The sequence below is a fragment of the Paenibacillus sp. FSL R7-0026 genome, from assembly GCF_038004485.1.
Classification (GTDB): Bacteria; Bacillota; Bacilli; order Paenibacillales; family Paenibacillaceae; genus Paenibacillus; species Paenibacillus xylanexedens_A.
Window position 1 is genome coordinate 5,938,478 of the sequence record NZ_JBBORG010000001.1, and the last position, 115,343, is coordinate 6,053,820.

The following is a 115,343-nucleotide window of genomic DNA, read 5'->3' on the forward strand; positions in this document are numbered from 1 at the left end:
AGCCATCCTCAATTTCTAGCAAAAACAAGCATTTATCTCGCAATTACCTGTTTTTAACGGACTTTCGTCACGTTTTCTTTGTCACGCATCACCTTAACAGCGAATTTCGGAAGCGCAAGCATCCGGCCAGTCCGGCTTGGTTCACGCAATAAGCGATAGAACCACTCCAGTCTTAACTTTTGGAACAGCATAGGCGCACGTTTGGTTTTGCCCGAAATCACATCAAAGCTGCCGCCAACGCCCATGGTTACGGGAACCTGGAGCGCATTTTTGTGCTTATGAATCCACGGTTCTTGGGTGTCGGCCCCACGTGCTACAAACAACAGATCAGGTGCCGCTTCCCGAATGGAAGCGATGACCTGTTCATCCTCAGCCGGACCAAAATAACCGTCGCGATAACCCACAATTCGAATCGCCGGATATTGCTGTTGTAACCGAACTGCCGTTTCTTGAATCACCTCAGGGGTGGAACCAAGCAGATATACGCCCCATCGATAGTTTTCTCCAACACGCAGCAATTCATGTAAAAGCTCATAACCCGGCACTCGCTCAGCTACAGGATCTCCACAATAGTTTGCAGCCCATACGACACCTGTCCCATCTGGAACAATTAATTCCGCAGATTGCATGACTTCCATAATTGCGGGATTTTCCAATGCGGCCATAATCATAATGGGGTTGGCTGTGATGACCTGGTGTGGCTGCTTGGAAAGCACAGCTTCCTGGAGAACCTTTACCGTTTCTTTCATCGTCAGTTTGGAAAAAGGAATGCCGTAGATCGAAACGGTAGGTATTGATCCGGTCTGACTCATCTTTATCTCATCCTTTGCGGCCTAAATAGTTAATAATCTGCTGTGCAGGCACTCTGGCTTCCTGCTTCAGTTGGGTGATACCTTCTTCATGTTCCTTCAACCACTGTGAACGTTGATCCAGCAGTCCAACAACAGTCTTCGCGAGTTTGTCGCCATCGAGTGTATCCGTATTGCCTGCTGGTTCACTATCCAGGCGAAGCAGGAATTGATCAATTTTCGGATCATACGAGATGCCCACCGGAGGCACATACTGTGATGCCGCATAGATCAGACTGTGCAGACGCATACCGATGACAAGATCACACTTGCTGACTTCCTCCAGCATAAGCTGAGGATCGGTCATATCCGGTGTGATGCTAATCTCACTGCCTTTACTGGTAACATCACCGAGCATTTCCATAAGGAATCGTGAAGCCTGTTCATCAACTGGCAGATGAAATGGCAGAAAACGCAAGTGCACAGCTCTTTTGGAGCACAACTTTTTCAATCCTGTGGCAATAGCCGTTAGCTCTTTACGATCCGACTCCCAGAACCGTACCGATATACCGATCACAGGAAGCTTGGTGTGTGCTCCTGATGCAGTTTCCACTTGGTTAGCTTGGACAGCTCCATTGGTTGAAATTGCACCTGCCCCACTCTTAACTTTTGTTTCAGGTAATGGCAAACCCATTACGGGGTCGGGTACAACATGGATCTGATTCCACTGTAGCCCGAGCCCACGCAGGTAGTCTGCAGATTGTTCATCCCGAACGGATACATAGGTGCAGGCCTTAAAGACCGATTTGATCATCGGATTAAAAATTTTACGATTCACAGGGCCAATCCCCTGTGCATAGATAAACGTTGGTTTTTTCAGCCACTGGGCCAGCTTGATTACACCCAGATAATAAGGAATGGATTTCAGTCCAGTTGCATCCTGCAATAGGCTTCCTCCGCCACTGATTAACCCGTCGCTCTCCTTGAGTGCTTCACGAACTTCCTTCAATTTCATACGATGCACGGAGCGCACACCGTACATGGCGGTTGTTGACTCGGGATCACCCGAGAGAACAATAGGTTCAATGGTGACGTTCGACCTTTGGCTTTCCTCTTCCAGCGCTGTCAAAATCGACTTTAGCACCGCTTCGTCTCCGCTATTGCGGAATCCGTAATACCCCGAGATGACTAACTTTTGAGAAGTGGTGACCATTTTTTCCAACATCCTTCCGCTACTTGCCACACACCCACAGCAATGATACCGAAGATTAAGCCAAGTCCCAATCCCATCACTCCACGAATGAGTGACAATACAGCCGGCGTATGGATATGCGCAAACGTATCCACCATGGACAATTGTCCAATCGCTGCAATAATGAGCACAAAGATGACTTTACGATATTTTAAAGCGGCGAACACGCCAACGATAAACAGCGGGTGTCCCAGCATAAATTCTTTGAATCTCGGACGTACACCGAACGTATCTTCCAACGTGGTACGAAGGAACATCTCGAATGGTGTTACTGAACCCGAGTTGCCTGTACGGCTCAAGTAATAGTACCCAACAACGGCAGCAACAAGCGCCAAAACAACCATTAACACATTAATTGGCATACGAAGCATTTCTTTAATTTTCTTAATAGAGAACGAACCCGAACCACGATAAAACACAATATAGATCGCTACCAGTGCCATAGGTGCAAAGTGCAACAGACTCACGCCGCGGAACTGGTTAATCACCAGACTGTACGTAATACTGTTAAGCAACGCGATGACAAAAGGTACCGCCAGGAACGACAGAATTGACGTTCTTACATATAAAACTAATGTCTGTTTCAAACGACGACCCGCGGATGCGTCTGGTTGACGCTGTTGCTGATAGTTCACTGTACGAACGGCCAGCACCATTGCTATGGTCGGCGCGGCGATTGCCACAAGCAAGGCAATTCCTTGCTCCAGCAGCGTTGGTTTCAAAAGGAACAATCCTGCACTGCCCACCAAAGCGACCACAAATGCGATCAAAGTCAGTAGTGGGATAAAATAAGAAACCATAAGTGCAATCATAGCAATTGCACCAACAAGAGCAACCAGCTTGGCATAACGCTGAATTGAAGAATCCTTAACTGTGAATGCTTCAGCTTGTCCTAGCTCGAATCCATGCTTCGCCATGCGCTCTACCGCATGACCCGGCTCACCCAGGCTGTTGATCAGATTCTCAATTGGATCTGTAATCATGGCCTTTGCTGTATTCCGGCTTGGCGATGCATTCATATAGAGCATACGAATGTTGCGATCCTTGGTTGCGAGAACAAAACGGTCAGCAATCGTGTCTACATCCAGATTGGCATCTCCATCACTAAGCGAGTACAGACGCGTAACGTTGTAATCCGTTTTATACGCAAGAGTCTGGAAACCAGACTGTGGTTTCTTCAAGTTCTCGATGGCTGCAAGACCAATATTGTGCTTGTTCAGCAACTGTGCGAATTGGTCTAGACTTTTCATCTCTTCATTATCATTGTACCCTTTCACAGCATCACCATCAAACAAGATGCGCTTTACGCCATTCTCTTCGAAGAAGGTAAGCAAGCGCTCCATCGATTCCTGGCTGTATGGCACACTGTCCGAGATCCGCGGCAAAATGTAGAACCCTTTATCACGCAGCATCTTCACGGCAACCGGATCGGGCTGCAAAGGCTGCATGTTGGCATTCTCCGGAGGAGTCTGCAATATTAAGCCGCTACGACCTTCATATTCCCATGGTACTACCGGAATCTGCCGATCAGCGAACGTTTGTTCAATAATAGGGGTATACGTCTGTGCGTTTTCCTCCGATGTAAATAACACATACGTATAATTTGCATTAGAAGGGATCACATCTTTGGTCAGGTTCGCGAGGTCCTGGCCGTTATATACCATAAGTCGGCGTGTCTTTCTCAGCTCGTCCAATGTACTCTCAAACACAGCCATCGTTGTTACGCCTGCGTCTTTTAGACGAGTCAATTGTTCATTCATGAAATCTTGCGGATGTGCCTGATACGCTGAGATATCCAGCAGACCTCTATAGTTGAAGACAAGTTCCACCTTTTTGGCAGAAGATTCTGTCTGCACCCGATCACTGATTACAGGGATGGACGCAACCAGACCGATAATAACGACGAGCCACAACCACTTCCGAGAAGCGTTATTCCAATAAAGCCATTTTTGACGCACTACATGTACCTCCTCAAGTGTTGGAACTAAATGCACGTTCAGCTCAAGTAATTCGTTCATTTAACATTTATACAATAGGTTACAAACAGCTTGTGTCAACAAGCCCTGTTATATGCTAGAACCATCTACACTTTTATTTCAAAGAAAAACCCCTCCGCCAACCAACCTTACGGTGCGGAGAGGCCTTCTCATGTTCTTGCTCATTGTTGCATTCGTATTATTGTGCGTCTACACGCGACATCACTGTAGTCACCAGACGCTCGATCCAGCTTTCCGCATCTTCCAAATTCTCTCCACGCACGGCGAAGTATACTTTGATCTTCGGTTCTGTTCCTGAAGGGCGCAAGCAGAACCATGAACCGTCTGCCAAAATGAACTTCAGTACGTCCGCCTTCGGAAGACCGTCCAGACCAAGGGAGTAGTCCAGTACATCTTGTACAGCAATTCCCGCTACTTCTTGTGGCGGATTGGAACGCCAATCCGTCATTTTGGCTTGAATCTGAGCCACGCCGTCTTTGCCTTTCAGCGTACGGGACTCCAGCTTCTCCAAGAAGTATCCGAATTGGTTGTACAGCTCTTGCAAGACATCATACAACGTCTTGCCTTGGCTCTTATAATACGCAGCTGCTTCAGCAATCAGCATCGAGGCAAGGACAGCATCCTTGTCACGGGCATAGTTACCGGAAAGGTAGCCATAACTCTCTTCATATCCGAACAAGAATGTATGACTGCCTGTTGCTTCGAACTGGTTCATTTTTTCACCGATATATTTGAAGCCTGTCAGTGTGTTCATCACTTCTGCCCCGTAATGTTCGGCAATGACAGCACCCATCTCACTTGTTACGATTGTTTTGACAACCGCACCGTTGCTTGGCAGTGTACCTGTCTCTTGCAGGCGACTGAGCAGGTAATGTACCATAATCGCACCAGACTGGTTTCCGGACAAGACGAAATATTTGCCATCATTGTCTTTCACCACAGCACCCATACGGTCTGCATCCGGATCTGTTCCGATCAGAATGTCAGCACCAACGGATTCCCCCAACTTCATTGCGAGGGTAAACGCTTCGCGTTCTTCTGGGTTAGGGGATTTCACGGTAGAGAACTCAGCATCCGGCTGTTCTTGTTCAGCTACAATGTGCACTTGCTCGAATCCGATCTGCTCCAGCACGCGACGTACAGGGATGTTACCTGTTCCGTGCAGCGGTGTATAAACGATTTTGAAATCACGGCCTATGCCGGATTGGATCAGTTCACGGCTCAGACTGCGGCTTGCTACGATATCCACAAACGCTTGATCTTGGTCTTCACCCAACCAGATCAGGAGTCCTTGAGCTTCTGCTTCTTCTTGCGTCAGCTTCTTCACGTCAGCAAGGGAAGGCACTTCCTGGATGTACTGAATGACTTTTTCCGCTTCATCCGGTACCAATTGACCGCCTTCATGATTGTAAACTTTATATCCGTTGTATTCCGGTGGGTTATGACTCGCTGTTACAACGATTCCGCCAGTTGCCTTCTGATGACGCACCGCGAATGACAACTCAGGAGTTGAACGCAGGGATGGGAACAGCTTGGCTACAATGCCGTTTCCAGCCAGTACAAGCGCAGCATCCAGTGTGAATTCAGGTGAGAAATGACGGGAATCATGAGCAATGACAACAGAAGGTTTGCCTTCTTGGTCACCATGCTGCTCAAGCAAATAACGCGCAAATCCTTGCGTTGCCCGACCTACGGTGTAACGGTTCATCCGGTTGCTTCCGGCACCAATGACTCCGCGCAATCCACCTGTACCAAACTCCAGGTTTCTGTAAAAACGTTCCTCCAGCTCTTTCGGCTGATCCTGCAAGTCACGAAGCTCCTGTTTCGTTGCTTCATCAATCGAAGCATCCTCCAACCATTGCTGCAACGTCTCTGCTGCTGCTGTGCTTAACTGTTCCATTCCGATAAACCCCTTCCGTCTATATAAATTCAGGTGTGCTGAGTTACTACAGCATCTTGCATCATTCGGTCCGTCTACGTTCCTGCATGATGTCAATGCTCACGTATGTAATCAGCTTGGGTCTGACAGTGCAAACATAATCTCGCCTTCAGCGACCACTTTGTCGTTCACTCGGGCAGTTGCTTTACCTTTACCAATAGAACCCTTCAGACGTGTAATCTCCACTTCCAGAATCAACGTATCTCCGGGCACAACTTGTCCACGGAATCGGAAGTTGTCCAGTCCCGCCAAAAAGCCGATTTTTCCTTTGTTGCCTTCCAAATTCAGAATGGCTACTGCACCAACTTGCGCCAGCGCTTCTGTAATCAGTACACCCGGCATTACCGGATACTCTGGGAAATGACCAATGAAGAAAGGTTCGTTAATGGTTACGTTTTTCAAACCAACGGCACGTTTGCCATCCTCAATCTCTAGAATCTTGTCCACCAGCAGAAACGGGGGGCGATGCGGGATGATTTCTTGAATCTGTTTGATATCGAGCACAGTGTAATCTCCTCTCGGGATGTTTATATGAGCGTTCTTCATCATGGATTGACTCTTAGCGCTACGGTGGTCGTTACGGTTACGGATCGTCCCTCTGATCGCTGTTGTCTCCGAATTTTTTTGATCAACCTCAGAGAGGTCAAAATTCGGTGACAAAGGCGAGCGCTTTGCTTCTTCTGAACGATTCCGTTCCCTCCACTTACTTCGGTGCTGCAAGGTCAACCCCCACATGACAAAGTCGAAGCTCATATAAATGGTTTTTTAATTTTTAAATTTTGTATGGAAAGCATATTTTGGGTTAACACTAGTTATATCCTTCATGACTGCAGTAGTGAAGGTTAAGATAAGGGGTCTCTCTTCGCGATGACGAATGTCTTTCGCAGGGGAGGCCTCTTTTGTGACGTCAAACGTCATCCATCATTATACTGTTTTCAACGTCAAAAAGAAAACTCCTGCCTGCGCAGGAGTTTTCGCTTAACTCGTTACATTATGGAGCGAATACCAGATTATATACATGTTCCCATGTACTCCATTGCCATACGGAACCGATATCCTGTTTGCCCAGTACCACATATCCAGCTACCATTCCGCCAGCGAGGGCAAGAACAAGCAGGACCGGAACCAGGAACCATCTTGCGATGCGCCATCCACTCTTCTTCTTCTTGACTTCCTTTTTCTCCGGCTTACTGTTCTGCTGCTGTGTTTCTGTCATCACATTCACCTTTTACGCTCTCATATTGTTGGCAAGACCCAACATGGAATCACTTGAAGTTAGCGCCTTTGCCGCCAGCTGATATGTCCGCTGTCCTTGCATAAGCAAAGACATCTCCTGTGTCAGATCAACGTTGGATTGCTCCAGAAATCCTGGTCGGATCAAGGCCGCTGCTTGACGTGTAGCTGCATTAGCGCCAAATACATCATCTTCGGTTAATCCCGCGTCCAGACCAAACAGGTTATCCGCAAACTGCACCAGCCCCTCAGGACGTTCAATGTCTACCACTTGCAGCTGTGCTCCAATGGTTGCGTTTGCCGCATTACCGCGTCGGATTAACAGGTTGCCATTTTCATCAAAAGCAACTTTGCTATTATTCGGTGCGGTAATACGATTGCCTTGACGATCCAGGGCAAAGTGGCCTTCGCCATTGACCATCACCATCATATCAGGTGAATTCGGAGTAGGCTTAGGTCTTGTATCAGGTACAAAATGAAATGCACCCTGACGTGTCCACATTTTCTCCCCATTCGCTTCAACTGCAAACATCGCATTTCCTTCAATGGCCAGATCGGTCGGAAGACCAGTCTCGTTCAAGGGGCCTTGAGACATATCCTTCGTTACATCTGCCAAACGAGCACCAAAACCGAGGTTATATCCCATCGGTGTGGAACGTCCATCCAGTTTGTACTTATCCGGTTGTTGTTGAACCCGGGTCAGCACATCCTCGAAGGCCGCTTGCTTGCTCTTATAGCCTGCCGTATTCACGTTGGCAATATTATCGGAAATGACATCCAGACGCTGCTGTATGGCAGTCATGGAAACCTTGGCACTAATCATGGAATTATTCATCGGTGGTTAACCTCCCGCTGCGCGGTTATATTTAAACGTCGGCGTTATACACGCCCGACTTCATTGACGGCTTTATCCAGACTGCGGTCGTAGAATTGTACGATCTTCTGGTTCGCTTCATACGCACGGTATGCAGCGTTCATATCAACCGTTGCCTGTGAGGCATCAACATTGGAACCTTCCAGGTATCCCTGACGGATCTGCACATTATCACCAGCTGCCATCATCCGGGACGTTGCCCCGTTTGCATCGCTGAGACTGAAATTGCCATCACCTTGACGAACCAGTTGATTCGGCTGGTCAATGACACTAATGCCAAGAGTAACCCCTGTTGGTGCACCTGTTGCTGCATCCACTAAACGACCTTGCTCATCCACTTTAAATTGCTCTACGGAACCTGTCAACACTACGGGTTGTCCATTATTATCCAACACTTGTGAACCTGTTGAACTCAGCAATTGTCCCGTTCCTGTTATCTCGAAGTGACCATCGCGTGTATATCCGGTGTTACCTTCTGCATCCTGAACTGTAAAATACGCCTGAGGCTGGTAAGTCACCGTGCCGTCGGCCCGTACAAATTTGCCTGATGCGTCAAACGGGACAGGTTGTCCAGTCTGCGGATCATTGACAGTCATATTGGATGAAATGGAAAAATCATTTTTCTGCCCAGTCTCCATAATGGTCCCCTGCAAATTCATGGACAAACTCTCTTCCGCGAACACCCCCGTGTTCAGCTTGCCCAGCCGCTTTGTTGGAAGATTTGCATCTCCGCCTACCAAAGTAATGAGCATTTCCGGGAAGGAACGGCTTACGCTGTTCACCTGTTTGTATCCCGTGGTGTTCATATTTACGATATTCTGTGTTGCTGTGTCATGGCGGCGTTGTTGCGTAATCATTCCCGCAGTAGCGGTGTACAGACCTCTTAACATGAATTAACCCCTCTCCTCAAGCGCTTGACCTGCATCGCAGGTTGGCTGCTTGTCCGTTCTGCTTTCCGAGCATGGCGAACCTTTGCTATTTATATCGGCAGATTAGAACTTTTTCTTAACCACCTGATCCAAATTATTAAGCATTATGCCTGTCCCCTTCACGACACAGTGCATTGGATCTTCCGCCACCCATACCGGTACATGCAATTCATTGGACAAAAGCTCGTCCAGTCCGTTCAGCAATGCACCTCCACCAGTCAATACAACACCACGGTCGATAATGTCCGCTGACAATTCAGGCGGTGTACGTTCCAATACCGATTTGGCTGCCACGATGATGGATTGCACGGAATCCCAAAGTGCTTCCTGTACTTCATTTCCCGATACCGTTACGGTAACAGGCAGACCGGATACCATATCGCGTCCGCGAATGTCCATCTCCGTTTGAAGTCCACCCGGATGTACGGTACCAATCGCAATTTTGATATCTTCAGCGGTCCGTTCACCGATCATGAGCTTGTACTTGGCTTTGATAAACTTGATAATGGCTTCGTCGAACTTGTCCCCTGCGACTTTAATAGAAGAGGCGGTGACCACGTCGCCCATAGAAAGGACTGCAACGTCAGTCGTACCGCCGCCGATATCCACGACCATATTGCCGCTCGGCTGAAAAATATCCATTCCCGCACCGATCGCTGCCGCTTTCGGCTCTTCTTCCAGAAACACTTCTTTGGCACCGCTGCGTTCTGCCGCCTCACGGATGGCCTTCTGCTCCACGGAAGTAATGTTCGTTGGTGCACAGATCAGAATCCGAGGGTGGCTGTACCAGCTTCTTGCACCCACACGATTAATGAAATGTCTGAGCATCGCTTCTGTAATCTCGAAGTCCGCAATAACGCCGTCACGCAGCGGTCTAATGGCAACAATGTTACCTGGAGTACGCCCCACCATACGACGCGCTTCTTCCCCAACAGCAAGGACACGCTTCGTATCTCTTTCAATGGTCACGACGGAAGGTTCATCGAGGACAACCCCACTTCCTTTCACGTGAATAAGCACGTTCGCCGTGCCAAGATCAATACCGATATCCTTGCTAAACATAAAAGAGCCCCCAAAGTGATATTATTTGGTCAGCGTATCCTGTGAAAAAGAGTCCCTTATCACGTCACCGCTCGTTCGACAAAGTGCAACATATATATGTAAAAATCGGGCTGATAAGATGTCATAATTCGATCCTGTACCAGCTTTTAACATATCATACTTCAGGGGAGGGATTCAATGCATGTGTGAGCTTTTTGGCCTACGTCTTTGTGAAGATGCTTACGATTTGGCGGAAGCCAACACCTCACGTTTCTTGCCACTCGTTTTTTTGTATTTAATTTTGGTCGCTTCACCGCCCCGCAAATGGCGGATGGACTTGTGATACTCCAAAATGTGTTTCACCTGGTCAGCAAGATCAGGGTTGATTTCCGGCAGACGCTCCGTCAGATCCTTATGCACAGTACTCTTTGACACGCCGAATTCTTTGGCTATGGTACGGACCGTATTCCTCGTCTCAACAATGCAGCGACCAATTTTGATGGTCCGTTCCTTGATGTAATCGTGCACGCTCCCGCCTCCCTACTGTGTGGATAGTTTGGTACATTATATGAGGAGCATGCCTATATATTCGCGGTTTAGAGGTGTGACAAGCTTCGAAGGTCCCATTATTTTCTGAAAAGCACAAAAAGAGCAGAGGTTCAACCCTCTGCCCATCATGTTGCTACGGTAAAATTCATTTATTTTTCCGGAAGATATCCTTGCGGGTTAACTGGCTGTCCGTCTTCGTACACTTCAAAGTGAAGGTGGTTGCCAAGCGTTTTACCCAATTCATTGACGCCAGCGGATGCAATCGCATCTCCCTGTTTCACTTCGTCGTCCTGTTTCACTTTGACGTCTGCCAAGCTTTGGTATACCGTCTTTAGGTTATCGCTGTGTGTGATTTCCACAACCTGACCTGTGAGCGGATTTTGCTCAACCCGGGTAACTTTACCGGCAAGCGCTGCTTTTACTTCAAACGTTTTGTTATCCCCACGAGCCAGATCCACACCCGTGTTTGGGATGAATGTATCATTGTACTGCACCATTGCCGCTTCATGTTCCTCGGTTGAAGCTTCGCTATCATAGAAAGGTTTTACTACCGAAATTTCGGACGGTACCGCTACCGGCCATACAAAATTCTCCGACTTTGCAACAACTTCCACACTTTCTTCTTCGCCTACTGCTGTTCCTTCTGTACCCACCGATGCGCCTGTTTCTACTGCTTCTTTAGCAGAGTCCGGGTTCATAGCTTTGTCGCCTGTTCCCTGATAGACCCACACTAAGGTTAGTATAATGCCTGCTGCTGCGATGTAGGCTGCCGGGAAGACCCAGCGTTTGGACATTGCTCTTTTCCATGAAGAGGGCTGACTAGCCGGTACTCCTTGAGTTGTTTTAGGAGTTTCTTCTTGGTTTGTTTTTTTGTTTTGTTCATTCATGTTAATCACCTCAGTAACAAGTGTTACCGGGTGCAACTCTTTTATACACGCGCGACTCTAATTATTTTCACGGAGGTTTCAGAGAGTGCTATATATGTGTGGGGTGAGTGGCAGTACATGCGCCGCTTCGGGGCCAGAAAACCTTTCGACCGCTGGTTACTACCAGATTTCTTCTATCAGCTTCTTCAAAGGTGAAATCCGGTAGTAAAGGCGGACACTTCGTTTCTACAGGTCTTTTCTGTCCCCTGCGCTCTCCATACGCTAGAACTCTCCGCATATATAGCCGAATCTCGAAAGCTCCGGAATGGGTGTTGGTAGACTGGTCCGGATTGGCTTGTAGAGGCCAATCCTTCTATGAAGTTCATTTATCGGGAGAGCAAAATGATATAGGTTGTGACTGGATAATGCAGATTTAAACCGCCCAGGTTCTTTAAAGTGAGATGTGAGATTAGGGATAGACATGGCGCCCCACTACTGACTGTTCCATTTAACATCTAGATTTGAAAGAAGATGAATCATGAATGGTTACAGTATAGTTAGAAGTTGCTTGGTAGACAGGGAAATAAGTCAATTTTTTAAACTTAGGGCTTGGAAACTTGATTTCAACATTTTGATTCTGATGTTCGGCTTGCTTATTGCGGAATGATCATGTAGTGAATGGCAGTACCCTCAATTTTGCTAATGATTAGATAATATAATATTTCTAACGAACTCAGGCGGCCTTATTGGCGGGGAAATCGTGGCTTAGGAATTTTAACGAACCGTAGACACGCTAATTACTCTTTTGGGCGCTATTATCGGATCAGCTCGGTGGTATATCGTGATATAGCGTGTCTGAGGTTCGTTAGAATTTTCATTCATCTTGATAACGCCCAATAAGGTCTGTCAGATTCGTTAGCGCGCCAAAGCTTATATGGGAAGCCTGATCATTTCGTCCAAACAAATCTAAACAGCTCTCATCCCCTTACATTTGCACACATTTGCATCCATTCGAATTAATTTACATTTATCCATCCGTGTTCATCTCTCCTACTTCGATGCAAGCATCTTGGATGCCTGTCCGAATGAGATGCCGGTATAGTAGTGTTTGAGAATCTGGGTGGCCGTGTGTCCCTCCTGCGCCATGCCGTTTGCTCCCCATTGGCTCATGCCAACCCCATGCCCATACCCGAACGTTGTAATCTGGACCTCATCACCTGTGGTCTTCCAACTGAACTGGCTGGATCTTAATCCGAGCAGCTTACGGACCTCAGGGCCGCTGAATGTTTCACCTGCGATCTGCATTTCCTTAATCCGATGCCCTTTGGTTGTAGACAATACTTCCATCCACGATCCACTCTTCTGGGTGGTAACCGGAATGGCATCCAAGTTTAACTTCTGCAGAATCTCATTACGCTTCATGGTAACGGTCTGCTTGAATCCTGGTGCCAGATTTTTGTCCCACGGACTGTCTACACTTTGCAGATAGGGCACAGCGTTCCCCCATACATCCTCGGCATTCTCGGTATACCCATTACTTGTGGAAAAAAAGGATGCGGTGATTGCCTTGCCCTGATAGGTCATCACCGTATCTCGACTTTCGCGTACAGCCTGTTGCAGCTTCTCCCATTCCTTTGCCTTCCCTAGACGCGTCCAATCCGCTTTCACCTGATCTGGCGGAATAAACACCTGATGGCTGACCGTATCCGTCACATCCGCCGCACCTGATGGAACACCGCTTGTATCACTAGCAGCAAGTCTTCGCACGATAAATGTGCGAGCTGCTATCGCCTGTGCCTTTAACGCCTCCAATCTGAATTCCGCTGGCATCTCAGCTGCCACTACCCCGGTAACATAGTCTTCCAATGGCAGATTCATCGTTGTGCCTGTTGCAGACAGGTATACGCGCACTTTGGGTTCAGGGTACGTAACAGGAACGGCTGGCGCAGGAGCTGGGGTTCTTGAACTGCTTGAATCTGTTGGAGCAGGCACCGGTTTTGGTGATTCGTTTGTCCGCGGCCATACCAGAATTACCGGAATTAGCAACGCCATTGCCAATAAGGCAGATACAGCGGCAGCAGGTTGCCATCGCGTCGTATTGCGCCCCCAACGGGGTTTTCGTCCAAATGTCCGCATTCGGCGACGCTTCACACGGCGGAACTGGTCCAGCTCAATAACAGGTATATGAAAGTGCTCGGTTGTCTGTCCGTTCAGCTCATCTGTCGACACCCGCCCTGGATTGGATAATCTTGCAGGCTGTGATGGAATAGTCCTCAGGTTCGATGGGGCAGGCTTGTCTTTTTCCACTCCAGAAATGGTATTTCCCTCCGGCTCTTGCATACCTGGACGAGGGACAAGGGGTACCTTTACCTGTACACGAGCTTCTTTCATTCGAATATAACCCTCCGTTATCTATGGCCGGTCATGTGCCGGTCGTGTTGTTCAAATCCATAGTTTAGGTTATGAGCTGGCTTGATCTGATAGAACCTGATTTAAGAGAAACGAGGCCCTATTCGTTCTGTTCAATTTTCTGTTTTCTTTTGCTATGTACATCTTAGAAACGTTGATCTGTCGCTGAATACCGGTGTTTAATTGGAACCGACACTCTATATAAAGTACGCTCTTTCATTTGGTTCAGAATCGAGACAGAATACGATGTTATGCTATACAAGTTAGGACCAGCTATTAATAGAATCAGGTATCAACTATCTCGTTGTCTTCTTAAAAATAAACACAAAAAAAGCCAAGCCAGATGGCTTAGCTTTATCATTTTTACAATATACGTTCCATCACATTCATAATCCACACAACTGTGTGACTCATAATTGGGGGGCCATATTTTTTCTATTCAAACCAGCGTTAAGCCAAAGTTGGTTGCACCTTAAACATCGGTACTTCTTTCTCCACTTTTTCACTAGGTGCTTTGGTTGCTTCCAGCTTAGGCTCATCAACCGAGATCCGATAGATGTCAGCGCCAAGTCCGTTAAGCTTCTCAGCAAGATGTACATAGCCACGGTCGATGTGATGAACACCGCCCACTTCCGTTGTACCTTCAGCAACAAGACCTGCAATAATGAGTGCGGCACCCGCACGCAAATCGGTAGCTGTTACTTTGGCACCCTTCAGTTTGGCATTACCTGTGATGATGGACGAACGTCCTTCAACTTTGATCTCCGCATTCATCAATTGGAATTCATCCACATGCATGAATCGGTTTTCAAAAACAGTCTCTGTCACGACACTTGTTCCTTCAGATGCAAGCAAGAGTGCCATCATCTGGGATTGCATATCTGTCGGGAATCCTGGGTATGGTAATGTTTTCACATCCACAGCCTTAAGAGGACGATCTGCGATTACACGCACGCCATTCTCATCCGGTTGGATTGTTACACCCATCTCTTCAAGCTTCGCGATAACGGAGCCTAAATGATCAGAGATTGCACCTTCAATGTACACGTCACCACCAGAAATTGCAGCAGCAGCCATATACGTACCAGCTTCTACCCGATCCGGAATAACGGTATGTGTAACACCTGTCAGTTTCTCCACACCTTCAATGCGGATCACTCCAGTACCAGCACCACGTACGATGGCACCCATCCCATTCAGGAAGTTGGCAAGATCCACAATCTCAGGTTCTTTTGCCGCGTTCTCCAGAACAGTTACACCTTCGGCCAATGTTGCAGCCATCATAATATTTTGAGTGGCACCTACGGAAGCCACATCCAGATAAATTTTCGCGCCACGCAACCGTCCTTGGCTACGAGCTTCGATATAACCTTGGCCCAAGCTGATCTCTGCGCCCATGGCTTCAAAACCTTTCAAATGCTGATCAATAGGCCGTGTACCGATGGCACATCCACCAGGAAGTGAGATTCTTGTATGACCCATACGAGTCAACAAAGGCCCCATGACCAGGAAAGACGCCCGCATTTTACTTACCCATTCATACGGGGCTTCACAGGAAGTAAGTTTCTCCGCATTTACGGTAATCACTTCGTCCCGGTATGTAACTCCCGCTCCCAGCGATTCCAACACCTTGTTAATCGTCATCACATCGTCTAGAGGAGGCGCGTCAATAATAACGCTTTGTCCTTCTTCCCCTAAGAGAGAGGCAGCGATGATCGGAAGAACAGAATTTTTAGCGCCGCTAACTTTGACACTTCCGGTCAACCTTTTGCCACCGCGGACGATAAATTTGCTCATCATGGTTCCCTCCGCGCTTTTATTCCCTTTTCTTCATTCCGGAATACGTAAGCCCCACTATGCTAGAAAGGACTGTTGCTGTGTGTGGAATTTCGACATATTCTGGCATATTGCCACAGATGTCTGTTCAGAAAAGAATTGGTTTTTATAATCCATATCAATGATACCATGTGCCGTGCATCTTGCTATTCAGCATGTAAAAATCAGTGTCTTACAAGCCAGCAGAGCATCAGAACAGACAGAGTGGGATGGTTATTAGCCGGCATGAACCGGATATCCCGTTTATAACTACAAAATAAGTGAACAATTGTGAATTCCCTAACTTCCATCATAACATTGTTGAATTGTACGATACAAGCATTTTTACATAAAACATCTCAAATTCATCCAATTTTACGTCACATTTTTTTCTTAATTTTTTTACCGACAACTCATACTCTAATTGTTAACACAATTAATCGATGTTATTCGACAATGAGCAGCTTGAAGAACCTAACAGATGATTAACCAACCATCTCAACATTAAAACAAATTACGCAACATTTGAGTCCAGGACAAGTAGTCAATGACAAAGCCAGCAACGGCATGCCCCAAAATGATGGCGAGCAACAAATGCAACAGTCTTCCCTGAGCACCTCGTGGTTGCCTGATGATTAAATCCAGTTTGAGATTTGTCAAAGCCCACCAAGACAACGCTATACATAACAGGGAGACGATGATTGAGACCAAGCCGTTGGTGCTTAACGCCTGGTTCACCTGATTCGTCAAATCAGTATCCATATATTCTTTACCTCCACATTTGTTGCAGCGATCAGCATATCATATGCCCGGCACCCATAACTTGTTAGTATACTGGAATGTCTTGAGCACAACATACTGAGCGTACTGTCAGATTTACTCCTGCCAGGCAGGAATCTCCTGATGCCCAATCACCGAGCAGCAACAATGCGGCTGTGCATGACTATGGAATCTACTACGCAGCTTCCTGCTTCTGCTGACTCTATGGAATATAGGCTCTTTCATCATACATTGTCAATTACATTGATTTCCACTTCTAAAATATTTTAATTTTAAAATGCCGGGATTTTGTGACTAAAACGACATAAAAGAGCGCTATTTCGATATCGATTCTGTCATTTCCTCGGAAATAATTTAAATTTACTCATGAAAAAAATGGTTCTCTTAGTGGTAAATGCGCCCACTACTTTAGTCCTACATTCTATTCAAATCCTCATAATCGGTGAATATTTTGCTTAAAATACTTCTGTTTACTGAAGGGATAGGATGGATGTGTAGTCAGCCATTTTGATATATTCGATAAAACAATTCTATCAACAAACTCAAAAAAGCCCGGCAGACTAAGCCGCCAGGCTTCAAAGAATCGTTTATTTGCCGAACACATTAATCCGGTTAACCGCTTTTTGCAGCGCAATCTCTGCACGACGGTGATCAAAGTGGTCCTGATTGCTTTGGCTTGCAAGCCGACGTTCTGCCCGCTCTTTCGCCGCACGCGCACGATCCACATCAATGTTTTCCGGGAATTCAGCACTCTCTGCGAGTACAACAACCTTATCTTTACGAACTTCGATAAACCCGCCACCGATAGCAACTCGTTTATTTTCTTTTCCGTTATGGATATAGATTGGTGCAATCTGCAAAGGTGTAACCATAGGAATATGACCTGGCAGAATGCCCAGTTCCCCTTCAATACCACGAGCCGTAATGCTATTCACCTGTTCTGAATAGACCAAACGCTCGGGTGTTACGATTTCCAACAAAAAGGTGCTCAATTCCATCCCTCCTGAAATATCCGAAGGATAGCCCGCTTCATAAGGACAATCCTGGATTCAGACTAAACCAGTGTTTTGGCTTTCTCCACTGCCTCTTCAATTGTACCAACAAAGAGGAAAGCTGCTTCCGGAAGATCATCATACTTACCTTCGAGAATCTCTTTAAAGCTGCGCACCGTTTCTTTAACTGGAACGTATTTACCCGGAATACCGTTAAATGCTTCAGCAACGTGGAAAGGCTGGGACAAGAAACGTTGGATTTTACGAGCACGGTATACAAGTGCTCTATCTTCTTCACTCAACTCGTCCATACCCAGGATTGCAATGATATCTTGCAATTCATTGTAACGTGCCAAGATACGTTTAACGCCTTGAGCTACGCTGTAGTGTTCTTCACCTACAACTTCAGGGGACAAGATCCGGGAGCTGGAAGCCAGTGGATCTACCGCAGGGTAGATACCCATCTCGGAAATTTTACGCTCCAAGTTCGTCGTTGCATCCAAGTGAGCAAACGTCGTTGCAGGAGCCGGGTCAGTGTAGTCATCCGCAGGCACGTAGATGGCCTGGATGGATGTTACAGAACCTTTTTTCGTTGATGTGATACGTTCTTGCAGTTGACCCATTTCTGTTGCCAGCGTAGGTTGGTAACCTACCGCGGAAGGCATACGTCCAAGCAAGGCAGATACTTCTGAACCCGCTTGGGTGAAACGGAAGATATTATCGATAAAGAGCAACACGTCACGGCCTTCTTCATCACGGAAGTATTCCGCCATCGTCAGACCTGTGAGGGCTACACGAAGACGTGCGCCTGGAGGCTCGTTCATTTGTCCGAAGACCATTGCTGTTTTGTTGATAACGCCGGAATCACTCATCTCGTGATACAAGTCATTACCTTCACGTGTACGCTCACCAACACCCGCAAATACGGAGATACCGCCGTGCTCTTGTGCGATGTTGTTGATCAATTCCTGAATGGTTACCGTCTTACCTACACCGGCACCACCGAAGAGACCGATTTTACCACCTTTAGCGTAAGGAGCAAGCAAGTCAATAACTTTGATTCCTGTCTCCAGCATTTCTGCTTGGGTAGTCAATTCATCAAATGCAGGTGCTGAACGGTGAATCGGGTTCTTGTGCTCAGCAGCTACGGCACCGCCAGTATCAATTGCTTCGCCGAGTACGTTAAATACACGACCCAGTGTTGCTTCTCCGACGGGTACAGAGATTGGTGCTCCTGTATCTAAAGCTTCCATACCACGAACAAGTCCATCCGTGGAGGACATCGCAATACAACGTACTCGGTTGTCACCCAGATGTTTCGAAGCTTCGAGTGTAAGGTTTACACTAACGCCGCTCTCACTTACTGTAGTGATCGTAATGGCATTGAGGATTTCCGGCAGACCGCCGCGATCAAACTCGACGTCAACAACCGGACCCATGATGCTCACAACGCGTCCTTTGTTCATCTTAACGTTCCCCTCCTACAAGCCTGCTACTTTTGCAAAAATAATGTACCGTTCGTTTATCTTTGCTCTGCAAGCCTTCATTAATAAAAAAACGGTTAGCCTTGTGCTGCGTTGGCACCTGCCACAATTTCCGTAATCTCCTGCGTAATCGCCGCTTGACGGGCACGGTTGTATGTCAATGACAAGTCGTTAATGAGTTTGGATGCATTTTTGGTTGCATTACCCATTGCTGTCATTTTCGCGCCGAGCTCACTTGCCTTACCGTTCAAAAGCGCACCATAGATCAGTGTTTCCGCGTAACGCGGAAGCAGAACCTCCAGTACAGCCTCAGCAGACGGCTCGTATTCGTAGCTTGCCGTTGGTCCTTCCGCAGCAGTTACCTCAGGTGTTTCCATCGGAAGAAGTTTTTCTACCGTAGGAATCTGGGTCAACGCATTCACAAAGCGGTTATAACAAATGTACAATTCATCAAATTCAGCCAGTTCAAACCCATGAACAGCTTCGTGTGCGATGGATTTGATGTCTGCAAATGAAGGCGAATCCGACAGATCCGTTGTTGTGGATGCCATCGCCATCTCACGACGTCTGAAGTAATCGCGTCCTTTACGTCCAATGACGAACAATTCGTAGTCATCCTGGGAGTTGTGGCGTTCTTTGAGCGTCTGATTAACCTGACGCAAAACGTTCGCATTGTATCCACCTGCAAGACCACGGTCCGATGTAATGATGAGGTAAGCTGTCTTTTTGACCGGACGGCTCTCCAGCATCGGATGCTGTATACCTTGCGTGCTTGATGCAATACTAGCTACAACTTCCTTCAGTTTCTCCGAATAAGGACGGGCTGCTTCCGCTTTTTCCTGCGCTTTACGCAGTTTTGCAGCAGCTACCATCTCCATTGCTTTGGTGATCTGCTTGGTGCTTTGTACGCTTTTAATTTGCCGCTTAATTTCGCGCATGCCTTTTGCCATGATTTCACCACCTTAAAGTTTTGACAAAGTCAAAACTACATCGTAAGCATCATCTTTTTTGACAGAGTCAAAGTATTACATGCAGACATGCGGAATCGGTTAGACAACTCCGCACCTGCAATCATTTATTTAGACAGAGACAGCAAAGCTCTTTCTGAACTTCTCAATTGCACCTTTCAGTGCATTTTCGTTGTCTGCAGTCAATTCTTTAGTATCACGGATGGATGCAAGAATCTCCGGATGGCTGCTCTCCATAAACGCGAGGAACTCACGCTCGAAACGAGTAACATCACCTGTTGGAATCTCATCCAGGAATCCTTTAACCGCAGTGTACAAGCTGACAACCTGTTGTTCTACAGGCAGAGGCTGGTTAACACCTTGCTTCAGGATTTCCATCATTCGCGCACCACGATTCAGGCGGGCCTGAGTCGCTTTATCCAGATCGGAACCGAACTGGGAGAACGCTTGAAGCTCACGATATTGAGCGAGGTCGAGACGCAGGGAACCTGCAACCTTTTTCATCGCTTTGATCTGAGCAGAACCACCGACACGGGATACGGAAATACCTACGTTGATCGCCGGGCGTTGTCCAGCATTGAACAAGTCAGCTTCCAGGAAGATTTGTCCGTCCGTGATGGAGATTACGTTCGTTGGGATGTATGCAGATACGTCGGAAGCTTGTGTTTCAATAAACGGCAGTGCGGTTAAAGAACCACCACCAAGTTCATCATTCAGCTTCGCAGCACGCTCCAGCAAACGGGAGTGCAGGTAGAAGACGTCACCCGGATAAGCCTCACGGCCCGGTGGACGACGAAGCAACAAGGAAAGCTCACGATATGCAGAGGCTTGTTTGGTCAAGTCATCATAGATAACCAGAACGTGCTCGCCTTTGTACATGAAGTACTCACCCATCGAACAACCGGAATACGGTGCGATGTACAAGAGTGGTGATGGATCGGAAGCTGCTGCAGTTACAACGATTGTGTACTCCATTGCGCCTTTACGACGAAGAGTTTCCACAACTTGAGCAACCGTAGACTGTTTCTGACCAATAGCCACGTAGATACACTTCATGCCGCTACCTTTTTGGTTCAGGATCGCATCAATCGCGATGGATGTTTTACCTGTTTGACGGTCACCGATGATCAACTCACGTTGTCCGCGACCGATTGGAACCATTGCATCAATGGCTTTGATCCCTGTTTGCATCGGCTCATGAACCGATTTACGATCCATTACGCCTGGTGCTTTACCTTCAACCGGACGGAATTCCGTTGTAGCGATTGGCCCTTTGCCATCTACAGGAATACCGAGCGGGTTCACAACGCGTCCAATCAACGCTTCGCCTACAGGCACTTGCATGATTTGACCAGTACGTTTCACTTGGTCACCTTCACGAATATCGTAGTAAGGTCCCAGGATAACGACACCGACATTGCTTTCTTCGACGTTCATGGCGAGTCCCATAACACCGCTTGGGAATTCAACCAACTCGTTGGACATGACGTTCTCAAGTCCGTAAACACGAGCGATACCATCACCAACCTCGATTACCGTTCCGACTTCGACTACATCGATATCGGTCTTGTATTGTTCGATTTGGCTCTTAATTAATGTACTGATTTCTTCTGGTTTGATACTCAAGTGTCCTCACCCCAATCTACTGTACTCGTCTGTTAAAAGACTGCTCAAGACGTTCGAGCTTGCCAGCCAAGCTGCCGTCATAGATCGTATCGCCAATGGCGACTTTCAATCCGCCCAGCAGAGTCGGATCAACAATGTTCTCGATACGAATCTTTTTATTCACACGGCCACCGAATTCACGGGCTACCGCTTCTTTTTCTTCATCATTTAACGCATAAGTCGAATAGACACGTGCATCTGCGATGCCCAGCGACTCACCTTGGATCTTCCGATAATCATTCAGCAAGTCTCCCAGCAATTCAACGCGACCGCGCTCAATCAACAACAAGACTGTACGAAGGACTGAATCGGATACCTTGCCATCAAGACTTGAGTGAATTACGTTCTGCTTGGCTTCATCAGAAATATTAGGGGATACGATAAATTTCTCGATATCTGCATCTCCGGTCAATGCACTGACTACTGCAACCAGTTCCTGTTCAACCTCAAGCACCTGCTGTTGCTGAAGAGCAACTTCGAACAATGCTTTCGCATAACGCTTGGCAACAATCGTATCGCGGCTCATTGTCGGCCTCCTACCTCATTGAGGTATTGGTTCACAAGCTCTTCTTGTGCAGGACCGTTCTCAACTTCTTTTTTGATCAACTTGGATGCAATCTGAACGGAAGCTGTACCCAGTTCGCTGCGAAGTGCTGCGACTGCTTTGTTCTTCTCGCTCTCGATTTCGCGTACTGCATCGTCTTTCAGACGATTAGCTTCAGCTTTTGCATCAGCCAAAATCGATTCAGCTTGTTTGCCACCTGTTTGTTTGGACTGTTCAATGATGTCGTAAGCATCTTGACGTGCTTGCTCAAGAGCTTGTTTTTGTTCCTCCACATAGGCAATGGCCTGTTCCCGAGTCTGTGCAGCCTCATTCATCTGCGTCATCACGAGTTCACGACGTTTTTCCATAATGGAGAACAAAGGCCCGAAGGCATAACGGCTAAGCAGCCAATATAAAATTGCAAATGCAACAATCGCAAGAAGCGTATTTTCCCATATGAAACTCAATCTGTTCACTCCTTCCTGGAGGTATCCTTGAAACGTCATCCGTTAGAACGGACATTACCTAAAAAGAAGGCGCGGATGGCTATGGCCTTCCCCGCCAAACCTTTAAAATTTAATTAAGCCATACCATAGAACATGAACGCGAGTACCACACCGATGATCGGCAATACCTCGATCAAACCTACACCGATAAACATTGTTGTTTGAAGAGTGGATTTTGCTTCCGGTTGACGGGCAATACCTTCCACCGTTTTGCTGATTACCATACCGTTACCAATACCTGCGCCAAACGCGCCCAGTCCTGCAACAATTGCTGCTGCGATTAATGCCATTGCTCCCATTTGTATATCCTCCTTAAAATGATAAATCGAATTTTTTATTGTTCAGCCTGGTGAAGAAATCTTCGTAGGGCTTGAAACTTAATGCTCGTCGTGCGTCTCGATGCTCTGTGAAATGTACACCATCATCAAGATAACAAACACAAATGCCTGGATCGCGCCGATAAAGATACTAAAGCCTTGCCACACCATAAGTAGCGGAATCGCTGCAATAGCACCAAACACTTTAAATGTGGTCAGTTTCAGGATCGTTGCGATCAGTACCTCACCCGCGAAGATATTCGCGAATAGACGCATACCGTGTGTCAACAGCTTGGATGCCGTCTCAATCAAGTTGATTGGCAAGAACAAGGCGAATGGCTTCAGGTAATGCTGGAGATATCCTTTTGTGTTGCGGAACAATCCCAGTCCATGAGATACAAGGAACGCTACAAGAGCTAGTCCCATCGTTACAGACAAGTCGGCTGTTGGTGATTTCCACCAGGCCAGTTCAACGTGTGGGTGTGCTTCAGGATCCTTGGCATGCGCTTTTTCAAACGCCTCCACCGCTGTAACAATCGGCTTACCGAATACCTGTGCCTGATTAACATCTGTTACCTCAGATACAGCCACGAGCGGAAGGCCGAGCATGTTCCCTACAAAAATGAACATAATCATGGAAAGAGCGAGAGAGATAAAATGTTTACCTTTCTTCATATCCATTGTGCTGGAAATCAGATTGCGGACGAATTCTACTGCCCACTCCATAAAATTTTGCAGCTTGCCGGGATTTTCAACGGATAATCTCCGTGTTGCCAGTACAGCAAAAATAAAAACAATTGCACCTGTAACTACCAGCATCAACAGAACCGATAGATCCAGTCGAAATCCGCCAAGCATAATAATTGGAGCTTCATGCATATTTTTCTCACCCCTTTCTCGACTTGAAAGCTGCAGCCCTTAACATCATTCTGCTCTGCGGGAATAGACAATCCCTATAATCAATAAGGAATATTGTGCAATGACGAGACCGCCTGCAACCGCATATGTATTGAAGTACTGCGGAAAGCGCATCGATATGAATATACCGAGCACAGCGAATGCCGCTCTTGTCAAAAATCCCAAGTTGACACGCTTCAAGTTACCTTCTGCCGCATCATCAGACATTTTCCTTACTTTGTAGCCCAGGTAAAATGCATTGATCCAGCTAACTCCTGTACCCAGGGCCAGTCCCAAAGCAATTGTCTCCACACGTGGCATAAAGGCCGCTGCGAGAAAACAAATCATAAGAAAGTACATGACGAAAACAGTCATCGATCTGCGGTATCTGGTTAGTTCACTCATCACTTTCCCCCATGATTTTTTTCGCGATAAAGTAGATGCTTACACCGCCTGCCGCAAGAAAAAAGAGAACGCTTACGGCGATCCATATTCCGTTACCTCCGATGGTCTTGTCCAACCAGGAGCCAGCGTAATATCCGGCAACAGCGAGAATGGCAATCTCGATCCCAAAAGCTGTCACGAGTCCCATCGCTTTCCATACATTATCGTCATGGTTACGGGATGAATTTGGTTTGTTCGAATCGGCCATTTTCCACGCCACCCTTGCAATCCCAGTTAATTTTACTGAATGATGAGAGCCTTTGTCAATTGAATGATTTTAGCGTTTTAAAGGGGAAAACGACGGGAATACAGACCCTCAAAGCCCATAAACCCGCGTAAACCGTACAGTTTAACTGTATGCTTGCCCTTTATAAATCCGTCAGAAAAAATGTATTATTTTTTGAATTTTCTGTGAAATGATTCCGGACGCTCACTATTTACACCAAAATGGTGCAAAATCGCATTGACAATTCTTTCCGAAGCATGTCCATCACCGTATGGATTGGCAGCCTGACTCATGCTTTCATACAGGGTCTTGTCTGTAAGCAGAGCTTTGGTCCGTTCATACACAAGTTCCTCTTCGGTACCTACCAATTCCAGCGTTCCGGCTTCAATACCTTCCGGGCGTTCTGTTGTATCGCGCAATACGAGCACAGGCACACCAAACGAAGGAGCTTCTTCCTGCAAACCGCCTGAATCGGTCAAAATCAAGTGAGTGTGCGGGTAAAAGTTATGCAAATCCACCACGTCTAGTGGATCAATTAATTGAATACGGGGATGATTCCCCAAAATCGCGTGAGCCGGCTCCTTCACAGCAGGACTTGGATGCACCGGGTACACGATGGCAATATCTTCGAATTCGTCGGCAATCCGTTTGACGGCCTGGAAAATGTTGCGGTGAGGCTCGCCCTGAGATTCACGGCGATGAGCTGTCATCAGCACAAGGCGTTTGCCTTGGGCCCAATCAAGTACCGGGTGTGTGTAGTCCTCCCGTACAGTATATTGAAACACATCTGTTACCGTGTTGCCTGTGACGTACGTACTAGACTCCGATTTATTTTCTTTGGCAAGATTGGAAGAAGACCAATCCGTAGGCGCAAAGTGTAGATCAGCCAGTACTCCCGTCAGCTGACGGTTCATCTCTTCCGGATATGGAGACAGCTTGTTCCACGTCCGCAGCCCCGCTTCTACATGTCCTACCTGAATCTGTTGCAGGAATGCTGCGTAGCTCGCTACAAAGGTAGTTAATGTATCCCCGTGAACCAGTACAATATCCGGCTTAGCTTCGGCTAACACTGGCTCCAGACCGCCAAGCACACGAATTGTAATTTCATTCAATGTCTGACGGTCTTTCATTACATCCAGATCATAATCGGGATGAATGTCGAAAACTTCAAGTACCTGATCCAACATCTGGCGATGCTGCGCAGTTACGCAAACAATAGATTCAATAGACTCAGGGTGTTTCTGCAATTCCAAAATAAGCGGAGCCATCTTGATGGCTTCCGGACGCACCCCGAAGATCGTCATGACTTTAATTTTGTTGGACATTCGAGCAAAGCCCCTTTTCTACTCCGCATGCAATATGCTTATTTAGTGCCGTATAGACGGTCTCCTGCATCTCCAAGTCCTGGAACGATATAACCATGATCATCCAGACGGTCGTCCAATGCTGCTACATAGATGTCCACATCGGGATGTGCATCTTGCACAGCTTTTACGCCTTCCGGTGCTGCCACCAGGTTCATCATTTTGATTTGGGTACAGCCACGTTTTTTGAGCACGTCAATAGCTGCAATTGCCGAACCACCCGTTGCCAGCATCGGATCAATTACAATCAATTGACGCTCTGTTACGTCTGTAGGCAGTTTGGTGTAGTATTCTACCGGTTGCAGTGTTTCCGGGTCACGGAACAGACCAACATGTCCAACTTTTGCCGCTGGCAGCAATTTCACAACGCCATCCAGCATTCCGAGTCCTGCGCGCAGAATCGGCACCAGTCCGAGCATACGTCCAGAGATAACTTTACCTTGTGTTGCAGCTACAGGTGTCTGTACATCAATCGTTTCCAGTTCAACATCTCTTGTAATCTCATAAGCCATCAACGTTGCTACTTCATCCACCAATTCACGAAAATCTTTCGTATTCGTACGCATGTCGCGTATAAACGTCAGTTTGTGTTGAATCAAAGGGTGATCACATATTACTAATTTTCCCATCTAATTTGTCCCTCCGGTAAGTTCTTCATGTTCAGCATTTCCAAATATACCTAGCCACCATTCATGGGCTCGATAAATCCTGTATATTATATCATCACCAACAACGAATTACACCATCAAAGGGCACCCAATCATTACAGATTACCGAATCCTATAAAAAACAGGACCGGAAAATGATCCATCCGGTCCTGTTTTGCTCATGCTGTTATGTCGTTGAGAAAATGAAAATGATGAATACAATGGCACTCCGCCTACAGAATGATCCTTCGATCGCTGTTATCCCCAGATTTTTTTATTCTCCTTTTAACAAGGGAAAAATCCGGGGATAAAGGCGAACGCTTCGCTTCTACCGTCTCATTCTGTCTGCTTCGTTCTTTTGTATCCCATTTTAAGAACATCTCAAATACAAACAGCATGAGCAAAGTTTTTAGTATTTAAGGTCGGTATAGAGAGGGAATTGGTCTGTCAGTGCAGTCACTTCTGCACGAGCTTCTTCCAGCTTCGCCGTATCTTTTGGATTTTTCAGTGTTTTGGCAATGATCTTACCGATCGCTACCATCGCTTCTTCGTTCATGCCACGGGAAGTTGCAGCAGGTGTACCAATTCGAATACCACTCGTTACAAACGGGCTTGTTGGGTCGAATGGAATTGCATTTTTGTTCACGGTAATACCGATGGAATCAAGCACATGCTCAGCTTCCTTACCTGTGATGTTCACGCTGCGTGTGTCGATCAGCATCAAGTGGTTATCTGTACCACCGGATACGATGTTCAATCCTTCAGCGATCAGTGTTTCAGCCAGAACCTGTGCGTTTTTCACAACGTTCTGTGCATATGTTTTAAATGAAGGTTGCAAAGCTTCTCCGAATGCTACTGCTTTGGAAGCGATCACGTGCATCAGAGGTCCACCTTGGGAACCAGGGAATACGGCTTTATCAATCGCTGCTGCCCACGCTTTGCGGCACAGAATCATACCACCACGAGGTCCACGCAGCGTTTTGTGTGTAGTTGTTGTTACGAAATGCGCATGTGGAACCGGGTTTGGATGCAAACCAGCAGCAACCAGTCCTGCGATGTGAGCCATGTCCACCATGAACAAAGCGCCTACATCATTGGCGATGGAAGCCAGCTTTTCAAAATCAATGGTACGCGGATATGCACTTGCACCTGCAACGATCAGACGAGGGCGGTGTTTGAAAGCCGCTTTGCGTACTTCATCATAATCAATCAGGAATGTATCTTCCTGTACGCCGTATGCTACAAAGTTGTACAGCAAGCCAGATGCGTTAACCGGGCTACCGTGTGTGAGGTGTCCACCATGGGCAAGGTTCATACCGAGTACAGTATCACCAGGTTTCAACGCTGCAAGATAAACTGCCATGTTCGCTTGTGCACCGGAGTGAGGTTGAACATTCACGTGTTCTGCTCCGAACAATTCTTTTGCACGATCACGCGCGATGTCTTCAACGATGTCCACATGCTCACAACCGCCATAGTAACGTTTACCTGGATATCCTTCAGCGTACTTGTTGGTCAGAACAGATCCCATTGCTTCGATTACTGCTTCACTTACGATGTTCTCGGATGCAATCAGTTCGATGTTGTTCTGTTGACGTTTCAGTTCAAGATTCATCGCTTCCAGTACTGCCGGGTCATTCTTGCGCAATTGTTCCATGATTAAATTCCTCCCAAGTATAGTGAAGTAGGTTGAATATGTTAGTCACAAAATGTCGAATCTGGTTGTTCTTCCATACGATACACCGCGCGTTCGCCGCCAATCAACTTCGGACGAGTCAACGCTGTGGTCACACGTGCATCTCCAACATAACGGAGCTCTGTACGAAAAGGTACGGCTACATGCCGGAGATGCATTCCAATCATCGTCTCCCCAATGTCCAGTCCCGCATGTGCCTGCACATGTTCAGCCAGGCATGGATCGGTCAGCGAACGATATGCTGCGGATGCCATTGAACCTCCGGCCTTGGGCACGGGTACTGCACCAACCTCGGTCAATCCAAGTCGAGTAAGCACAGAACGTTCCATTACCAGCGCACGGTTCAGATGCTCACAACATTGGAATACCGTGTCAAAACCGAACTCTTCCTGCACCTCGCGTATACCCGCAAGAAGCTGCTGCGCCACTTCAATAGCACCACTCGTACCAATCCGAGCGCCTGCGACTTCACTTGTGCTTGTACCGATCACAACGATCTGTCCAGGCCCAAGCTGTCCGGCAAGCGCCAGTTCATGCAGAATAGACGCGGTCTGTTCCTGCAATCCGGGTTGTTCCGAATCTAACTCTATAGTCATCCTATCATCGCCTCCCGATAAAATCATGCCCGCTGTCTCTTGGTTGTCCTTCGTATTCTTGCACGGCATCTCAGGTACTATTATAGCGAATAATCAGATGAAAGACGAAAAAAAGAGCAGTCTGCGGGTAACGCAGAATTGCTCTTTTGCCCAGGCGACCGGCCGTTTGTTCCGGTGCTCCATCGTGGTTATGCCCACTTCGTCGCCAGTTACACCGGATCCCTGTTTTCCCCTTCATCATAAAACAACCCGCGGCTAAAATCAACGGTTAATTTACATCACGTGTCCTATTTCTATAACCTGCCCCGCAGGATCAGAATTATCCCAGCTTATCCAAAAGCCGGTCCAATGCCGTCCGAATCTCAGCTGCAGCTATATTGTAATCATCTCGACTTCCCCCAAACGGATCGGAGATGTCGAAACTTGGAATTCGTTGTCTAATCTCAATGGCTCGCTCACGCTCCGATGCCAGGATCTCTTGCCCAAGGGCACGTTTCATCTCAAGCGTTGCAAACAGGCTGTCCAATTCCTGAACATCACTTAATACCTGTTCATCATCCTCCACATATTCTTTCAATGTATAGGTTTTGTGGACTGAATCGGGAAAAACCTGCATGACATGCTGCTTATGACTCCGTGTTAATGTAAGAACCAGATCGGCCCAACCTACCAAGTTAGAGCTAAGCTGTGTGGAATGAGGTGGACCTTCAACGTTATGATCTCTCAAAACCGCTTCAGCATGTCGGGAGATCGGCATACCCGACGTTGCTGCCACACCTGCGGAGCGAACCTCCACCTGAATGCCGCGCTCCGATGCCAGTTTTCGCAAAAGCCCCTCTGCCATGGGGCTGCGGCACGTATTTCCTGTACATACGAATAAAATATGTTTCATTGTGTTAGCCTCCCCATTTTACATATGATGCGAATGATATGATATCTCAAGTTTTATTCTAAAATATAAACAAAAGTCCAAACGCAAGCAAGATTGCGCCACCAATAGCTTCGCCGTAATCCCCGAGATTCTGACTCACCCGACGGCCTAATAGCAGACCCATAACCGACATCACCCCGCCACAAACACCGAAAGCAAGTACAGTTAAGATCAGATCACTGCTAAACATCCCTAAGGAAACGCCAACGGAGAATGAATCCACACTTACGCTGAGGGAGAACAAAACAACGCCGAGCAGGGAACGGTGGTCCACCAGCTTTGTGTCGCCTTCACGGAATGCATTCAGAACCATATGAGCACCCAGCAAAACAAGCAATCCACCTGCCGCATACGTCGTAATGTCACCAAGCAGGGAGCTGACGTATTTGCCCATATACATGCCGATGAGCGGCATGATGATATGAAATAGCGCCGTTACAATACTGATTCGCAATACATCCCGCAGCCGAATGCCCTTCATGCCAATTCCGATCCCGAGTGAGAACGCATCGAGGCCAAGCGCAATAGCCATGATCAAAATGGTTACCAACTGCCCTACATGGGCAGACACATCCCACATCCCCATACCCCCAAGTCACGTAAAGGTTCTTGTACACGATATGCGGACAAGGACCTAAACATGACCGATGAAAGGCAAACGGCGACAGATCTATGGTCAGATGCTGGCTTTATAGAATCTTGATTTTGTTTTGGAAAAAGAGTGATTACTCTCCTGACTGTATGATCAGGAGAGGTTATAAGGGGCGCTGGTTGCCAACTTGTATGAGTTGGTTCCCTGCAGCCTTGAGCAGCCGATTCATGACGGCTGCTCCTAGCCCTTCGCGTGAGCAGGCTTCAGCCACAATATATGTGGCGCCTTGCTCATCGCAACTGCGCAGCGCGGCGTATAGCCGGCGCGCTGCTTCTTCCAGCTCGCTGGCGTCGCCCAGCGAGAACACGGCATCGGCGCGGTACTGCTCCGCGTGCTCGGCGAACGCCAGCACCGCGGTGCGCTCTCCGCGCTGCGCCGCCTCTGCGAGGGCGGCGCTGATCCAGGCCGCCACCGCTGCGGGCGGCCCTTCCACCACGCACAGCGCCCCTGCGGGTGCGTAGTGCGTGTACTTCATGCCCGGCGAGCGCGGCGCCGGGCTGCCCACGCCATCGCCCCCCTCCGCGAGTAGCGCGGGGTCCGTGGCGACACGGGCGGCAACGGCGGACAGTTGTTCCGCCGTAATGCCGCCAGGGCGCAGGATGGTGACGGTACCGTCGTCACCGACCTGCACAACCGTGGACTCGACGCCCACCCCGGTGGGGCCGCCGTCCACGATGCCGCCGATGCGGCCATCCAGATCCTCGCGCACATGGGCTGCGAGTGTCGGGCTTGGCCGCCCGGAGCGGTTGGCGCTTGGCGCGGCCACAGGGCATGCCGCCGCCGCGATCAACTGCAAGGCCACCGGGTGGTCCGGCATGCGCACGGCCACCGTGTCCAGACCGGCGGTGACACGCGGGGACACCGCCCCCGGCCTAACCGGCAGCACCAGCGTCAGTGGTCCCGGCCAGAAGGCCGCCATCAGCGCTTCCGCCGTATCGTTCACTTCCGTGACCAGAGTATCCAACTGGTCACGGTGCGCGATATGCACAATCAGTGGATTGTCGGAAGGTCGGCCTTTGGCGACAAATACAGCCTCCACGGCTGCTGTGCTACGCGCATCGGCACCCAAGCCATAGACCGTCTCGGTCGGAAAGGCCACCGTCTGACCTTGACGAATGCAGGCTGCGGCAGCCTGCAAGTCGGCGAGCGCCTGTTGATCGGCGCTCCCCTTTTTCACATCCAATAATTCAATATTACCCATTCCGTGATCATTTTCAGCGCTCACCAAGACGCGTACATCCCACATCTCGGTGACCAGCTCTCCCCGAGCTTTCATATCACGTTCTTCTCTACCATCCCTCATCTCAGAGGTGCGTTGCAATGGTTCATTTTCTCTGCTCATATATCATCATTCCTAAAATTCAAGTAGGTTAGTTCATATCCATATTCAATATAAGTAATTATAACATACCTGTACCGCCTCGGATGCCCTTCACACTTCACTCCACGCATGAGTCTCACTATAACCTCGCCACCGATTCATATCAAAAGGGCAGCTCCCTGAATCAAGAGCGCCCTTTTATATAGTATAAATAAGTTGTTATGCGAACAATCCAGTTATCCAACTCCACAGTTTCACAGCCATATCCCACAGAAAGAATCTCGCCTCCGGTGTGTCTCCGTGCACAGATGCCTCGGCATCTCCTGGTTCAGCCGCTGCGGCTGATACCGTTGAAGGTTTCGCCAGTGCATCCCCGGTTCCTGCATCAATGAAGCACAACGGCGGGAACAACACACACCACCAGTTCTGACCTTTGCCTTCCCCCAGCGTGATCCGAACCGCTTCATAATCTCCGGCAGGATAGACGGTGCCCCCATACAACTTGGTCGGAAACGGAACGGAACCCAGCTCCACCTGATACTCATAATTTAAACCGCGACTGCCCAACTCTTCTCCTACTCTATTCTCAATCTCGGACAAATGCTCACGAATAACCTTGCGCGCTTCATCCAGACTTTGCGGATTCTCCAGTTCGGCTACCCACTCACCCATCTGAGCAACGACAGCATCCCGAATCTCGCGTTTCACCAATTGATCTCCCGGTGCATCCGAGTTTGCTAGAATACGCAAGCGAATCGATTGTTCAGGAATCGCTGTGGCCGCCACAGCTGCATCCGTTTTCTGACCTTCCCACATCATGATAATCAACATAAGACATACAATAATAAGTCCAATTTGCTTTACAATTCTTCTGCTCATTCCGTTCTCCCCCTCGGCTCTCTGATCACGTTGCCTGCAACTCTCTCATGTCTATCAGTATGCCCGGTAGAGACGGAAGTAAACCTAGCATTTGCAATAAATCTACTAGAGGTTGTTCAAAAAGTCTCATCCCATCTTCTCGGTCCTGAAAACCCACCTTTTTGATCACGTACTACTAGAATGTGTGTTTAAACCCAGGCAAGTTATACGAAGACAAAATGTCAGCGTCCAAAAAGCCTTGAAGACTGTACTGGTTGACCCTAAGCGAATGACTCTCGCGAGTGACCAGTCGATGTTCTAAGGAACCGAGGACGTCTTATTTGCCCTTCAGGTCTTCTTTTGAAATTGTAAGGAACATAAGGCACGTTATTTCCCAAAATCATCTAATCAATACGCTACAAAAGGCTGTTTATGCTGATATAACGTGTCTCAGATTCCTTAGCTTTCTCCGGACACTTCAAATCCCCGAATAAGACGTGTGTGGTTCGTTAGCTCCTAACACCACCTAACTCCTAACCCGCTAACAGCTGGCACCTGAAGCTCCACATCATTCCCATATACGCTGCTCCAGATTCTTTCAGATGCTCCTCTGCATACAGGCTCGAAGAGACCTCTGCAATGCTTCAATCATCTCTCATTCTATCGTTCTCACCAGTCATATTAAAAAGGCTGATCCGCACCTGGTTACAGGGCAAACCAACCTCTTTATTCCTATGAACGATCACCTTATACGTCCCACCGCTTTACTTTTCACCTACATCGACTAAACAGTTACACAGCACTTTTCTCTTTCTTGAGCATATTCCATAAACGTTCCGACAATCGAGGTTGCTGCTCCCCTATGAGAAGTTCATCCTCCTCTTCTTGTCCGTACAACTTAATGCTCATGACTACACCGATACAAGCCATATTAATGAGCAGAGAGGTGCCACCGTAACTGATAAAAGGTAACGTAATACCTGTGAGTGGCATCAGTCCAAGGAACGCCCCCACGTTCTCAAACACCTGATACAACAACATTCCGATAATACCTACAATGATGACGGGTCCCGCGCGATCTCTGCATGCTAGAGCAATCAGCACCATGCGGTGGATCAGGATAAAGTACAACAGAATCAGTACAGATGCACCAACAAAGCCAAACTCCTCTGCGATCACGACAAAAATGGAATCAGAATACGTATAGGGGACTCGTCCACTCTGAACGGATGTTCCTTGCAAGTAACCTTTTCCGATGATACCACCTGAACCAATGGCCAAACCTGCATTTTTCGTATGCCAGGAAGCTTTGGAGGTAGCCTTTTCCGGTACAAGCCAGGGATCAATACGCTCTGCCCAATGCTCACGTTTTATCTTCTCAAGAAAAGTGAATACTTCATCATGGTAGAAGGTATAGGCTTTAACAAAACCAAAGAACGCCACTCCCACGATCGCCAGTGCAATCAATGCGTGCTTCAGCCTCATATTTCCGATCCAGAATACCGCAGCCAGAATCACCACATACCCCAGCGCATTCCCCAAATCATTCTGAGCCATAACAAGGGCAAACGGAATAAATGCCCAGCAGCCAATTGGCACAATATCTCTCCAAAATTTCAGCGTGCCTCGTTGTCTTTTCACAATTAAATGGGCAAGGAACAGAATAAGAATCATCTTGAACAGCTCTGCCGGTTGAAAAGAAAAGTTATCGCCCAGCTTCAGCCAGCCGTTAGCATTATTGATCGAACTGCCCAGGACATTGGCCAGGATCAGTAGTATGATCCCCAAGCCATACAAATAAAACGCATATTTCACGTATAACTTGTAATTCACAAGCCCGATCATAAGCACCGCAATAAACCCGGCTACATAGAAATAAATCGTTTTGACATGATGATTCGCCAGTTTGGCATCTGTCTGCGTTCCGCTATAAATCGCAAATATACTTATAATCATGAGCAACAGCATTACAAAAAGAATCACACCATCCATCTTCTTCAGCATTCTCAACATGACTCCGTCCAGCCCCCTGAAATCTATCATTCTATCATTTCCAATTGAACTCAATATTACCATTGTATATAATTGGATAATAAAATGGAAATTTAGATCGCTTCAGGTTAAATGTGAACTATTCAATGGTCTTGAAGTACGCCGTAAAAACAATAGAACCCCAAAACATCCACCCCAATGTGACTTGGGCTGATCTGTTCCAGGGTTCTATAGTTATCTAGCTTATATACATAAATCTAACGTGTTTCACGGTTTGATTCGAGAACGTTATTGCTCCTGCTGGGATGGCTTGCGTCTTAGCAATTTCCTTACCAGATCTGTAATACTTGGTTGTTCCGCAGAGCCAAGAATATCCTCGTTCTCTTCCGTGTGGACCTTAATGCTCATCACAAGACCCATGCTGATCATGTTGATCATAATGGAGGTACCACCCGAACTGATAAACGGCAGCGTAATCCCTGTCAAAGGCATCAGACCAATGAATGGACCAATATTGACAAAGATCTGGTAGAGCAGCATCGCTATGATCCCAACAATGAGATAAGGCCCCGCGCGATCCTTACACTCCAGTGCAATCAGCACCAGCCTGTGAATAAGGATAAAGTACAGGAGAAGCAGTACCGAGGCACCGATGAAACCAAATTCTTCCCCAATCTGCACAAAGATGGAGTCAGCATAGGCCAGTGGCACCCGATTTGACTGAATCGTCGTGCCTTCCATATAGCCTTTGCCTGTAATCCCACCAGAACCAATCGCAAGCTTTGCATTATACGTCTGCCAGAGTACATCTCTTGAGGTCAGCTCTGGTACAAGCCAAGGGTCAAAACGATCCGCCCAGTGCGAACGTCCAATCTCATTCAGGAATTTAACAATCTCATCATGATAATGAATATACGCCTGTGTACCACCGATAAAAGCAGCCACTGCGATCATAAAGCCAATGAGGGCATGCGTAAATTTAATGTTACCAATCCACAGTAGGCCCACAAGAATGACTACATAGCTTAACGCATTTCCCAAGTCATTTTGAAGCAATACGAGTAGTAACGGCGGCAGAACACAGAGCGAAATCGGAATAACATCACGTCCGAAATAGAGCGGACGATTCTTCTTTCGGGCCAAAAAGGCCGATAAAAACACAATTAGGCATAGCTTGAACAACTCAGCAGGCTGCAAGCTGACCCCGAAGATGGACAGCCAGCCTTTTGCACCGTAATACTCTTTACCAAAGAACATTACGAAAATGAGCAGCAGCATACCCACGCCATAGATATATAAATAATTTTTGATTATGAATTTATAGTTGATCATCGACATCCCAAAAAAGACTACGAAGCCCAAAATATAAAAGATCACTGCGCTTTTCGGGAGTCCCTCCAGCTTTGGACGACCAAACGTTGTACTGTAAATCGACAAAATACTGATAACCATAAGAATAACGAGTATAAAGACAATAGAATAGTCTATCTTTTTAAATTTGTGCAGCATGTAATTATGTTCCCCCAAGCATTCAGAAATCTTCGGTATATCTCATTGTAGAGGATTTCACGGTAAAAAGAAAACCCGCGGAACCTTACATTTTCGTCACCTGTTCCGAAGTACGAACACCCAGGACATGCCGCTCGATTCCGGCAAGGTCCGGTACAATGATTATTTCCGGCCAATGTCCCGCCGATTCAAGCAAAGCCGCGATGTCGCGAGCTTGCCCCTGGCCCAGCTCAAAACCAATGATCTGCGGCGGCGCAGGCAGCAGCGCCAGTTGCTCCAACATGATACGGTACGGTGCAAGCCCGTCCGGACCGCCGTCCAGTGCCATGCGCGGCTCATGATCGCGCACCTCTTGTTGTAACCCGGCGATATCTGCCGCCGGGATGTAAGGCGGGTTGGACACCAGGATGTCCACCCGAGCCCCGGCGAACGGGGCCAGCAGATCGCCTTCACGGAAGTCGATCTGTACGCCGTTCGCGGCCGCGTTCCGCGCGGCCACTTGCAGGGCAGCCACCGAGAGATCCCCGGCGCCGACCTGCCAGCGCGGGCGCAGTGAAGCCATCGTCACCGCGATGGCACCACTGCCCGTGCCGATATCGACGGCGAGCGGAGCGCCGTCAGGAAACACGCGGTCGGCTTCGCGCAGCACAGCCTCGACCAACAGCTCGGTCTCCGGCCGCGGAATCAGCACGGCCGGCGTGACCTCGAACGGCAGCCCATAGAATTCCTGGCTGCCGATAATGTATTGCGCCGGCTCACCCGCAGCCTTGCGCGTGACGGCGTCCTCCCAGCGGCTGCGATGCTCGCTGGGAAAGGGCTCCGACTGCATCATGTAATACGCGGCGCCATAAACGCCGAGTACATGTTCCAGCAGCAGCCGGGCATTGTTTTGCGGCTCGTACACGCCGCACTTCTCCAAAAAAGAGGAAGCCTCCACGAAGGCTTCCCGACAGCTCTGTTCCGGCGTCATGACAAACTGCGCGCGGGTCACAGATTATTCTCCTCTATCCATCAACTCGGTCTGCTGAGCAATCGTCAGTGCAGACAAGATATCTTCAATCTCCCCGTTCATGATCTGATCCAGCTTGTGCATCGTCAGACCGATACGGTGATCCGTCACACGGCTTTGCGGGAAGTTGTACGTACGAATCCGCTCACTGCGGTCGCCCGTTCCCACTTTACTTTTCCGCTCAACGGAGATCTTCGCTTCCTCTTCCATACGTTTCATATCGAAGATACGTGTACGCAGAACCTGCAACGCTTTTTCCTTGTTGGAGTTCTGTGATTTTCCATCCTGACATGTCGCCACGATTCCAGTTGGAACGTGCGTTACCCGTACTGCGGATTTCGTGGTATTAACCGATTGTCCACCGGCACCACTGGAACAGAAGGTATCAACACGGATGTCTTTGTCATGAATTTCAATATCAAAATCTTCGGCTTCAGGCATAACCGCAACCGTTGAAGTTGACGTATGAATACGTCCGCCAGACTCGGTTGTTGGAATACGCTGCACACGGTGTGCGCCACTTTCGTATTTCATTTTGCTGTATGCGCCGCGTCCGTTAATCAGGAAAACAACCTCTTTGAATCCACCGAGATCATTTGTGTTAACGTCCATCAGCTCTACACGCCAGCCTTGTGCATCTGCATAACGTGTGTACATCCGATACAGATCTGCTGCAAACAACGCCGCTTCATCTCCACCAGCTGCTCCGCGAATCTCAACAATAACGTTTTTGTCGTCATTCGGATCTTTTGGCAACATGAGTACACGAATCAATTCGTCCAGTTCCTTCTGGCGAGTGCTCAGTTCGTCAATTTCCATTTTGACCATTTCACGCATCTCATCATCCAGTTTCTCACCCTGCATTTCCTTCGCAGCTTCGAGATCCTGACTTACCTGTTTGTATTCATTGTACGCTTCATAAGTCGGTTGCAGATCGGATTGTTCTTTGGAGTATTCCCGCAACTTTTTGTTGTCACTTGCCACATCCGGGTCACACAAAAGCTCGCTCAACTTGTCATAACGGTCGGCTAACGCCTGTAATTTATCCAACATGTATAGTCACCTCACGCATTATTTTGTCCATGCAAATATCGTTTTTAATAATTATTTCGGTTTCATTATTCATAACATCTATAATCTATATTCCACAACGCACAGGATTCTCACTGAATCCCCTGACCGCAGCATGTATTCACATTCCTGTATGATCGACGTATAACATCGCTACAACGTCATCAAATCCTTTACTTATAAAGTGAAATCAAGAAATCGCGTACCCTGTATGAAACTCGCTTAAGCTCATCTGTTCAAGCGCGAATTTTAACGTGGTATACGACTCTTAATTATAGCATATTCTTATGGTTCTGAATAGTAACTGTTCCGCAGGCGGATGAACTAATTTTTTGTGCTGCAAAACACAAAATGAAATTGTTGTTCGATGTTGTTCCGAAATGTAAAATAAACAAAAGCCACGATGCGCTAACATCGTGGCTTCTCTAACAAAGGCCGGTGGGCGACCACGCCGAATTTCAATCAAACGAATGAAAAACCACCGGATTGCAAGGCGACCAACCTAATCCCGGTTGTTTTTCTTGTTCCTCATCTGCAAAACTCTAAGTCAAAGACCCCACGAACTTCACGAGAAGGTCGCAGGGTCATGTTATTGAATCTACATATAAAGGTGTAACAACTATACGTTGAAACGGAAGTGCATAACGTCGCCGTCATTTACAACGTACTCTTTACCTTCAAGACGAAGTTGTCCACGCTCTTTGGCACCGTTCATGGAACCCGCTGCAACCAGATCGTCGTAGGAAACAACTTCTGCACGGATGAATCCACGTTCGAAGTCGGTGTGAATGACACCCGCTGCGCCAGGCGCTTTCGTTCCTTTACGGATTGTCCAAGCACGAACTTCCTGTACACCTGCTGTGAAGTATGTGTACAGACCGAGCAATTTGTAAGCCGCTTTGATCAACAGGTTCAGACCGGAATCCTCGATACCGAGTTCTTCCAGGAACATTTGTTTATCTTCGCCTTCCAGCTCAGAGATCTCTTCTTCAACCTTCGCACTGATCGGCACCACTTCTGCGTTCTCAGCAGCTGCGAATTCTCTTACTTTTTGCACGTAAGCATTGTTCGCCACATCGCCGATTTCGTCCTCAGCTACATTGGCTGCGTACAAAACAGGCTTCAGGGTAAGCAAGTGCAGATCGCGCACGATCAGAAGCTCATCATCCGTAAGTTCCATGCTGCGTGCCGGCTTGTCATCGTACAGAACAGCCTTCACTCTCTCCAACACTTCTACTTCTTGAGAGGCAGTCTTGTTGCCGCCCTTCATGTTTTTCTTGGAGCGATCGATTTTCTTCTCAACACTCTCGATATCGGCCAGGATCAGCTCCAGATTGATCGTCTGGATGTCGCTCACCGGGTCAATTTTACCATCGACGTGTGTAATGTTCTCATCTACAAAGCAACGTACCACGTGTACAATTGCGTCTACTTCACGGATGTGGGCAAGAAACTTGTTACCAAGACCTTCGCCTTTGCTCGCACCACGAACAAGACCAGCGATATCTACAAACTCAAACGCCGTTGGTACTGTTTTCTTAGGTACAACGAGTTCTGTCAGTTTGTCCAAACGCTCATCTGGTACTTCAACGATTCCCACGTTAGGGTCAATTGTACAGAACGGATAGTTTGCCGATTCGGCACCTGCTTGTGTAATTGCGTTAAACAACGTAGATTTTCCGACGTTCGGAAGCCCTACAATTCCTGCTTTCAAAGCCATGTATATGACAACTCCTCATTGATTACTTGTTCGGTATGGATAATCCTATACATTATATATGACAAACCTCAAGGCATCAAGGAACTTCGCCAATTCGACCAGAGTCCCATACGCTTCCCGAAATCCCCGGTTAATGCAGATAATTCGTTTTGCGCAGATCTTAAGTTTGGCCTAGAATATCCGCTATTAGGTTTACCCTTTGATTTCCTTGTACATGGTTAGATCCGTTACCTCATATCCCATCTTGCGATATAGGCTGCTCGCCCGCACATTATGTCCAAAGACATGCAAACCAATGCGATCCACGCCAAGACTCAATGCTGTCTGTTCAAGCGCCTGCATCGTCTCTGTTCCGTATCCCTTACCACGGTGTGCTTCTTCAACCACAATATCCAGCAAAAAAGCATCTTTTCCACGACGATTATCCGTGATATTAAACCAGATATACCCCACATTGCCGTCCACAGGATGCACCAGATTGTAGAGATACGCTCCGGGTGTGTTCAAGCCTTCTGGCAGATAACGTTCATAAGATTCCTCCGCCAGTTGCTGCGCCTCTTCCTCAGCCCAGGTGCCCGCTTCTACTTTTTCCTGTGCAAAATCCTTAATCGATCGAATGCGAAAACTCGCATAATCTTCCTGATTCATTGGAGAAAGTTTCAACTTATTTCCCTCCTTATTTCGAGTGACTTAATTATGTATGATCTCTGTGCAATCCTTTTTGCACTACTAGTATCTTATTGTATCCTTTTCTCCTATTAAGCGCATGAAGTTATTCTGACGATTCGAACTTCAATTTTTATATTATCCATTTTATTTATAACTTTTAATCTCTTCCCATCGTTTATACCTCATGAAAGAAAGGAGTGGATCATATTGAACACACGTCGTCGATTCTCCAAAAAGAAAATAATTATCTTGTCTGTTATCGTACTCGTGATCGGCATCGTCGCTTTTAGAAGCTTTCTGAATGCAATCGATCCCTTTCGCCACTTAAGGATCACGATCCACAATCAGTCCGACTATGACCTCACCAATATTCAGGCTAGCCTAGTCCAAGGCGACAACTCGTTTAACAACAACAATGAGAATGGCTCCACCTACGTATTCAAAAAAGATATTCCCAGCCGAGCAAACGTGAAATTCGCCCCGCAGCTGAAACGTTCCGGGGAGGGGGTCGTCTCCTTGGCGTTTACGGACAGTCGCGGAAAAACCTATAACAAAACAGTTTGTGGTTATACCGAATACTTGTCCGGCAATTCCTACGTTACTGTAACCAATGAGAATATCACCGTGAAAGATGAATGTATGTAATAATTCGGCAACACGATTATGTAAGTAATTGAAACATTATTACATAATACTGAATAAGGAGGGAATTACATTGTTATTCAATATAATTTTAGGTGCAGGCGTAGCTTTGTCCATATTACTTTCTGCACATCCAGCTAGTACTGTTGAATTAGAGGATAGAGTGAAAGATGCTTTTACTAACCCTCAAATCACTGTGGAGAACACTGAGGATCCGATTATTAATCCAATGGATGTACAGCTTATCAGACCATTCAATTACAGCAGTTACAGTGCATACGAAAAATCCTTCACATTGGATCCTGACAATGGAGAAGATGCCGATGTTTGGATTCAGAACAATAGTACGGATACTATTTATGCCAAACTTACTGTGGGCAATCTTTCCCCAATTGATATTCCAATCAAAAAAGGGACTCAAAAAACAACAAGAATAGGTGTCATAGGCACAACAAACGTCAAAGTTTATATCTATAGTTCAACAGGTCATAAAATGGATATGAATATCAGTGCCCGACAATTTTAATATTATAAAAAGTGTAGAGGATACTTCTTAATGAAGTATCCTCTACATTATTTTTGTTCCAGATTATATAGGAAGCAATATGAGTAGACTCAAAATATATAATTAAATAACTCCAATGAAGTTTATATCATCTTCATTTTAACCCCGGCCTAACGCCGTTCCACCAAACGTGTCGTCTGCTTCAAATCCTCGATCCGCCCAGCCCCGATGCCAAACATGACGGTACGCAGCTCAAATTCGACCTGTTCCAACCGCTCATTCAGCGCATCATCGGAAGCTACTGCGGATTCGAGCAGAGATCGGCCAAAACCAGCCAGATCCGCGCCGAGCGCGAGGGCTTTGGCCGCATCCACGCCAGTGTGCAGTCCACCGCTGCCAATCAGTGCACCAGTAGGATTCAGCGCTCGTACTTCCTGAATACACTCTGCTGTCGGAATGCCCCAGTCGGCAAAAGCTTCCGCAGCCGCCCGGCGTACCGGGTTATTGTTGCGGTACTTCTCCACCTGTACCCAGCTTGTGCCCCCTGCTCCGGCTACATCAATGAACGCAACACCCGCTTCATATAGGCGTTGAGCCGTCACACCATCGATGCCAAAACCTACTTCTTTTACGCCAACAGGCACGTCTAGCTCACGACACAAGTTCTCAATCCGTTGAAATAACCCGCTGAAGTTAGTATTACCTTCCGGCTGGAAGACTTCCTGCAACGTGTTCAGATGAAGCACGAGCATATCCGCACCCGCAATATCTACGGCACGCTGGAAGTCAGCCGTGGTGAACCCATAGTTCAGCTGCACCGCGCCCAGGTTGGCAATGACCGGGATGTCCGGTGCCCAGCGCCGCACATCGAAGGTACTTGCCAGTTCCGGCTGTTCTACAGCAGCCCGGATCGAACCTACGCCGAGCGCCCAGCCTCTGGCGTTCGCTACTCGGGCGAGTCGCTCATTGATGGCGCCCGTTGTTTTGCTTCCACCCGTCATCGAACTGATAAGCAAGGGTGTACGTACTTTTTTGCCAATAAACGAAGTCTCCAGATGCACCTCTTCAAAATCCAGTTCCGGCAGTGGGTGATGGCGAAAAGCAAACCGCTCCATACCGCTGGTTACCCCTTCTCCTGCCACATTCTCCTCAAGACAGAGGCGCACGTGTTCCAGCTTCCGTTCTCCCGTAGCCACTTCGGGAAGCAGCCGTTCGCCGGCTCGCTCTTGTTCATTCATGATGAGACCTCCTATGTGAGAATCGTGCGGATCGACAGGATAACCTGCCCGTTCCTTGCTTCTATGTATATACGTCTTTTTGCAAAAGACAAAAACATCAATCCTATAAGCATTGCAGCTCAGCAGTTTAACTCTATCCAGTATAACGTTCCAAACCCTCTATTGAAAGGATGCCCCGACACCAAATGTCTCACTTAAATCTCGGAGCACCACTATTTTATACCTACGCAAAAGCACGGATCATCTGTCGCATCTTCAAAGCTCTGGTTAGCGCGGACGACGCACATAGGTGTGGATCAACAGAATGCACTTCCACTCCATCATCCTGCACAACAAACTTATCTCAAAATTTCCGATGCCAACTGCTCACCAACAAGCTGCCCGGACAACGTTACAATCGGGGTTCCTCCGCCAGGATGCGTGGTTCCGCCGACGTACCAGAGTCCTTGGACATCTTTGCTTCGGTTGCCTGGTCGCATAAAGGTCTGCTTCACTGAGTTGGACGAGATGCCGTAGATCGATCCTTGATGCGCCAAAGTATCCCGTTCGATATCTCGCGGCGTGTATCGGATCAGCACATCAGATTGGTTCAACCCGGTAATTCCTCGCGCCTCCAATCGTTCCAGTACAAACGCACCGTAACGTTCCGTCTGCTGCTCCCAATTCCACGAATCCGACAAGTAGGGGGCATTGACTAGAATGAATAGGTTACTGGCTCCCGCCGGGGCCATGCCTGCTTCCGAATAACCGGAATAGCAGATGTAAATTGTGGGATCAGCAGGCATTTTACGTTCACGGAAAATATGGTCGAACTCCGGTTCATAACGTTCCGGGAAAAACACCGTATGGTGCAGCAGTGCATCATATTGTCTTCTCACACCTGCCAGCGTCACAAATCCCGAAATGGATGGCTCATACTTCCGTATGCGAGCATCGCTCATCTCTTTCCGATGTTCCGGTGCGAGCAGCAGTCGATTCACGCTAAGTACATCGCCATTGGCAACCACCTGATCGGCTTCGCGGAAACCTTGATCTGTATCCACGCCAGCCACTTTGCCATTACGAACAACAATCTGCCGGACCTCTGTGCCGGTAATGATCTGTACACCTTTTTCCCGAGCCAGACGAGTCATTCCTTCGATCAGTTGATAGGTTCCGCCTTTGACCCCGTAGATGCCCACATCTGCTTCCACATGACCCATCATGGCAAAGATGGAAGGCGATTGATACGGCGATGATCCCACATAAGTTGCGTACCGCCCGAACATAGCCAGCGTATGCGGATGCTGGAAATACGACCGCAGCAGCTTATCCAGCTTCACCGTTGGCCGCACGCGGAGCAGACTGCGCAGCATCTGGAGATTGTATTTGTCAGAAGGAGACAGCAGCAACTTACCGAGAAAATGACGATTGGCTTCCGCATACAGTGCAGCAGACTCATCCATAAATGCATCATAACGAGCCGCATCCTCCGGACTGTACGCCGCGATCTGCTCCTTCATCCACCCACGATTACCTGACAAATCTACCACTGTGCCATCTGCGAATATATTACGTGTGCGCGGCTCTAACTCATATAACTGTACGTAATCTTCCATTGCTACACCCGCATGGTCGAAGACTGAACGAAAGGTGGATGGCATCGTGATCGTGCTTGGTCCCCGGTCAAAATGATACCCGTCCCGCTCAATCTGCTGCAGCTTGCCACCTACGTGTTCCTGCCGTTCCAGAATGGTTACCTGCACACCTTGAGAAGCCAGTCGGATCGCACACGACAGACCTCCGAATCCTGCACCGATTATAATGACGTTACCTCTCAACTGTACCGCCTACCTTTCCATACATACCCCTTGCCGGAGCGGCCTGCCTGCCAGGAAGCGAGTCCGATGGCAATGACAAAGGCCATGCTGACCGGTTGCAGAAGGGCAAGCCACCAGGGTTGTCCGCCAGCATGATCTGCTACTCTTTTCACAGCCATACCTAATAAAGTTCCTATCAATCCATACAGAATGGACACTGAATTCCCCGTCACGAGTCCAATAATCAAGCCCAGCGGAGGCACAATATACATCAGTGTATAGATCAACATCGTGCCCAGAAGCAGCACGTCTTTACGTCCCACACCTTCGTACATATTTTTCTTGTATCCGTTCCATACTTCTGCCCCGTTCTGATACATGCGGGTATTCGTTACGTCATGCACGTCGGTCAGCATCACCGGATGACCTGCACGCTTGACTGCTTTGGCGAGACTCATATCATCCACCAGATGCACCTGAATGGCAGCATGACCGCCGGATGCTTCGTAACTGGAGCGATGAATCAGCAAAAAAGCCCCCGTAGCGGCCACAAACATCGGACTGGATGATCTGCGTATCATGAAAATGGGTAGATGACTGATGATGGTGAAGACCATCATGGGCACAACAAGCTTTTCCATCCATGTCTTTGTTACCTGATAAGGAAAACCCGTTACCAGACCCCCGCTCTGCTCACACCCTGCCGCAAGCGTCTGCCGAATGGCACTTGGCTCCAGACGCACATCCGCATCCACGAACATATACCATTCTCCCTTGGCCTCCTGAACCAGCCTGTGACACGCATGGGATTTCCCCATCCAGCCTTCGGGAAGATCAACGCCATGCAGCAGACGAACACGTGCATCGCGATCCGCAATCGCTTGTACCATGGCCGCTGTCTCATCTTCAGAGCGATCATCCAGCACCAATACTTCCATCCTGAATCCCGACGTATCGCTCGCGAGCACACTTTCCAGACATCCTTCGATATGTAGTCTTTCATTTCTGGCTGGAATCAGCACTGAGACCAGCAGGTCTGGTGGTTGTATTCGGTCTGCTCGAAATGAACGCACTTTGGGCAGACAGGAGACGTTCCATAGAGCGAACAGCAACTGTATGCCCAATATGCATGTAAGCACAATCCAGAAGATTTCAGATGCATTCATGCTAACGGTTCACCCGCTTTCGTGCCGCATCGTATTTTTCACTTGTCGAACGTACATGACGAATCAGCGGAAGCGCATCTGGCAAACTTCCCTGCCCCATCCGTACAAGTGCTGATCTATGATCGTCTAACTGCTGTTCCAACACATGGCCGAGTCTGGCGGCAATCTCTTCACTCTTCAACGCCTTCCAGTCTTCTAGCACAGGCGGGCCTGCCTGCATCGATATTTCCGGTCGATCATGCTGGACCATCCCATGGCACAAGGTTACCGGTACGGCGATGGCATTCGGGGAGCGACGAAGTAGCAATCCGATGCCTGGACGGAACCGAATCGGTCTGGCCTCCTGATGCAAAATTTCTCCTTGTGGAAAAATCCAGACCCTTTTGCCCGAATCCAATAGTTCACTGGTGTACTGTAGAGAGGTCCGAATACCAGACGCACTCTCCTTATTGATCGAATACGCACCCAATTTACGAAAAAAAGCATATTGCTGAAGCTGTTGCTCCTCCATCATCACATAATGATCTCCCCGCGATGTCTGCCTGGCCGCATGATAGAGCAGCAGACCATCCCACCAGGAGCTGTGGTTCATGAAATAGATCACCGGACGAGTCGGTTCAATCGGGGAGTTGTCCCTGATGTCCACCTGCGGGTCCAGTGACCCTGTGAGCGTGAAGGAGCGGAAGCGCCGACGTAGCAGATAATAGTGATTGTATAAGGCAAAAATATAATTAAACGGTTTTGATTTTACGGCGCGAATCATAGAGCCAGCTCCCTTCGGCAAGAAGCACACCAGCAATGGCGATGATAAAGCTGCCTGTAATCCCTTCCTTTAGAGCAAGCAGGCCGAACAGAAGAATAAACAGCTGATACAGCCATTTTGCACGCAGCAAGGTGCTACTGTCATTAGGCATGGCCGGAAGGAAGAGGGACAGGAATGCACCCATGATAAACCAGCTTATGTAATTGGTCCACGGAACACCGTAGAAACCACCTGGAGCTTGCCATTCCCAGAATCCTCTCGCATGTGCAACAGGGTCGAGTACCAGATCAAGAACAATCGCCCAGAACCCGGTCTTCACTGCTCGAAGCAATTTGCCAGTCCAGGTTGAACCACCGCCACTTAACAGCGCCGAGTTACCCACCACTGCGATCCAGGCGAAACCCAGCGTAACTGGCACACTGAACAGATGAATCCCGAAGAAGTCTGAGTAAGCATACTCACCAAAAGGCCAGTGCGTATGCACTCCTACCCACTCTACGCCCATACCTCCAAGCCAGATGATCACAGAGGATATCCAGAGTCCGGGTTTCAGCCAGATGACTGACTGGTCGGACAGGCCTGTCCGATTACGCCCTTGATAGATCAGATCCAGCACATACAATGCATAGAAGATTAGAAATAAACCATTTGAAAAAGATAATACGTCAGGCACACCGATCGTTAGCATCAAGGTTGCTCCAATGACATACCACGCCCAGTAAAGCCACTGGATCATCAGGATACCGCCGTTCGGGAGGCTTGATAGGCCAGCATCGGGTAACGTTTCACAATCGCACCCAGCATCTCCAGTTTCAATTCATCGCTAACATATGCCCGTTTGGTATATACGTCATAGTCGTTGCGTTCAACCGCGTGTAGAATGGTGGAGTAAAAGGCTGCTGCCAGCTCGATGGAAAACGCACTTTCTGTTGGGTACGTATCCAGACGATCCATGCCAATACGGAACCAGTTCAATGCTGCAGCTTTTAATTCATGAACAATGGCAATAAAACGTTCGTCCACGATTCCGTCTTCAAAGTCCTGCTCGGTGTAACCATGCTTCTCCATGATCTCCAGCGGAACATACCGACGCACTCTGGCCCGATCTTCACCAACATCCCGAATAATATTAACGATCTGCATCCCTTTACCCAAAGCAATCCCATTCATCGCTACTTCTGCGCCGTTATCATCTCTCAATACAGGCAACAACATCTCGCCTACGGTTCCGGCCACCAGATAACAATAATGCTCCAGTTCCTGCATCGTTGTATAATGCGTTACTTTAAGATCTGTGAGCTGCCCTTCCATCTGACGGAAAAATGGCCCCTTATCCAGATGAGGAAAACTGCTGAACAACCATCTCAGTGCGGGCCAGATAAAATGTCCTTCCGCGTCGTCTAGCCGATCAAACAAGTCATGGATCTCGTGAATCGTATAAGGCGAATGTTCCGGCTCGTCCACACTGTCATCAATCATGCGGCAGAAGGCATAAATGACATATACCGCTTCCCGACGTGGACTAGGCAGCCCTCTAAAGGCCTGATAAAAAGAGGAAGAACCCTTTTGCATCAACTCTTCACACCTGCTCAAAATCGCTTCATTCATGTTCCCATCTCCTTCATGAGTTGATTGACGGCCATCCGTGCACTCTGCATTACAATCGGCACTCCGCCACCTGGATGTACAGATGCTCCTGCAGCATATAATCCCTTTATATTAGGGAATGGTTTGGGTTGCGGTCGGTATACACCGGACTGGAACAATACAGGTGCTATACCAAAGCTACCGCCCCCATAGAGCCCGTCTCGCTCTGCGTCAGCGGGTGTACGTACCTTTTTCCACTTGATCGCTGCACGAAGTCCCGGGAACCCTCGTTGCTCCGCTTCTTCCAGTACACGTTCTGCCAATGCTTCACTCTCCTGATCCCAGTCGACACCTTCGGCATCTGGTACGGGAATGAGGAAATACAATACACTCTGTCCTTGAGGCGCTGCAGTTTCATCCAATGCGACCGGATTAAATACGTAAAATGAGGACTTTGCCGGAATACGTCGCTGATTGAACACTTCCTGCAGACTGCCTTCAAGACTCGGTGGCAGGAAGAACTGGTGCGTCGTTGCATCTTCCCAGGTTTTGTCCACGCCCACATAGAGCAATACACATCCGGAAGAGGGACGATACGGTTTTCTTTTACGCGCTACCTCTGGTGATTGTCCAAGCAAACCTGATAGATGGGGGAAATCACCATTGTAGATAACTGCATCCACATTTTCTGCGCCTGCTGCCGTTTCTATACCTTCACACACACCATTTTTAATCTTGAGTCCGGTAACTTCCGAATTCAGCACGACACGTCCACCACGTGATATCAGTTCCTGTTCCAGAATAGCCGGCAATGCTGCATATCCACCTTTGACCATCCAGATGCCATATTCATGCTCTGCGTAAGGCAAAAGGGAATAGATACCTGGCGTCCCAAACGGTGATCCACCGATGTATAAACTTTGCAGAGAGTATGCATCGAGCAATTCCTCGTGCTCAAAATAATCGCCTACCGCTTTTCGGACACTTTTGTGGGCACGCAATCTGCCCATGAGTGACATGAGCGAAGGGGTGAAGAAATCCCTTTTGCGCGGAAAAGCCCTTTCCAGAAACGCTGCCCGGCCTGCCGGGAACAACGTGTCCATATCTTTCATGAATCGTGTGAATCCCCGGCTCTCTCCCGGGAACAAACGCTCAATCTCCGCCGTCTGCTCTTCACGTGAGGTCATCTTGGTCATGACACGACCACTGTGGTAATGCACTCTGTATAACGGATCACAGCGAAGTAACTCAATCTTCGAACGATTTACGCCTGCTTCCCCCAGTATGCCAAGTAACATCTCCGGCAGCAGTACGATGGTTGGCCCCTGATCGATCCGGTATTCCCCTTCCTGCTCATATCCAATGCGTCCGCCAACGCGTGAACCCCGTTCATACACGGTGACATCCCAGCCTTGACGGTTCAACAACAGTGCCGAAGTGAGTCCGCCAATCCCTGCGCCTACAATAGCGGCCCGCTTCATGAATGCCCTCTGGCTTCTGCCGTCTTCACGTACGAGGATGGTTTGGAACTTGTGCGTGCGTCCTCTTCCTGAATCAATCTGACACTGATCCGTGCCGATTCAAAGATCGTGGGCAACCCGCTGCCCGGATGTGTTCCGCCGCCTACCAGCCATACACTTTTCAACTCTTCAAACTGGTTATGGGGACGCAGGTACATCATCTGACCCAGATTATGTGCCATATTAAACGTTGCTCCGCGGTACACATCCAGTTCAGTCTCCCAATCAAGTGGAGTGAACAGCATACATTCTTCAATACGGCTGCGTATGTCTGCCAGCTCAGGAATGCCTTCCATGCGTTTCATCATGGCCTCTTGCACATTCTCCCGTTCTGCCTCCCAATCAATGTCTGCGGTAAGGTTAGGCGTAGGCATAAGAACATACAAAGCAGATTTCCCTTCCGGTGCCAGCGTCGAATCAAGTCTGGAAGGGTTATGAATATATAGAGATGGATCGGCTGATAACATTTTATGCTTTGTAATCTCATCAACGTTTAACCGGTAGTCCTCGGGAAAATAAACCGAGTGATGCGGCAGGTCCACTTCACCATCCACGCCCAGATACAGCATTGCTGTCGAGCAGGAATACTTTTTGCGTTTCATTTTCTCCGGGGTATATTTCTTAAGCACGCCTGGTTCGAACAGATGATTCACCGCATGTGCAAAGTCGGCGTTCACCACCACATGGTCCGCATCGATGCGTTCACCGTTCTCAAGCAACACACCTTCTGCACGACCATTGCGAACGATGACCTGTTTCACCGGGGTGGAAGTATGTATGCGTCCTCCGTATTCTTCCACGACATCGGCCATGGCTTGGAAGATCCGATTCACGCCGCCAATGGGGTGGAACAATCCGTAGTGATGCTCAATAAACGATAATATGGTAAAGGTACCCGGACAATCCCAGGCAGACATGCCAAGGTATTTGGACTGGAATGTAAATGCCCAGCGTAGACGCTCATCTGTAAAATAGCGGGACAAGATTCCATAGACTGTATTGTGGACATCAAGCTTGGGTAGAGCTGTTACCGCATCCTTGCGCAGATAGTCAGTCAGCTTGCCAAAAGGACGACGGAGCAGAGGCATGACTTTGCCAAACTTCACTTCTTCTTCTTGCATGAACCGAAGGTAATTGTCCTCATTGCCCGGAAACAATTCCTTAATCTGTGCAGCTGTGTCTTCCCGATTACGAGAAGGCGTGAACACCTTATCACCAAAGTTCAGTGCGTACAGTGGGGTTAACTCTTTCATATGCACATAATCGGATAACTTACGTCCCACAACGTCGAACATCTCTTCAATCAGCTGAGGCATCATCAAAAATGTAGCACCCCGGTCGAATCGATATTCACCCAGTTCCAATCTGGCAGAACGCCCCCCGATGACTGGCTGTTTCTCATACACATCTACCTCGTACCCCTGACCGGACAATAACATCGCTGCTGCAAGTCCACCCGGACCTGCGCCAATGACAGCTGCACGTTTGCGTTGTTGATTCGGTATCATGCCACTCACCTTTCTATGTAGGGAAATCCTATAGTTCTCTAGCCCCTAACCTATTATTAAACCGCCCAAGAACACTTCAAGCGGTAACTAGCAAAAACATTATACAAATATAATACAAATATTATACGACCTTGTAAACCAAAAAATGACCCGTCGGTCAAAATGTCTGGTAATCCATTTATAAACACAAAAAACACCCTTTGATCACTTTCGTCAAAGGATGTCCTTTATACACTAACCTATTCATATCATTTGAGATTATGTTTAATTATTGGCCTGTCCGAACCGTGCACCAGGTGATCGCTCGGAGAGATATTCACGCTCCATCCACGACTGCCAGTCCGCAGAACTCTCCGGCATAATCCATTGCGGATAACGCGCATGCTCTGCACGCTCATAGCCTTTACCTCCAAGTACAAAGCGAATATGCGGGAACTCGTTCATAATCCGCTCGACGAGCTGATCACATTTTTCAAGAAGTCCTGGACTTGTGATCGACAGGCAGACCAACTTGATCTTTTGCTCCCGGATAATCGGGAAGATGCCTTCTTCTGGCGTGTTCGCACCGAGATACAGTACTTCTGCTCCATTTTTACGCATAAAAAGAGAGAACAGCAGCAATCCGACCTGATGGTGCTCCCCTTCCGGACACAACGCCAGAACTTTGGGCAGATGCGGATAGATCGGGAACAGATGGAAAAACTGATAAAACCGCTGTGATATCAGCTGTGTCATGAAGTGTTCCTGAGCCACCGAAGCCCTGCCTTGCTCCCATGCATCTCCAACCCGAACCAGAATGGGTACCAGCACATGATAGAACATCGAGTCATATCCATACATGGTGAAACCAAAATCAATCAGACCATTGGCACGTTCACCCTGAAAGTTGTAGAGCGAGTCATAGATCTGATCTGCCATGCGTGCGTAGGCTTCTTCCATCGTAGGCACCGGAGCCATGATCGGCGTGGGTATAGCTTCGGGCGGATTTAATTTGTTTACTTTCAGCATCCGTACCGCTTCCGAAATATTGGTCTGATGTAGCTCAACCTGTTCTTTCAACCAGCGCAGATCCGCAACATTCTCTTCGGTATACATTCGATAACCCGATTCCGTCCGCTCAGGGGTGACCGCACTATACCGATTCTCCCAAGCCCGGAGCGTCACCGTCGGGATACCGAGCATGGCAGCGACTTGTTTGATGGAATACACCTTATTACCCACTTTCTTTCCTAAATGTCCAGATTTCACAGGTTATATCATTGGTTCCCCGTCCTTGTCAGGCATATGAAAACCCTAACATTCTACAAAAATAATACACTCATTATACACAACGCTCAGACACCTGTCGATTGCATCCTGCCAATTTTGCCATATGCATTTTACCGCTACATTCGTTATGCTAGCGGGTTCTCCTGCGTCAACGTTATCATCCGTGTGGTAATAGAAGTCAGCAAGTATAGAAGGGGGAGTCCACCGTTGGTCTCATTACGCCGCCATACATCAGACCGCAAGTCTTCACGCGGCAAATTTCCATACCTACGAACAGGAATCGTCCTATTGGTCCTATGGCTCATCGCCGTCATGCTCTATCAAACCTACAAACCATTACCAGCGGGCATTTCCTACGAAAGTCCGGAGTATCGTGTGGATCAAGTCGAGTTCCTGCATGACCTCACTTATCCTTCCTCCGACGGACAGATGGAGCACGAACAGCAGATTTTCCAGCGCATGATGCAAATTGTGGAGGAAGCAGAGCAGTTTGTCCTGGTGGATATGTTCCTGTTCAATAATTATCAGCACAAGGGACAGAACTTTCCTCCCGTGAGTACTGAATTCACCGAGGCTCTGGTCGCCAAAAAAAATCAGCATCCTGATATGGATATCTGGTTCATTACAGATGAAGTAAATACCAACTATAACTCAGCACCCAATCCGTTACTGGAACAAATGAAACAAGCAGGCATTCATGTGGTCATCACGGATGTGGACCCTTTGCGTGATTCAACTCCAGTATACTCTGCGGTCTGGCGGACCTTCTTCCAATGGTTCGGCCAATCCGGAGATGGCTGGATCAAAAACCTGATGGCGACGGATGGTCCAGATGTAACTGTACGTTCCTATCTCAAGCTGCTTAATGTGAAAGCCAATCATCGCAAAGTTGTGGTTAGTGAGAAGAAGGCGATTGTCTCTTCTGGCAATATCCATGATGCGAGTGCCTACCACTCGAATATTGCATTTGAAGTAACAGGTCCAATCATTGGCGATATTCTTCAGTCAGAGCAAGCTGTTCTCGACATCTCAGGCGGAGGCCAGGTTCCTGCCTACACAGCGCCTTCCACGGATTCAAACACGGGAGATATACGAATACGTTATTTAACTGAAGGCAAAGTGAATGACGCTGTACTCCATGAGATCAATCAGGCTGGCAAAGGTGACACCTTATGGATGGGCATGTTCTATGTGGCCTCTCCAAAAGTATTGGAAGCCCTGCTGGAAGCCGCAAAACGAGGAACCGAGATCCGGCTTGTACTTGATCCAAATGAAAATGCCTTTGGTCAGGAAAAGATCGGCATTCCGAACCGTCCTGTCGCTGCTGAATTGCATGATAAATCCGACGGTAAAATTCAGATCCGCTGGTATAACACCACCAAGGAGCAATACCATACCAAGATGATCTATCTTGCCAAAGCAACCGGAGATCATATTGTCCTGGGGGGTTCAACTAATTTCACACCCCGAAACATGAATGACTACAATTTGGAAAATGATTTATGGGTTGCTGCTCCTCCAGACAATAAGTTCACGCTTGATATCGCGAATTATTTCGAGCGTATTTGGAATAATGATGATGCGGAGTTCACGTTAGACCTGGATGAGTTCCAGGAGAAGACTACGTTTTTGAAAGGTATCTTATACAAGCTGCAGCTGATTCTGGGTCTTACGACCTTTTGATCAAAAACCACATTCATACCTGTTATATCCGCCTGTACTCTACTGTGCAGGCGGATATTTTCATCTTGACAGGCAATGTGAAGTGTGAAAATATAATTACCTAACGACCGTTAGGAAGGTGATTGAATGACTGCACAATCGATTCGGGATGCAGCCCTGTTCCATTTTGCCAGAGATGGCTATGAGGGAGCTTCTCTAAGGGCTATTGCTGATGAAGTCGGGATTAAAAAACCGTCCATATATGCGCATTTTAGCTGCAAGGATGACTTGTTTTTGCACACTCTGGCCTTTGCTTTTCACGAGGTAAAACGGCACACACTGGAATATTTCCGCGATCATGCGGATCTGCCATTGGAGCAGAGGCTGAAAGGCTTGTTGATCTGGTTCGAACAAGAATACAATGCCCATGCTTCGGCTCGTTTGATGTTGCGCAATTGTTTCTACCCACCACTTTCTCTGTATAGCGAAGTGATGGATCAGGTGTATCCGTTTATCGATGGCATGGAACGTGCTCTGAATCGTCTGCTGCAACGGGCAATGCGTAATGGAGATATACCGCCCCTTCCGGCGGAACAAGCCGCCATTGCATTTATGACTTTTCTGGACGGTATTACCGTGGAGATCATTTATGGAAGTTCCCGTCGATATAAGAGACGGTTGGAAGCAGCCTGGCCTGTTTTTTGGCATGGCATTCATTATCTGAACGAAGAGGCACAAAGCGTTGTGCCGGAAGGAGATTCAACATCATGAACCGCAACTGGTTATATGTATTTATCGGTGGAATTATAGAGATTGTGTGGGTAAGCGGGCTGAAACATGCCTCGAATGCCTGGGAGTGGACTTTGACGGGGATTGCGATCGTGATCAGCTTTGGACTGATCATTGCCGCTTCCAAAAGACTGCCTGTGGGTACGGTGTATGCCGTCTTTACGGGAATTGGTACGGCGGGTACCGTCCTTACGGAAATGGTACTGTTCGGTGAGCCGTTCCGCTTGGCCAAAGTATTGCTCATCGGGCTGCTGCTCTGCGGCGTAATCGGACTGAAGCTGGTTACCGATCAGCAAGAAGCCCAAGGAGGTGCAGTATAATGGCTTGGATGGCAATTGTAGGTGCAGGGATATGTGAAATTTTCGGCGTGATCGGTATCAATGGTGCTTCCACCAAGAAAGGATGGCCATACATCGTTCTGATGCTGGTATCGTTTGTGTTCAGCTTTTCGCTGTTGTCCTACGCCATGACGTCCATTCCCATGGGCACAGCGTATGCCGTGTGGACGGGGATCGGGACGGTCGGCAGTACGTTAACAGGCATGTTCCTGTTCGGTGAACGGAAAGAAGCGAAGCGGATCCTGTTTATCGCGATGATTTTGGTGGCAGCCGTTGGTCTGAAACTGATCACATAATGGAACAACTGAATTACACTTTATATCTCCGATTGCAGTACCACTTTCCGATCGCTGTTATCCCCAGATTTCTTTAATTCCCTTTGAAGAGGGATAAATCCGGTGATAAAGGCGAATACTTCGTTTCTTCAAGTTGGTTCTGCAATCTCCGTTATCATGTAATTCTTAGCCTCCATTATGATATCTATTAAATTTTGTAATCTAAAAAAGACGACTTCGATCAGGAAGTCGTCTTTTTAGGATATGATATAAATAGGAAACCTCTTTAAACTTTGCTACGTAAGAAAGGATGTCGTAATCATGAAAAAATTATTGGCACGCATGGGCTCTTATACAGGGTATACCCTTCTGATCGGCATGGCCATCTTCTATCTCATCGCTCTAGTCGCCATTATTATACTCGCCTTGTACGCCTTCACTGGAGAAAACTAACTTAAACGTTCTTGATACCTTATCCATAACGTACATACAAGCTACACCTTGTTACTTGCCGTCTCTACTTCCACTTGATCAACCTCTTTTCTCCGCTCTAATTTTCCAATTTACTCCCATTTGAATTCCTTCAACCAGATCGTTTATACTAAGTTTGACCCTAGAGTCAATTCAAGAACTCATAAGTTCCCTGATGAGGTGAAAGTATCGTTAATGAACCCTATACATGAGATGAATGAGAAGAAAAAACTCATCATTACTACAGCACTCAAGCTATTCTCGGAAAAAGGCAGTGCCGCAACCTCCATGCAGGAGATTGCAGAGATATGCGGGATGTCTAAGGGAAGCCTTTACCTTATATTCAAATCCAAAGAGGAATTGGAAGACAGCACGATGGAGTACTGCTTATTTACACTCATAGACGAACTATCCCAGATCGAACATGAAGCTGACCTTACTCCGAGAGAACGTTCACACAAACAGATCGAGACACTACTGGGCCATGTGTCCGAGCTAAAGGAATTTTTGCGTGTACAGATGCAAAGCATGATGATGAATGATGAGCCACATCGCAAGGAAAAATGCAGCCCGCAGCATAAAGATCTGGAGATCCTTACCCTACACGGTTTCAAGGACAAACTGGAAGATATGTACGGACCGGAGATTGAACCCTATACGATAGATCTTATTTTGCTCATACAGGGTATGTTCCTCTCCTACGTTAAGATCTGGTTTACCGAAATGCCTTCCCTTACCGTCTCCAAAATGGCAACCAATATGCTGCAAATGATTGATTATGCAGCTTACGGATTGCTCGATCAGCGCCCTGCGCCTTTGATTTTGTTGGAAGACTGGCCCGCATGGAATAGTGATCCAAACACAGACTCCACTGTGATGCGTCATCCCATTCACATCATCAAGCAAATGCAGGATATCGCTGGTTCCGAATTGCCCGCAGGGCAAAAAAAGAATGATGTGCTCGAAACTATCGCCATTCTCAGACAGGAGATGATGGAATTCACGCCTCGGCGTGCCATCATTCTCGGCATGATGCACAATTTGGAGAGCGTATCTGCCATTAAACCTTTGCACTCTGAGCTTAAGCACAGTCTGGATGCCAAGTATAGCCGGTTTATCCAGGCTGACTCGTCACACATATAAACAGGAGAAACAGAGAGGAGAAGAAACCATCGTATGAAAGGTATTATTAATTTTTCACTGAACAACAAGTTTGCGATCTGGATTCTGACAATTATCATCTCTTTTGCAGGTCTGTACAGCGGACTGACGATGAAACAAGAGACAATCCCGAACATCAACGTACCGTTTCTGAATGTCACTGCCATTGATCCGGGGGCTGCACCGGAGGGAATTGTTGAGGATGTCACGAAGCCGCTGGAAGTAAAACTACGTAATGTAGATGGCGTGAAGACGGTGACCTCCACTTCCATGGAGAATGCAGCATCGATCACACTCGAATTTGATTATGGAACAGATCTGACCAACGCAACGGCAACCGTTCGTGAGGCACTGAATGAAGTACAACTGCCTGACAGTGTGCAGAAGCCGACCATTTCCAAGTTCAGCATTAACTCTTTCCCGGTTGTATCTCTGAGCCTGTCCGACAAGGACGGCGGTGACCTGGAACAATTGACACGACTGGTTGAATCGGATATTCAGCCTGCACTCGAAGATATTGACGGTGTAGCTCAGGTTCAGGTGTCCGGTCAATATGTGAAAGAAGTTCAATTGAAGTTTGATCAAGCCAAAATGGCCGAGCTGGGCCTGACCGAAGATACGGTAAACGGCATCGTTCAAGGTTCATCCATTCGTGTGCCCCTTGGACTGTTTGAACTGGACAAATCCCAGAAGGCCGTTGTTGTAGATGGAAACATCGTCGACATCGATGATCTGAAAAACCTTGCCATTCCAGTTGTACCCGGCGGTGCTGGCGCTTCTGCAGGTAATGGTGCAAGCGCAGCCCCACAAGGCTCTGGAGCACCAACTGGTGAAGCTGGTCAAGGTACCACTCCTGGCTCTGCACAAGGAACAGACCAGGCTGCTGGGCAAGCCGCTGGTGGTAATGCCAGTGTGGGTAGCCCTTCAGGTGCTGCCAACGCAGCTGGTATCCCGACAGTAAAATTAAGTGAAATTGCCAAGATCGAAGTCATCGGTCAAGCGGAATCCATTTCCCGGACAGACGGCAAGGAATCGATCGGTATTTCCATTGTAAAATCCAACGATGCCAACACAGTTGATGTCGTTAACGCAGTCAAAGATAAAGCGGAAGAGTTGCAATCGCAGTTCAAAAATGCTGATTTGACTGTCCTGCTCGACCAAGGTAAGCCGATTCAGGACTCGGTGAACACGATGTTGGGCAAAGCCGTTTTTGGCGCATTGTTTGCCATCCTGATCATCCTGCTCTTCCTGCGTAATATTCGTTCAACCATTATCTCCATTATCTCGATCCCGCTCTCCTTGCTCATGGCATTGACTGCGCTCAATATGATGGATATCACCTTGAACATGATGACGCTGGGTGCCATGACGGTTGCCATCGGACGGGTTGTCGATGACTCCATCGTTGTTATCGAGAACATCTACCGCAGATTAACACTCAAAGGTGAGAAACTGAAAGGCCGTGAACTGGTTCGCGAAGCAACACGCGAGATGTTTGTGCCAATCCTTTCTTCCACGATCGTAACAATTGCGGTATTCCTGCCACTGGCATTGGTAAGCGGTATGGTCGGTGAGTTATTCACGCCATTTGCACTGACCATGGTATTCGCTTTGCTGGCATCCCTGATCGTTGCTATTACCATTGTGCCGATGCTTGCGCACACCCTGTTCCGTGGAGGGTTGAAGAACAAGCAAAATCACGAAGAAAAACCAGGCAAGATGGCCGAAGGTTACAAACGCCTGCTGAACTGGACACTGTCACACAAACTCATCACAGTCAGTATTGCAGTGATCTTGCTGGTCGGCAGTTTGTTCCTGTACCCGTTCATCGGTGCTAGCTTCTTGCCAGAACAACAGGATAAATACGTGACTATTACGTACAGCCCACAAACCGGAGCTTTGCGTGAAGATGTCGAAAAAGAAGCACTCGTTGCCGAGAAGTGGTTGTTGGAACAACCAGGTCTGGAGAAAATGCAATATTCCATCGGCGGCACGAACCCACTGAGCAGTATGGGTGGCGGTGGCGGAAACTCGGCTCTCTTCTATATTGAATATAACGAAGATACGAAAGACTTTACCAAAGTGAAGGAACAGCTTGTAGAAGGTCTGAAGAAAGAAGTTACCGTAGGAACCTGGAATGAGCTCGACATGTCCGGCGGTCTGGGTGGCAGCGGCCTGAGTCTCTCCATCTATGGCGATAATGTAGAGCAACTCAAACCTGTGTCGGACGAAATTCTGAAACTGGTTGAAGCGGATACGGATAATTTTGAAAAAGCAGACACCACACTCGCTGACACCTACGGGCAGTATACGCTCGTGGCAGATCAGGAGAAACTAAGTTCCCTGGGCCTGACTGCAGGCCAACTGGCCATGGCACTGAGCCCGGCACGGGAACGTCCTGTGCTCACGGAAGTCGATATTGATAATAAAACGTATAAAGTATATGTAGAGACAGATGACAAAACATTCAACAGTATTAAAGAGATTGAGGATGAGACCGTCACTTCACCGCTTGGCATCGAAGTACCAATCAAAGATGTTGCCAAAGTAGAAGAAGGTACGTCCCCGAACTCCATCATGCAAATTGATGGTAAAGTTGTTGTACAAGTAACAGCCAACATCCTGGCTTCGGATGTAACGAAAGCTTCGAGTAACCTACAGGCTGAGATCGACAAACTGGATCTGCCTGATGGCGTTGAAGTGAAGTTCGGCGGTACAACCGAACAGATTAATGATACCTTTACTCAACTGGGTCTCGCCATGCTGGCGGCCATCGCCATTGTATACTTTGTACTCGTTGTTACATTCGGCGGCGGATTGGCACCATTCGCAATCCTGTTCTCCCTGCCATTTACGGTTATCGGTATTATGGTAGGTCTGTTCATCGCTGGTGGTACGCTTGACGTCTCCGCCATGATGGGTGGACTGATGCTCATCGGGATCGTGGTCACCAACGCCATCGTGTTGATCGACCGTGTTATTCACAAGGAAAAAGAGGGTATGCCTACCCGTGAAGCCTTGCTGGAAGCCGGTGCAACTCGTCTGCGTCCAATTCTGATGACCGCTCTCGCGACCATCGGTGCCCTGTTGCCACTGGTTACGGGCCTCGAAGAAAGTGCGGGGATCATCTCGAAAGGATTAGGAATTACCGTAATCGGTGGTCTGATCAGCTCCACGCTGCTCACGCTGGTTATCGTACCGATTGTGTATGAGTTCCTGATGAAATTTAAAAAGAAAAGAATCGAAGATTAAGAAGTCGTTGATCGTGCTCATGTAACGGTTCGAGTACAACTTAAATGTAGACTATACTATCTAACTTCTCGCCCCTTAGCGCATATTGGAATGGTTGAATTCCGATGTGATGCTAAGGGGCTTTTTTTATTTAAGCATTTTGCATAAATCCCATGAGCGTCTTCCAATCAGCAAGATATAGATCGAAATGATTCTATTCGTCTATACCTTGTACCCGTGAGCGATTGGAATCGAATTATGCAAAATGCTGATGTAAATTTACACGATACATAGACTGACATAGAAATTCTTCATTTTAATCAAAATCACAAAAAGAATAGACTTGATTGTCATTTGAAACAAATGAGCGTGAGATTTCAGCCCATCCGCTGTAAATCAACTTATAATATGGATTAATTATGTAAGTTGACGGATTCCAGACTTCAGATAGATCACATGTGATTGGGGAAGGATGGTGGTTGTGTGGGGGAGACAATGCTTCATATTCAGATCAGAGACATGTTAAAACGTCCCGTATTTCGCAAGGCGGAAGTTCTGGCCAGTGATCGTGCATTGGAGCGGTATGTTCGCTGGGTTCATATCATGGAGGTTCCTGAGGTAGGGGACTTGCTCAATGGCGGGGAATTGGTACTTACGACAGGCATTGGCTGGCAGGAAGGTGAGCAGCATGGCCTGTCTTTTTTGCGTCAGTTAATTGCACGTGGGGCTGCCGGACTCTGTATGGAACTGGGGGATCACACCAAGTCGCAGCTCAGGGCTATGAAAGAAATTGCAGTAGCAGCGGATTTTCCGTTGATCTGGTTCCACGAACAAGTCCGTTATATCGATATTACGCAAGACCTGCATTTCACTCTGATTCGTAGTCATCAGCGGATGATCGCTGAACTCGATAGTCTCACCACCTCATTTAACCAACTTCTTCTGAATGGAGATGGCGTACAACCCCTGCTTCGATTACTGTCAAGAACAACCGGATGTGCCGTGGCGTTATATCCACTTGAAGGGGAAGCAAGTGCCGTTCCCTACTGCCCTCCAGAGCAGCTGGAGACTCGTCGGCAGGATTGGTTTTTGCAGCGGGAACATTTGACGGGAGAAGATATTCCGAATATAATGCGGCTGTCAGATAACACATTACATGCACTCAGCATGCCTGTTCAGGCGTTAGACTACACCTTTGCCGACCTTGTGCTGATGCATCAAAAGCTGACGGATCAAGATTCAAGCATACCGATCAAACCTTCGGATGAATTCGTCATTCAGGCACTGGAACGTTGCGCGGCCGCAATTGCCCAGGACTGGATGCGAACCAAATACATGGAAGAGAAACGCCGCTACAAAGAAGATATGTGGGTCATTGACTGGCTTAACGGACATCACTCCACGAAGGAAATCCATGAATATGTATCCACCGTTAATCCCCTTCTCGCAACGAGCAAAGCCACCATAATCTTATTCGACAGTAACCCCGCATACACAGACAGCCTCAAACTTCAGAAATTATTGATCCAACGCAACATCGTCGCCCGTTCCGTGTTCGCTCGGGAGAACTTCACCCTCTACAGCACCGTTCTGAATCACCAGATCATTCTTATCATTCTCGACCCACTACCTGGATCTCAGCGCAAAAGCAGCCTCTGGCGCTGCATCGAACAGCTGCAGCAGCACGAGCAGGAACAGACCCACTGCCTCTTCTCAGGCTTGATCGGTATCGGTCATAACTGCACGGACCTCTCTCGTCTCAAGGATAGTCTGGAATCCGCGAAGGAGACACTGCGAATTCAGAAGGACATCGGCGAGATGCAGCAGCCCTTTTACAGCAACCTTCATTGTTATCGAATCATTGCCAGCATGAAGCAGAGCGGTAATCTGGATGATTTTATCGAAGAATATTTGGGGCCGCTCATCCGTTACGATGTAGAGAAAGGAGGTCAGCTGCTGCGCACGCTCAAGCAATATTTGGTCCTGTGCTGCTCTAAGCAAGAGACGGCCACCGCGCTATATATCGTCAGACAGACGCTGTATCACCGTTTGGACAAAATCGAAGCCCTTTTGGGAGAAGACTACATCCTCCCCGAGAAAAGGGTTGCAATCGAACTTGCCATCTACGCCTATGAGTATGTTCATGGTCCAATCGCGTGAAGAGCTGAGCATGGTCTAAGCTCCCCGCTGCTCCTGAAGCTGACGAATCAGAATATGACTGAACCACTTCCGTCCAGACGCCGTGCCCACGTATTGCTCTTGTTTCTCTTCGGGAAGATCCGGGTGCCCCCATATGACGTGAGCACCCTCCAGATGTTCCCGTACCGCATAGATCCGATAACCCTGCGCAACCATTCGCTCTATGGCGATCCTCTCGGCCTCAAACACATCATGATCCGACATCAGCTTCTCCCTCCATTCACTGCCGTCACAGGCTGTTTCATCGGTATGGGTGCGCCTGCATCATACTTCTTGCGCTTCACATACTGGCCTGACCCTGCCAATCCGGCAAATTGCCGATCTCGAATGACATACTCCCCGCGGCACAACACCGTCACCGGACAACCTTGTACCTGCATACCTTCAAATGCACTGTAATCCACATTCATATGATGCGTATCTGCCGAGATCACCCTGTTTACAGATGGATCAAAAATAACGATATCCGCATCTGTCCCTACAGCCAGAGTCCCTTTCTGCGGAAATAGTCCAAATAACTTGCTCGCTCTTGTCGAACATAGATCGACCCACTGATTGAGCGTAATCCGCCCCTTGACTACGCCTTCCGAATACAGAATGCTGAGGCGATCTTCGATGACAGGTCCCCCGTTCGGAATCTTGCTAAAATCATCCTTGCCCAGGTCCTTCTGCCCTTTGAAATTAAACGAGCAATGATCAGAGCCAATCGTCTGCAACTGACCGCTTTTCAATGCGTTCCACAGTACTTCCTGATGAGCCGCTTCCCGTAGCGGTGGTGACCAGACATACTTTGCACCCTCGAAGTCCGGCTGATCCATGATCGACTGATCCAACGTCAAATACTGAGGACAGGTCTCCCCCCAGATTCGATAGCCCATTTCACGCATACGCGCGATCTGCTCCACAGCCTCCGCACAGGTCACATGCACCACATACAGCTGTGAATCCGCAAGTGCAGCCAAACGGGCCGCCCGGCCTGTCGCTTCTCCCTCCAGCATGGATGGGCGTGTTAAGGCATGATGAATTGGTTCCGTGCGCCCTTCGGCGAGCGCCTGTCGAACCAGCAGGTCAATGACATCCCCGTTCTCGGCATGAACCATCACGAGTGCGCCGTATTCTTTTGCCTTTTGCAACGTCTGGAAGAGAATCCCGTCATCGGCCTGAAACTGGTTTTTGTACGCCATGAACACCTTGAAGGATGATACACCCTCTTCTTCAATGATCTGCGGTAACTCTTCCAGCACCTGATCATTCATCTCGCCGATCATGAGATGGAAACCGTAGTCGATGGCGGCTTTACCCTCGGCTTTGGCATGCCACTCTTGGAGGGATTCGATTAATGGACGGCCTTTTTGTGTCAGGCAGAAATCAATGATCGTTGTTGTACCACCAAAGGCTGCCGCTGTTGTTCCCGTCGCAAAATCATCCGCCGTTACCGTTCCACCAAATGGCATATCCAGATGTGTATGCGGGTCGATACCGCCCGGAATGACGTAACAACCCGCTGCATTCAAGATTTCCGTTCGTTCGTCAGGCACCAGTCCGATGCCAATCTGTGTGATTTTACCCTTTTCGATCAAAATATCTGCTTCAAAGGTATCTGACGCTGTCACCAACACACCATTACGAATCAATTTGCGGGTACTCATGATATCGCCTCCTTGGTTGATTGATCTCTAACCGATTGCAGCATCGCAATTGCAGACTGACGTTCATTCCAGGTTACAGGTTCCTGTTCAGGTACAAGTTCAACCATCTCAATTGCCCCATCCACCGGGCAAACGATCGAACACAGATTACAGCCAACACAGTCCTCTTCCACCACTTCCAGATAGGAGCCAGACGGGTCAGTCAACATATCAATACATTGATGCGAGGTGTCCTCACAAGCAATATGGCATTTGTTGCAATTGATGCAGACATCGCGGTTGATGCGGGCGACCACTTTGTAGTTCAGATCGAGATTGCCCCAATCCGAGTAACGTGGAACCGTCTGACCTACCAGTTCTGCTACACTGCTCAGACCCTTTTCATCCAGATAATCGTTCAGCCCATCAATCATTTCCTCCACAATACGGAATCCATGATGCATCGCTGCGGTACATACCTGAACCCCTGTAGCGCCCATGAGCAGAAACTCTGCGGTATCCCGCCAATCAGATATGCCGCCTATGCCAGAGATCGGCACACCCACCTCCGGATTACGTGCACACTCCGCAACCATGTTCAGTGCAATTGGCTTCACAGCTGGGCCACAGTATCCACCATGTGCTCCTTTGCCGCCCACATGGGGCACGGTATTCCACGAATCCAGATCCACACCTGCCAGAGAGTTAATTGTATTGATCAGGGAGATCGCATCTGCGCCACCGCGGACAGCTGCCCGGGCAGTCGCCGTAATATCCGTGATATTCGGCGTGAGTTTCACGATCACCGGTGTGGTCGCCACTTCCTTCACCCACATCGTCTGGAGTTCGACCAGGTCAGGTTGCTGACCAGAGGCGGCTCCCATACCACGTTCGGCCATGCCATGCGGGCAACCAAAGTTCAGCTCCAGGCCATCGACGCCGACAGCCTCCACCTTTTTGACAATCTCATGCCACTTCTCCCGCGTAGGTTCCACCATCAGTGAAGCGATAACCGCACGGTCCGGGAAGCGTTTTTTGGTCTCGGCGATCTCCCGCAGATTCACTTCCAGCGGACGATCGGATATCAATTCAATATTATTAAACCCCGCCACCCGTTGCCCACCAAAATGGACCGCCGCGAAACGCGAGGATGTATTGATAATTGGCTCACCCAGTGTCTTCCACACCGCACCACCCCAGCCCGCCTCGAACGCACGCTGGACCTGATACCCCGTATTGGTTGGTGGTGCAGAAGCCAGCCAGAATGGATTGGGTGATCGAATACCTGCCAGATTAATGGATAAGTCAGCCATAACGATCCCTCCTTGGTGTTGTTTGAACTTACTATATAAGTTGAACTAAAGATTATTTACACTGACACTACGATGACAGAATAACCTTCCAATCGCTGTTATCCCCAGATTTTTTTGATTCCCTTTTCCGAAAGGGAAAATCCGGGGATAAAGGCGAACGCTTTGCTTTTTCAGGTTTTTTCTGTCCTCTCCGTTATCGTGTAAATGATTAGTTCAACTTATATAGTTACACTGGAATATTTGGTCATGCTCAGGATCTCTGCGTAGTAATGGTGTTTCTGGATAACACCTAAATTCTAACGAGCCGTAGACCTCTTATTCCGTCCCTATGCGGTGAATTCAAAATCTTACGAATCGTAGAAAGCTTATTTTGCTGTATTCGCTCATTTCGGCTTCATTTCAACGGTTTATTATCAAAATAAGACGTGTAAGATTCGTTAGATTTTTTCAATCCTCCATAATTGCCACTATAAGGTGTGTAGGGTTTGTTAGCGTGTCAGGTACACGAGAATTTGATGTACCCACACTTCTTGCTCAGATCTGATCTACACCTCTATCACTCTAACAGTCCCTTGCGCCCTCCCACCCTCGCCTCTCCTTGTACTCTCTCCTTACACCCTTTCATTGCACGGTTTCCGTGTACTCTCCACTTTTCCTTGTCTCGCTCACAACTCACGCCGTCTCTTCCACCTGTCCAGGCAACGCCTTCACGACTGCCGCAGCAGCCAGCTTACCTTGTTGTGCAGCCGAGACAACCATCGCCTCACCCTGGCCCTGACCAAAAATGACATCTCCTGCCGCATAGATCTGAGGGTGTGAGGTACGGTACGTATGCGGCTCGATCTCTACGACACCCCAGTGGTGACGAAGCCCAAACGCTTCGATTAATGGTAATAAACGATGCTGCCCAATCGCCCGGATGACGGTATCACATTCAATCATGAACTCCGATCCCTCCACAGGCACGGGCAACGCACGCCCACCCCCAGGCGGGGTAATTAGCTCCATTTTCATACATTCCACAGCTTGAACCCGACCGTTCTCGTCTCCAATAATACGCTGCGGCATCGTAAACCAGCGGAACTCCACACCCTCCTGCTTGGCAAACGTATATTCAAACGCATACGCCGTCATCTGGCTTTCCCCGCGCCGATATAACATCTGCACCCGCTCGGCACCAAGACGTACCGAACAGGTTGCTGCATCTACCGCCGTATTACCCGCGCCAATAACGGCGACCTTCAGACCATTCAGCGCGGGTGGAACACCCTGCTTGGTAGACTCCACCAGTTCAATCGCATCATAGACACCTTCCAGTGTCTCTCCTTCAATGCCCAGCATAGGTACTGAACCCATGCCACAGGCCAGAATGACTGTTTCATGCTGCTCCAGCAACTGCGATGCAGGAATATCCACACCGATGCGCACTCCATAACGGATCTGTACACCAAGCGCTTCTACCTGCTCCACTTCCCATAGCGCAACCGATTCGGGCAAACGGAAAGATACGATGCCGTACGTATTCAGCCCACCGCCTTTGGGTTTGGCTTCATAGATCGTCACCTCATACCCTGCACGCCCCAGTTCACGTGCCGCCGACAATCCCGCAGGCCCGGCTCCCACAACAGCGACGGTTCTCCCATTGGCAGGTGCTGCCTGGAATAACGGCTCATTCTTCGCCCGTGCCCAGTCGGTGGCATAACGCTGCAAGTCACCAATCCGAATCGGCTTCGACGATTCGTTTAGCACACATGCGCCTTCACACAATTCCTCTGTGGGACAGACACGTGCACAGCTGGCTCCAACCGGATTCGCATCCATAATGGTGCGGGCCGAACCTTTCAGGTGCTCTGTGGATATTTTGCTAATAAAAGAAGGGATATTGATGTCGGTCGGACAGGCCTTGATACAAGGTGCATCGTAACAGTACAGACAGCGGTTTGATTCCTCCATCGCTTCCTTGCCTGTCATGGCGGGTTTCATCTCGGCAAAACGACTCTCCCACCCATAATCGGATAACGTTGTTCCTGAGCTGTTCATCAATGTCATGCACCTCCTGAAGTTTGATTCGTGCTAGCTTCCATCTACTTTTACTGACTAACCAGATGTTCGTACGTTTCCGGCCTGCGATCGCGGTAGAACTGCCACACATTCCGCACCTCACGAATCATCTCCGTATCCATCTCACCAATAACGACCTCATCCTGATCCCGACTGCCGATCGCTACCATTCTGCCTCGCGGGTCGACCAAGTACGACTGTCCATAAAATTCACCCATATTCCACGGCGCTTCCACGCCGACCCGGTTGATGGCTGCAACATAATAGCCGTTAGCTACCGCGTGAGCAGGCTGCTCCAGTTTCCACAGATATTCCGATGTACCCGCAACCGTAGCGGACGGATTGAACACAATCTCTGCCCCCGCCAGTCCAAGCAATCGTGCCCCTTCCGGAAAATGACGATCATAACAGATGTACACCCCGACTCTGGCGTAGGCTGTATCAAATACCGGAAACCCGAGGTTACCTGGTTTGAAATAATACTTTTCCCAGAACCCATTTGTACCCTCACCTGCTTCCACATGCGGGATATGATGTTTGCGATATTTGCCCAGATACGTACCATCTGCATCAATCACGGCTGCCGTATTGTAATACGAAGCAATGCCCTCCACCTCGTATACCGGCAAAATAATCACCACTGCAAGCTCCTTCGCCAGCTCCTGAAAAAGCTTGGTCGTAGGTCCTTCCGGCACCGGTTCAGCGGATGCATACCATCTGGGATTCTGCTCTGTGCAAAAGTACGGGCCATAGAATACTTCCTGCAATCCAATGATCTTGGCCCCTCGTGCAGCAGCTTCACGGACCAGCGCAATGTGTTTCTGAACCGCAGCCTCCTTATGCACCTCAACGGGAGCCGAACCTTCAATCTCATGAGAAGCCTGGATTAATCCGATGCTGATTTTGCTCATAACGTCACAACGCCTCCTCAGGTAAAATGATTGGTTGGTTCACTCCACTACACATCCTCCGAATGGTGCGATATAACACTTCCGTGCCCAGCCCAATATCCTCTGGCGAGGAATATTCGCTGGGATGATGACTGATGCCGTCCTTGCTGCGGACAAAAATCATGCCATAATCACACACAAGCGATAGGGCCAACGCATCATGGAACGGACCACTCATCAGTTCTGGCAAAGTAACCCCGATCTCTTCCGCGGATGAACGAATCACCGACTTGATTGGCTCTGCACAATACCGCGGCTCACTATTCGTATCCTCTGTCAGTGAGTAGGTTAGACCATATCGGAAACTCACGTCATCCAAAATGTTCATCAATCGGGCTTCAAGCCGGTTCCTGCGCTCCATCTCCATATCTCGCAAATCAACCGTGAAGCTGACTTCCTCCGGAATGATATTCCGCGAGTCTGGAAACACCCTCAGACTTCCCACCGTACCTACGGTTGGAGCTTCCGGGTCTTCTCTCACCATATCGTCAAAAGCCGCAATGACTTTGGCGCTGCCTACCAAAGCATCATGCCGCATCCCCATCGGAACGGAGCCCGCATGACCCGCCATGCCTTTCATCGTCACCGTAAGCCACAACGGACCCGAGATGCCCGTCACCAGACCTACTGGTGCATTCAACGCTTCCAGCACCGGCCCCTGCTCAATGTGCAGCTCCAGATAACTGCCTATGGAACCCGTCGGGTAGATCGCTTCTTCAAAATCGGTAGGAGAACAGCCAAAGGCTTCCAGCGCCTCCCGGCGGGTCACTCCGTTTTTATCCTGCCGCTCCAGTTCGCCTTCTTCCAACTGACCGGTTATGCCACGTGAGCCGAACAGGCCTTTGTTAAAACGGGAACCTTCTTCATCACAAAAGGCAATTACCTCAATTGGCATATGGGGCTGAATGCCATTTTCGATCAGGCACTGCACGGCTTCGAGTGCACCGAGCACACCAATCGCTCCATCATATCGACCGCCATACGGCTGAGAGTCGATGTGGGAACCAATCATGAGGATTGGCAGCGCCTGATCCGCACCTTCCAGACGACCAATCAGATTGCCGAAGGGATCAAGTCGCGTTGTCAAACCGGCATTTTCCATCCAGAGACGAACTTGTATGATGCCGTCCATATCTTCCGGGGTCAGGGCAAGTCGGCAGACACCCGTCTCCGCGATTCGGCCAATCTGTGACAACTGCTCAATTCGCTCATTCAGCCGAAGCTGATTAATGACTTTTCCTGTTGTGGTCTGCATCCTTCCTCGCCTCCTTGCGCTTATTTTCGCGTAATGATATGAAAATTTCATTTTGCTTGCTAAACCGTAAACGCCTGTCGTACCTGTGTATGGCAACTAACCTGCGTCCAGACTACGCAGCGCAACGAGCAAACTTCCAGCGATCAGATCCAGCTCTTCCTCGGTGGTAACAAACGGCGGAGAGATCGTCAAAATGTTTGCAAACCCCGGCACAGTATCGCCGTTCTTGCCAATCAGGATGCCATCCCTTTTACAACTGGCGAGTACCTTCATTACTTTGTCCGCCTCCGCAGGAGACCCGTCTGCTTCTATCAATTCAATGCCACAGGCAAACCCGAATGAACGGATATCCCCCACAATGGACAGCTCCAGCAATGGCTCCAGCTTCTCACGAAGCAGATGTCCCAGTTCTTCCGCGCGGCTGACCAGATTCTCTCGTTCCAGAATCTCCAGATTCGCCAGTGCAACTCGGCAGGACACCGGATTCCCACCAAAGGTATTCACATGGCGAAAATGGGCATCCGGTCCGGGTTCGCGGAACGTGTCATACAGATCGGCTCGCACGGCCGTTGCCGATAGCGGCGAATACGCACTGGTCATGCCTTTTGCCATCGTCACAATATCTGGCTGTACGCCATAGTTCTGATGACCAAACTTCTGCCCGGAGCGGCCAAAACCACAGATTACCTCATCTACAATGAGCAGCACGCCATAGCGCTGACAGATCTCTTGCACGGTGCGCATATAATCCGGCGGGGGCACAATCATGCCGCCTCCTGTGATCACCGGCTCCATAATTACTGCGGCAACCGTCTCAGGACCTTCCCAACGAATCACCTCTTCATAGATGGTTGCACATTCGAGTCCGCATCCATCCTTGTTCCGTCCAAACGGACATCGGTAACAATACGGTGGTGGAACATGAGAGAAACCTACGCCGAGCGGCTCGTATTTGATCTTGCGGGCGGCTTGCCCGGTGGCGCCCAGCGCGCCCATGGAGTTACCGTGATAGGCACGGTGACGGGAGATGAATTTGTGCCGAGTAGGCTCACCATTCTGATGGTGGTACTGACGGGCTATTTTGAAAGCCACTTCATTCGCATCTGAACCTGAGTTGGAGAAGAATATTCGATACTCCCCCTCAAGCCATTCATTCAGCTTCTCCGCCAGCAAAATCGCCGGTTCGTGACTCTGCGTCATCGGTACATAAGCGAGTGCTTTCATCTGTTCGTAGGCACTTCTCGCAATCTCCTCACGGCCATGCCCCACATTCACACACCACAGTCCCGACATCGCATCCAGATAACGCGTACCATCCTGATCGGTGATCCAACTGCCCTCGCCGCTTACTGCAATCATCGGATGATCGTTATGAGGCGAGATGTGATGCCACACGTATTTGCGATCCTTCTCCAGCCATTCTTCCTTCGTACCGCCAAACGGCTGCGGCTGCTGATCTACAGAACTCATTCGTCATCCTCCTCCACACGCTTATTTCACCGCTTCTTCATAGATGCTTTTCTCCAGCGCTTCATCCAGATTTGCGGCTTTTTTGATCAAGCCATAGTTCAGTGCAATATCCGCAGTTCGGGTAAATGACTCATCCACAAAGCTGCCAACTTGCTGCTCCGTAAATCCTTCCGGTCGAATCAGCTTTGCAATCTCTTCGAGCATCGTGACCTGGTGTTCACGAGTGGTGCTGCCCTCCGTCACATTACTCATCACGATATCCACCGTCTCATCCTGATTGTCGATGGCGTAATTCCAGCCTTTCAGAATGGCACGGGTCACTTTGACCGCAAGCTCACGGTTGCTGTCTACCCAATCCTTCTTGGCAATCAACGTATCCTCCAGCATGCCAACACCGGCATCTTCAATGTTGAACACATCCAGATCGGATTCTTTCGTTCCACTTTCCAGCACCACGTGATATTCGTTATAAATCGTCGCCGTAGCCACATCCACCTGATCATTGAAAAACTGATCCATCGTGAACCCCTGCTTCACCAGTTCAATGTCTTTCTTCGGATCCAGGCCATTCTTCTCCATGAACGCGAGCACCTGAAACTGCTGACTGCCGAACCAGGTACTGACCTTCTTACCTTTCATCTGAGCCGGATCAGTAATACCCAGGGACTTCTTGGCGATTAAGCGATAGCTACTCTTCTGTGAGATCTGGGCGAGCGAGACGAGCGGTAGACCGTTATCCCGGCTGACCAGCAGACTATCTACTCCTGTGATCCCCACATCGGCCGCGCCATTAACCACCTGCTGCTCAATCACGATATCCGGACCACCCGGAATAATCTCGGCATCAATGCCTTCATCTGCAAAAAAACCTTTTTCCTTCGCTGCATAGATCCCGGCAAACTGCGCCTGCGGCACCCATTTCAGCTGAATTTTCACTTTGGTTAAGGGTTGATCTGCCTCTCCCGCTCCTCCTGAACTCGCAGCAACAGGCTCAGCCGCCGGCTCGGACTTCGTAGAACATGCGCTCAGCATCGTAACAACCAACAGGACCAACACCAGCAAACCCGGCTTCAACATTTTGTACATGTACAGAACAACCCCCTGTTTATATACGATTTATCAAGCATCAGTCCGTGTTCAAAAAGTCTGCTTTTCAGTACCGTGGACTTTTTGAACAACCTCAATCACGTATTACGATCTATGGATGGTTGGTACCCTGATGTATGTTAGTGATCTGTGCGTGCACGATTCCACGGAATGAGTCGCTTTTCTGCCAGGACAACCGCTTCATACAATGCAATACCGAGCGCGGCTGCAATGACAATGCAGGACCAGGCCAAGGGCATGTTCGCCAGTCGAATCTGATCCGAGAGCAAGTACCCCAGCCCCTGGGAGGCGATGAAAAATTCACCCACAATGGCCCCGATAATACTGGTCGACATGTTGATCTTCAGACCGGCGAAGAGGGAAGGCAGGGCATGAGGCAGTCTCAGCTTCCAAAAAAACTGCATCCTGCTCGCGGCAAGGCCACTCAGCAGATCACTGTACTGCGGCTGAATGGAAGTCAGCCCTTTGAACAGGCTAACAGCCATCGCTGCCATCGTAATCACCGTGACAACAGCAATACGGGACCAGATCCCGTCACCAAACCAATTGTTCATAATCGGGGCAAGAGCCACGATCGGAACAGCGTTCAGTGCTGACAGAACCGTAACCGCAGCCCTGCCGCTTGTTGGAAAGAACGATGCACCTGCCGCTGCCAGAGCACCCAACAATGAACCGAGCAAAAAACCTCCCAGCATTTCGGTTCCGCTGTACATCGCATATCGAAAGAGCATATTGGCATTTTCCTGAATGGATACCGCAATCGCGGAAGGCACAGGCAGTTGGTAGCTTTCCAGCGAGAATATCCAATGAAACAACCTGAGTTGCCAGAGGGCGAGAAACACCACACCCGCCCCCCAAGGAAGCATACTCAGTGCAACCGATCGTCCGCGAACGCCAGGGCCTAATCTGACCTTTTCGGCTTGTCCCTGTTGTCCATGAATTTCCGATCCTGGGACAGCTGCCGTCTGTGAACCATTGAGGGGCATAGCCGCGCCAGTTACAGCAGCAATCGCCACACCTTCATCACTTTTCCGGCTCAACACACTACCTTCACTCATGTGGTCTGACCTCCTTTGGCCCTGAATTCAGGCTGCCAAGGGGTTAGCCAACGTTCGGCCAGACTGATGGCCAGATACGAGATCAGGCCAATGCCAATGCTAAGCATGATGGTGGCCCAGAACATGCCAACTTGGGCATGACCGTAATATAACGAACTGACCATCAGGACGCCGAGTCCGTCGGGAGCCCCCATCAATTCCACAACGATGGAGGAAGTCACCGCCAGCGGAGCAGCTATTTTCATACCGGAAAATAGTCCCGGCAGTGCAGAAGGCAGCAGACATTTGATATATCGTGCAGTCAATGAAGCTCCACAGGAACGCATAAGCTCCAAATGCTCTGGTGCTGCACTTTTCAATCCTTTCAACGTATGGATGATGATCGGGAAGAAAGTGACATACGCGGCCATAACAATTCGGGCCCACTCCGCATTGTGGATGATCCCGTACACAATTGGTGCGAGACCAATAACCGGAACCATCTGTGAGGAGACAACATATGGCGATAACGTGCGCTCCAGCCAGACAGCCGCGCTCATGAGCAACGCCAAACCCAGACCCAGCAGCGTTCCCCCTGCAAAACCAATGGCGGCATTGCCAAACGTGACAGCCCCCTGCTCTGCGAGCGTACTCGAGTAACGAAACAAGGCTGCAAGGACTTCGTGCAGATAAGGAAGGCGAGACGCCGCCTGCTGAGGTGACAGGAACAGTTGGAGCATCCAGGCGATTCCTTCCCATAGCACCAATATGGCCATAATCCAGATGACAACCCAGGATCGATATCCCGGTTTAAAGAACCGCAGGGACATGAGATTCATCACGCTCCTCGTAGAAGCAGTTGCGGATGGTTGTAATCATGTGGTAGAAAGCTTCCGTTTCTCTCAGTTCACTATGACGTTCGGAAGGCAGATTGACGGAATGAATGGAATGTACTTGCCCCGGATATGCCGAGAGCACGATGATCCGGTCGGACAGAAATACGGCTTCGGGGATGCTGTGTGTGACAAAGAGGAAGGTCTTGCCTGTTGAGCGCTTGATCTCAAGCAGCTCCAATTGAAGTTTTTCTTTGGTGAATTCGTCCAAGGCGGAAAAGGGTTCATCCATGAGCAGCAATGGCGGATCAAGTGCAAGTGCACGTGCAATGGATACACGTTGCTGCATCCCGCCACTGAGCTGCCATGGATAATGGTCGGCGAAGCGAGTTAACCCTACCATTTCAAGCAGTTCACCGCTAATGCGGCGGCACTCCTTACGGCGGGTACCCAGCAGTTCCAAGGGCAATTCCACATTGTGACGAACGGTGCGCCAATCGAACAAGGCGGGTGTCTGAAAGACAATGCCGAACTGTCGCTGTAGCCGAGCCCGCTCAGGCTCCTGACCTGCGATGCGAACGGTGCCTGAGGTAGGCTGAAGTAGATCCCCCACCAGCCGGAGCAAGGTCGACTTGCCACAGCCGGAAGGGCCCAGCAGAGAGACAAACTCATTAGACTGGATCTGGAATGTAACATCCGACAAGGCAGTCACTTGTTGTGTACCTGTACCAAAAACAACGGACACATTATCTACATCAATATGGCAGGCTTCGGGGACTGTGGCTGAGGATATGGAGGACATGGGCATTCTCCTTTGTGGGAAGTTGTTTTCATTGCACACCAAGGCTGAATGGGAGGTTTATATACACGAACGTAACAGGTTTTGCTTGTTAGATAATACTATATCGCTTTGGGCGGGGATTACATTATACAGTGTGTTTTGAGTATGGGCCTGTTCATGTTACACAATGTAAAATGAGACGGATTCTCAGATACATACATGTGAGTTTTCTTCGTAGATAGCTAACATACATTTCACCTAACAACAAGCGCACGATCATTTGTATTTATTGATTAAATATTCGGAAAATATGACATATCCCCTCGTATTCTTGTTCGTTTTCTTGTATAAAGATTGAATAGACGTACAAGGACTTCCACCTCCACGTGAGTCAACGCTCCTGAATGATGAAGGCGGTATCACTATTCGGATTAATCACTACGCAGGTTGGAATCCTCATTCATGTATCGCTTTGAAAATCACATATATAGGTCTATCCAAGGATCAGTAGAACGAAGCTTTCAAATCCAGAAATCGGGGTGGTCATGATGTTTGATTGGCTGGGATGGAGAAAAGGATTGCCGCTGTGGCGATCGTATCGGTTGAACGCACATATGAAGGAAGATGTGGAACAGATTTTTGAGGGAATTGCCGAAACGAGACGGCAGCTTATGATGGACTGGGCAGATGAACAATGGAATCACCTGGATCGTTTGCTTCAACAGATACAGTCGGTCCGATTACAGGATGTATTACAAGGTTCACAGCAACGAAGTAAACTAGATACATGGTTTCAATCCAGTTATATTCGAGCCGTAGACAGTACGGAGCTATTTATGCTGAACGAACAGAATCAGGTGGTATTCTCTACATATAAGAAACATATTGGACAGATCTATGAAGATTACGAAGCTTTAATTGGACCAGGATTGAAATACTCCAGAGCAGATCGTCAGGGCAAAAAATGCTTGTATGGTCCTTATTCTGATCCACTGACGTTGGATATTGGTCCACGCTCGTCCGCTTTTCACGATGATGTCACCTTGCTGTTTATCTCCCCAATTCTGCAGGAAGGTCGATATGTCGGTTCATTATGCAGCCGTGTTCCCGGGGATGTACTCGGTGACCTGATCCAACGAGAATCAGGTCATATCTACCCCGATTCCGGTGACAATTACCTCTTTATGGCTGAGTCGATATTACGGCCCCATCTGCAACCTGGCACCGCCTTATCCCGAAGCCGCTTCGAAGACCGTACCTTTACACATGGGGAAAATCTCAAAGATGGCGTCACCACCGAATGGGGTATCGTTTCCGTCAAGGAGCATACCGAACTGGAACTCATGTTCACTGACCCATCGACCGGAGAACTACACCCCGGAGTAGCAAACACCATTCAGAATGGTTCCAATCTGTTCGTAGCCTTTCCCGGCTACTCGGATTACCGCCATATTTCTGTGATCGGCAAAGGCATCACCTTCCAGCTGCCACACTGTCCTGATCGTTGGGGCATGATGTGTGAAGGGGATCTGGAGGAAGTGTATCGGATACGAAACATCGGCTGGCGCCAGTTCAAGCAACACAGTCTCTTCACGCTCTTGTCAGGCGTTGCAGGAGCGGCACTTGTCTATGCCCTTACTGGCAGTGGTTGGAGCGCGGCAACAATGGCCGCTTTTAATGTGTTATTTGGATTCTTCACTGCATTACAGCTCCATCGTAGCCAATCTCAACGAGTTCATGAAGACTTGCGTCGCATCAGCCGATTTATTCGAATTAACGCCGAAGGCAGGGGTGATCTGACCCAGCGCCTGGACACGTCTGCTTTTGCCCAAGATGAATCAGGTGAACTGGCGAAGTGGATCAACAACATGATTGATTCTCTGGAAGGCATTATGCTGAAAGTACAACTCGCGACGGTAGACGTTATGGATAACCAGTATCAGATGCGAACTTCAACAGAGACAACCCAGGGAACGACTGAACGTGTGAACCACAAGCTTGGTTCGATGATTCAGGCCATTCGCACCCAACTGGAAGATCTCGACCAGGCCAAGATCGCTGCCGATCACATGCGCATAACGCTTCAACAACTGGAGACCTCTGCAACCGAACAGATCGGCGTGGCCCAACAGGAAGTGGAACGAATCGGCGACAAAATGACCCAAATCTCCGGAGCGGTATCCGATACCAACCGTACCATCCTGTCCTTCATGGACACGATGAAAGAGATTTACCGCGCACTGGCTGTTATTGATGAAATTTCTGCTCAGACCAACCTGCTGGCTCTGAATGCCACCATTGAAGCTGCACGCGTGGGCGAACATGGCCAAGGCTTCTCGGTCGTGGCAGGGGAAATCCGCAAGCTGGCCGAGTTATCCCGCTCCTCTACTGAAAATATTCATCAGATTCTGGACCGAATCTCAACGGCAGCAGGAGCTGCATCCCAATTAATCACAGAGGGTGATCAGGTGCTGGCTGAAGGAACAACACTGGTTCAGGCCGCTTCGCAACTTCTGCAAAATGCTACCGCTGAAGAACCTGAGCGCACACAAGTCGTGGATCAAGTGGTCATGCTGATGGAGAATATTGCTGCAATCAGCCATCAAAATCGGGCGACTTCTGCTGAGGTAGAAGCTGAGATGATGGAGCTGATCCGTGATATGTTGCAGGTTCAGTATTCTTCGCATAACGTGGAAGCCATTACGGTTTTCCTGCAACAACTCGTGGGACAATTCCATCTGAATCACCCCGCCAAAAATGCTGTCATCTGACGTCATCGTTGACGCGGATTGGAGAAATAGCTAAAATTTGATGCAACTGTTCCTTTTGAAATTGTCGTATCATTTATAATAGAAGATTTCCAATCTGAACCGATGAAAGGGTGGTCTGCATGGAACTGCTTCAGGATTCATTTGGCCGGATACATGACTACATCCGTATTTCTGTTACGGACCGCTGTAATTTACGCTGTGTGTACTGCATGCCTGCAGAGGGCATGGAGTTTGCTCCGCATGATGAGATTATGAGCTACGAAGAAATAGCACAGGTGCTGAAGGTACTTGCCCCGATGGGCATGCGCAAAGTCCGACTCACCGGGGGCGAACCGTTGGTACGCAAGGATCTGCATAAGCTCGTCAGCATGATCTCGGCAATTGACGGGATTGACGATATTGCCCTGACTACCAACGCTCTTCTGCTGGACAAACAAGCTCAGGCGTTGAAAGATGCTGGGTTGAACCGGATTAACATCAGTCTGGATTCCCTGCGCGCTGATCGCTTCTCCATGATTACCCGCGGCGGAGATGTGAACAAGGTACTGAAAGGCATTGAAGCTGCAACTGCCGCTGGCCTTGCTCCGATCAAGCTGAATGTTGTGCTGATGAAGGGTATCAACGATGATGAGATCAAGGATTTTATTGCAATGACGATGGATCAACCTCTTCATGTGCGTTTTATTGAATATATGCCGATTGGACAGGCTTCAGATTCATGGCGCAAATCTTATTTGCCGCTGGAAGCCGTAACAGATGTATGTGCTGAAGCAGGGTGGACGGTAGAAAATACAACAGGCCCTGCGGGCAATGGCCCATCACGCAATATGAAAATTGCGGGCTCCGAAGGCACATTTGGATTGATTCATCCCGTGAGCGATCACTTCTGTGACAATTGCAACCGACTTCGGCTGACCGCTGACGGACATATCAAAGCCTGCCTCTACTGGTCAGATGAGTATAATGTTCGCCGCTTCGTGGATGATCCGAATGCCATGGCGGCACTTTTCCTCAAAGCGCTGGGTACGAAACCGAAGAATCATGAGATGGCTCTGGCTTTGGAACAAAAAATGCAATCTCATACACCGACGGTACGCCGCATGTCCCAGATTGGCGGATAGCAACTACGCATATAACACAACCGCGCATTCCTGCGTATGGATATATATCTCCACCGTCAGGATGACCTCTTCACACAACGGATGAGGTAACGCTGGCGCGGTGAACCCTTAGGTAAATCAGCATTCATAATGTGAAGTGGAGCGTGTCATAAGGAATAGGTGGATAACCAAAGCAGACAAGAACATCATGTTCTTGTCTGCTTTTTCGTTATATTTTCATAAATTTCTGAAAATCATCAATTCTCCTGTTTCATTTGTTGAAAATTTAATTAATATACGTTATGCCCTTGTTGGGTCTTCAAGATTAACCTCATTCTGACGATGTATACAATACATCTAGATGATACACATACATTATAGGAGCTGAACCTTATTGAACATCGTTGAAGCACTCGTTGCAGCAAGTCCATATTTTAAAATTATGCTGAAAGAACACGATATCATGATTGCAGTAACTGACACGGAGAAGTTCTGGTATTATGTTCCCAGCAACGAGCTTGATCTGGGCATCAAGGCAGGAGACCCCGTTTCTCTCGATGACCCTACACTCCGCCGGGCACTTATACATGGGGAGACTTCAGCGAACCGAATTGATGCAAAATTCTATGGCACATCAATCAACTCGGCGGCCACCCCGCTTCGGGATGAGCAAGGAAATATCGTGGGTACACTTGCCATTGGTTTCTCTCTTCAGAATGAGGAAAAACTGGAGTACTTCACTGAATTGATCGGGGGGATCAGCGGAAAATTAACAGATATGGTGCAGACGGTAGCTGCCCAATCCGAGCAATTGACGGCCTCTTCCACGCAGATTCTGGATAATACCCGTATGGCTGTGCAGAATTCAGGCGAAGTTAATAAGGTCGCTGCATTCATCCGTGAAATCTCAGAACAGACCAATCTGTTGGGCCTGAATGCGGCTATCGAAGCCGCCCGAGCAGGCGAAGCAGGCGCCGGATTTAGCGTCGTTGCATCTGAAGTGCGTAAACTTTCAACGGGTACCAAAGAAGCTACGGTGAATATCGAACGTTCCTTGAAGGATGTTCAGCATTCCATTCAGCAGATGGAGCAAGAGATCACATCCATCTCACAGTCTAGCAGCCAACAGGCTGTGATGGTAACCGAGTTCAGCGAGGTCATTGATCAGTTGAACAGTGTAAGCCGTGATCTGAAAGTGTTTATTGAATCCATGCTGCTGAAGGCAGAATAGATCCGATTACGATGACCTTAACTCAAATGACTAACCATATATAAGAGACGCTACACCAAAGCGTTATCGAGCACTACATGTTCCAACTCAACTAACTAGATCAGCAGGTTATGCTGATCACCAAATTCAGCACTCATATTGAACTCCCTGCGCGATTAACGTCACGGGGAGTTTTTTTATTTTAAACAAGACGAGCCACATCACGGTCCTTCTATGAATAGATGAGCTTCCACAGCATCATAACCGCCAGTCCAACCATGACCACAGCGGACAACCGATTAAACACCAGACTGATGCGTCCAGTTCGATCCGTTCTGCCAATCACCCTGCCTACGCCTGCAAGTCCCAAGAACCATATCCACGATACAGCCGCGGCTGTTAGGGCAAAATAAATGCGCTCCACCCCTTCATACTGAAGTGAACTGGTGCCAATCACGGCAACCGTATCCAGCAGAGCATGGGGATTGAGTAAAGATACTGATGCTGCGAACGCAATCTGTCGCCCTGCTGACATTACCGTTTGCGAACCTTCCACAGATTCGGACGACCTCCAGATACTCCAAGCCATATATAGCAGAAACAGGCTTCCTACTGCATACAACACATTCGCCAGAACTGGCCATTGCAGCAAAATGAGCGACACCCCTCCAACGGCTGCCCCGATCAACAACGTATCACTGATCCCTGCCGTTATTACAGCAGGCAGTGCATGTATATAACGCCTCTGGCTCATGCCTTGGTTAAAAATAAATACATTCTGCACACCCAGTGGCAAGATCAGGCCAAACGCCAGAATCACTGCGTGAATAACAACCTCCATCGTTCTTCCCCCTTATCTCTGTATTCCATAGTAGGGCAGATGATGGCCGACGTAACCAACCACTTGGATGGCATCAGACCCAACCAAATGATATAGTGTTTGTTACAAAGATAAACGGAGGTGATTCTGCCAGTTATGGAACGTTCTGATTCTCGGCTAAACATGGGGTGGAAGCCGAATCCCTCTCTCGACTTGCCCTTGTATCGCCAGATTGAAGCCTATGTTCGGCAGAAAATCACAACGGGCGAATGGTCAGCAGGATACCGTCTCCCCTCACAGCGAATATGGGCTGAGTCCATGGGCGTAAACCGCAGTACATTGGTCACTGCCCTTGATAATCTGGCCGCCGCTGGTCTGATTGAAGGCAGACATGGCGGGGGAACTTATATTTCCGGCTCCGGTTGGCATGGTATGGCTCACGGAGCGATGCCCAATTGGAACGAAGCCATTGAGGAGGGCTGGTATTATCCCAACCTGCCCGAAATCCAGCAGATTAATCAGGCTGAATTCCGGCCTGGCATCATACGACTCGGTACAGGGGAGCTTGCCCCGGAGCTGATGCCTCAGGATGCTTTTAACGACATTCTGTATGCCCTGTCCCATCGTTCTCGTACGCTCAACTACCTGGAACCTCAAGGAAGCATGGAGCTTCGTGAGGCTTTATCCGTCCATTTGCAGACGACTGGCATTCAGGCCTCTCCAGATTCCATACTGATCGTATCCGGCTCTCTTCAGGCACTGCACTTGATTTCGGTCGGACTGCTCCCTCGCGGATCAGCGGTTCTGCTGGAAAAACCATCGTATCTCTATTCGATTCACGCCTTTCAGTCGGCAGGGTTGAAAATGAGTGGCATCCCGATGGATGACGAAGGATTGCATATTGCACGTCTGGAGAACGCGGCGCAGCATGTAAAAGATCAAGACCACATCTCGCTTCTCTACACGATCCCGAGCTTTCACAATCCCACCGGCTCTGTCATGAGTGATCACCGCCGGGAAGAACTCATGACCACCGCTCGAACTTTGGGCATCTCCATACTGGAGGATGCCGCCTACAGTGATCTGTGGCTGGATACACCTCCTCCACCATCGCTGAAGGCGCGTGATCAGGAAGGACGGGTGCTGCATATGGGTACTCTGTCAAAGGCAGTCAGTCCCGGTCTGCGCCTCGGATGGCTGGTTGGGCCAGAACCGGTTATACGCCGACTTGCAGATATTAAGATGCAGACCGATTACGGCACCAGTTCACTCGCCCAAGAAGCTGCTGCCCTGTGGTTCGCAGAAGGACATCACGCTGGACATATGGAACGCCTTCGCCCTGAGTTACGCAAACGAAGAGACTTCATGCTGGATCTGTTGCAACAGCACTTTCAGGGCATAGCGGATTGGGAAATACCCTCTGGGGGCTTTTATATCTGGCTGCAATTCACTGTCTCCCCTCTCTCTATCCGCCAATTGTTCCATACTTGTCTGGAGCAGAACGTACTTATCCACCCGGGCTATCTATATGACCGCTTGGACGCGAGTCACATTCGGCTGTCTTATGCCTATGCTCCCCCTGATGAGATGGAACATGGGTTAAAACGCCTCGCAGGAGCTGTCCACAGGCTCATGGATTTTGGCTCCTGACTTCGAATGTTGGTTCCTGATTTCACCACAAAAAAACAGCCTTGACCTGGAAGGACCATGTCCTTCAGATCAAGGCTATTCGCGTAAGTTTCGAAGGTTTGGCCAAATACCAGAGCGGACAAATACCAGCTGTGCTTTGGGATACCTTTGAATGTTTTACCCCTTTACCGCACCCTCCGCAATACCTTCCATAATGAACTTCTGGAAGAAAGCATAGATCAGAATAACCGGAATCGCAGTCAGTACCAGGGATGACAGAATCAACGGCCATTCCTTGTTGTATTCCCCAAACAGCATGTTCGTGGACAGAATCAGCGTGTACCGATTCACATCGGTCAGCATGAGCAGTGGCAACAAGAAGTCATTCCAGATCCACAGGAAGTCCAGAATCGCGATGGTGACTGTGATCGGCAGCAAGAGTGGGAAGATAATCTGGAAGAATGTCTGGAACTCATTACATCCGTCCATCTGAGCTGATTCTTCCAATTCACGCGGAATGGACTTTACAAACCCGTGATAGAGGAAGATTGCCATGTTCACGCCAAGTCCGATATAGATCAGGGCCAATCCGTACGTGCTTCCTTGCACCCCCATGCCTTTGGCTACCCGTGTCAGCGGAATCATGATCGAGTGGAACGGCACCAGCATGGATGCAACAAACAGGAAGAAGATCAGGTTGCTCAAACGTCCGGAGGTACGTGACAGCTTGTATCCCGCAAGTGAGGCACAGAAGACGATTCCCCCAATCCCCAGAAAGGATACAATTGCCGAGTTCATGGAACTGCCCAACAGATTGATTTTGTTAAACGCGTCCGAGTAATTCTCCCAGTGAAGCGTTGTTGGCAGCGCGATAAAAGATTGGAACATCTCACCCTGTGTTTTGAAAGAGTTCACAACCGCCATGTAGATCGGCAGCATGGCCACGAGAGAACCCAGAATCAGCAGCAGTCGAATCAGATAACTGTTCAGTCGTTGCATCCTCATGCTTCCACCTCTTTCTTCTTCATGACGGTGATCTGGATGAGTGTAAAGATGAGTACGATGATGAACAGCACAACCGATTTGGCACTCGCATAGCCGTATCTGAAGTTGTTGGAGAACGCTTCTTCATAGATGTTCATCGTGATCACCTGTGTCGCCCGACCCGGTCCACCACCAGTCAGTCCATACACCACTTCGAACACTTTGAATGCTCCGTTCAGCGTCAGGAAGAAACAGATGGTCACGGCATGAGTAATCATCGGCAACACCACATTGCGCAGCACCTGGAATGCGTTGGCCCCATCAATAACAGCCGCTTCTTTGAGACTTTTCGGCACACCCTGGAGAGCAGCCAGATAGATGATCATCATATACCCTACACCGTTCCAGAGCGATACGATCAGAATGGAGTAAAATGAAAACTTCGGATCACCCAGCCATTGCTGGTCGAGGAACGAAAAGGCCAGTTTCTGTGCGAGCTGTGGCAGCACCTGAGAGAAGATGAATGTCCACATGAAAGCACTGATGATTGTACTGATCATGTTAGGCATGAAGAACAGCGTCCGGAAGAGCCCTTTGCTGCGCGTCCGTGATTCAATCAACACCGCGAGCAGCAAGGCAATTCCATTTTGCAGAATCAACATAAATATTACATATTTCATCGTGAACCACAGAGAGTTCAGAAAGTCGGGATCTTCTTTGAACAATTCCACAAAGTTGCCCAGACCGATAAAGCTGTAATCCTGATTGAGTCCGTTCCAATCCGTCAGACTATAGAACATGCCACTAAACGTGGGATACAACAGGAAAATCGCATAGATGACAAAGGCAGGCGCAGTGAACGCGAGCAGTGACAGATACTTCTTGAACACATTCGTAGCCATTGGTTCTCCCCCTTTTCACTCGAAGCGGATGATTGTAAACGAGGGAACGAAGAACGTTCTGCCTGCCGTATCATCTGCTTGGCGACTGTGACGAAACAAAGTACCGCTCATTTGTTGACAAAACTCTCAGACCGTTGAGATTTGCCAACAAAAGCGGATACTCCATTCCTCACAGCTCCTTACTTGTTGACTTTGTTGTAGGATTTCCACGCCTTGTCGAGCGCATCGATAACCTGCTGTTGATTTAATTGCCCAGAGTAGTAGCCTTGCAACGCTTTGCCTGACTCGTCTTTCACTGCTTGAGGGAGGGATGGGTCCTCATAAGCTTTACCTTCACTCACATATTTTTGGGCATCGTCTACCCACGGGAAGCTCTTGAAGTCATGGATCTTGGCAATCGGATTGAACTTGAGTGCTTCGAAGAATGCACTTGAATCCTTGTCATCGAGAATGTAGTTCACGAAATCGAGTGCCACTTCTTTATTTTTGCTTGATGACGATACTGCCAATGAAGTGGAGGTGCTCAGATTGATTTTGGTATCATCCGGATTGTCATTAATCGGCATCGGTGCTACACCAAAGTTCAAGTCCGGGTTGGATTTCAGAATGGTTTCGGCAAACCAGGGTCCCTGAATCCACATCGCGGCGCTTCCTGATGCGAAGGCTGCTGAACCATCATCTCCGCCCACTTCCAGTGCTTTGTCCGTTCCATTGGCATTGACGAGATCAAAGATATCAAACAATGCTTTCATATCGGAGAAGGAGCCCTGATCCTGATTCATCTTCTCCACGAAGTCTTTGTGCTCAGACTGAGTTAATGCACCCACGGTAAGTGGCAGGAATAATTGCGGAATCCAGGCTTCTTTGTAGGACAGTTCAAACGGTGTAATGTTGGCTGCTTTGAGTTTCTCCACGACCGCTTTCATTTCCGTTAAAGTCGTTGGTACTTCCAGCCCTTGCTCTTTGAAAATATCTTTATTGTACAGATAGCCCCATGATACTGTTTCCAATGGAACAGCTACGATTTTGCCCTCCGCATCCGTTATGGAAGGTTTAACCGAATCCAGCAGCTTATCGACAAAAGGTTGGCCCGACAGGTCTTCCAGATAACCAGCTTTGCTGAATGGTGGAATCTCATTGACTGCATGCAGGGCGAACACATCCGGTGCATCATTGGAGGCGAGACGAGTCTTCAGAATCTGAGGGGCATTGTCCGCTGGCGGCATCTCCAGTTGCACGTTCACCTCAATGTTTTTCTCTGCTTTCTCCTTGGCTTTGAACTGTTCTATATATTTATCGTAATGTTCTTTCAGCCGAGGTTGTGCAACGAATACTTTGAGTGATACCGTGCTGCCTGATGCCAATTCCTCCTGCCCATTGTCCGTTCCTGCATTGGAACCGCAACCTGCGAGCAGAACACTGACCAGTACTGCACTTGCTACGCTTTTCCATACTTTCATCTCTTATGACCTCCCGGTGTGTAACTGGTTTGTCTTTCATAGGCTCATTATATATCAGAAAATGAAAGCGCTTCATTGGACAAAATTAGACTTGTGTATTGGATTATTTTAAACCTTAATCCTGCCGCAAATGCTCTCTCAAACGTCTCATTCCGTGCTACTGCCTGATTTACCTGATATACGAGCCTGTCCCTTCCGCATCTCCCCAGGTGAAACTCCGAAATGCTTCTTGAATACCCGATAGAAGTAGGACACATCCTCATAACCAGCCATCTCGGCAACATGCTTGAACGGAATCTGTTCATCCATCACCCATTCTTTCGCTCGCGTCATACGCAACTGGATAACATAGTCGGTCACATTCACCTCATATTCCTTCTTGAATACCTTGCTGAGATATTCCTTGCTGACAAAAAAGATCTGAGCGAGCTGCTCCAGCGTAATCATCTCCATACAGTGCTGCTCGATGTATTGCTTCACCTCATTCAGGTTCAGCTTATTCTTGAACTTACGCTGCGCAATCAGCTGCTCCAAAGCCTTATAGTACGGAGTCGAAATCCATGCGATCGTGGATTCGATGGAAGCCAGTGCAGCCGCAGGAGGTAGCGCCGTTGCTTCGGGCCGCTCGTACAAGCCATTGGAGACGCACAGTTCATCTAACAAAGCCTGTAATTCATGAGCCACCCTGCCAAGCTGCCGAGGTCTGTTAATCTCGCATCGTTCCAGCTTCTGCTGCAATTGCTGGAACCACTCCCGCAGACTCTGACCGTTCAGGTCATTAAACCGCAGGCGGGCCTGCTGCTGAAACAGGGAGAACTCACCTGCGAACGAAGATGGGTACGATTCCCACGATTCAGGTGCTGATTCAACCTTTTCCAACTCCTTTGCACATTTAGCAAGTACACCATTCAGTTCATCCGGATTCACCGGTTTGAGCAGATAATCTGCAGCCCGATGGCGGATCGCATGTTTTGCATAATTGAAATCGTCATATCCGCTCACCACGATCACCTTGATCTGTGGGTATTGTCCGCTCAGCGTCTGTAACAGTTCCACACCGTCTGTACCGGGCATGCGCATGTCCGTAATGATAATGTGAGGCTGATGCTGCTTGACCAGTTGTATGGCCTGCTCGCCATCCTCTGCCTCACCTGCAACGGTCATGCCAAGTTCATTCCAATCTCCCAGGTTGCGCAAAATATCCCGGTTCCACGGTTCATCGTCCACCAGCAGCACTCTGTACAGTTCCTTGTTCACAAGGCTTCGCCTCCTGTATTGCAGGGGATTCGTACCGTAACGCTTGTCCCCTGTCCGTATTCACTTTCTATGCCCATCCCATATTCAGGTCCAAAATGCATTACCATTCGTGAGGCCGCATTGACCAGTCCAATACTTGTACCTGAACTCCACACCCGATCTGCCTGCCGGGTAAGCCGCTCCAGTCTGGACTGCATCTCCGTTAGGCTCTCAGCATCCATACCCACGCCGTTATCACGAATTCGAATGGTTACATCTGTAGGTTCACAGACAACCTCAATGCCCAGTTTCCATTCGCCCTGTTTCTTCTCCAGACCATGCAAAAATGCATTCTCCACAATGGGTTGCAAAGACAACTTGGGAATATAACAGGCCCGAAGTTCTCCGGTAATCTCCAGTGTATATTCAAGCCTGCCGGCAAAACGTTGCTTCTGAATCAGCATATAATGCTCCAACTGATCGAGTTCAGACTGTAAAGGGACAAGTCCATCCGGCGCTCGCACAATATAACGAAACATCTCGCTTAAGGCTCGAATGACTTTGTAACTGTCTGCCGGTTTTTGCGAATAGACCATGCCGCCAATCATTTGTAGTGTGTTTTGCAGGAAATGCGGATGGATCTGGGATTGCAGTGCTTTGAGCTCGGCCGTCTGCTTCTCCAGATTCATCAGGTAATTGTCGCGAATATGTTCCCGGATACGACTAGCCATGCCGTGCAGATTTTTCTCCAGCAGGCCAATCTCATCTACCCGGCCGCTTCGTACCACTTCCCTGTCCTTGATCAGCTGGATACCCTTCATGGAATTTGCCAGTCTGACAATGGGCTTTGATGTGCGCCAGGCCACCAGCGCAGCTAGTCCCACAGATATGACGGTGGCCAGGCCACCCACGACCAGTCCGTATTTCATCGTGTCCAAAGCACTTTCGTTAACGACATGGGCAGGTACAATCTTGATCACACGTAGTCCTGACGGCTCAATGGAATGAAAGAATACGTATTCCTTGGCTGTACGAATGAAGCCCGAACTTTCTTTTGTGCCTGCCAATTTCTCTAGTGCTTCCGCTGAAGGCTGAATCTCTTGGTTTGGCTGATAGACCGGACTGCCAGTGTTGTCCGCAATGTATACCGCATATTCACCCCGACTATCCAGCAGCTCCAGGGTCTGGTTGAACTCAGCCCACTTGACCTCCAGACTGATGGCGCCGATCTGTGCCTGATCCTCGAAGCGGTTCATGCTGCGGGTCATGTGAAACTTTTGCGGATCGTCCGGATCATTGATAATCGTAAAATCTTTATGTTGTTCAAAAAGCTCATGATACCCTTCCGGTATTTCCGATACCGCTTTGATGCGAGAATCCATGGAGTTAAAGGTGAACAGGGTGTCCAATTCCTTCAGATAGAGTTCAACGCCAAATACATAATTGCCAGCAGAATAGTATACACTGTTCAGCATATTGAACATGGCCTTCTGTTCATCGAATCGGCTGGCCGCCGGCGCTTCCTCGTTCAACGCCAGATATTGATGCAATTCGTCACTGATCTGAATGGAATAGATAATATTATTCATGCGGGCGAACTGTTCACCCAGATAGATGGAGGCCCAATTCATATTGGCTCGGTTGGTCTCCATAATCTCCTCTTCCATGGAAGAGCGGGTATTCTCAGCAGCCATGGCGGTCATGGCAATGACGGGCAGAACAGCCAGCAGCGTCATGGTAAGAATCAATTTATTGCGAATGCTGCGTTTGAAAGGATCTGTCAGCTTCCGATAACATTCGGTAAACACAGCGCATCCACTCCTGAGCTAAAATAGACAAACGCCCCAGCATGGAAGCCGAGGGCGCATTGGTCTTTATATTCGTTTGGAAATGTTAAAATATCACGTTATACAATAGAATGAATGGTTACACGAGATCACTACGTGGTCAGAACAACCCTCTGATCGCTGTTATCACCGGATTTTTTTAATTCCCTTTTCTAAGGGGAAAATCCGTTGATAAAGGCGAGGTGTATGCTTCCGATGCAGCTTTCTTTCAGAAAGCTTTTAGCTCCGCTTCCTCAGGTTTCTTCTGCCCTCTCCGTTAACGTGTACATGTTAAATTCAACTTATATACCTATATTTATTATTTCCTATTATTGTTCAATGATCCGTATGCCCCATGGCTCCAGTTCGATCTTCTCTCCCGCAGCAATCGGGGTTCCTGCCAGAAGTTCAGTCCCTTCCCCATAGGCATTCACGAAGGATGTTGCCTCATCCGCATAATTGAAATAATAGCGAATCGTGTTCCCTTGAACATTCACACCTGTCTTCACAATGATAGGAAAAGCCAGTTCCTGATCAGCTCCCCAAACTCCTGCTTCTTTCATGACACGCTCCAATACCTTACGGATCACCGCAGAACTGGTAAAACATCCGACATAGGTTGCTTTGCCTTTTCCATAGACATTCTGGGTAATTGCCGCATATTCACCCCAATGTGGATGATCATACCAAGCGAGTACTTCAGCCGTTGTCGGTGTAATTAGTTCCATCCAGGTGTGAACCTGGTTTTGCTCCTCGCCAATTCCAAATGGATCATCCCGCAATGAAACATGTTTTGGCTCTACAAAAAGGTTATAACTGATCCCGCATGCCTCACTGATCAGGCCGGGCTGGCGGGTAGAGCGTACCTTGATATGCTCATTTGCAAATCCGCTTTTGAACGAGTAGACGATATGTCCACCATCCTGTACGAATTGATTTAATTTTTCCAACAATGCATCCGAAGCAGCATACAGAGCAGGTACAACGAGCACGTCATACTCCGCATAACTCTCAACCGATGGGTCGATGAGGTCACAGCCAATATTCATTTTGTACAATTCATCGTACATCCAGCGCACCACGTCATTGTAGTTCTTGTCACTGGTGAAGTTAAAACCAAACCACTTGATGGATGTCAGTGCCTCATTACTGAACAGAACTGCCACCCGATTCTTTTTCTTCAGATTCACAAGCTTAGGACTCAGTCTTGCAAAATCCCTACCAATGGTCTTCGCTTCGTTGTACACCGGATTCGGTTCGAAATCATGACTGAGCAATCCTTTCCAATACGTCTCAAAGGAATTGTGCAACGAATGCCAGTGCCAGTAAGCGACCATGTTCGCCCCTGATGCCAGATGACTGAATGCCTGCAAACGCAGCTGTCCCGGATAGGGAACCCAATGCCAGAAAGCCTGCGCTTCGGTCTCCAGTACCAGATAATTCGATTGTTTGGTGGAACGCGCCACGTCCCCGCCGAATGAAATTTCAATGCCGGTCAGATCATCCTGGGAAGGGTGGTAGATGTCCACACTGGTGATGTCAAAAGGTTTCGATGCTGCAAAATGATCCACATCCCCTTGAATACCGTAGGAATATCCACGCCAGTCAAAGTCAAAGTTCTGGGTAACAAACTGTCCTTCCTGTTTGTATTCATTCACGATCCCCACTTGCCAAGCCAAAAAGTTGGTTACCAGCTGTCGCTGGAACTTGGCAAATTCAGCGCCCAGACTACCGTTGATCGTTCCTACAACAGACGGGAAGTCTTCCCAGCTATTGATTCGATTGCTCCAGTAGTCGAGGCCAAATTCCTTGTTGAGTTCATCCAGAGAACTGTACTTGTTCCGCATATATTTGACGAATTGCAGTTGTACATTATCTCCGGCCGTATTGTAATGCTTCGTCTCGTTATCTGTCTGATATCCAATTACCGCTGGATGTGTGCTTACCCGAGAGATCAACTTGCGGATGATCCGCTCGGCATAGAATAGATAGGTTGGATGGGTAATATCCATGATCTGTCTTGCGCCGTATTTACCAGGTCCCTGTGAGGTGGTAGCCAGAACGTCCGGATGTTCCTTGACCATCCATGTAGGAACAGCATACGTTGGTGTGCCAACGATAACCTGAATCCCTGCCTCATGCATGGCATTGAGCACACGGTCTACGGAAGAGAAGTCAAATACGCCATTCTGCGGTTCATGGGTACTCCAGGTTGATTCAGCAATGCGGACCACGTTGATCCCTGCATCCTTCATCATCTGAATGTCTTTGTCCAATCTTTCGTAAGGCATATATTCATCATAGTAAGCTACACCATATAATAATTTGTCCATGATTTAATCTCCTTTTTAGGTGGAAAATATAATGATCTTGACGTGTGCAAGAGTTGACATATTCCAACCCATAATGGTAGCGTTTACATTAATATTGGTTGAAGAACTTGGGTTGTTCAGCAACCACTTCAAACGCTGATGCGTTCCATGGATTAACCATGCTCACGTTAAACTGATTATAATGAAGTATACTACGGGTGCCGATTGTATAAGGCAAGTTGTTTTTACCCTTTTCCGAGGTGATGTTATGGATATCCGATCACAGCTCCGAGAAATGCCTCACCATACGCTGGCCCACTGGCTGCCTATTATCGACTGTAACATCAAATTCTATGGTGCTCACACCCAACAAGTACCCTATGGATGGGCGATGCCCGAGGAATCACATCCGGGCTTTGAGATTATGTTGATCATCGAAGGTACGCAGGAGAGTGTGATTCATGGTTATACCTATACCGTGGAGGAAGGTTCCATTCTTCTCATTCCTCCCGGGTTCAAACATACAAATCAATGTGTATCCACGGAAGGCATGACTTATTTTAGCGCTCATTTTAATGTGGATGATCCGGTCTTCACCCTGAAGCTGATGTCACAGCACAGCCGAATCTACGCAGCAGGTACGGCTGATAATAGGAAAATACGCGTTGTGCTGGAGAGTTGGATGGGGATGATTAACGTATCTGAAGCCTACACGTCCACTGATAAAATGATCATGCAGGCCCGCATGTTTGAACTGTTCGCCCTGTTGTCCCAAGCTGCTGACAATGAACCGGAGTCCACCACTTCCGTTGCTGCTTCACATGCACCAGCGCCAACAGCCATGCATTATGCGGGAGCTATAGCGGAGGCGATCAAGCAGGCATTCCATGCCCAGCTTCGAACCAAGGAAAGCAGTGTATCCACGGTCAAAGTAGAGCAAATTATATCCTCGTTTGGCATCAGCCCGGGATATGGTTTGCAGGTCTTTCGCAAGGTGTATGGGCGATCGCCCAGGGCTTACCTGTCCAGCTTGAAGTTGCAGGAGGCCAAAGTGCTGATCGAACAGCCAGAGCTGTCGCTCGGGGAAATTGCGTGGAAGCTCGGCTACACCCATCTGTCCCATTTCAGCAGACAATTCAAACGTTGGACAGGCCAAAGCCCGCTTCAATATCGCAATCATCATGCAGATGCATCAGGTAATCCTGTATCCTACAGATCGGAATCGAGTCCACAATCTTGATTACGGATACGTTCGTACTCTTCCGGCGTGTTCATATTACTCAATTGCATCGCAACTTGATGAACACCCGCTCTCTCAAGCTCTTCGGCTTCGACATATCGGCAACCGATCTCTTCAAGCCATCGCATGACTCGAAGATGATCCTGAATCAGACGCTGCTCAAGATCAGGGAGCACTCGTTTGTGGTAAGCCCCTGCAAGAGGGTGGACATGTCCATCCACGCGTGGAACGATAGCAGAATAAGAGTCACGCGACTCGGCCAGTTTTTTTATTCCATCAAAAAAGGACGTTTGCAGGAGCGGCATATCGCAGGCGCATACCAGATTCCAGTCTGTATCGGAAGCTTCCAGTGCCGCGTGAAGACCGGCGAGTGGCCCCTTCCCCGGATAGTGATCCTGAACGCAGTCGTAGCCCATTGCACCGTAGGTTGTCACATTGGGTCCGGCAGCCACGATGATACGGGATACTGCGGGTCTAATGGCTTTTGTGACATGTTGCAGTATAACGGAACCGTTCAGTTCCAGCATGGCCTTGTTGGTCCCCATGCGACTGGATAATCCTCCTGCCAATATGATGCCTGTCCATTCACGCGTGTTCATGTTGTTATCCTCCCTCAGATCACGATATGTGTTTGACTGCATCAATTTCAAAACGTTCGCTATGCATTGAATCCCCTTTCAACAAATGATACATTGAACAATATGCATTTGAAAGGAATGGCTTAATTGGACAGACCTGCACCTTCAAGAGGCAATCCCTCATTGGTTTCTCTGAAACTATATAACTTTTTCATATATGGAGCTATCTCCATCTTCGCCGGATTCCTGCAGCTTTACCTGCAAGAGATTGGTATGACCAAACTGGAGATTGGCAGTCTGATGGCGATTGGACCCTTTGTATCCTTATTCGCCAACCCGTTCTGGGGCTTCTGGAGCGATAAATCTCGCAATATTCGTATCATCCTGATGATTATGATGGGAGGCACATTTGTGCTCGCCCAGGGTGTGTTCTATGCGCCCAGTTATACATGGATCTATGTAGCGATGATTTTCTTTTATTTTTTTCAAAGTCCATTATTCGCCCAGACGAACAGTCTGATTCTCGGATATATCGATGGTACAAGCCAGAAATTTGGGGCATTCCGGCTCTGGGGTTCACTCGGTTGGGCGCTGACTGCTGTCGCTGCCGGACCGCTCATTGACCGTTTTGGCATCGGCAGTGTATCCATTATATTTGCGTGCATGATTGCCGCAGCCTTTGTATTATCCGTATTTCTGCCCAGACAGCCCATCGCTTCGGATACCCCCGTGGTTACTTTTCGGCGGTTTGGCAAAGTCATGTTCAATCCGTATTTTATGACATTTATCGGCCTGGGTGTACTCGTCTCGGTGCCCAATGCGATGAACAGTACATTTATGTCGCTATATATTGTAGAAATGGGTGGCGACAAACAGATGGTTGGCTGGGCCATCTTCACTTCATCCATTCTCGAAGTCGGTGTATTCCTGCTGCTCGACCGCTTGCTCAAACGCAAAATGAGCATGCTCCTGGCATCGCTCATCCTGATCAGCCTGCTGTTTGCACTGCGCTGGCAGCTCATGGCACTAGCTACCAATCCGATGGAGATTGTATTCATTCAGTTAATGCACTCCATTACGTTTGGTGGGTACTTCTATGTAGGCACACAGCTGACCATGCTGTTCATCCCAAGACCTTATCGTTCCTCCGGTCAAGCGGTCTACACGATGGCCTGGGGCGGTCTCTCCGGCGTGATTGCCGGTCTGTTCGGCGGCTGGTTGTTCCAGAGCTTCGGTGCGGAAATCATGTATAGCATCGGCGTATTCTTCTCGCTCATCGGCGCTGTTGGATTTAGCATCATGTGGTTGTCGAATCGACGCAACGGCTATCAACCAGTTGTGTTGACGGAGATGGGTAATATGGATGAGGACAGATAATCTTTTGTTGCAGGGGGATATTTGCACGATTAAAGTTACACTAGCGCACTCCGATGCCAGAACAACCTTCTGATCGCTGTTATCTCCGGATTTTCTTAATTCCCTTTTCAAAGGGTAAAATCCGGGGATAAAGGCGACCGCTCCGCTTCTCCAGCTTTCTTCTGTCCTCTACGTTAGGGTGTAAATAAAACGTTCAAACATTCAGACAAAAGATTAAGCATAGGTGCAGTAAAGAGAAAGGCGCCTCCATGGGCTCGTTGCCCCTCACATGGCACATTTCCAACGTGAACTGTGCCCCACTACAACTCGATAATGGCAAGCTACATGAACTCCTACTCCGATTTAGTCGTCCCTATCTCAACCTACCTCTAAGCCACGCAATTTAACTTATCCTGAGCTTCATTCCGGTCTTTATAACTCCCCTTCATCCAGTGCTTCATTTATACTCTCAACACAACCCTGCTTCTAATGCTAAAGAACCTTAGACGCCTTATTTGCAGCAATTTCACGAAATTCTAAAGCTAAGGAATCTCAGCCACGTTATTTCGCGTAAAAGACGCTGAAAACCCCAAAAAGACAAGCCAAATGAGGAAATAAGGTGTCTACGATTCGTTACGTTGCTGGAACGCCCAAATACACTTGACTAACGTGTCTTCGGTTCGTTAGATTTTTGCCTCATACGCACATCTATGGCCTCAGCTCATAGTCATGTTCATGTTCATGTTCATGTTCATGTTCATGTTCATGTTCATGTTCATGTTCATGCGGAATTGTATTGTCTAAAACTGGACCTGGCTAATGCAGAAAAACAAAAGGGCACCCTTCGCCATGATTATGACGAAGGATGCCCTTTATTTAACTTATAACTTGGCTGCTTACCAGCACTCTAATGAACAGGCCATAAATTTCATCCAGCGCCCTTATGCCTTCGGCAGTTGGAACGAGCTTTTCAGGGATACAACCCGGTTAAATACAGGACGTCCTGGCTCGGAATGTTTTGGATCTACGCTGAAGTAACCGTGACGGAAGAATTGGAATTTATCCTGAGCGTTCGCTTCTTTCATCTCTTGTTCCACAAACCCATTAACAATCTCAAGGGAGTTCGGGTTCAATTGATCCAGGAACGTTTTCTCCGGTTGCTCTTCCACAACCTCAGCTTCAGCACCAGCTACTGCCACTTCGATCTCTGCTTCCGGTGCTTCATCCAGGATCAACGGCTCATACAGACGGAATTCAGCAGGTACCGCTTGAGTCGCTTCTACCCAGTGGATTGTTCCTTTGACTTTACGGCCAGTGAAGCCACTGCCGCTCTTTGTCTCCACATCATAGGTACAATGAATCTCAGTTACATTACCTTCTGCATCTTTGATCACATCGTTACATTTGATGAAGTATGCATGTTTCAGACGAACTTCGTTGCCAGGGAACAAACGGAAATATTTGTTCGGTGGATTTTCCATGAAATCATCTTGTTCAATATAAATCTCACGGGAGAACGGAATTTGGCGATTACCCATCTCCGGGTTCTCCACATTGTTCTCTGCTTCAAGCCATTCCACTTGTCCTTCAGGATAGTTGGTGATGACCACTTTGAGCGGGTGCAGGACAGCCATCGTGCGCGGAGCTTTCAGTTTCAAGTCTTCACGTACGAAGTGCTCCAGCGTTTGCAGGTCGATAACTCCATAGTTTTTGGAAATGCCTGTCTCATATACAAAATCACGAATAGCTTCCGGTGTATATCCCCGGCGGCGCAGACCCGAAATTGTTGGCATACGTGGATCATCCCATCCATCCACATGTCCTTCATCTACGAGCAGTTTCAGCTTCCGCTTACTTGTTACCATCTGGGACAGATTCAGGCGACCAAATTCATATTGATGCGGTTGGTTCTCCATCTCACACTCGGCAATAACCCAATCGTAGAATGGACGTTGATCCTCAAACTCCAGGGAACAGAGAGAGTGCGTCACACCTTCAATTGCATCTTCGAGCGGGTGAGCAAAGGCGTACATTGGATAGATACACCATTTATCGCCCGTGTTATGATGATGTGCATGAGAAATCCGGTAAATAACCGGATCGCGCAGATTGATATTCGGTGCAGACATATCGATCTTGGCACGCAGCACTTTCTCTCCGTTCTTGAATTCGCCTGCACGCATACGTGTGAACAAGTCGAGATTCTCTTCCACCGAACGATCACGGTACGGGCTGTTCTTACCCGGTTCCGTCAGCGTTCCGCGCATTTCACGGATTTCGTCGGCGCTTTGGTCGTCGATGTAGGCTTTACCTTTTTTAATCAACAAGACAGCACGGTTGTACATTTCGTCAAAATAATCCGAGGCAAAACGTTTCTCGTTCCACTCGTATCCGAGCCATTTCACGTCTTCCTGAATCGATTGAACGTACTCTACATCTTCCTTGACCGGGTTCGTGTCATCAAAGCGCAGATTCGTTTTGCCGCCAAATTCGCCGCCCAGCGTAAAGTTAATCCAGATCGCCTTGGCATGGCCGATATGCAGATAACCGTTCGGTTCCGGAGGAAAACGGGTAATAACTTCCTGGACTTTCCCAGACCGGAGATCTTCGGTAATAATATTTTTGATAAAGTTAGGTGGGGTTGTACGATTGTCCACAGGTATCAAACCTTTCATGAATGGATTGGAGCCTTAGGGAATTGCAGCAATTCCGGCTATAATTCCTTAATAACGAAGTCATTTCCTGAAAAAAACTATTTTCTTGGAAAGTTTCGTACGCGTTTCATTTAAATATACCTTTAACGGGGGAGGAGTTCAATAAAGAACGGCACCAAAGTCAGGATTAGCCGTGCATAAATAGGCCCTAAACCATTTTGACGGGTTCGCTCGAATCATGTAGCATGATAGTAAAAACAAATTAAAGGGAGGGTTTCCCATTCCATCGAACTCGCTTAAACTGACCAAAGAACAGCAGGATGAAGCCATTCGCACCATCCAGTCGTATTTCGAAGAGGAACGTGGCGAAGAACTCGGCGATCTGGCCGCTTGGGGTGTCCTCGACCTGTTCATGACACAGCTCGCTCCCTACATATATAATCAGGCACTCCGTGACGCACGCACAACGGTCAATCAACGCATGGCCTCAATGGAAGAAGACCTGTTTGCACTGGAGCAAAAGTTACCCAAGACTTCCCGCTAATCCACTACAAATACGTGTTCAAAAAATCTGGTTTTCATATTCGATGCTGATAATGCCGTTAGGCATGATTTGTAATCAAAAGTGGACTTTTTTGAACAACACTATACAAAGAAAGAAGGTTGCATTCATGTTTACCTATTCATTGGATGAATATACCGAACTCCGGCCACTGGCTATGGAACATACTAAACCTCTGTTTGAACTGACGGATCGCTCGCGGGATCAACTGAGACATTGGTTGCCGTGGGTGGATCATGTGACAGAAGTGGAACACACCTCAAACTTCATTACCAACGCGTTAAAACAAGGTGCCGAAAATGGCGGATTCACCGCCGGAGTATGGTCAAAAGGGGATCTAGCCGGCGTCATTGGATTCCACGAGATTAACTGGACCAACCGCTCGGTAAGCATCGGATATTGGCTTGGCAAAGGTTTTGAGGGTCAGGGCTTGATGACAAGCGCTTGTCGCGTTCTGGTTGATTATGCTCTGGTGACCCTGGATCTGAATCGCGTCGAGATTCGCTCGGCAACGAATAACAAACGGAGTCGCGCCATCCCTGAAAGACTCGGATTTGTTCTCGAGGGTGTCATTCGTCAGGCAGAGAAACTGCCTAAAGGATACGTGAACCATGCAGTTTACGGCATGCTTCAGCATGAATGGGAACTATTACGCTAATTCGCTTACATAATGAATCTGGAGTGATCTCTCCCAACATAATAGATCAACACGAATACCCTCGATCTCCACGGAATGTGGTGACAGAGGGTATTTTATTATATCCATGACTTTTATAGGGCTCGGACCATGCCACCATCCACGATCAATGAGGTTCCGGTAATGTACGTATTGGCCCCGGATAACAGGAACACCACCGCTTTGGCAAACTCCTCTGGTTGACCATAACGACCGAGAGGAATCTCCTTGCGGAACTGTTCAGAGACCTCGTCCTCACTGACTCCGTTCTGCTCTGCCCGTGCAGTATCCAGCTCACGTATACGGTCTGTTGCAATACGTCCCGGCGCCACCGTGTTGATCAAAATTCCGTATGGAGCCAGCTCCTGAGACAAGGTCTTCGCCAATCCGAAAACGCCGGTACGGAACGTGTTGGACAGAACCAGACCCGGAATGGGCTGTTTCACCGAAGTTGAAGCGATATTGACAATGTGTCCTCCGCTTTCTTTCATATAAGGGAGCGCACCACGAATCAGCCTTACATAACTGAGCACATTTAATTCAAATGCACGTTCCCAATCCTCATCCGTCAGTGACTCAAATGAACCCGATGGTGGGCCACCCGAATTGTTCACCAGAATATCAATCTGCCCAAACAGCTCCGCTGTCTTATGAATCAGAGCCTCAATGTCTTCCTTGCGTGTCACATCGGTTACACAATATTCCACACGTCCACCACCACCAAGCGCCAGAAGCTCCTGCTTCACTGCTGCGAGCTTTTCTTCGCTCCGGCTGGCAAGCATGACGTCAGCACCTTCTGCTGCCAATTGAGCGGCTACCGCTTTACCCAGCCCTCTACTGGAAGCCAGCACCAGTGCTTTTTTACCTTGAAGTCCCATGTCCATTGTTGTTCCTCCTCCTCAGCTAGTTTCTATTTGTTCTGGATAAAATAACCCATAAGAATATCGTCCACATACTTGCCTCCGATATAAAACTCGGACACCAGCCTGCCTTCCGTCACAAATCCACACTGTGTATAAAACGTGATCGCTCCCGGATTGCTGGAAAGTACGCGCAGCCTGAGCTTGCGAACGCCTTGTTCAATCGCATGCTGCTTGATGGCGTCCATCAAAGCTGTAGCAATACCACAACGCCGATCATGAGGGTGAACTGCAATATGAATCTCGTAGACATGACGGTTGACCGGCATACCTGTGGCTGGATTAAAGCCCACATAACCACATACCCGCTCTCCCTGCACCGCAATCAATTGACTGCCTGGCGGGCAATGCTGCAGATATTGTTGTCTGGAACGCCATTGCATCGGTGCAGGAGAAGTGTATTTGTCCCATACCAGGGTGTCTAGCTCCATTAGCTGGGCTGCATCTTTAATCTCGGATGGACGAATCGTAAATGTATGGCTGGTAAGCATAATGATTCAACCTTTCGTGCAATAGTCGACAACGCTGTGCATTACAACGTCGGGAAAGTTAAGAGAGTTAAGAACGTTGAGAAACTTAGGAATAGGATGACATTGTTCTTTTACTTCACAATTTAAGTTTTTTCGTTCTATATATTGTAGCATAGCCTCAGCTTTGACTAAAATTCCACTCGGTATCGAACCTTTTCGCAAAATGAAATAAACACTTAACCTTGCCGTAACGTCATGGTTTATACTGATTCGATAAGGAGGGGATGCATGATGAATATCAAAGAGGCAGCAAGCAGGCTTGGTATATCGGCGAGAGCCATTCGTTTTTATGAAGAAAAAGGATTAATTCTACCCGCCAAACAATCCAGTAACGGTTATCGCACATACACCGAGAATGATATCTGGCGGCTTCAGACCATTGCTGCACTGCGTGAGATTGGCATGTCCCTACAGGATATTACACACGCGCTCGGAGAGATTGATCAAGGGAATCAGCAGCGGCTGGAAGAATATCTGGAGCTGCAACAGGCCGTCATGTATGCCCAGTGGATTGAGCTCAAACGTATGATGGATACAACCCAGCGCATGATTGACCTGAATCGTCAGGACGGACCGCTGGATGTCAGCCATCTGCACGATCTCGCGGACAGTGCCCGTCGCCTGCGTGAAGCCCGGCAGAACTGGCATGATCGGTGGAATTATGATACGCAGGCAGCCATCCATGATCAGCGAGTGCAGGCGGCGGGAAGTGCCAGTACTGGACAACCCAATTCAGACGGCAGGCATCATTCAGACAACGCCTCGCCTATAAGCGATGAGAATGAAGTTCTACATCCACACCATAATGCAGATCATTCCACGCCTAGCGAATCCAAGGATATGGTACAGTCTTCCTTTTATCTGTATCACAACTATGACGAAGCGCTCGAACAGACAGCTCATTGGATCTCTCCCGCCCTTGGTGAGAAAGGACTCGATATTGGTACAGGCACAGGTAATCTGGCTGGGAAACTGCTACAGCACGGCGCAGACATCACTGCAATCGACCAATCCCGGGAGATGCTGCGCAGATGTCGTACCAAATATCCTGAGATGCATGTGAAACTTGGTAATTTTCTGGCGCTGCCTTTTGCCGATCATTCCTTCGATTTTGTTGTATCCAGCTTTGCTTTCCATCATCTGAGTCCAGATCAGCAACTATTGGCATTACAGGAGATGCAGCGGGTATTAACCTCGCGCGGACGTATCGGTCTAACGGATCTGATGTTTGTTGATGCGACTCACCTTGATTCCTATATTCAGCAGGCAGAAACCACAGGACACGAGGAACAGCTGCGCGCCTTGCGCGAGCGTCACTTCCCTCTGCTGAGTGAGCTATGCAGCTGGCTGGAGCAACAGGGCTACGTAACCAAGCATGTGCGGCATAATGAGCTGTTGCATACGTTGCTGGCAGTTCCGCTACGGTGAGCAATCATAAGAGCATATGGCAAAAAGGCCATCCCGCCTTGAATAAAGGAGGATGACCTTGGTGTACATCATGCTATGAGATTACATATAAATATCAACAACCGTGCGCTCAGTAGCACTACGTGCTTGTCTGAACTCATCCAGTGAGATGCAGACCCCGCCCTGACGGTAACGGTTCGCTGTACGCTCGGTACGAATATCCTTACCATTTACCGCTACACGGCTCACAGCACCTTCATTCAAGTGATAGATAAACGTCACCGGCTCACCTGCATATTCAAACTCGAATTGCATGCCGTTCAGCTCAGCTGGCAATACCGGGTCAATGACCAGATCGCCGCCCTCTTGACGAATGCCAAGTGCATTGGAGATCAGCTGGTTCATGTAGATTCCAGGGCCGCTGGAGTAGATTCTCCATCCGCCTTTCACCTGTACAGTCCCTTTACGAAGCTGGTCAAAATGCTCCTGTGCCTCGTAACGCGTATTAAACTTACCGTCCGAACTACTGAAGTATGAGTTCGCTTGGCGAATCTCTGCGTTAGGTACAACCTCGCCGATACCAACCGGGTTGATCATCGCGAGACCATTCCACACCTGATCTGTCTTACCTAGCTTCGCCATCGCTTCTACGTAACGGATATGAGCGTGTACATATTGCAACCCAATTTCCCGACCGAAGTTGGACGCTTGCTCTGCACGTTTGAAGTGTGTGCTTACTCCGCCAGCATACTGAGCCGGACGATTCATCAGACGCACGCCATCCGGGCACAGGAACTGTTCACGGATCAATGCGTAATGAGACTCTGCTTGCTCCGCATTCAGCAACTCACCAATCATGCTGCGCGTCATTGGCAACAGGCGATATTGAATGCCTGTCTCTGTATCCGTTGGATGAAGCATCAGCTTCGCTTGGTCCGCTTCTTCCATGTATACAAAGCCTGGAATCACATCTGTGCCCAGCATGTAACGGTTAAAGTCCTCACGAATGCCTTGAGCCAGCACATCAAGCTCCTGTGCAAAGTCCGCATCCTTGAATTTCAGCGCTTGCGAGAGCACATTCACGGACTGATACGTCAATGCCACCGTCCAACTGCTCACCATGTATTGCTTCAGCTGTGCATTGGCTGGTTGGAGCGTATCATCCCAGTCGCCATCGCCGTAGGAAGACAGGAACGTATCGTGCAGGAAGTGCGAACGGATATATTCGATTTCTTTTTTCGCGTGATCCAGTACCGTTGCCGTTTCTTCCGTGAACCCGAAGCTATGTTTAACCGTATAAGGTACTTTCTCATCCAGGATTGCATAGTCGCGAGTCGCTGTCAGGTAATCCGCCAGAACTTTCAGCGGCCATACGATGATGTCGCCATGGCTCTCTTCCTGTTGGATCGCAAAGTATTTATCAAACATGAACCATTGCGGCCAGTTCCCATCATCTTCATATTGGTGGGTATAAACCATTTTGATGATATCGCGAACTTGCTCATATTTTTGCGTTGCCATAAAGTACTCCACCGGACCTTGGCACACATCCCGTGTACCCCAAGCCGCGCCGCCATACTGCTCCAAACCGTGAGGCACGGAGTAGTGAACCAACATGTTGTGGGTGTACCACCAAGCCAGCGCATTTACTTTGAACAGATCCTCTGCACTCTGACCTTCGCCACGGGACAAACGGAATCCGTTCATCACACCTGCGAAGAACTCGCGGTATGCCTGCACTTCCTCTTCAAACGTAAGACTTGAGCCTGCTACCACTCCGCTGTCCGCTTGGCCTTCCAATACCCCTTGTACCTTCAGCGTCCATTCAGCACTTGCTTCCAGACTAAGCGTAACCAGTGATGCGGAACCACTGCGGATACCACTTGCCAGCAACGTTTCGTCCCCTACATTTACAGCTGCGCCATCGACCGACATACGGTATTGCAGATCTGGATACGTTCCTGCACTAATCGCTTGTGGATCAGCCTTGAAGATCAAAGTATCGCTATCCTGCGTCATATGCAGCGGATATTCGTACTCATTCACATTCATCGTAATCTGGTTTGTTACCAGGTAACGGTATGCCGTGCCACTTGTGGAGCGTACGTTCATGCTCACTTCAGTGGTGTGTGCCCCTGTGTAGTTCGTCACGATGATCGTATCGGATGCCGTTTTGTAGATCCAACGTACATAGTTGAAGCCAATCTCGAACAGGGAAGGCATCGTCAGCAGACGATATTGTCCGTCCATTTCCACATAGATGCGTTGTCCCGCCGACTTCGGCACGTTTAATGCATTGCGGGCATTACTGATCATTTTATTAAAATTGGTGTTACCAATAACGAGTTGTGAGTTGAAAATACCGTACATATACGACGTTGTCGTAATAACCTGAGCTCCAAGTTGCACGTTGCCACCACTCATCAGAATGTGACCGTGCGGACGCTCTACGAGCAATTCTTTTGCTTTCAGAACGATATGTTCATAGCTGCCTGTGAAGAAGGATAACAGTTCCTCACCGCTATGCTCTTCCTGATGACGATCAGGGAACAGATCATGAATCTCATCTTGCGTCAGATCAAGCGTAACCAGCGGTTCACCCAGGAAGGAGGACAGTTTTACCTGTTCCAACGTGTCACCATTTTCCACAGTCAGAGCCTGTACTTCATTCCATGCTGCGGTAACTTCATCTCCGAATTCCAATGCAGAGATTCCTTCGGCATGATTAGGCTTCGCCAGTCCATAAAAGACCACCTGAGCTTCTCCGTTCAGATTCAGCAGTTCAGATTGCAATGCCGTGTAAGCAAATTCATACTGATACGTCTCATTCGCCAGCGTTGGGCGATTCAAGCTCTCTGGTTGATTCGTTTCCTTGTACGACAGACCGAAGAATTGGAATCCATCTGTGGAATAACCAATTGCTTTCGTCAGGGAACCTTGTTGCATATATGGAAATGCACCGCCCTGAGGCTGGTTTTGACGGGAACAAACGACATAACCTTTCGCTTCATCTTCAAACACCGTATGGTCAATGTATTGTGACAGATAAGCTTCATTGCTGCGTACCGCACCTGGATCAGCAAGACCTACATCCTGTCCATATACCACGTCTACGTTATGTTGTTGTCCTGTGAGCTTCACATCCCAGAACCATACACCTTGCGGTGTAGCCGTAAATACGACCTGATAGCCAATGCCTTTTTCGCTACCTTCCAGCTGGACTGTACCCTCCCAGATCAACTGGTTGCTGGACTGTGCTTTGCTTGTAATCACCTTGCTGTTCGAACGTACACCGAGCAACGGGAACGAGCTAATATTCTCTCCCTCATGTACACGCAGGTACAGGTTGTTCAATGATCCATCAATCTGGTTGCTGAGCAACTGGTTCAACATCGTTGTACCGGATGTAGCCTGGTATAGATCGCCACTGTTCAAAAAGGTAAAGGATAACTCTCCGGCACTTAACCGGATCGGTTCATTAATCATCGTTGTCATAAGGTTCACTCCTTGAATTAGTTAAAATCGAAACGTTTCGATAAATTTGAAAAAGAATAGGGGCCTCTTCAAACCGGCTTTTTACAGCCCGTCCGGACGATAACCCCATCATTAAACTTTTACTTCAGCATGCAGGCAGTTCTTTGTTGTTCAGACTCGGTCTAAACCGAACGTACAGAGCTGCGCTCGATCATATTAATCGTTAACGTATATGAAGGGTCAACCGCTTCGCCATTGAGCATCTGGAATAACAGATGTCCGGCGAGCGACCCGGCTTCATGCTTCGGCTGGCGTATCGTTGTCAGCGGTGGATGCACATATTCGGACAACTGAATATCGTCAAAACCGATCACGGAAATGTCATTCGGCACCGATATACCACGCTCTTCCAATGCTTTCAAGCCACCAATCGCCATCTCATCGTTACCGTAAAATACCGCTGAGGGAAGTTCGCCCTGCATGATCATCATTTTGGTTGCACTGTATCCGCCCTCACGCACAAAGTTACCGTTCAGACGCCATTTGGACTTTTCTTCAAGTCCCGCTTCCCGCATTGCTCGCAGATACCCTTGGTAACGGAGCGCGTTGTCATACGAGTTGGATGGGCCACTGATATAAGCAATCTTCTGATGTCCTGCCTGGATCAGGTGGCGGGTTGCAAGGTAACCGCCCTGCTCTCCATCCACCAGAACGTTGACCAAATGGTCACTCGACAGCTGACGATCCATCACAATAATCGGAAAACGATGACCGGCAGATTCTACCAGAATATCATCATGAATGTTATGCGCCAGGATGATGGCTCCATCTACTCTTTTTTCACGCAAAAATCGCACTGCCGTTGAGTCCCGTCCACCCATGGAGCTGCACGCAATCAGGTCATACCCGTTCGCAAGGGCTACATCCTGTACACTACGGATCAACTCCGAGTAATACGGGCCCGACAGATCTGTCAGAATTAAAGCGATCGTGTTTGTCCGGCTCCGTTTCAGGTCCATGGCAAAGCCGTTCTTGCGGTAATTCAATTCTCGTGCTGCCTCAAGCACTTTAGCCTTGGTCTTGGCACTAACCTTGCTATCCCCGCTCAGCGCATAGGAAGCAGTCGAAAGTGCTACACCAGCCAGCTTTGCCACATCCTTAATCGTTGCCATTCCACGTTCGCTCCTTCTAAACTATATATAAATTGAACTACAGAATATTTACACTGACCACTCCGATGACAGAACAACCTTCCGATCGCTGTTATCCCCAGATTTTTTGTTTCCCTTTTATAAGGGTGAAAATCCGGGGATAAAGGCGAACGCCTTGCTTCTTCAGGTTCTTTCTGCCCTCTCCGTTTAGTGTAAATGTTAGTTCAATTTATATAGAACAAATTCTAAGGTTATCTACATTTTATACGATACATGGTTAGAACAACCACTAAATCCTTCATTATCGTTTATTAATCTTTATACATATCATAGCGATGGATGTCAATCGAAACGTTTCGAGGTGTTCTCAAAAAAAATCCTCGTTCCCATCCTTATGGGGCCACGGTTGAATGCGTCCCGTTCCAATCCATACCATTAGTGATGGTCATGACACGTCTTTCAATCTGGCGCTCTATAAACAGTTCGTGCCTAATACAGTGAAACTGGCAGTAAACGCCAGATTGAAACGTTTCGACATTTTCATTATAGTCGGTGTTGATAGCGATTTCAACCACTTTATCTATTTTTCAAATAAAAAGTTGATTTGTTCAATCTGTCCATCCACGTCACTCCGTTTATAGTATATACTGCATAATAGTTGAGATCCGAGAATTACGCCAGTACACCAGGGGCATGAGACGAATACTTTCCCTGCTGACTTATGTAAGGAGACAGTTATCTAATGAATATTTCCAAGCCTATTTATCATAAAAAATCGCTGTCCCGTCCCATTTCCTTGCAGAAGATTCAGTCCATACCTGTTGCCCTCTTCAAGCTATGCCATCTGGTGCAGCTTCACGACCGCGAGGCATTCTCCCGCATAGATGAGATGTGGAGCACTCTTCATGTGCTATACATCATTACTGCTGGCCAAGCCAGGCTGATCAGTGCAGAGGGTAAACTGACTTTAAATGCAGGCTCTGCAGTCGTTCGGCAAGCTGGAAGCCTGCTTCAGCACGAGAACAAGCGCGGCTCCCTGTCGCCAGTACAGGGCATTGCTATTGCTTTTGATTCCACTGAAAATGAACAGCTGTTCTGGCCGTTCGGGATACCAGCTCCCATTGCGAGTCGTACTCTCACCGATAGGGCAGTAGAGCTGGTTCAAGCAAGTTCAAAGGGCTACGATTCCAGTCCATTCAGGCCACATATGCTTTTCTATGAGTTACTGGATATTTTGCGGGATCATGCGGCTCATTCTGCTCATGAAGATCACTCCTGGCTCGACGCCGTGCTCAGACATATCCATCAGATGTATACCCATCCGTTAACCCGCGAACAATTGGCACGGGATGCAAATGTGAGTCCTGAGCATTTTTCAAGGGAGTTCAAGAAACATACAGGTCTTACGTTTGTTGAATATGTAACTCGTCTCAGAATCAGGATGGCTCAAGAACATCTGTTGTTCGCGAACCCTACCCTACAGGAAATTGCACAACTGACAGGCTACAGGGACACCTTTTATCTAAGCCGAAAATTCAAACAGATGGTTGGATCAGCACCAACACACTACCGGAAAATGCCCAAAAAGATTGTATCTTTGACTTACAACTATACGGCCTCACTCCTGGCATTGGGCCACACTCCCCACATGGGCGCCGTAGCAAGCTGGATGGAGGGAAAACGTGGTGAACATGGTCATGATGGTCATGAGCAATTTGAGCAACATTCCGAATATGAGCTGGTTAAACATACGGATCTGATTGCAAACGCTCAGCCCGATGTCATTATCGGGTATGCACCGCATCCCGCTTCCGATGAACTACGTCTGATCGCACCGACCATTCTGATGCCCTTCGAGGAACTTGATTGGCAGGAGCAGCTTCTTCATTTGGGCCGAATTACCGGGCTTGAGTCCAATGCACAGACGTTGTTAGATCGATATCATCAACTTGAGCAAGAGGCCAATCATACATTGGATCAATGGATGGAAGGGACTCGAGGGTCCGCTATTTGCATGTTTATGATTGGAGAGGACGGCGCTTATATCTATGGTCATGGCTGGGGCAGAGCTTCTCATGTACTGTATCAATCGCTGGGCTTCACCCCACCTTCACGGATGGAGCAGGATGGGCAGTTACTCACGGGATACATTCATGTTCCGTTGTCTGAGATTCACTTGTATGGCGCAGATCACATGTTTGTCGCCTTCCCTGAGGAACCTGCCGAACGAGAAATGCTGACTAACCTGCTGAATCAGGAATCCTGGGGCACTCTATCCGCCGTTCGTGAAGGACGTGTATACGAGATTGATGCCGACATGTTCTATGGATTTGATCCCTTGTCCGTTAGGGAGCAGTTGCAGCATATCATGCGTCACCTCACATCATAATTGTCCATGCAGTAGTGATCATAGTTGTCCATGTACAAATATCACATCTTCCTCTATGTTATTAATGAGAATAATAATCATTATTGATTATACACAGGGGGAACAAAAATATGTTTGCTGCAAAAAAACGCTTTTCCGGCTTGCTGCTTATGCTCGCCATTATTATGATTCTGGCTGCATGTAGCAGCGGAACAGGCTCGACTGCCACTGAACAGACATCGGCAGCGGGAACCGAAACGACAACAGCCTCTTCCGAGACGAGCACAGACACGGCGTCCGGTTCGGACAATTCGAATGTTACACGAATCTACAAGTCATTAAGCGGGGATGTTGAAATTCCGGCTGAACCGAAACGGATCGTTACCGATATGTACGTAAGTGATCTGCTTGCACTGGGTGTGAAACCCATTGGTGCTGTTCAATATTATTTGGAAAACCCGTTCTATGCAGATCAGGTGGCGGGCATCGAGAGTATTGGTGATCGGGCGGCGGTATCCATGGAGAAGGTTATTGCCTTGAACCCGGATCTGATCATTACCTACTCCGATCAGGCCAGCGAAATTGAGAGTTATCAAAAAATCGCACCTACCGTAGTGATTCCTTATGGTACATTCACCAATGTGCATGACGAAATCCGGGGATTCGGAGAGCTGATGAACAAATCCGAAGAAGCCGAAGCTTGGCTGAAAACGTACGATGAACGGATTGAAGCCGCTCGTGCCAAGGTGAAAACAGTCATCAAACCGGAGGAAACCTTCTCCATCCTTGAAGTATCCGACAAGAGTTATTATGGATATGGAGACAATTTCGGTCGAGGAGGACAAGCGGTCTACAGTGCTTTGCAACTTGCCCCACTCGAAATCACCAAAAAAGAACTGATGGGTGATACCCAATGGAAAGAAATTTCGCGTGAAGTTGTTGGTGATTATGCAGGGGATCATATCTTTTTAACCGTTGGAGAGAACAATAAAAATTACCAAGGTGATGCCATCTGGAAATCCCTGCCGGCTGTAAAAAACAATCAGGTGTATGAGTTGCTGGAAGACCGTTACTGGTACTTCGACCCGATTGCGATTCAAGGTCAGGCTGAAGAATTCGCCGATATGATCGTAGAACGTGCCGAGCAAAACCGTAAATAACATAAGCATGAATACAGGTGTCCGGACAGGCTAATGAGCCTGCTCGGGCATTTGTGTCATATCGAGGAGGACTTACATATGCTTCGCCGTTTTATGTCTTATTATCGTCCTTACAAAAGGCTCTTTATCTTGGACTTCTCCTGTGCCATCGCTGCCGCTCTGCTGGAGCTGGCCTTTCCACTCGCCGTTAACCGGGTGGTCGATCAACTGCTTCCGGCTGGCAATTGGTCCATGATCTTAGCGGCGTGTGTCGGGTTGCTCGGCATCTACCTGCTCAGTTCCTTTTTCCATTATGCAGTGACCTATTGGGGCCACAAGCTTGGCATTAACATCGAATCCGATATGCGGCGTGAACTGTTCCAGCGTGTTCAGAAGCAGTCCTTCCGCTTCTTCGATAACAATAAGACCGGGCATCTGGTCTCCCGCATGACCAACGATCTGATGGATATTGGTGAGATTGCGCATCACGGACCCGAGGATCTATTCATTGCCCTCATGACACTCGCCGGAGCTTTCGGAATTATGCTGGGGATCAACTGGCAGCTCGCTGTGATGACGTTCATCATTGTACCGCTGATGATCTACCTGTCACTGTATTTCAGTCGCAAAATGTCCAAGGCGTTCAAGCGCATGTTTGCGGATATTGCCGATTATAATGCACGGGTTGAGAACAATGTGAGCGGCATCCGTGTGGTACAAGCTTTTGCCAATGAAAAACATGAAGTTGGACGTTTCGTTGAGAACAACGAACGTTTCCGGCTTACAAAACTAATCACCTACCGTATTATGGCCTGGAACTCTTCACTCAGTTTTATTCTAATGAAATTTGTATCGCTGTTTGTACTGGTATGTGGAACCTGGTTTGTCATTCAAGGCAGTATGACCTACGGGGAGTTCATCGCTTTTGTAATGCTGTCCAATGTATTCCTTGGACCAATTGAGAAGATTAACTCCGTCATCGAGACGTACCCCAAAGGCATCGCCGGATTCAGACGTTACCTGGAGCTTCTTGAAGCTGTACCGGATGTAGAAGATACACCACAGGCAAAACCGATTCCGGATGTCAAAGGAGATATTGCTTTCCATAACGTTACCTTTTCTTATGGAGAACACAAACCTACGCTGTCTCAGGTCAATCTGGATATTCAGGCAGGCCAGACGGTTGCTCTCGTTGGACCTTCGGGCGGGGGTAAAACGACACTATGCAGTCTGATCCCACGTTTCTACGATGTGGATGCGGGACATATCTCCATTGATGGCATTCCGGTGAAGGACATGACGCTGGAATCACTGCGCTCCCATATCGGGATTGTGCAGCAGGATATTTTCCTGTTTGATGGATCAATTCGAGAAAATATTGCATACGGGAAACTGAATGCTTCCGATGAGGAAATCTGGCAAGCCATTCGCAGGGCCCAACTGGAAGAGCTGGTACAATCCCAGCCAGATGGACTGGACACCATGATCGGTGAACGTGGCGTGAAGTTGTCCGGCGGACAGAAGCAACGGTTGTCCATCGCAAGAATGATCCTGAAAAACCCGCCAATCCTCATTCTGGATGAAGCCACCTCCGCGCTCGACACCGAGACGGAAGCTGCCATTCAACTGGCGTTGTCCGAGCTGGCGCAGGGACGTACGACATTGGTGATCGCCCATCGACTGGCAACCATCAGACATGCCGATCGCATCGTGGTGGTGGAGAACGGCAGCGTCGCTGAACAAGGAAGTCATGAAGAACTGCTCGCGCGTAAAGGCTCGTACAGTCGACTGCATCAAGCCCAGTTTGGTTAAAGGTAGGGCTTAAAGGATTCTAAGTTCAATATATGAGTTGTACAAATAAGTCACTAAACAGCAAAACAACCTTCCCTCTGTACTAGAGGGAAGGTTGTTCTTTTATTTACTATTCGTTATATAAATTGAACTATATATTTACACAAAACGAAGAGGACAGAAATAACCTGAAGAAGCGAAGCGTTCGCCTTTATCCCCGGATTTTCCCCTTTGAAAAAGGGAATCCAAAAAATCTGGGGATAACAGCGATCAGAAGGTTGTTCTGTCATCGGAGTAGCAAGTGTAAGTGACGATTAGTTCAATTTATATAACTTTCCACCCAGTATTCCGTTCGCCCGTTCACGAAATTCCACCGCCGCCTGCTCAGGCGTAATTTTGCCAAACAGCAGAAGATCATACAACTCACGCAATACCGCAGTGACCTCGGGTGCACCTACAGGATCAGGCGGGTCCATCTGAGTGCTATTATCCGCAACCCAATCAATATAGTCAAACACCTGCGCCAGCTCCGGTTCAACCACCAGCTTCATCCGCTCTTTGACACTGGATGAGACAGGCACACCCCGCTCCCCTTTGAGCAGCAGATTGGCATCCAAATCATTCACAAAAAAGCTGATAAACTTGGCAGCCTCTTCCTTATGTCTGGAATTACCCGCCATGGAGAAAAACATGCCTGGCTTCAAGAACAATCCATCCTGGCTGTTTGGCCCAGGCATCGGGGAGATGGTTAAAGGTTTGCCATAACGCTGAGCGGTGCTGATAAATTGGTTGGAATACCCCCAGCTAAACAAAGCCTCTCCCAGATAAAACGGGTCGTTATCAGGCTGGCCAATATCTGATGTCCAGATATCCGGTGCAAAAATAAGCTGCTTCTCCGCGAGCTGCTGCATCCTGCCAAAGTATTCAATAAACAACCCATCATCTTCATAACCCAATCCCTTGCCATCCTCCGCGTACAGCTTGGAACCGTACTGTCTCAAGTAATACGCGAAAAACTGTTCAGGCGTGAAATAGGTTCCCAGATAGATGCCTTTCCCGAGCAATTGCTCGCCCATCCGGTCAAAATCTGCCCAAGTCCACGTATCCGTTGGCAATTCAATATCATTGGCCTTCAACACTTCCGGATCATAGATGCTGAGCATGGCGTTTACACCCAAACTGAGGCCGTAGGTTTTCCCATTCAGGCTTCCACTTTCCAGCTGTTCCTTCTCAATATCCGTCGTGTCGATGAGCCCACTCTGCATGTACGGCGTCATGTCCTCCAACAGTTGCAACGAACTGTACTGGGACAGATAGGAGATATCCATCTGAATAATGTCGGGCAACGCATTGCCTGCTGCATGTGGTGCAAGTTTTCTCCAGTATTCGTTGAAACTGCTATATTCGTACTCAATGTTCACATGTGGATTCAGTTTCTCATACAGGTCGATCACGGCAATCGTTGCATTGTTGCGGAACTCCCCACCCCACCAAGCGATGCGCAGTGTTATCGGCTCTTCGTCCACAATCATGCCTGGCCTTTGATTCAGCTGGTTCACGCAGCCAGGAAGAGTCAGTATAAGACAGATCATGCCTATCGTTCGCAATAATCTTCTCATAGCTTCTCCTCCTTACATGGTGATGGGGGTGGCAGCAATACCGTTACTCTCGTTCCAAGCCCTGGCTTGCTCTCCAGCAGAACATCATATTCTTCGCCAAAAGCCAGACGCACCCGCTCCCTGATATTCAGCAGGCCAATGCCTGTTCCTCTGGTTTTCACTTCTCCGCGAAGCACTTGCTTCACATATTCAGGTTCCATGCCGGGACCGTGATCCTCCACGATAAGGACCAGCTTGTCACCTGCTATCTCGGCAGACACTCGAATGAGACATGATCCAACCTGTGGTTCCAATCCGTATTGAATGGCATTTTCCAGCAGGGGCTGTAGGGTTAACTTCGGAATGGCACACCCCAGATAGGCAGCGGGCACATCCAAGCGGAAATCCAGCCGCTGCCGAAAACGGTAGGTCTGAATGGTGATGTAATGATTGACGATCTCCAATTCTTCGGCAATGGTAATGATATTTTGCTTGAAACTGATGGAGGAACGCAGCAAATATCCGAGTGATAACACCATACTGGAGATTTGCTCCTGCCTGTTCTTTTTGGCGAGCCAATGGATCGAATCCAGCGCATTATACAGAAAGTGAGGATTGATCTGCGACTGTAGCGCTTTGAACTCTGTTTCCTTAATGACCAACTGGCTTGCATAATTTTCTTTGATCAATGTATTAATATGTGTAATCATCAGTCGATACGTACGCTGTAATAACCCCAGTTCATCCATGTGCTGATGTGTTGGAATGGACAGATTGGCATCCATATTCTCCAGATCCCCATACTGCACTTCCTTCATCTGACTGATGAGCTGTCTGATCGGCCTTGTCAGACTTCGTGCGAACACCATACCAAGCGCGAGAACAACCAGAATGGCGATAAGATAAACGACAATCAAACTATTTTTCAACCATATAATACGTTCAAAAATTTCATCATAAGAGGCCATATTATAATACACCCAGCCGGTGTATGCGGATTTCTTCTGGGAAAGAAATATCTCCCTCCCATCCAGATTCTTGATCTCATATCCCCCACTGCCTGGAAGTGGATTCAGCCCCGCGGACACCGCTTCTGGAAGCTGGCGATAAGGATAGACCACCTCACTGCCTGCTTTTAAAATAATGTCACTGTCCTGGCTATCAATGCCCGCATACTCCTCAACGAGTCGCTCGATATTAATACGCAGAAACAGTATGCCTACCGGTTCCAGGGTCATCGGTTCGTAGGCTCGCACCTGACGAACCATAACCAGCATCGGGTCATCGTCATCCGGGTATAACCAGCGTACTGCACCATTGGCCTGCTCCGCAGCCGCAATCATCCGATCATACTTTTCCTTGGATACGGTGAGCGTCTCGCCATATTTATTCACTCTTCCCCTGGAATCAATCAGATGAACGGACTGCACATAACGTGCAGCCCCACTAATATGCTCCCATAACCGATCCGTGATCTTCTTTCGTTCAATAAAGCTTGAATATGCGCTATCGTCATCCAGCAACGACTTCAAGGCTCTTTGAATCTGCGTATCGGAGATCATGTTTAATGACAACGCTTCCAACTTCTGAAGTTCAACATCCACTGTAGACGAAGAAAGGTTCAGAAGTCGGGAAGACTTATCAAACAGCTGTTTGTCATAAACGGAGTACGTATAATACAAGGACCCAAACGCCAGGATGATGATAAACGCCATCATGAACATAATCATCAGAAACATTTTCATTTTGATGCTGAGTTTACGGTAGGCTGTCATGACCAAAGCGCTCCTTTGAACCACGTGATACTACTAGGTATATCACATACAGGAAGGTTTCCCCAAAGTTTTAGCGCTCGATTTCTCACGTATTATTTGGACTGATATCGATCATACGCAGCCTGATGAACCTCAATCGCCCGGTCAATGTCCATGCTCTTGATCGTTTCAGCCATCTTGTCAAATTCGGTGATCGGCTTCTGTCCGCTAATGATGGCAGTCATCGTCTCATTTAAATACGTATTCACCTGGCTCATGATGGATGTACTTGTGGTCACCTCATCTGTTGACAAACGAATTGGAGGAAGTGTTAATGCTGAGCTTGCTTTCATCCATTCCGCATTCGCGGCACGTTGACCGTCGTCAAATAATAATGCATCCAGATAACGGCTATCCTGATTGATCGGACCGTCCATAATGGATAAGGCATAGGAAGCCAGTGCCTGATCATACGTCAGACCGTTCGGATTATTAATGATGGTATCTGTGAATTTGACACCTTCCCCGTCACGAACATAGCTGTCATTTTCGATACCAAAGTTGAACAGATCACTACCCTCTTCGCTATAGTTGTAGTCCATCCACTGTACAATGTATTTCAATTTGTCTTCGTCTGCGGAAGCCGTAATAGCCTCACCATAAGACAACACTTTAGCGTCCAGATTAAATGTCGCATACGAAGTTCCATCCGGAGATACAGGCCACGGTACACCAGTCACGTTAAAGTTCGGATCCGTATCTCTCATCAGATTAAAATATTTCCCCA

At 48.4% G+C, this 115,343-nt stretch carries 96 protein-coding genes and 1 riboswitch (1 of these 97 cut by a window edge); of the genes, 22 read left to right on the forward strand and 74 right to left on the reverse strand.

Annotation, left to right across the window (positions count from 1 at the left end; translation table 11 throughout):
• Window positions 1-53 precede the first annotated feature (53 nt).
• From MKY44_RS26080 to MKY44_RS26265, 38 genes are all read right to left on the reverse strand, one after another.
• Window positions 54-812, reverse strand: coding sequence for a WecB/TagA/CpsF family glycosyltransferase (locus MKY44_RS26080; protein WP_341009195.1), 759 nt, complete (start codon window positions 810-812; stop codon window positions 54-56).
• A 7-nt stretch (window positions 813-819) separates the two neighbouring features.
• Window positions 820-2,001 carry a polysaccharide pyruvyl transferase CsaB gene (gene csaB, locus MKY44_RS26085; protein ID WP_341009197.1) on the reverse strand — a complete coding sequence of 394 codons (1,182 nt, stop codon included), beginning with the start codon at window positions 1,999-2,001 and terminating at the stop codon, window positions 820-822.
• Window positions 1,977-3,998, reverse strand: coding sequence for a DUF5693 family protein (locus tag MKY44_RS26090; protein WP_341009198.1), 2,022 nt, complete (start codon window positions 3,996-3,998; stop codon window positions 1,977-1,979). The genes csaB and MKY44_RS26090 overlap by 25 nt, the downstream gene beginning before the upstream one ends.
• A gap of 217 nt (window positions 3,999-4,215) precedes the next feature.
• Window positions 4,216-5,937: a phospho-sugar mutase gene (locus MKY44_RS26095; RefSeq protein ID WP_341009199.1), complete on the reverse strand. Its 1,722-nt coding sequence runs from the start codon at window positions 5,935-5,937 to the stop codon at window positions 4,216-4,218.
• A gap of 111 nt (window positions 5,938-6,048) precedes the next feature.
• Window positions 6,049-6,480: a 3-hydroxyacyl-ACP dehydratase FabZ gene (fabZ, locus tag MKY44_RS26100; RefSeq protein ID WP_036613058.1), complete on the reverse strand. Its 432-nt coding sequence runs from the start codon at window positions 6,478-6,480 to the stop codon at window positions 6,049-6,051.
• Window positions 6,481-6,967: 487 nt separating this feature from the next.
• Window positions 6,968-7,192, reverse strand: coding sequence for a DNA-directed RNA polymerase subunit beta (locus tag MKY44_RS26105; RefSeq protein WP_017691949.1), 225 nt, complete (start codon window positions 7,190-7,192; stop codon window positions 6,968-6,970).
• Between the two features lie 12 nt (window positions 7,193-7,204).
• Entirely contained in the window at window positions 7,205-8,044 is an 840-nt protein-coding gene (locus MKY44_RS26110) for a flagellar hook-basal body protein (protein ID WP_076319216.1), read from the reverse strand.
• 44 nt (window positions 8,045-8,088) lie between these two features.
• Window positions 8,089-8,973 carry a flagellar hook-basal body protein gene (locus tag MKY44_RS26115; protein ID WP_341009201.1) on the reverse strand — a complete coding sequence of 295 codons (885 nt, stop codon included), beginning with the start codon at window positions 8,971-8,973 and terminating at the stop codon, window positions 8,089-8,091.
• Between the two features lie 102 nt (window positions 8,974-9,075).
• Complete coding sequence (locus MKY44_RS26120; RefSeq protein WP_341009202.1) at window positions 9,076-10,074, reverse strand: rod shape-determining protein; 999 nt, start codon at window positions 10,072-10,074, stop codon at window positions 9,076-9,078.
• Window positions 10,075-10,293: 219 nt separating this feature from the next.
• Window positions 10,294-10,581: a sporulation transcriptional regulator SpoIIID gene (gene spoIIID / locus MKY44_RS26125; RefSeq protein ID WP_024632710.1), complete on the reverse strand. Its 288-nt coding sequence runs from the start codon at window positions 10,579-10,581 to the stop codon at window positions 10,294-10,296.
• 170 nt (window positions 10,582-10,751) lie between these two features.
• The gene (locus MKY44_RS26130; protein ID WP_091036305.1) at window positions 10,752-11,489 is read right to left on the reverse strand and encodes a M23 family metallopeptidase; all 738 of its coding nucleotides are present in this window, start codon (window positions 11,487-11,489) and stop codon (window positions 10,752-10,754) included.
• Between the two features lie 1,029 nt (window positions 11,490-12,518).
• Window positions 12,519-13,859 carry a stage II sporulation protein D gene (gene spoIID / locus MKY44_RS26135; protein ID WP_341009203.1) on the reverse strand — a complete coding sequence of 447 codons (1,341 nt, stop codon included), beginning with the start codon at window positions 13,857-13,859 and terminating at the stop codon, window positions 12,519-12,521.
• A 468-nt stretch (window positions 13,860-14,327) separates the two neighbouring features.
• A complete protein-coding gene (murA, locus tag MKY44_RS26140) occupies window positions 14,328-15,674 on the reverse strand; it encodes a UDP-N-acetylglucosamine 1-carboxyvinyltransferase (protein ID WP_082762960.1) in 1,347 nt (448 codons plus the stop codon).
• Window positions 15,675-16,196: 522 nt separating this feature from the next.
• Window positions 16,197-16,454, reverse strand: a complete 258-nt coding sequence (locus MKY44_RS26145) for a DUF1146 family protein (RefSeq protein WP_017691941.1) — start codon at window positions 16,452-16,454, stop codon at window positions 16,197-16,199.
• Between the two features lie 605 nt (window positions 16,455-17,059).
• On the reverse strand, window positions 17,060-17,464 hold the full coding sequence (locus MKY44_RS26150) for a F0F1 ATP synthase subunit epsilon (protein ID WP_091036299.1): 405 nt from the start codon (window positions 17,462-17,464) through the stop codon (window positions 17,060-17,062).
• Between the two features lie 62 nt (window positions 17,465-17,526).
• Window positions 17,527-18,930: a F0F1 ATP synthase subunit beta gene (atpD, locus tag MKY44_RS26155; RefSeq protein WP_047840699.1), complete on the reverse strand. Its 1,404-nt coding sequence runs from the start codon at window positions 18,928-18,930 to the stop codon at window positions 17,527-17,529.
• 95 nt (window positions 18,931-19,025) lie between these two features.
• Window positions 19,026-19,898, reverse strand: a complete 873-nt coding sequence (gene atpG / locus MKY44_RS26160) for an ATP synthase F1 subunit gamma (RefSeq protein ID WP_076209796.1) — start codon at window positions 19,896-19,898, stop codon at window positions 19,026-19,028.
• Window positions 19,899-20,027: 129 nt separating this feature from the next.
• Complete coding sequence (gene atpA / locus MKY44_RS26165) at window positions 20,028-21,542, reverse strand: F0F1 ATP synthase subunit alpha (protein WP_047840700.1); 1,515 nt, start codon at window positions 21,540-21,542, stop codon at window positions 20,028-20,030.
• Between the two features lie 16 nt (window positions 21,543-21,558).
• Complete coding sequence (locus MKY44_RS26170; protein ID WP_036612565.1) at window positions 21,559-22,107, reverse strand: F0F1 ATP synthase subunit delta; 549 nt, start codon at window positions 22,105-22,107, stop codon at window positions 21,559-21,561.
• A complete protein-coding gene (gene atpF / locus MKY44_RS26175) occupies window positions 22,104-22,592 on the reverse strand; it encodes a F0F1 ATP synthase subunit B (RefSeq protein ID WP_036612568.1) in 489 nt (162 codons plus the stop codon). Before atpF ends, MKY44_RS26170 begins: the two co-directional genes overlap by 4 nt.
• 113 nt (window positions 22,593-22,705) lie before the next feature.
• Entirely contained in the window at window positions 22,706-22,930 is a 225-nt protein-coding gene (gene atpE / locus MKY44_RS26180; RefSeq protein ID WP_017691934.1) for a F0F1 ATP synthase subunit C, read from the reverse strand.
• A gap of 78 nt (window positions 22,931-23,008) precedes the next feature.
• Window positions 23,009-23,827, reverse strand: a complete 819-nt coding sequence (gene atpB / locus MKY44_RS26185) for a F0F1 ATP synthase subunit A (RefSeq protein WP_221821822.1) — start codon at window positions 23,825-23,827, stop codon at window positions 23,009-23,011.
• Window positions 23,828-23,872: 45 nt separating this feature from the next.
• Window positions 23,873-24,250, reverse strand: coding sequence for an ATP synthase subunit I (locus MKY44_RS26190; RefSeq protein WP_017691932.1), 378 nt, complete (start codon window positions 24,248-24,250; stop codon window positions 23,873-23,875).
• Window positions 24,243-24,497 carry an AtpZ/AtpI family protein gene (locus tag MKY44_RS26195; RefSeq protein ID WP_017691931.1) on the reverse strand — a complete coding sequence of 85 codons (255 nt, stop codon included), beginning with the start codon at window positions 24,495-24,497 and terminating at the stop codon, window positions 24,243-24,245. The genes MKY44_RS26190 and MKY44_RS26195 overlap by 8 nt, the downstream gene beginning before the upstream one ends.
• Window positions 24,498-24,682: 185 nt before the next feature.
• The gene (gene wecB, locus MKY44_RS26200) at window positions 24,683-25,840 is read right to left on the reverse strand and encodes a non-hydrolyzing UDP-N-acetylglucosamine 2-epimerase (protein ID WP_036612570.1); all 1,158 of its coding nucleotides are present in this window, start codon (window positions 25,838-25,840) and stop codon (window positions 24,683-24,685) included.
• 38 nt (window positions 25,841-25,878) lie between these two features.
• Window positions 25,879-26,508 carry a uracil phosphoribosyltransferase gene (gene upp / locus MKY44_RS26205; protein ID WP_017691929.1) on the reverse strand — a complete coding sequence of 210 codons (630 nt, stop codon included), beginning with the start codon at window positions 26,506-26,508 and terminating at the stop codon, window positions 25,879-25,881.
• A 427-nt stretch (window positions 26,509-26,935) separates the two neighbouring features.
• Window positions 26,936-28,183: a serine hydroxymethyltransferase gene (gene glyA, locus MKY44_RS26210; protein WP_341009205.1), complete on the reverse strand. Its 1,248-nt coding sequence runs from the start codon at window positions 28,181-28,183 to the stop codon at window positions 26,936-26,938.
• 41 nt (window positions 28,184-28,224) lie between these two features.
• Complete coding sequence (locus MKY44_RS26215; protein WP_341009207.1) at window positions 28,225-28,818, reverse strand: TIGR01440 family protein; 594 nt, start codon at window positions 28,816-28,818, stop codon at window positions 28,225-28,227.
• Between the two features lie 141 nt (window positions 28,819-28,959).
• A riboswitch (ZMP/ZTP riboswitch) is annotated at window positions 28,960-29,041 on the reverse strand.
• A 96-nt stretch (window positions 29,042-29,137) separates the two neighbouring features.
• Window positions 29,138-29,710 (reverse strand): low molecular weight protein arginine phosphatase, encoded by a 573-nt coding sequence (locus MKY44_RS26220; protein ID WP_036612575.1) that lies wholly within the window; start codon window positions 29,708-29,710, stop codon window positions 29,138-29,140.
• Between the two features lie 58 nt (window positions 29,711-29,768).
• Entirely contained in the window at window positions 29,769-30,329 is a 561-nt protein-coding gene (locus tag MKY44_RS26225; RefSeq protein WP_341009208.1) for a manganese efflux pump MntP, read from the reverse strand.
• A gap of 175 nt (window positions 30,330-30,504) precedes the next feature.
• Window positions 30,505-31,677: an L-threonylcarbamoyladenylate synthase gene (locus MKY44_RS26230; RefSeq protein WP_341009210.1), complete on the reverse strand. Its 1,173-nt coding sequence runs from the start codon at window positions 31,675-31,677 to the stop codon at window positions 30,505-30,507.
• Window positions 31,678-31,941: 264 nt separating this feature from the next.
• Window positions 31,942-32,601 (reverse strand): stage II sporulation protein R, encoded by a 660-nt coding sequence (spoIIR, locus tag MKY44_RS26235; protein ID WP_341009212.1) that lies wholly within the window; start codon window positions 32,599-32,601, stop codon window positions 31,942-31,944.
• A gap of 771 nt (window positions 32,602-33,372) precedes the next feature.
• Window positions 33,373-34,593, reverse strand: coding sequence for an FtsW/RodA/SpoVE family cell cycle protein (locus MKY44_RS26240; protein WP_341009213.1), 1,221 nt, complete (start codon window positions 34,591-34,593; stop codon window positions 33,373-33,375).
• A gap of 267 nt (window positions 34,594-34,860) precedes the next feature.
• Entirely contained in the window at window positions 34,861-36,081 is a 1,221-nt protein-coding gene (locus MKY44_RS26245) for an FtsW/RodA/SpoVE family cell cycle protein (protein WP_341009215.1), read from the reverse strand.
• Window positions 36,082-36,166: 85 nt separating this feature from the next.
• On the reverse strand, window positions 36,167-37,051 hold the full coding sequence (gene prmC / locus MKY44_RS26250) for a peptide chain release factor N(5)-glutamine methyltransferase (RefSeq protein WP_341009951.1): 885 nt from the start codon (window positions 37,049-37,051) through the stop codon (window positions 36,167-36,169).
• 24 nt (window positions 37,052-37,075) lie between these two features.
• Window positions 37,076-38,143: a peptide chain release factor 1 gene (gene prfA / locus MKY44_RS26255; RefSeq protein ID WP_017691918.1), complete on the reverse strand. Its 1,068-nt coding sequence runs from the start codon at window positions 38,141-38,143 to the stop codon at window positions 37,076-37,078.
• Window positions 38,144-38,780: 637 nt separating this feature from the next.
• The gene (ychF, locus tag MKY44_RS26260) at window positions 38,781-39,881 is read right to left on the reverse strand and encodes a redox-regulated ATPase YchF (protein ID WP_017691917.1); all 1,101 of its coding nucleotides are present in this window, start codon (window positions 39,879-39,881) and stop codon (window positions 38,781-38,783) included.
• 192 nt (window positions 39,882-40,073) lie between these two features.
• The gene (locus MKY44_RS26265; protein ID WP_289390517.1) at window positions 40,074-40,544 is read right to left on the reverse strand and encodes a GNAT family N-acetyltransferase; all 471 of its coding nucleotides are present in this window, start codon (window positions 40,542-40,544) and stop codon (window positions 40,074-40,076) included.
• Window positions 40,545-40,757: 213 nt separating this feature from the next.
• Here MKY44_RS26265 and MKY44_RS26270 point away from each other — a divergent pair, with 213 nt between their 5' ends.
• Window positions 40,758-41,195 carry a hypothetical protein gene (locus MKY44_RS26270; RefSeq protein ID WP_341009217.1) on the forward strand — a complete coding sequence of 146 codons (438 nt, stop codon included), beginning with the start codon at window positions 40,758-40,760 and terminating at the stop codon, window positions 41,193-41,195.
• Window positions 41,196-41,265: 70 nt separating this feature from the next.
• A complete protein-coding gene (locus MKY44_RS26275; protein ID WP_341009218.1) occupies window positions 41,266-41,718 on the forward strand; it encodes a hypothetical protein in 453 nt (150 codons plus the stop codon).
• 149 nt (window positions 41,719-41,867) lie between these two features.
• On the opposite strand, the gene fni is transcribed toward MKY44_RS26275, so the two are convergent.
• From fni to MKY44_RS26320, 9 genes are all read right to left on the reverse strand, one after another.
• The gene (gene fni / locus MKY44_RS26280; protein ID WP_341009219.1) at window positions 41,868-42,935 is read right to left on the reverse strand and encodes a type 2 isopentenyl-diphosphate Delta-isomerase; all 1,068 of its coding nucleotides are present in this window, start codon (window positions 42,933-42,935) and stop codon (window positions 41,868-41,870) included.
• 338 nt (window positions 42,936-43,273) lie between these two features.
• Entirely contained in the window at window positions 43,274-44,755 is a 1,482-nt protein-coding gene (locus MKY44_RS26285) for a phytoene desaturase family protein (RefSeq protein WP_341009220.1), read from the reverse strand.
• Window positions 44,752-45,900, reverse strand: coding sequence for a glycosyltransferase (locus MKY44_RS26290; RefSeq protein WP_341009222.1), 1,149 nt, complete (start codon window positions 45,898-45,900; stop codon window positions 44,752-44,754). Before MKY44_RS26290 ends, MKY44_RS26285 begins: the two co-directional genes overlap by 4 nt.
• 1 nt (window position 45,901) lies before the next feature.
• Window positions 45,902-46,663 (reverse strand): lysophospholipid acyltransferase family protein, encoded by a 762-nt coding sequence (locus MKY44_RS26295; protein ID WP_341009224.1) that lies wholly within the window; start codon window positions 46,661-46,663, stop codon window positions 45,902-45,904.
• Window positions 46,632-47,399, reverse strand: a complete 768-nt coding sequence (locus tag MKY44_RS26300) for a carotenoid biosynthesis protein (protein ID WP_341009225.1) — start codon at window positions 47,397-47,399, stop codon at window positions 46,632-46,634. The genes MKY44_RS26295 and MKY44_RS26300 overlap by 32 nt, the downstream gene beginning before the upstream one ends.
• Window positions 47,399-48,271: a phytoene/squalene synthase family protein gene (locus tag MKY44_RS26305; RefSeq protein ID WP_341009226.1), complete on the reverse strand. Its 873-nt coding sequence runs from the start codon at window positions 48,269-48,271 to the stop codon at window positions 47,399-47,401. The genes MKY44_RS26300 and MKY44_RS26305 overlap by 1 nt, the downstream gene beginning before the upstream one ends.
• Window positions 48,268-49,731: a phytoene desaturase family protein gene (locus MKY44_RS26310; protein ID WP_341009227.1), complete on the reverse strand. Its 1,464-nt coding sequence runs from the start codon at window positions 49,729-49,731 to the stop codon at window positions 48,268-48,270. Before MKY44_RS26310 ends, MKY44_RS26305 begins: the two co-directional genes overlap by 4 nt.
• Window positions 49,728-51,278, reverse strand: coding sequence for a phytoene desaturase family protein (locus MKY44_RS26315; protein ID WP_341009228.1), 1,551 nt, complete (start codon window positions 51,276-51,278; stop codon window positions 49,728-49,730). The genes MKY44_RS26310 and MKY44_RS26315 overlap by 4 nt, the downstream gene beginning before the upstream one ends.
• Before the next feature lie 264 nt (window positions 51,279-51,542).
• Complete coding sequence (locus MKY44_RS26320) at window positions 51,543-52,487, reverse strand: MerR family transcriptional regulator (protein WP_341009230.1); 945 nt, start codon at window positions 52,485-52,487, stop codon at window positions 51,543-51,545.
• 267 nt (window positions 52,488-52,754) lie between these two features.
• Here MKY44_RS26320 and MKY44_RS26325 point away from each other — a divergent pair, with 267 nt between their 5' ends.
• The 8 genes from MKY44_RS26325 to MKY44_RS26360 all read left to right on the forward strand — a co-directional run bounded on the left by MKY44_RS26325 (window position 52,755) and on the right by MKY44_RS26360 (window position 62,634).
• A complete protein-coding gene (locus MKY44_RS26325; RefSeq protein ID WP_341009231.1) occupies window positions 52,755-54,230 on the forward strand; it encodes a phospholipase D family protein in 1,476 nt (491 codons plus the stop codon).
• 126 nt (window positions 54,231-54,356) lie between these two features.
• Window positions 54,357-54,980, forward strand: coding sequence for a TetR/AcrR family transcriptional regulator (locus MKY44_RS26330; protein WP_341009233.1), 624 nt, complete (start codon window positions 54,357-54,359; stop codon window positions 54,978-54,980).
• Window positions 54,977-55,318 (forward strand): DMT family transporter, encoded by a 342-nt coding sequence (locus tag MKY44_RS26335; protein ID WP_341009235.1) that lies wholly within the window; start codon window positions 54,977-54,979, stop codon window positions 55,316-55,318. The genes MKY44_RS26330 and MKY44_RS26335 overlap by 4 nt, the downstream gene beginning before the upstream one ends.
• On the forward strand, window positions 55,318-55,632 hold the full coding sequence (locus MKY44_RS26340; protein WP_017691901.1) for a DMT family transporter: 315 nt from the start codon (window positions 55,318-55,320) through the stop codon (window positions 55,630-55,632). The genes MKY44_RS26335 and MKY44_RS26340 overlap by 1 nt, the downstream gene beginning before the upstream one ends.
• Window positions 55,633-55,932: 300 nt before the next feature.
• On the forward strand, window positions 55,933-56,064 hold the full coding sequence (locus MKY44_RS26345) for a hypothetical protein (RefSeq protein WP_341009237.1): 132 nt from the start codon (window positions 55,933-55,935) through the stop codon (window positions 56,062-56,064).
• Window positions 56,065-56,277: 213 nt separating this feature from the next.
• The gene (locus tag MKY44_RS26350; RefSeq protein ID WP_341009239.1) at window positions 56,278-57,225 is read left to right on the forward strand and encodes a TetR/AcrR family transcriptional regulator; all 948 of its coding nucleotides are present in this window, start codon (window positions 56,278-56,280) and stop codon (window positions 57,223-57,225) included.
• 33 nt (window positions 57,226-57,258) lie between these two features.
• Entirely contained in the window at window positions 57,259-60,495 is a 3,237-nt protein-coding gene (locus MKY44_RS26355; RefSeq protein ID WP_341009241.1) for an efflux RND transporter permease subunit, read from the forward strand.
• Between the two features lie 462 nt (window positions 60,496-60,957).
• The gene (locus MKY44_RS26360; RefSeq protein ID WP_341009243.1) at window positions 60,958-62,634 is read left to right on the forward strand and encodes a PucR family transcriptional regulator; all 1,677 of its coding nucleotides are present in this window, start codon (window positions 60,958-60,960) and stop codon (window positions 62,632-62,634) included.
• A gap of 15 nt (window positions 62,635-62,649) precedes the next feature.
• On the opposite strand, the gene MKY44_RS26365 is transcribed toward MKY44_RS26360, so the two are convergent.
• The 11 genes from MKY44_RS26365 to MKY44_RS26415 all read right to left on the reverse strand — a co-directional run bounded on the left by MKY44_RS26365 (window position 62,650) and on the right by MKY44_RS26415 (window position 75,129).
• Window positions 62,650-62,877: a hypothetical protein gene (locus tag MKY44_RS26365; protein WP_062836929.1), complete on the reverse strand. Its 228-nt coding sequence runs from the start codon at window positions 62,875-62,877 to the stop codon at window positions 62,650-62,652.
• Window positions 62,877-64,322, reverse strand: coding sequence for a dihydropyrimidinase (gene hydA / locus MKY44_RS26370; RefSeq protein WP_341009245.1), 1,446 nt, complete (start codon window positions 64,320-64,322; stop codon window positions 62,877-62,879). The genes MKY44_RS26365 and hydA overlap by 1 nt, the downstream gene beginning before the upstream one ends.
• A complete protein-coding gene (preA, locus tag MKY44_RS26375; RefSeq protein WP_076253639.1) occupies window positions 64,319-65,614 on the reverse strand; it encodes an NAD-dependent dihydropyrimidine dehydrogenase subunit PreA in 1,296 nt (431 codons plus the stop codon). Before preA ends, hydA begins: the two co-directional genes overlap by 4 nt.
• 672 nt (window positions 65,615-66,286) lie before the next feature.
• Window positions 66,287-67,654 carry an NAD(P)-dependent oxidoreductase gene (locus tag MKY44_RS26380; RefSeq protein WP_341009952.1) on the reverse strand — a complete coding sequence of 456 codons (1,368 nt, stop codon included), beginning with the start codon at window positions 67,652-67,654 and terminating at the stop codon, window positions 66,287-66,289.
• A 50-nt stretch (window positions 67,655-67,704) separates the two neighbouring features.
• The gene (locus MKY44_RS26385; protein WP_341009247.1) at window positions 67,705-68,586 is read right to left on the reverse strand and encodes a nitrilase-related carbon-nitrogen hydrolase; all 882 of its coding nucleotides are present in this window, start codon (window positions 68,584-68,586) and stop codon (window positions 67,705-67,707) included.
• 4 nt (window positions 68,587-68,590) lie between these two features.
• Window positions 68,591-69,880 (reverse strand): M20 family metallo-hydrolase, encoded by a 1,290-nt coding sequence (locus tag MKY44_RS26390; RefSeq protein ID WP_341009248.1) that lies wholly within the window; start codon window positions 69,878-69,880, stop codon window positions 68,591-68,593.
• Window positions 69,881-69,976: 96 nt separating this feature from the next.
• Complete coding sequence (locus MKY44_RS26395; protein WP_341009249.1) at window positions 69,977-71,350, reverse strand: aspartate aminotransferase family protein; 1,374 nt, start codon at window positions 71,348-71,350, stop codon at window positions 69,977-69,979.
• Window positions 71,351-71,371: 21 nt separating this feature from the next.
• The gene (locus MKY44_RS26400; protein WP_341009251.1) at window positions 71,372-72,436 is read right to left on the reverse strand and encodes an ABC transporter substrate-binding protein; all 1,065 of its coding nucleotides are present in this window, start codon (window positions 72,434-72,436) and stop codon (window positions 71,372-71,374) included.
• Between the two features lie 140 nt (window positions 72,437-72,576).
• Window positions 72,577-73,515 carry an ABC transporter permease gene (locus MKY44_RS26405; protein ID WP_341009253.1) on the reverse strand — a complete coding sequence of 313 codons (939 nt, stop codon included), beginning with the start codon at window positions 73,513-73,515 and terminating at the stop codon, window positions 72,577-72,579.
• Window positions 73,512-74,324, reverse strand: coding sequence for an ABC transporter permease (locus MKY44_RS26410; RefSeq protein ID WP_341009255.1), 813 nt, complete (start codon window positions 74,322-74,324; stop codon window positions 73,512-73,514). Before MKY44_RS26410 ends, MKY44_RS26405 begins: the two co-directional genes overlap by 4 nt.
• Window positions 74,305-75,129 carry an ABC transporter ATP-binding protein gene (locus MKY44_RS26415; RefSeq protein WP_341009257.1) on the reverse strand — a complete coding sequence of 275 codons (825 nt, stop codon included), beginning with the start codon at window positions 75,127-75,129 and terminating at the stop codon, window positions 74,305-74,307. The genes MKY44_RS26410 and MKY44_RS26415 overlap by 20 nt, the downstream gene beginning before the upstream one ends.
• A gap of 524 nt (window positions 75,130-75,653) precedes the next feature.
• Here MKY44_RS26415 and MKY44_RS26420 point away from each other — a divergent pair.
• From MKY44_RS26420 to MKY44_RS26430, 3 genes are all read left to right on the forward strand, one after another.
• Entirely contained in the window at window positions 75,654-77,879 is a 2,226-nt protein-coding gene (locus MKY44_RS26420) for a methyl-accepting chemotaxis protein (protein WP_341009259.1), read from the forward strand.
• Window positions 77,880-77,998: 119 nt separating this feature from the next.
• Window positions 77,999-79,000: a GTP 3',8-cyclase MoaA gene (gene moaA / locus MKY44_RS26425; RefSeq protein ID WP_341009261.1), complete on the forward strand. Its 1,002-nt coding sequence runs from the start codon at window positions 77,999-78,001 to the stop codon at window positions 78,998-79,000.
• Window positions 79,001-79,373: 373 nt separating this feature from the next.
• Complete coding sequence (locus MKY44_RS26430) at window positions 79,374-80,210, forward strand: methyl-accepting chemotaxis protein (RefSeq protein ID WP_124116569.1); 837 nt, start codon at window positions 79,374-79,376, stop codon at window positions 80,208-80,210.
• A 211-nt stretch (window positions 80,211-80,421) separates the two neighbouring features.
• Here the strand turns inward: MKY44_RS26430 and MKY44_RS26435 are convergent, their stop codons facing one another.
• Entirely contained in the window at window positions 80,422-81,030 is a 609-nt protein-coding gene (locus MKY44_RS26435) for a LysE/ArgO family amino acid transporter (protein ID WP_341009262.1), read from the reverse strand.
• A gap of 135 nt (window positions 81,031-81,165) precedes the next feature.
• Here MKY44_RS26435 and MKY44_RS26440 point away from each other — a divergent pair, with 135 nt between their 5' ends.
• Window positions 81,166-82,659, forward strand: a complete 1,494-nt coding sequence (locus MKY44_RS26440) for an aminotransferase-like domain-containing protein (protein WP_341009264.1) — start codon at window positions 81,166-81,168, stop codon at window positions 82,657-82,659.
• 156 nt (window positions 82,660-82,815) lie between these two features.
• On the opposite strand, the gene MKY44_RS26445 is transcribed toward MKY44_RS26440, so the two are convergent.
• From MKY44_RS26445 to MKY44_RS26470, 6 genes are all read right to left on the reverse strand, one after another.
• Complete coding sequence (locus MKY44_RS26445; RefSeq protein ID WP_017691892.1) at window positions 82,816-83,643, reverse strand: carbohydrate ABC transporter permease; 828 nt, start codon at window positions 83,641-83,643, stop codon at window positions 82,816-82,818.
• The gene (locus tag MKY44_RS26450) at window positions 83,640-84,524 is read right to left on the reverse strand and encodes a carbohydrate ABC transporter permease (protein ID WP_341009266.1); all 885 of its coding nucleotides are present in this window, start codon (window positions 84,522-84,524) and stop codon (window positions 83,640-83,642) included. The genes MKY44_RS26445 and MKY44_RS26450 overlap by 4 nt, the downstream gene beginning before the upstream one ends.
• 179 nt (window positions 84,525-84,703) lie before the next feature.
• Window positions 84,704-85,984 carry an ABC transporter substrate-binding protein gene (locus tag MKY44_RS26455; RefSeq protein ID WP_310340570.1) on the reverse strand — a complete coding sequence of 427 codons (1,281 nt, stop codon included), beginning with the start codon at window positions 85,982-85,984 and terminating at the stop codon, window positions 84,704-84,706.
• Between the two features lie 147 nt (window positions 85,985-86,131).
• A complete protein-coding gene (locus MKY44_RS26460) occupies window positions 86,132-87,241 on the reverse strand; it encodes a response regulator transcription factor (RefSeq protein WP_341009268.1) in 1,110 nt (369 codons plus the stop codon).
• Window positions 87,238-89,028, reverse strand: a complete 1,791-nt coding sequence (locus tag MKY44_RS26465; protein ID WP_341009269.1) for a sensor histidine kinase — start codon at window positions 89,026-89,028, stop codon at window positions 87,238-87,240. Before MKY44_RS26465 ends, MKY44_RS26460 begins: the two co-directional genes overlap by 4 nt.
• A gap of 347 nt (window positions 89,029-89,375) precedes the next feature.
• Window positions 89,376-91,379: a beta-galactosidase gene (locus MKY44_RS26470; protein ID WP_341009270.1), complete on the reverse strand. Its 2,004-nt coding sequence runs from the start codon at window positions 91,377-91,379 to the stop codon at window positions 89,376-89,378.
• Between the two features lie 247 nt (window positions 91,380-91,626).
• On the opposite strand from MKY44_RS26470, the gene MKY44_RS26475 reads away from it, so the two are divergent.
• Window positions 91,627-92,598, forward strand: coding sequence for an AraC family transcriptional regulator (locus MKY44_RS26475; protein WP_341009271.1), 972 nt, complete (start codon window positions 91,627-91,629; stop codon window positions 92,596-92,598).
• Here the strand turns inward: MKY44_RS26475 and mobA are convergent.
• A complete protein-coding gene (gene mobA / locus MKY44_RS26480; RefSeq protein ID WP_341009273.1) occupies window positions 92,568-93,197 on the reverse strand; it encodes a molybdenum cofactor guanylyltransferase in 630 nt (209 codons plus the stop codon). The two genes, MKY44_RS26475 and mobA, sit on opposite strands and share 31 nt — an antisense overlap.
• A gap of 162 nt (window positions 93,198-93,359) precedes the next feature.
• Between mobA and MKY44_RS26485 the strand changes: the two genes are divergently transcribed.
• Window positions 93,360-94,553 carry an MFS transporter gene (locus MKY44_RS26485; RefSeq protein ID WP_341009274.1) on the forward strand — a complete coding sequence of 398 codons (1,194 nt, stop codon included), beginning with the start codon at window positions 93,360-93,362 and terminating at the stop codon, window positions 94,551-94,553.
• A 920-nt stretch (window positions 94,554-95,473) separates the two neighbouring features.
• Here MKY44_RS26485 and MKY44_RS26490 read toward each other — a convergent pair.
• Window positions 95,474-97,207, reverse strand: coding sequence for a glutamine--tRNA ligase/YqeY domain fusion protein (locus MKY44_RS26490; protein WP_341009276.1), 1,734 nt, complete (start codon window positions 97,205-97,207; stop codon window positions 95,474-95,476).
• Between the two features lie 280 nt (window positions 97,208-97,487).
• Between MKY44_RS26490 and MKY44_RS26495 the strand changes: the two genes are divergently transcribed.
• Both MKY44_RS26495 and MKY44_RS26500 read left to right on the forward strand, forming a co-directional pair.
• Entirely contained in the window at window positions 97,488-97,730 is a 243-nt protein-coding gene (locus MKY44_RS26495; RefSeq protein ID WP_244988428.1) for a DUF2164 domain-containing protein, read from the forward strand.
• A gap of 127 nt (window positions 97,731-97,857) precedes the next feature.
• Window positions 97,858-98,406 carry a GNAT family N-acetyltransferase gene (locus MKY44_RS26500; RefSeq protein ID WP_036612698.1) on the forward strand — a complete coding sequence of 183 codons (549 nt, stop codon included), beginning with the start codon at window positions 97,858-97,860 and terminating at the stop codon, window positions 98,404-98,406.
• A 113-nt stretch (window positions 98,407-98,519) separates the two neighbouring features.
• Here MKY44_RS26500 and MKY44_RS26505 read toward each other — a convergent pair whose 3' ends face one another.
• Both MKY44_RS26505 and MKY44_RS26510 read right to left on the reverse strand, forming a co-directional pair.
• The gene (locus tag MKY44_RS26505; RefSeq protein WP_341009277.1) at window positions 98,520-99,308 is read right to left on the reverse strand and encodes an SDR family oxidoreductase; all 789 of its coding nucleotides are present in this window, start codon (window positions 99,306-99,308) and stop codon (window positions 98,520-98,522) included.
• 26 nt (window positions 99,309-99,334) lie between these two features.
• On the reverse strand, window positions 99,335-99,835 hold the full coding sequence (locus MKY44_RS26510) for a GNAT family N-acetyltransferase (protein WP_341009278.1): 501 nt from the start codon (window positions 99,833-99,835) through the stop codon (window positions 99,335-99,337).
• Window positions 99,836-100,102: 267 nt separating this feature from the next.
• Between MKY44_RS26510 and MKY44_RS26515 the strand changes: the two genes are divergently transcribed.
• The gene (locus MKY44_RS26515) at window positions 100,103-101,302 is read left to right on the forward strand and encodes a methyltransferase domain-containing protein (protein WP_341009279.1); all 1,200 of its coding nucleotides are present in this window, start codon (window positions 100,103-100,105) and stop codon (window positions 101,300-101,302) included.
• An 81-nt stretch (window positions 101,303-101,383) separates the two neighbouring features.
• Here the strand turns inward: MKY44_RS26515 and MKY44_RS26520 are convergent, their stop codons facing one another.
• Both MKY44_RS26520 and MKY44_RS26525 read right to left on the reverse strand, forming a co-directional pair.
• Window positions 101,384-104,776 (reverse strand): GH36-type glycosyl hydrolase domain-containing protein, encoded by a 3,393-nt coding sequence (locus MKY44_RS26520; RefSeq protein ID WP_341009280.1) that lies wholly within the window; start codon window positions 104,774-104,776, stop codon window positions 101,384-101,386.
• Window positions 104,777-104,937: 161 nt separating this feature from the next.
• Window positions 104,938-105,927, reverse strand: a complete 990-nt coding sequence (locus MKY44_RS26525) for a LacI family DNA-binding transcriptional regulator (RefSeq protein ID WP_091012843.1) — start codon at window positions 105,925-105,927, stop codon at window positions 104,938-104,940.
• 721 nt (window positions 105,928-106,648) lie between these two features.
• Here MKY44_RS26525 and MKY44_RS26530 point away from each other — a divergent pair.
• From MKY44_RS26530 to MKY44_RS26540, 3 genes are all read left to right on the forward strand, one after another.
• Window positions 106,649-108,295, forward strand: coding sequence for an AraC family transcriptional regulator (locus tag MKY44_RS26530; RefSeq protein ID WP_341009282.1), 1,647 nt, complete (start codon window positions 106,649-106,651; stop codon window positions 108,293-108,295).
• A 110-nt stretch (window positions 108,296-108,405) separates the two neighbouring features.
• Window positions 108,406-109,434 carry an ABC transporter substrate-binding protein gene (locus MKY44_RS26535; protein ID WP_341009283.1) on the forward strand — a complete coding sequence of 343 codons (1,029 nt, stop codon included), beginning with the start codon at window positions 108,406-108,408 and terminating at the stop codon, window positions 109,432-109,434.
• Between the two features lie 78 nt (window positions 109,435-109,512).
• Window positions 109,513-111,225: an ABC transporter ATP-binding protein gene (locus MKY44_RS26540; protein ID WP_341009285.1), complete on the forward strand. Its 1,713-nt coding sequence runs from the start codon at window positions 109,513-109,515 to the stop codon at window positions 111,223-111,225.
• A gap of 293 nt (window positions 111,226-111,518) precedes the next feature.
• Here the strand turns inward: MKY44_RS26540 and MKY44_RS26545 are convergent, their stop codons facing one another.
• From MKY44_RS26545 to MKY44_RS26555, 3 genes are all read right to left on the reverse strand, one after another.
• Window positions 111,519-112,823, reverse strand: a complete 1,305-nt coding sequence (locus MKY44_RS26545; protein WP_341009286.1) for an ABC transporter substrate-binding protein — start codon at window positions 112,821-112,823, stop codon at window positions 111,519-111,521.
• A complete protein-coding gene (locus tag MKY44_RS26550; RefSeq protein ID WP_341009287.1) occupies window positions 112,820-114,577 on the reverse strand; it encodes a sensor histidine kinase in 1,758 nt (585 codons plus the stop codon). The genes MKY44_RS26545 and MKY44_RS26550 overlap by 4 nt, the downstream gene beginning before the upstream one ends.
• Before the next feature lie 92 nt (window positions 114,578-114,669).
• A protein-coding gene (locus tag MKY44_RS26555; RefSeq protein ID WP_341009288.1) for an ABC transporter substrate-binding protein crosses the window boundary here: on the reverse strand, window positions 114,670-115,343 show its 3' end. It continues 976 nt past the right edge of the window; 674 of the gene's 1,650 nt are visible here — the last part of the coding sequence; its start codon lies off the right edge, out of view; it ends in the stop codon at window positions 114,670-114,672.

Excerpts from the sequence above, each read along its gene's own strand:
- MKY44_RS26080 (WP_341009195.1), bottom strand. The coding sequence starts at position 812 with ATGAGTCAGACCGGATCAATACCTACCGTTTCGATCTACGGCATTCCT.
- csaB (WP_341009197.1), bottom strand. The coding sequence starts at position 2,001 with ATGGTCACCACTTCTCAAAAGTTAGTCATCTCGGGGTATTACGGATTC.
- MKY44_RS26095 (WP_341009199.1), bottom strand. The coding sequence starts at position 5,937 with ATGGAACAGTTAAGCACAGCAGCAGCAGAGACGTTGCAGCAATGGTTG.
- MKY44_RS26105 (WP_017691949.1), bottom strand. The coding sequence starts at position 7,192 with ATGACAGAAACACAGCAGCAGAACAGTAAGCCGGAGAAAAAGGAAGTC.
- MKY44_RS26110 (WP_076319216.1), bottom strand. The coding sequence starts at position 8,044 with ATGAATAATTCCATGATTAGTGCCAAGGTTTCCATGACTGCCATACAG.
- MKY44_RS26115 (WP_341009201.1), bottom strand. The coding sequence starts at position 8,973 with ATGTTAAGAGGTCTGTACACCGCTACTGCGGGAATGATTACGCAACAA.
- MKY44_RS26120 (WP_341009202.1), bottom strand. The coding sequence starts at position 10,074 with ATGTTTAGCAAGGATATCGGTATTGATCTTGGCACGGCGAACGTGCTT.
- MKY44_RS26130 (WP_091036305.1), bottom strand. The coding sequence starts at position 11,489 with ATGAATGAACAAAACAAAAAAACAAACCAAGAAGAAACTCCTAAAACA.
- spoIID (WP_341009203.1), bottom strand. The coding sequence starts at position 13,859 with ATGAAAGAAGCTCGTGTACAGGTAAAGGTACCCCTTGTCCCTCGTCCA.
- murA (WP_082762960.1), bottom strand. The coding sequence starts at position 15,674 with ATGAGCAAATTTATCGTCCGCGGTGGCAAAAGGTTGACCGGAAGTGTC.
- MKY44_RS26145 (WP_017691941.1), bottom strand. The coding sequence starts at position 16,454 with ATGGATACTGATTTGACGAATCAGGTGAACCAGGCGTTAAGCACCAAC.
- atpD (WP_047840699.1), bottom strand. The coding sequence starts at position 18,930 with ATGAACAAAGGACGCGTTGTGAGCATCATGGGTCCGGTTGTTGACGTC.
- atpG (WP_076209796.1), bottom strand. The coding sequence starts at position 19,898 with ATGGCAAAAGGCATGCGCGAAATTAAGCGGCAAATTAAAAGCGTACAA.
- MKY44_RS26170 (WP_036612565.1), bottom strand. The coding sequence starts at position 22,107 with ATGAGCCGCGATACGATTGTTGCCAAGCGTTATGCGAAAGCATTGTTC.
- atpE (WP_017691934.1), bottom strand. The coding sequence starts at position 22,930 with ATGGGAGCAATGGCATTAATCGCAGCAGCAATTGTTGCAGGACTGGGC.
- atpB (WP_221821822.1), bottom strand. The coding sequence starts at position 23,827 with ATGCATGAAGCTCCAATTATTATGCTTGGCGGATTTCGACTGGATCTA.
- MKY44_RS26190 (WP_017691932.1), bottom strand. The coding sequence starts at position 24,250 with ATGAGTGAACTAACCAGATACCGCAGATCGATGACTGTTTTCGTCATG.
- MKY44_RS26195 (WP_017691931.1), bottom strand. The coding sequence starts at position 24,497 with ATGGCCGATTCGAACAAACCAAATTCATCCCGTAACCATGACGATAAT.
- wecB (WP_036612570.1), bottom strand. The coding sequence starts at position 25,840 with ATGTCCAACAAAATTAAAGTCATGACGATCTTCGGGGTGCGTCCGGAA.
- upp (WP_017691929.1), bottom strand. The coding sequence starts at position 26,508 with ATGGGAAAATTAGTAATATGTGATCACCCTTTGATTCAACACAAACTG.
- glyA (WP_341009205.1), bottom strand. The coding sequence starts at position 28,183 with ATGGAACAATTGCGCAAGAATGACCCGGCAGTACTGGAAGCGATGAAT.
- MKY44_RS26215 (WP_341009207.1), bottom strand. The coding sequence starts at position 28,818 with ATGACTATAGAGTTAGATTCGGAACAACCCGGATTGCAGGAACAGACC.
- MKY44_RS26220 (WP_036612575.1), bottom strand. The coding sequence starts at position 29,710 with ATGAAACATATTTTATTCGTATGTACAGGAAATACGTGCCGCAGCCCC.
- MKY44_RS26225 (WP_341009208.1), bottom strand. The coding sequence starts at position 30,329 with ATGTGGGATGTGTCTGCCCATGTAGGGCAGTTGGTAACCATTTTGATC.
- MKY44_RS26230 (WP_341009210.1), bottom strand. The coding sequence starts at position 31,677 with ATGAAAGCTCGGGGAGAGCTGGTCACCGAGATGTGGGATGTACGCGTC.
- spoIIR (WP_341009212.1), bottom strand. The coding sequence starts at position 32,601 with ATGAGCAGAAGAATTGTAAAGCAAATTGGACTTATTATTGTATGTCTT.
- MKY44_RS26240 (WP_341009213.1), bottom strand. The coding sequence starts at position 34,593 with ATGTTGAGAATGCTGAAGAAGATGGATGGTGTGATTCTTTTTGTAATG.
- MKY44_RS26245 (WP_341009215.1), bottom strand. The coding sequence starts at position 36,081 with ATGCTGCACAAATTTAAAAAGATAGACTATTCTATTGTCTTTATACTC.
- prmC (WP_341009951.1), bottom strand. The coding sequence starts at position 37,051 with ATGACGCCGGAACAGAGCTGTCGGGAAGCCTTCGTGGAGGCTTCCTCT.
- prfA (WP_017691918.1), bottom strand. The coding sequence starts at position 38,143 with ATGTTGGATAAATTACAGGCGTTAGCCGACCGTTATGACAAGTTGAGC.
- ychF (WP_017691917.1), bottom strand. The coding sequence starts at position 39,881 with ATGGCTTTGAAAGCAGGAATTGTAGGGCTTCCGAACGTCGGAAAATCT.
- fni (WP_341009219.1), bottom strand. The coding sequence starts at position 42,935 with ATGAATGAACAAGAGCGAGCCGGCGAACGGCTGCTTCCCGAAGTGGCT.
- MKY44_RS26290 (WP_341009222.1), bottom strand. The coding sequence starts at position 45,900 with ATGAATGCATCTGAAATCTTCTGGATTGTGCTTACATGCATATTGGGC.
- MKY44_RS26295 (WP_341009224.1), bottom strand. The coding sequence starts at position 46,663 with ATGATTCGCGCCGTAAAATCAAAACCGTTTAATTATATTTTTGCCTTA.
- MKY44_RS26300 (WP_341009225.1), bottom strand. The coding sequence starts at position 47,399 with ATGATCCAGTGGCTTTACTGGGCGTGGTATGTCATTGGAGCAACCTTG.
- MKY44_RS26305 (WP_341009226.1), bottom strand. The coding sequence starts at position 48,271 with ATGAATGAAGCGATTTTGAGCAGGTGTGAAGAGTTGATGCAAAAGGGT.
- MKY44_RS26310 (WP_341009227.1), bottom strand. The coding sequence starts at position 49,731 with ATGAAGCGGGCCGCTATTGTAGGCGCAGGGATTGGCGGACTCACTTCG.
- MKY44_RS26315 (WP_341009228.1), bottom strand. The coding sequence starts at position 51,278 with ATGATACCGAATCAACAACGCAAACGTGCAGCTGTCATTGGCGCAGGT.
- MKY44_RS26330 (WP_341009233.1), top strand. The coding sequence starts at position 54,357 with ATGACTGCACAATCGATTCGGGATGCAGCCCTGTTCCATTTTGCCAGA.
- MKY44_RS26335 (WP_341009235.1), top strand. The coding sequence starts at position 54,977 with ATGAACCGCAACTGGTTATATGTATTTATCGGTGGAATTATAGAGATT.
- MKY44_RS26340 (WP_017691901.1), top strand. The coding sequence starts at position 55,318 with ATGGCTTGGATGGCAATTGTAGGTGCAGGGATATGTGAAATTTTCGGC.
- MKY44_RS26345 (WP_341009237.1), top strand. The coding sequence starts at position 55,933 with ATGAAAAAATTATTGGCACGCATGGGCTCTTATACAGGGTATACCCTT.
- MKY44_RS26350 (WP_341009239.1), top strand. The coding sequence starts at position 56,278 with ATGAACCCTATACATGAGATGAATGAGAAGAAAAAACTCATCATTACT.
- MKY44_RS26355 (WP_341009241.1), top strand. The coding sequence starts at position 57,259 with ATGAAAGGTATTATTAATTTTTCACTGAACAACAAGTTTGCGATCTGG.
- MKY44_RS26365 (WP_062836929.1), bottom strand. The coding sequence starts at position 62,877 with ATGTCGGATCATGATGTGTTTGAGGCCGAGAGGATCGCCATAGAGCGA.
- hydA (WP_341009245.1), bottom strand. The coding sequence starts at position 64,322 with ATGAGTACCCGCAAATTGATTCGTAATGGTGTGTTGGTGACAGCGTCA.
- preA (WP_076253639.1), bottom strand. The coding sequence starts at position 65,614 with ATGGCTGACTTATCCATTAATCTGGCAGGTATTCGATCACCCAATCCA.
- MKY44_RS26380 (WP_341009952.1), bottom strand. The coding sequence starts at position 67,654 with ATGAACAGCTCAGGAACAACGTTATCCGATTATGGGTGGGAGAGTCGT.
- MKY44_RS26385 (WP_341009247.1), bottom strand. The coding sequence starts at position 68,586 with ATGAGCAAAATCAGCATCGGATTAATCCAGGCTTCTCATGAGATTGAA.
- MKY44_RS26390 (WP_341009248.1), bottom strand. The coding sequence starts at position 69,880 with ATGCAGACCACAACAGGAAAAGTCATTAATCAGCTTCGGCTGAATGAG.
- MKY44_RS26395 (WP_341009249.1), bottom strand. The coding sequence starts at position 71,350 with ATGAGTTCTGTAGATCAGCAGCCGCAGCCGTTTGGCGGTACGAAGGAA.
- MKY44_RS26400 (WP_341009251.1), bottom strand. The coding sequence starts at position 72,436 with ATGTACAAAATGTTGAAGCCGGGTTTGCTGGTGTTGGTCCTGTTGGTT.
- MKY44_RS26405 (WP_341009253.1), bottom strand. The coding sequence starts at position 73,515 with ATGAGTGAAGGTAGTGTGTTGAGCCGGAAAAGTGATGAAGGTGTGGCG.
- MKY44_RS26410 (WP_341009255.1), bottom strand. The coding sequence starts at position 74,324 with ATGTCCCTGCGGTTCTTTAAACCGGGATATCGATCCTGGGTTGTCATC.
- MKY44_RS26415 (WP_341009257.1), bottom strand. The coding sequence starts at position 75,129 with ATGTCCTCCATATCCTCAGCCACAGTCCCCGAAGCCTGCCATATTGAT.
- MKY44_RS26420 (WP_341009259.1), top strand. The coding sequence starts at position 75,654 with ATGATGTTTGATTGGCTGGGATGGAGAAAAGGATTGCCGCTGTGGCGA.
- moaA (WP_341009261.1), top strand. The coding sequence starts at position 77,999 with ATGGAACTGCTTCAGGATTCATTTGGCCGGATACATGACTACATCCGT.
- MKY44_RS26435 (WP_341009262.1), bottom strand. The coding sequence starts at position 81,030 with ATGGAGGTTGTTATTCACGCAGTGATTCTGGCGTTTGGCCTGATCTTG.
- MKY44_RS26440 (WP_341009264.1), top strand. The coding sequence starts at position 81,166 with ATGGAACGTTCTGATTCTCGGCTAAACATGGGGTGGAAGCCGAATCCC.
- MKY44_RS26445 (WP_017691892.1), bottom strand. The coding sequence starts at position 83,643 with ATGAGGATGCAACGACTGAACAGTTATCTGATTCGACTGCTGCTGATT.
- MKY44_RS26450 (WP_341009266.1), bottom strand. The coding sequence starts at position 84,524 with ATGGCTACGAATGTGTTCAAGAAGTATCTGTCACTGCTCGCGTTCACT.
- MKY44_RS26455 (WP_310340570.1), bottom strand. The coding sequence starts at position 85,984 with ATGAAAGTATGGAAAAGCGTAGCAAGTGCAGTACTGGTCAGTGTTCTG.
- MKY44_RS26470 (WP_341009270.1), bottom strand. The coding sequence starts at position 91,379 with ATGGACAAATTATTATATGGTGTAGCTTACTATGATGAATATATGCCT.
- MKY44_RS26475 (WP_341009271.1), top strand. The coding sequence starts at position 91,627 with ATGGATATCCGATCACAGCTCCGAGAAATGCCTCACCATACGCTGGCC.
- mobA (WP_341009273.1), bottom strand. The coding sequence starts at position 93,197 with ATGAACACGCGTGAATGGACAGGCATCATATTGGCAGGAGGATTATCC.
- MKY44_RS26490 (WP_341009276.1), bottom strand. The coding sequence starts at position 97,207 with ATGAAAGGTTTGATACCTGTGGACAATCGTACAACCCCACCTAACTTT.
- MKY44_RS26500 (WP_036612698.1), top strand. The coding sequence starts at position 97,858 with ATGTTTACCTATTCATTGGATGAATATACCGAACTCCGGCCACTGGCT.
- MKY44_RS26505 (WP_341009277.1), bottom strand. The coding sequence starts at position 99,308 with ATGGACATGGGACTTCAAGGTAAAAAAGCACTGGTGCTGGCTTCCAGT.
- MKY44_RS26510 (WP_341009278.1), bottom strand. The coding sequence starts at position 99,835 with ATGCTTACCAGCCATACATTTACGATTCGTCCATCCGAGATTAAAGAT.
- MKY44_RS26515 (WP_341009279.1), top strand. The coding sequence starts at position 100,103 with ATGATGAATATCAAAGAGGCAGCAAGCAGGCTTGGTATATCGGCGAGA.
- MKY44_RS26520 (WP_341009280.1), bottom strand. The coding sequence starts at position 104,776 with ATGACAACGATGATTAATGAACCGATCCGGTTAAGTGCCGGAGAGTTA.
- MKY44_RS26525 (WP_091012843.1), bottom strand. The coding sequence starts at position 105,927 with ATGGCAACGATTAAGGATGTGGCAAAGCTGGCTGGTGTAGCACTTTCG.
- MKY44_RS26530 (WP_341009282.1), top strand. The coding sequence starts at position 106,649 with ATGAATATTTCCAAGCCTATTTATCATAAAAAATCGCTGTCCCGTCCC.
- MKY44_RS26535 (WP_341009283.1), top strand. The coding sequence starts at position 108,406 with ATGTTTGCTGCAAAAAAACGCTTTTCCGGCTTGCTGCTTATGCTCGCC.
- MKY44_RS26540 (WP_341009285.1), top strand. The coding sequence starts at position 109,513 with ATGCTTCGCCGTTTTATGTCTTATTATCGTCCTTACAAAAGGCTCTTT.
- MKY44_RS26545 (WP_341009286.1), bottom strand. The coding sequence starts at position 112,823 with ATGAGAAGATTATTGCGAACGATAGGCATGATCTGTCTTATACTGACT.
- MKY44_RS26550 (WP_341009287.1), bottom strand. The coding sequence starts at position 114,577 with ATGACAGCCTACCGTAAACTCAGCATCAAAATGAAAATGTTTCTGATG.